We start from the raw sequence: 115343 nt of genomic DNA, 5'->3' as shown, positions 1-115343 counted from the left end.
TGATCGCGAGACCGTCCATGCGGAGCGTGACGGGGACACCGTCGGGGACGTGGGCTGCGACGCGGTCGCGGAGCGGGTAGCCGCGCCAGACCGGCATGTTGAGGGGGGAGACGAGCCCGTCGACCTCGTCGACCGGCCCGGCCGAGCCGATGCCGACCCCGACCAGGGTCGCGTCGGCAGGCAGAGCGGCCAGGGTCGCGAGCACGACCTCGTCGACCGCGGCCTGCAGCTCCTCCGACGTCCGGCCGGGTCCGGTCGGGCTGCGGTGCCGGGTGGCCGGGAGGACGACGCCCTGGTCGGTGACGAGTGCCGCCTCCACCTTCGTGCCGCCGAGGTCGACGGCGAGGGCGAGGGACGAGGACGTGGTGCTGGACATGCGCACTCCGGTGTGGCGGTCTGGAGGCCCGGCAGCGGTCCGGGACGCTGAGGTGGCGTCCGGCGCGGCCGGCCTGGTGAGGGGGACGGGCGAGCGGTCGGGCTGACGGGGCCCGCGGTCGTGCGCGCGGCCGGCGGAGACCGGCCGCGAGGCGTCAGTACGACGAGGTGTCGTCGCCGCGGTCGGAGGCAGCGCCGGTGGCGGCTCGGTGCGCGACCTCGTCGAGGATGCGCGCCGAGGCACTCGTGCCGATGCGGGTCGCACCGGCATCGACCATCTGGAGCAGCGTGTCGAGGCCGCGGACACCGCCGGAGGCCTTGACGCCGGTGTCGGCGCCGACGGTCTCGCGCATGAGGCGGACGTGCTCGACGGTCGCGCCGCCGCCGGCGAACCCGGTCGAGGTCTTGACGAAGGCGGCACCGCCGGCGACCGCGGCACGGCTGGCGGCGACGATCTCGTCGTCGGTCAGGTACGCGGTCTCGAGGATGACCTTCACCACGGTGTCGCCGGCGACGTCGACGACGGCGCGGACGTCCCGCTCGACCCGCTGCCAGTCGCCGGACTTCGCGGCACCGATGTCCTGGACCATGTCGAGCTCGAAGGCGCCGTCAGCGAGGGCCTGCAGCGACTCGGCGACCTTGGCGGCCGTCGACGTGGTGCCGTGCGGGAAGCCGATGACCGTCCCGACGCCGACGCCCGTGCCCTGGAGACGCTCGACCGCGTGGAGGACGTCACCCGGGCGGACGCAGACACTGAAGACCCGGTGGGCCGCGGCTTCGTCGAGCTGGGCGTCGACGTCCGAGCGGCTGAGCTCGGGCTTGAGGATCGCGTGGTCGATGAGCCGGCGCACGGCATCGGCACTGATCTCGTCGGCACTGATCTCGTCGGCGCTGGTCTCGTCGGGGTTGGCGGGGAACGCTTGGTTGTCCACCCGGCAAGCCTACAAGGAGGCGTGGGGCGTACCGTTCCTGCCATGCGCGTCCTCGTCACCGGGGCCACCGGGTACATCGGTGGTCGACTGGTCCCCAGACTCCTCGACGCCGGACACGACGTCCGGGTCCTCGTCCGCAACCCCCGGAAGCTGCAGGACGTCCCCTGGAGCGACCGGGTCGACGTGGCCGAGGGCGACCTGCAGGACGCCGACGCCGTCGGTGCGGCAGTCGCGGGCATCGAGGCCGTCTACTACCTCGCACACGCCATGGGTGCGGACGGGGACTTCGAACAGGCGGAGCGGGACGCGGCGCAGACCATGGCGCGGGTCGCCCACGAGGCCGGTGTCCAGCGGTTCGTCTACCTCGGCGGCCTGCACCCGGACGGCGACCTCAGCAAGCACCTGCGCAGCCGCAAGGAGGTGGGCGAGATCCTGCTCGGGTCCGGCGTCCCGACGGTCGCGCTCCAGGCCGGGGTCGTGATCGGTTCGGGCAGCACCTCGTTCGAGATGATCCGTCACCTCACCGACGTCCTGCCCTGGATGCCGGCGCCGCGCTGGGTCCGGAACCACATCCAGCCGATCGCCGTGCGCGATGTCCTCCACTACCTGGTCCAGGCGCTGACCATCCCCGCCGAGGTGAACCGGACGTTCGACATCGGCGGCCCCGACGTGCTCCGGTACGGCCAGATGCTCAACGGGTACGCGGTCGAGGCGAAGCTGCCGCAGCGTCCGATCTCCGTCCTGCCGGTGCTGACCCCGCGGCTCGCCGCGCACTGGTTCAACGTCGTCACCCCGATCCCGCGCAAGCTCGCGACACCGATCATCGAGTCCCTCCAGTTCGAGTGCGTCCAGCGCGAACACGACATCGACGACGTCGTCCCCCAGCCGGAGGGCGGCCTCACGCCCTACCGCCGAGCGGTCCGACTCGCGCTCGCGAAGATGCGGACGGGCGAGGTCGAGACGAGCTGGCGCAACGCGACGCTGTCGAGCGGCTCCGCGGACCCGCTGCCGAGCGACCCCGAGTGGGCCGGGCACACCGTCTACGTGGACGACCGGAAGCGGCACTCGTCCGCGCCACCCGAGGCCGTCTGGAGCGTCGTCGAGTCGATCGGCGGTGAGAACGGCTGGTACTCCTTCCCCCTCGCCTGGGTCGCGCGCGGCTGGCTCGACAAGATCGCCGGAGGTGTCGGCCTGAGCCGTGGACGTCGTGACCCGAAGCGCCTGGAGCAGGGCGACGCACTCGACTGGTGGCGCGTCGAACGACTCGTCCGTGGCCGCTACCTCCGGCTCCGTGCCGAGTTCAAGTCGCCGGGTCGCGCGTGGCTCGAGATGACCGTCACGCCGGCGGACGACGGCGGCAGCGACTACCACCAGCGCGCGATCTACTTCCCGCAGGGGCTGGCCGGGCGGTTGTACTGGTACGGCATCCTGCCGTTCCACGGCGTCATCTTCCCGGGCATGGTCGAGCGGATCACCGCCCGGGCGGAACGGGAGGCGCACCGCACCGATTCGACGCAGCGCAACTCCACGTACCAGGATGACCAGGCGCAGCCAGCGCACGAGGAGACAGCATGAGTGACGACGGCACGACCAGGGCTGGGGGAGTCCTCTTCCTCGGCGACAGCATCACCGCGGGCGGCGCATGGGACCAGTGGCTCCCGGACGAGCGCACGCTGAACCTCGGCATCGACGGGGACACGACCGACGGGGTGCTGGGTCGGCTCGACGAGGTCGTCGTCGCCGCACCCGAGGTGATCGTGCTCCTCATCGGCACCAACGACTTCGGTCACCACCGGGCGAGTGCCGAGCACGTGGTCCGGAACGTCGAGACCGTCCTGGTCCGGCTCCGCCGCGAGCTGCCGGGCGTCCGCCTGCTCCTCGTGTCGATCCTGCCGCGCCAGGCCGAGTACACCGCGAAGACCGAACAGGCGAACCGGCACCTGCGCCAGTTCGTGGCGACCTGTCACGCGCAGTACCTCGACGCCTGGCCCGCGCTGGCGGACGGGGACCACCTCGACGCACGGTTCACCGAGGACGGGCTCCACCTCAACGAGGACGGCTACCGCGCCTACGTCGCCGAGCTCGTCCCGGCGATCGAGCGCGTCCGCGAACTCCCGCCGATGTCGCGCCCCATCTCGCTGGCGGACCTGCGGGAGGCCCGGGGACGATGACGGCACGCAGAGGACGACCGGCGATCGGCTCGTCGCAACAGCAGGCGGGCACTCGGTCGCGACCGACGGCCGGAGCGTCCGACACCGGAGCCCGCCGCGGGTCGTCAGGACCGGAGCGCCGTGGAGCGGGCGCGCTGCCGGACTTCACCCGCCCGGCCCTGGCGCCGTCGTTGTTGGCCGCGGTCGTCCTGCTCGCCTGCGTCGCGTTCGTCGACGCGTCGGCCTTCGTCTTCGCCCGCTGGGGCGTGACGGTGCTGGCGCTCATCGTGCTCGTCTTCGCGATCCGGGGTCGTGCATGGTGGGCAGCGGTCCTCACGGCGGCCGTCGCCGTCTGCTGGAACCCCGTGGTCACCGTGCCGTTCCCCGGCGAGGTCTGGGCGGGCCTCCAGCTCGTCGCGGCCGCGCTGTTCATCGTGGTCGGCATCGCCGTGAAGGTCCCGCGCGCGGCGGAGTGAGCGTCCCGCGGTCAGCCGCGGCACCTCGTGCGACCGGTCGGTCACCGGGCCCGCGGTCCGAGCGGCCGCACGGACGGTAGGATCGCAAGTGCTGTGCACGGAGCACGGCAGTGCGACCTGGAAGGCGTGGATGAGCGACGAGACCGAGCCGGTGACCGAGAGTCCTCTGCTGACCCCTCGACCGTCCTCCGGCGGTCTCGACCGACCCGACGTCGTCCTGCGCAAAGGTCGCCTGACGCTCATCAACGGGCACCTGACGCCGCAGCAGTCCATGATCGAGGACCTCCTGTTCCTCGACGACGCGCTCACCGCCGGTGACGTCGACCACCTGCTCATCCGCGGCAACGACCAGCGCCCGGTGATCGCGGTCGACGAACGGGACCGCCAGCGTGCTGAGAGCGTCGTGATGGCCGCTGCGGCCGGTGAGCCGTTCTACGCCAAGCCCCCGGGCAAGCCGGCCGTGCTCGTCCTCGACGACGGGTTCGGCTCGGTCGACGAGCCGGTGCTCCGGCTGTTCCGACCGCGCCTCGAACCGATGGGTCGACTCCGCTACGGCGCGGAGACCAGCGTGCAGCTCGAGTTCTGGCGGGTCACCGAGACCGAGGTCCTCGCACCGGTCGAGAACGCCCTCATGCGTCGCAGCCTGCCGATCGAGGAGTTCGTCCTCGTCGACATCGATCGGTACGGCCGATCCTGGAGCACCGTCGAGCACATGTTCGACGACCACGTCTCGGACATCCGCTTCCCGATCGACATCGTGTTCTCGTGGGTGGACGGCAACGCCGTCGAGTACCAGCGCGCCCGTCAGGCCGCGCAGGCGAACGCGGTGCTGGGGGAGGGCGACGACGCACCGGCCCGCTTCCGGCAGATCAACGAACTGAAGTACGCGCTCCGGTCGGTGCACATCTTCGCCCCGTGGATCCGGACGATCTACATCGCGACGGACTCTCCGGCACCGGAGTGGCTCGCCGACCACCCGAAGGTCCGGATCGTCCGTAGCGAGGAGTTCTTCGCCGACCCGTCCGTGCTGCCGACACACAACTCGCAGGCGGTGGAGTCGCAGCTGCACCACATCCCCGGGTTGAGCGAGCACTTCATCTACTCGAACGACGACATGTTCTTCGGTCGTCTCATCGACCCGTCGGTGTTCTTCAGCCCGGGGTCCGTCACGAAGTTCATCCTCGCCGACACCCGGATCGGGCTCGGGGTCAACAACGCCGCACGCAGCGGGTTCGAGAACTCGGCCCGGGTGAACCGGCGCCTCCTCCAGCAGCGCTTCGGTGCCGTCACGACCCGCCACCTCGAGCACGCGGCGACCCCGCTGCGGAAGAGCATCATGACCGAGATGGAGCACGAGTTCGCGGACGAGTTCCGCAGCACGGCCGGTTCCCGGTTCCGCGCGGCGGACAACATCTCGGTGACGAACTCGCTGTACCACTACTACGCACTGCTCACCGGCCGCGCGATCATCCAGGAGAACGCGTCGGTGAAGTACATCGACACGACGATGCAGGCCGGACTACGCACGCTCGACGAACTCCTCAAGAAGCGGAACGTCGACTTCTTCTGCCTGAACGACGGGAGCTTCCCCGAGGTCAGCGACGAGGAGCGCACGACTCGCGTGACCGACTTCCTCGAGCGCTACTTCCCGTTCCCCGCGCCGTGGGAACGCACCGACTGACCGTGGCGTCGTCGGCATGACGGACGGACGGGAGGCGCGGTGCCAGCTGGCACCGCGCCTCCCGTCCGTCACGTGGTCAGCGGTGGATCGGCGAGACCGGGATCGTGTCGAGGGTGAACACCGGCATCGAGGACGTCACCGGAGCGGGCTCGACGGCTGGCGGGATGACGACGCCGGCGGCGGCGAGCCTGGCCTCCGTCTCGATCGAGGAGACCGGCTCACCGACCGTCGCGTACGTGCCGATCGGCACCACGGAGTGCACGACCTGGTGGCCGTAGACGTGCATGAGGTTGAACGACTGTGCGCCGTCCCGGCCGCGGGTGCCGCGCTGGAACTCGTTGAGGTCCTGGGTGTAGCACGTGGCGCTCGCCACGGAGACGGGGATGCCGGCGAACACGGCGCTCGTCGAGTAGTGCAGGTGCCCGGCGATGATCGTCATGACGTCGCTGCCCTCGACCACCTCGGCGAGGGCCGCCTGGTCACGCAGTTCGACGAGGACGGTGAGGTCCTGCACGCTCGGCACGGGCGGGTGGTGCATCGCCAGGATGGTGCCGTGCGGCGCCGCCTCGGACAGGACCTCGGCAAGCCAGTCGAGCTGCTCGGGGGAGACCTCGCCGTGGTGGTGGCCGGGGACGCTGGTGTCGAGCGTGATGACGCGGAGGCCGTTCACGTCGTAGACGAAGTCAACGGGCCGATCGGTGGGCTGCAGGCCGAACAGCTCCTGGCGGAAGGCACCGCGCTCGTCGTGGTTGCCCATCGCCCAGATCACCTGGGCACCGATGCGTTCGGCGGCGGGCTCGATGATGGCCCGGACACGGGTGTAGGCGCCGGGTTCGCCCTTGTCGGCCACGTCGCCGGTGACGACGATCGCTTCCGGTCGGGCACCTGACGCCTCGATCTCGGCGATGATCTGGCCGAGGCGTTCCGCCGAGTCGACCGCCCCGTAGAGGGGGCCGTCGCCGGCGAGGAGGTGGGTGTCGCTGAGGTGGAGCAGGAAGTGGTTCGGCCTGGGGTGTTCAGCCGTCCGGGCGTCCATCGGGTCTCTTCTTCCGTTGGCAGCGAGTGCGTGGTGCAACACGATGCCACACCGTCCTCGACGATTCCAACACCGCCGTGTGAACCCCCCGTGAACTGGGGCGGCATGTCCGATGTCCGCGGGGTGAGGCGAACGCGAACACCCCCCGACCACGAAGTGGACGAGGGGTGCTGGCGTTCTTGCCGAGGAGCCTAGTGCGTCCCAGCACCGACCTGCGGGGCCTGGTGGGTCCCTTCGAGGTCAGGACCGTGGTGCGCGGCGTGCGCGGCCTCGAGCTCCGCCTTCGACACCGGCTCGATCCGGTCCTCGAAGAAGAAGCGGGACACGCGTGCCCGCGCCTTCTGCATCGAGCTGATGCGACCACGAGCGTCGGGACGGATCATCAGCGGCTTGTAGTCGTTGAACTCCAGCAGACGCCACCGCTCGTACTCGTCGAGCTGCTCGTGCACCTCGATGAACTCACCGTGCGGCAGGCGCACGATGCGACCCGACTCGTACCCGTGCAGGACGATCTCGCGGTCCTTCTTCTGCAGGGCGAGGCACACACGCTTGGTGATCCAGAACGCCACGAACGGACCGAGGACCGTCGCCGCCTGGAGCACGTGGATCACGTGGTTGATCGAGACCATGAAGTGCGTCGCGATGAGGTCGGAGGACGCAGCCGTGAACAGCGCGCCGTACAGCGTGATGCCGGCGACACCGAGGGCGGTACGGGTCGGGGCGTTGCGCGGACGGTCGGCGATGTGGTGCTCGCGCTTGTCCCCGGTGACCCACGCCTCGATGAACGGGTAGACGAAGATCGCGACGATCAGGCCACCCAGGACCGCGATCGGGACGAGGATGTTGAACGACACCGTGTACCCGAACCAGACGACCTCCCAGTGCGGCGGCACCAGACGGAGCGCGCCGTCCGCGAAGCCGATGTACCAGTCGGGCTGGGTTCCGGCGGACACGGGGGAGGGGTCGTACGGGCCGTAGTTCCAGATCGGGTTGATCGTGAACAGCGACGCGATGGCGGCGAGGATGCCGGCGACGATGAAGAAGAACCCGCCACCCTTCGCGGCGAACGCCGGGAGGATCGGGACGCCCACGACATTCTCGTTGGTCTTGCCCGGACCCGCGTACTGCGTGTGCTTGTTGACGACGACGAGCACGAGGTGCACGCCGAGCACCGCGACCAGGATCGCCGGCAGCAGCAGGATGTGGAGCGTGTACAGGCGGCCGACGATGTCGGTGCCCGGGAACTCACCACCGAACAGCAGGTAGGCGATCCAGACGCCGATCACCGGGATGCCCTCGATCATGCCGACGATGATGCGGAGACCGTTGCCGGAGAGCAGGTCGTCGGGGAGCGAGTAGCCGGTGAAGCCCTCGGCCATGGCGAGGATCCAGAGCACGAAGCCGAAGACCCAGTTGAGCTCGCGCGGCTTGCGGAACGCGCCGGTGAAGAAGACGCGAGCCATGTGCAGCATGACCGAGGCCACGAACAGCAGGGCGGCCCAGTGGTGGATCTGTCGCACGAACAGCCCGCCGCGGATCTCGAACGAGATGTCCAGGGTGGACTGCAGGGCGACCGACATCTCGACGCCCTTCATGGGGACGTACGAGCCGTCGTAGACGACCTCGGTCATGGACGCCTGGTAGAAGAACGTCAGGAAGGTCCCGGAGAGCAGGACGACGACGAAGCTGTAGAGCGCCACCTCACCGAGCATGAAGCTCCAGTGGTCGGGGAAGATCTTGCGCCCGACCTCCTTCACCAAGCCGGAGATGCTCGTGCGCTCGTCGATGTAGTTCGCGGTGTAGTTGATCAGGCGCGAACCACGGTCAGGAGCCGGCTTGTTCGACGACTCGGTGTTGGGGGTGGTTGTCGTTGTGCTGCTCATGAGCGTGCACGCTCCCAGAAGGACGGGCCGACCGGCTCGTGGAAGTCGCTCTGTGCGACCAGGTAGCCGTCGTCATCGACCGAGATCGGAAGTTGGGGGAGGGGGCGGGCCGCCGGTCCGAAGATGACCTCGCAGTTGTTCGAGACATCGAAGGTGGACTGGTGGCACGGGCACAGCAGGTGGTGCGTCTGCTGCTCGTAGAGCGCGACCGGGCAACCGACGTGGGTACAGATCTTGGAGTATGCGACGATGCCGTCGTAGCCCCAGTTCTCCTGGCCCTTGCCGGGGTTGAGGTCCTTCGGGTCCAGACGCATCAGGAGGACGGCGGCCTTGGCCTTCTCCTCGAGCATGTGCTCGGAGTCGAGCATGCCCTCGGGGATGACGTGGAACACGGATCCGATGGTGACGTCGGACGCCTTGATCGGCAGACCCGTCGGGTCCTTGGTCAGGCGCAGGCCCGACTTCCAGAAGGTGTGACGGAGCAGCTCGTTCGGGTCTTCCTTCGGCGCCAGGTCGCGCACCAGGACGATGCCGGGGAGCGGGAAGGCCACCAGCGCGCCGATGAGCGAGTTGCGGATCAGCTTGCGACGGCTGAAGCCGGACTCCTTGTCGGCGAGCTGGAACGCCTCGACCGCCTTGGCACGGGTCTCGTCCGAGCCCCGCGTGGTGTGACGCATCTCGGTGAGTTCCCGGTCGGAGACCAGGGTCTTCGACCAGTAGACGGCCCCGATGCCCAGTGCGAGCAGGGCGAGCGTGATCGAGAGCCCGAGGAAGAGGTTCGCGGAGCGGACCGACCCGAAGTCGTTCGAATCGATCGGGAAGGCGATGTACGCGGCGATCGACAGGACGCTGCCGATGATCGACAGGTAGAAGAACGTGGCGACCTGGCGCTCGGCCAGACGCTGCTTCTTCGGGTCGACGTCGGTGCGGCGAGCGCGGTGCGGCGGCTCACCCGGGTTCTCGAACCGCTCCGACGGCAGGACGGCGGTCCCCGCCGGCTGCGTCGCGCCGTGCTTCTCGACAGCCGAGGACGAGTTCAGTGCCTCGTCGTCGTGCTCTGCCATGGTGTTCCCTTCAGTGTCGTGCGACACGGACGATCAGTTCTGCTTCGCGGTCAGCCAGACGGTCATCGCAACGACCGCGCCGAGCCCGAAGATCCAGATGAACAGACCCTCGGCGACCGGGCCGATGTCACCCAGGCCGAAGCCACCGGGCGACCGGTTGTCCTGCACGTACTTGAGGTACGTGATGATGTCGGCCTTCTGGTCCGGTGTGAGGTTCAGGTCGTTGAAGACGGGCATGTTCTGCGGGCCGGTGAGCATGGCCTCGTAGATGTGCTTGCCCGAGACGTCGCGCAGGTTCGGCGCGTACTTGCCCTCGGTCAGGGCGCCACCGGCACCGGCGACGTTGTGGCACATGGCGCAGTTGATGCGGAACAGCTCGGCGCCCTCGGCCGCGTCACCTTCGGAGCCGTCGGTGAGTTCCTCGCCTGGGACCGACGGGCCGGGGCCGAGCGACGCGACGTAGGCCGCCATGGCGTCGACCTGCTGGTCAGTGAACTGCTCGGGCTTCTCTTCACCCTGGGGTCCCTGTGCAGCGAGCGGCATGCGGCCGGTGCCGACCTGGAAGTCGACCGACGCGGCGCCGACGCCGATGAGGGACGGGCCTTCGCTCGTGCCCTGCGCAGAGAGACCGTGGCAGGTGGCGCAGTTCGAGGCGAAGAGCTTCTGACCCTCGTTCACCTGCGACTGGCTCGACTCGGCCACCGTGCTCGAGGTGCTGTCCTCGGCGTTGGCCGAGGTGCTGAAGAGCGCGTACGCGCCACCTGTCGTCATGAGGGCGACGGCGAGGAGGGACACGGTCGCCAGGGGGGAGCGCCGGCCCTTCTTGTTCTTCTTCGATGTGTTGAACATGCTGTGGGGCTGCCTGATTCTCACTTGAGGAGGTAGATGACGGCGAAGAGACCGATCCACACGACGTCGACGAAGTGCCAGTAGTAGGACACGACGATCGCGGTGGTGGCTTCCTTGTGCCCGAAGTTCTTCGCGGCGAACCCACGCCCGAGCGTGAGGAGGAAGGCGATGAGGCCACCGGTCACGTGCAGGCCGTGGAAGCCGGTGGTCATGTAGAACGCCGAACCGTAGGCGCTCGAGGAGAGCGTCATGCCCTCGTGCCAGAGGTTGGCGTACTCGAAGATCTGCCCACAGACGAAGATGGCGCCCATGCAGTAGGTGACGAAGAACCACTCCGTCATGCCCCAGTCCTTCGGGTTCCAGCTAGTGCGGTGCACCTGGAACCGCTCCGCGGCGAAGACGGCGAACTGGCAGGCGAAGCTCGACAGCACCAGGATGATGGTGTTCACCGACGCGAACGGCACCTCGAGCTTGGCGGTCTCTGTCGCCCAGAGCTCGGGAGAGGTGCTGCGCAGCGTGAAGTAGATCGCGAACAGGCCGGCGAAGAACATGACCTCGCTGCCCAGCCACACGATCGTCCCCACGGCAACGGGGTTCGGCCTGTTCAGGACCGGACCGCTGACGGATCTGGAGAGAGGGGTGCTTGTCACGTCCTCCATTATGGCGGAAACCCCCGACAGTGTTTTCGCAGGCAACTGGCGGGTCCTCCAGAATCAGTACGATCGAGCCATGTCTGACGCTCTCTCCTGGCCTGCGGTGATCAGCGCGCTCATGGCGCGCGAGGACCTCTCGATCAGGCAGTCCACATGGGCCATGGAGCAGATCGTGCAGGGCCGGGCCACGGCCGCCCAGATCGCAGCCTTCGCCGTGGCGCTCCGCGCGAAGGGCGAGACGGTCGACGAGGTCGTCGGCTTCCGCGACGCCGTCCTCGACGCCGCGGTCCCGCTCGACGTCGACCCGATGGCGCTCGACATCGTCGGGACGGGCGGGGACGTCGTCGGCACGGTGAACGTGTCGACCATGGCGGCCATCGTCATCGCCGCCGCGGGCGTGCCGGTCGTCAAGCACGGCAACCGCGCCAGCTCGTCGAAGTCGGGCTCGAGCGACGTACTCGCGGCGCTCGGCCTCGACCTCACGATGGACGCCGCGCGTGTCGCCGAGACCTTCCGGCGTGTCGGGCTGACCTTCGCCTTCGCCAGCGCGTTCCACCCCGGTTTCGCCCACGCAGCCCCGGTCCGGCGGGAGATCGGCGTGCCCACGGTGTTCAACTTCCTCGGTCCGCTGGTCAACCCCGCTCGGTGCGAGGCGAACGCGGTCGGCGTGGCGCAACTCGAGCTCGTGCCGATCATCACGGGCGTGTTCCAGACCCGCGGCGCGACGGCGCTCGTCTTCCGCGGTGACGACGGACTCGACGAACTCACCACGACCGGACACAGCCACATCTGGCAGGTCTCCGGGGGCCGCGTCACGGAGCACGACCTCGACCCGCGGGACCTCGGCATCGCCCGCGCCCGGACCGAGGACCTGCTCGGCGGCGAGCCGACCGAGAACGCCGCCATCGTCCGGCGCGTGCTCGCGGGGGAGACCGGGCCGATCCGCGACATCGTCCTGCTGAACGCGGCGGCCGGTCTGGTGTCCTTCCGACTGGCGCAGGACCCGACCGAGACGGACCGCCCGATCCTGCAGCGGTTCCGGGCGCAGCTGGTGGTCGCGGCGGAATCCGTGGACTCCGGTGCCGCCATGCGCAAACTGGACGAGTGGGTCGGCGCGGCGCCGGCCGCCACCTCGGCCTGAGACGCCGCCGAGACGCCGAGACGCCGCAAAGTCCCCGAGACGTCACCGGATCCGGCGGCGCCTCGGGGACACGGCGGCGTTCCCGGCGCACGCGCACGCGCACGGCGCAACGACGGGAGGCCCGCACCGGTTCCGTGGAACCGGTGCGGGCCTCCCGTCAGTCGGTCGGTCAGCTGTGATGCGTCAGCGGACGTCCTCGTCGACCCAGTCGAAGGTCTTCGTGACGGCCTTCTTCCACAGGCGCAGCGTGCGCTCGCGCTCGGCGGCGTCGAGCTGCGGCTCCCACCGCTTGTCCTCCTGCCAGTTGGCGCGGAGCTCGTCGAGGTTGGCCCAGAAGCCGACGGCCAGACCGGCGGCGTAGGCGGCACCGAGGGCCGTCGTCTCGGCGACGACCGGGCGGACCACGGGGACGTCGAGGATGTCGGCCTGGAACTGCATGAGCGCGTCGTTGGCGGTCATGCCACCGTCGACCTTGAGCTCGGTGAGTTCGACGCCGGAGTCGGCGTTGACGGCGTCGAGGACCTCGCGGGTCTGCAGCGCCGTGGCCTCGAGGGCGGCACGCGCGATGTGGCCCTTGTTGACGAACCGGGTGAGGCCGACGAGCGCACCGCGGGCGTCCGGACGCCAGTACGGGGCGAAGAGACCCGAGAAGGCGGGGACGAAGTAGACGCCACCGTTGTCCTCGACCGTGGTGGCGAGGGTCTCGACCTCGGGCGCGCTGCCGATGATGCCGAGGTTGTCGCGAAGCCACTGGATGAGCGAGCCGGTGACGGCGATCGACCCCTCGAGCGCGTAGTGCGTCTCCTGGTCGCCGAGCTTGTAGCCGACGGTGGTGAGCAGCCCGTTCTCCGAGCGGACGATGTCCGTGCCCGTGTTGAAGATGAGGAAGTTACCGGTGCCGTAGGTGTTCTTCGACTCGCCCTGGTCGAACGCGGCCTGGCCGAACGTCGCCGCCTGCTGGTCGCCGAGGATGCCGGCGATCGGGACCTCGCGGAGGAGGCTCGAGGACTCGACGTGGCCGTAGACCTCGGAGGAGCTGACGATCTCGGGGAGCATCGACTTCGGCACACCGAAGTCGGCGAGGATGTCGTCGCGCCACTGCAGCGTCTCGAGGTCCATGAACAGGGTGCGGGACGCGTTCGTGACGTCCGTCTTGTGGACACCGCCGTCGGTGCCGCCGGTCAGGTTCCAGAGGACCCAGGTGTCGGTCGTGCCGAAGAGCAGGTCGCCGGCCTCGGCCTTCTCGCGCGCGCCCTCCACGTTCTCGAGGATCCACGCGATCTTCGTACCGGAGAAGTACGTCGCCAGCGGGAGCCCGACGATCGCCTTGTAGCGGTCGGTGTCGCCGTCCGCGAGCTTGTCGACGATGGCCTGCGTACGGGTGTCCTGCCAGACGATGGCGTTGTAGACGGCCTTGCCGGTCGTCTTGTCCCACACGACCGCGGTCTCGCGCTGGTTCGTGATGCCGACGGCTGCGACGTCGTGACGCGTGATGTCGGCGCGGGACAGGGCCTGGCCGATGACCTCACGCGTGTTGTCCCAGATCTCGGACGGGTCGTGCTCGACCCACCCGGCGCGCGGGAAGATCTGCTCGTGTTCCTTCTGCCCGACGGAGACGATCGAACCGGAGTGGTCGAAGACGATCGCTCGCGTGCTGGTGGTTCCCTGGTCGATGGCGACGATGTAGTCGGCCATTGGTGCTCCTTACGACGGTGTTCGGTGCTGCGGCCGGGCCGGGTCGACCCGGCCGCGTGGGTGGTGCAGGTGGGAGAGCGCGGCGGACGCGCTGGTGGTGCCGGGGCTCGCTCGGTGCTAGGACACCATCGGGAGGAGCGCACCGGAGACGACGGCGGCGAGGGCACCACCGACGAGCGGGCCGACGACCGGGACCCAGGCGTAGGACCAGTCGCTCGTGCCCTTGCCCTTGATCGGCAGGATGGCGTGGGCGATGCGCGGACCGAGGTCACGGGCCGGGTTGATGGCGTAGCCGGTCGGGCCACCGAGCGAGACACCGATCGCGATCACGAGGAAGGCGACGGGGATCGCGCCGAGCTCGGCCGGGGTCTGACCGTTCGTGAAGGCGATGACCACGAAGACGAGGACGAACGTGCCGATGATCTCGGTGACGACGTTCCAGCCGTAGCTGCGGATGGCCGGGCCGGTCGAGAAGACGCCGAGCTTCGCGGCTGCGTCGGGCTCGGCGTCGAAGTGCTGCTTGTAGGCGAGCCAGACGATGACCGCACCGATGATCGCGCCGATGAGCTGGGCGAGCCAGTAGAGGAGCATCTCGCCGACGCTGATGTTGCCGAGGATCGCCTGGGCGAGGCTGACCGCGGGGTTGAGCTGGCCGCCGGACTTGTACGAGACGGTGACGCCGGCGAAGACCGCGAAGCCCCACCCGATCGTGACCATGAGGAAGCCGGCGCCGAAGCCCTTCGACTTCGTGAGCGAGACCGCGGCGACCACACCGCCACCCAGGATGATGAGCATCGCCGTCCCGACGAGCTCAGACATGAAATTGACGCCGATGCCGTCCATCGGTACCTCCGATTTGCTGTGTTCGGGGGCCCGGCCTGAGCACCGGCACTCCCCGTCGAGTGATTGAGCCCGAGCATAGTGCTGGGCTTTTCCCCGATGTGGGGGACACGGACGCCAGCAGCGTGAAAGTGAACGGACGTGCACCTGCGGTGGATACCCGCACTGGTGCGGGAGTGTCCGAGCCGACGGGCCCGTGCACGGATGTGCAGTCCGACGGCACAGGCACCCGGAACTGCCCCTGGTGCCCGCACCCCACGGCGGTACAGTGAGCCGACTCCGGACGACGTCGGCGGTGTGCGGGCTGCGGACCGGTGTCTCACCCGAGTCACACCCGTGGAGGCGCAGCATGAAGAAGCTCATCAACGACCCGCAGGCCGTCGTCATCGAGACCGTCCGTGGTTTCGCCCTCGCCCACGCCGAGCACGTGGTGCTCGTCGAGGACCCGGTCCACCTGCACCGCCGGGACGCCCCGGTCCAGGGGAAGGTCGGCATCGTCAGCGGTGGTGGCAGTGGCCACGAGCCCTTGCACGGCGGCTTCGTGGGGTACGGCATGCTCGACGCCGCCGTCCCGGGTCCGGTGTTCACCAGCCCGACCCCGGACCCGATCGTCGCTGCCACGAAGGCCGTCGACGGGGGAGCGGGCGTGCTGCACATCGTGAAGAACTACACCGGGGACGTCCTCAACTTCGAGACCGCCGCCGAGCTCGCCGCGATGGACGACGTGCGGGTGGAAAGCGTGGTCGTGGACGACGACGTGGCCGTCCAGGACTCGCTGTTCACCGCGGGTCGCCGCGGCGTCGCCGGCACCGTCGTGGTGGAGAAGTGCGCGGGAGCGGCAGCCGAGCGCGGTGACGACCTCGACGCCGTCGCTGCCGTGGCCCGGCGGGTCAACGAGATGACGCGCTCGATGGGCCTCGCGCTGTCGTCCGGGACGGTGCCGCACGCCGGCGAGCCGTCGTTCACCCTGGCGGACGACGAGGTCGAACTCGGCATCGGTATCCACGGCGAGCCCGGCCGCGAGCGGATCCCGATGGCCCCTGCCGACGAACTGGTCGACCGGGTGCTCGAGCCGATCCTCACCGACCTCGATGCTCCGTCCGGGTCGCAGCTGCTGGTCCTGGTGAACGGCATGGGCGGGACGCCGCAGTCCGAGCTCTACATCGCGTACCGACGCGCGGTCGAGGTCCTGTCGGATCGCGGGCACGAGGTCGCGCGTAGCCTGGTCGGCAACTACGTCACGTCCCTCGAGATGCAGGGGTTCTCGATCACCGTCACGGTGCTCGACGAGGACCTCACCGCCCTCTGGGACGCGCCGGTCGAGACGCCGGCACTCCGTTGGGGGCGCTGACACCCGTCAGCACCGACCAGCGGCAACGGGCAGCACGCAACGTCCGACACGCAACACCGCCGCGCACCACCAGCATGACGCCACCGCTCACGACGCCGACCCCGTCGGCCGCACGAAGGGACACACCTTGTCGCTCGACACCGCATGGGCCATCGACTGGGTCCGCCGCACCGCCGCCACCATCGACGAACACCGGGCGGAGTTGATCACACTCGACCGCGAGATCGGCGACGGTGACCACGGCGAGAACCTGGACCGCGGGTTCCGTGCGGTGGTCGAGGCCCTCGGCGACGCGACACCGGAGACCCCGGGCGCCGTGTTCAAGCTCGTCGCGACCAAGCTCATCTCGACGGTCGGTGGTGCTGCGGGTCCGCTGTTCGGCACGGCGTACCTCAAGGCCGCGCAGGCCGCCGGTGACGCTGCCGAACTCGACGCGGACACCCTGGTGGCCGTGCTCGCCGCGGCCCGTGACGGCGTGGTCTCGCGTGGCAAGGCAGAAGTCGGCGACAAGACCATGGTCGACGCCTGGACGCCAGCCGTCGACGCGGCGGCCGCATCGGCAGCGGCGGGGGAGACGCCCGAGCAGGTCCTGGCGGCTGCAGCCGACGCCGCCGCCACCGGCGCCGCCTCGACCGACGCCCTGGTCGCCCGGAAAGGCCGCGCGAGCTACCTCGGGGAGCGGGCGGTGGGGCACCGCGACCCGGGCGCCCAGTCGAGCGCCTACGTCCTGCGCGCCGCGGTGGACGCGGCATGAGCGTCGGGGTCCTCGTCGTCTCGCACAGCGCCCGCGTCGCCGAGGGGACCGTCGAGATCGCGCGACAGATGGCCCCGGACGTCGCACTCGCTGCGGCCGGCGGGACGGACGACGGTGGCATCGGCACGTCGTTCGAGGCGATCACCGACGCGATCACGGGGTTGGCCGACGCCGACGCGGTCGTGGTCCTCTGCGACCTCGGCTCCGCCTACCTGACCACGGACACCGCGCTCGACTTCCTCGACGACGATCTCCGCGCACGCGTCCACGTCTCCGACGCGCCGCTGGTCGAAGGCACCGTGGCCGCGGCCGTCGCAGCGCAGACCGGCGGTGACGTCGCGGCCGTGCTCGCGGCGGCCTCGACCGCGGGCGGCACCGGGGCGGCCGGTCCCGCCGACCGCAGTGACGTGGCGGACGGCGGGGGAGCCTCCCGTCCGGACGAGCCGGGAGGCCCGGTACCCGCGGCAGACAGCAGTGCCGGTGATGAGGTGGACGCCTCCGCCACTGCCGAGCTCGTCAACGAGTCCGGTCTGCACGCGCGCCCCGCCGCCGAGTTCGTCAAGGCGGCCGCGCGGCACGAAGCGGTCGTCCGGGTGAACGGCGTCGACGCGAAGAGCCTCCTCGCGATCATGGCGCTCGCGCTCCCGAAGGGCGCGTCGGTCACGGTGGAGGCGTCCGGGGCGGACGCGCAGGACGCCGTCGACGAGCTCATCGCACTCGTCCGCTCGGGCTTCGGCGAGTAGCCCCGACCGAACGGTGCCCGCAGGTGGGCGGTGCTGCTAGCCGCTCGTGGCGACGGACTGCAGTCCGGTGACGCGCAGCAGGTCGAGCCGCGATGCGTCGTCGCTGCCCGGCACGACCGTGTAGACGACGATCCGCAGATCGCTGCCCGGCACCGACAGTGTGTCGCAGTCGACCTCGATCGGTCCGACCGGCGTCCGCAGGGTCTTCCGGCTCGTCCGGTGCTCGGCGATCCGGGCCTCACCCCAGCGCCGCTCGAACTCCGGGCTCGTCGCCCGGAGGTCGTGGACGAGTTCGGCGAGCTGTCGGTCGGCAGGGTACCGACCGATCGCGCTCCGCAGGTCGGCTGCGAGGTCCGACGCGAACGCCTCGGCGTGCTCGTCATCGAAGTCAACCCCGTCGTGCCCGTCCGTGAAGAACTGCCAGACCAGGTTCGCCGACCGTCCCTGCCAACGGTCGCCGTCCCCGGTGGCCGCGGCCCACAGGTCGTTCCGGTACAGCAGGTCGTGACTGGCGGTGAACACGGCGAGGGGCACGTCGGACAGGCGGTCGACGATCCGCTGCACGCCCGGCGTGATGTGCCGGGGGACCAGGCCGCGGGCCGGGGGAGCGGCGCCGGCGACGCGGAACAGGTGGTCGCGTTCCTGCTCGGTCAGTCGCAGTGCGGTGGCGAGTGCCGAGAGCAGCTGCGGTGACGGGTTCGTCGCTCGCCCCTGCTCGAGCCGGACGACGTAGTCGACGCTCACCCCGGCGAGCGCCGCCAACTCCTCGCGCCGGAGGCCCGCCGTGCGGCGCCCCGCTCCGGCCGGGAGCCCCACCTCGGCGGGGGTGACCCGGTCACGCCAGGACCGTAGGACGTCCGCGAACTCGCTCATGTGCCCATCCTCGCGCGGATCCCGGTCCGGACCGTGGTACTCGCAGTCCTCCCGTCGGCCGGGCAGCACGTCGAGGGGTGCCTGGGGGAGCGCCCCGGCAGCGAGCACGATGGGCACATGACCACCACACTCATCACCGGGGCGAACCGCAGCCTCGGACTCGAGACCGCCCGCCGCCTCGTCGAGGCCGGCCACACCGTGATCGCCGGCGTCCGCGACCCCGACGACGCCGACGCCGTCCGCTCCCTCGGTGCCTCCGTCGTCCAGCTCGACGTCACCGACCAGGCGAGCGTCGACGCCGCGTTCGCGTCCGTCCCCGCCCTCGACGTCCTCGTAAACAACGCCGGGATCAGCGGCACCTCGTACGGCGTCGACGACCTGACCGCCGAGGCGATGACGACCGTCCTCGAGGCGAACGTCACCGGCATCGTCCGCGTGACCCAGGCCGCCCTGCCGCTGCTGCGTGCCTCGGGCAACCCGGTCATCGTGAACGTCGCGTCCGGGGTCGGTTGGCCGCGGTTCCTCAGCACGCCGGGCCACGACGAGTTCCCGGTGCCGATGATCCCGTACGCGGCCTCGAAGGCAGCCGTCATCGCCCTGACCGTGCAGTACGCGAAGAACCTGCCGACCTTCCGCGTCAACGTCAGCGACCCGGGCTACACGGCGACCGACTTCAACGGTCACTCCGGTCACCAGACGGTCACCGAGGGGACGGACGCGACCGTCGCGCTGGCGCTCGTCGGCCCGGACGGGCCGACGGGGGAGTTCCACAACCGGCACGGGCGCATCGACTACTGACCTCGACGCCGGGCCGGACGGCCGGGAGGCGCGTGGCGGGCTCGCCACGCGCCTCCCGTCCGGCATCGGTCCGGCGGAGCCGTGTCGGAGTGACACACGGACCGGCCGGCGGCCTCAGCCGCCCCAGTGGGTCGGCCGCTGAAAGCCGTCGTCGAGCCGGGTGTCGGCGTCACCTCGTGCCGCGTTCACCTGCATCTGGGTGAGGAAGACCGCCCTGCGGAGGTCCGCACCGGACAGGTCGGCGTCTCGGAGGTCGGCACCGATGAACTCGCACGAGCGAAGGTCCGCGCCGGTGAGGTCGGCCCCGATGAGCAGCGCGCCGCGGACGCTCGCGCCCCGCAGGTCCGCTCGCAGGAGGTCGGCGCCCACGAGGTCGGCGCCGGGGCCGACCCGGAAGCGGCCGACGCGACGCTCGTCGGCTCGGGTGTCGCGGCCGTCCCCGCCACGGGCGAGGGCCCGCGCGCTCCGGCTCGCCTCGAGCAACAGCGGTCGTGCGGCGTCGTACTCGGCGTCGACGTCGATGCCGAGGATCGTGTCCGGGTCGGCGTCACTGAGCCCACGGACGCGCTCGAAGTTCCGTGTCAGCGGTTCGGCGTCCGTGTCTGCAGGGGTGATCGTGATCGCCTCGTCGAGGTACCGGAGCAGTTCGTGCAGCCGCCGCACGACCGGGAACGTCGCGAACATCGCCTGGCGAGTGGCGTCGTCGTCCCGCCAGGACCGACCCGCGAAGGTGTGGCGCGAGACCTTCTGCCCGGCGCCGGAGCAGTCGAAGACCGTGCACCCTCGGAATCCCTCGGCCCGCAGCCGCGGGTGGATGGTGCAGCCGTCGGCTCCGTCGAGGTTCGTGCACGGGTCACCGGCGGCTTTGTCGACGGGGAAGTCGACGGACCGGGTGAAGGCCAGCGCGACGCAGCAGAGGCCGAAGCAGTTCGCGCAGTCGGCACCGAGGTCCTCGCGGCGGCCGAGGGTGACCCGGGTGCGTGTCGTCATCGGGGACGAGGCTACACAGCGGCGCGAGCGGCGCCGTCCGCGGGGGTCAGCGCCGCGTCCGGAGTGCGTTCGTCGCCCAGAGCGCGACGGCGATCAGCACGGGCTGGAAGAGCAGTCGGACGAAACGCTTCGTGTCGGTGTCCAGCCCGAAGCCGTCCCGGTGGTGCAGCCACTGCGCGATGTTGCCGGGGAAAGGGGAGTGACGAATCCGCCACCCCTCGCGGCTCGGCGGGTCCGAGTTGACATAATATGCATTATCGGCGCGCAGCCAGAGGTGACGCGAGTGCGGCACAATCACCTCATGAGCACCGGAACGACCGACCAGAAGCCCGCCGTCCTGTTCGTGTGCGTGCACAACGCCGGACGGTCACAGATGGCCGCGGGGTTCCTGCGCGCGATCGCGGGTGACCGCATCGACGTCTTCTCCGCCGGGTCCGAGCCGGCGGACCAGGTGAACCAGGTCGCCGTCGCCGCCATGCACGAGGTCGACGTCGACATCGTCGGTCAGACCCCGGCCATCCTGACGACCGATGCCGTCCGCAACGCCGACGTGGTCGTCACCATGGGCTGTGGAGACGCCTGTCCGGTGTTCCCCGGCAAGCGCTACGAGGACTGGGAGCTCAGCGACCCGGCCGGCCTGCCGCTCGAAGACGTCCGTCCGATCCGCGACGACATCCGCGGACGCGTCGAACGCCTGGTGACGACGCTCGTCTGAGCGCCGCTGCCAGGCGTCCGTGGGTGTGCTGCCCTAGTTCGACGAGTCGTCGGACGAGGTCGGCACGTCCGAGCTGTCGATCTCGAGGGCTGCGCCCTCCTCGCCCTGCTCCTCCACGGTCTGGTCCGTGTCGGGCTGCTGGGGTTCGTCGGCCTGCGTGGTCTCTTCTGCCGGATCCGGCTGGCTGTACGTCATGGCGCCGACGCTACGCCGCGCAGGCCCCGGCGGTCGCAGGGACGTGTCGACGGACAGACGGGAGGCCCGTGGCGACGTTCCGCCACGGGCCTCCCGTCGGTTCGACCGCAGGAGGTCAGAAGCCGAGCGCCGTGTTCATGTTCGCGGCCGCGTTGAAGAACGCGATCGACGAGAAGACGCCGATGACGAGCGACAGGACGGAGATGACCACACCGGCGATCGCGAGGCCGCGGCCACGCTCCCCCGTGCGCTTGATCTGCGACAGGGCGATGAGGCTGACGACGAGACCCGCGATGTTGATGACGAAGGCGAGCACGAAACCGACGATCGCGAGCGTGCTGAACTTCTGGCTGCTCTGGGCCGTGCTCTGGTACGGGTTGGTGGTGTTGGTCATGATGACTCCGGTGCGAGGATGACGTCAGGTCGCTGACGATTGGTCGACTCTGAACGTACTGACACGGTGAACCGGTGTCCGGAAAGCGGCGGAGGCACCCACGAACTGGGGGCAGACCGGTCGTCCCAGCAACGTGCCGGCCGTCGGTGCGACTCCGTCAGCGTCCGTGGCGCCGGACGAGGTCCGGGAGCTCCGCCGGCTCGAACGGCTCGTCGGTCGCCTCGAGCTCGTCCGCCGTCCACCACCGCGACGCGAGGATGTCGACCCGCTCGTCGTCGGTCCACTCGGCGTCGGAGAGCTCGAACCCGGGCGTCCGGACCACGTAGAACTCGGCGTGCCCACGGTCGTGGTCGGCCTCGTCCCACGTGACCGCGAAGTCCCAGGACCACACCGGCTCACCCGGGTCCGTGATGACGAGGCCTGTCTCCTCGCGGAGTTCCCGCACCGCCGCCTCCCGGTGGGACTCCCCCGGGTCGACGCCGCCGCCCGGGGTGATCCAGCGGTGCGCACCGTCCGAGGACGGTGCCTTCGTGTCCATCAGGAAGACGCGCCCCTCGGGGTCGAGCAGGAGGATCCGGGAGGTCCGACGCAGGCCGTGTGCAGCAGTCACGGCACCGACGCTAGCGGCCGGGTGCGCCGCCCGCGAGGTGCGACCGGCAGGGCCGGAGCGTCAGTTCGTGAAGGAGCTGACGTCCCCGACGAGCTTCGTGTGGTCCGCCGGGATCGGTTCGACGGCCGCGAGGGCGATCTCGGCCGCGAACTCGGACACGCTGTACAGCTTGCCGACGGCCTCGCGACGCCCCTCGATCGCGCCGGGGTTGATGCGGTTGAGGAGGGTCGCCGTGATGGTGCCCTCGATCATGTCGCCGGAGACCGTGACGAACTCGATGCCGGCGGCCTCGAGCTGCGGCAGGAGTTCGCGGAGGGCCAGTTCACCGGCGCGCTTGCTCTTCGCGACCGGGACGTACTCCGGCAGCGTCTCGGCGGTGTCGACGAAGTGGGCCTGGTGGCTCGTGACGAACACGACGCGGGAGCCGGCGGGCATGTGCGGGACGGCGGTCTGGAGCATGTCGACCTGCGCGTCCCGGTTGAGCCGGAGCGCGTAGTCGTCGCCCATGCCGGACTCCATGCCGCCCGAGGCGTTCAGCACCAGGAGGTCGATGCCGCCCCACTCCTGCACGACGGCGTCGACCATCGCCTGGACCGATTCGTGATCGGTGAGGTCGGCGCCGAGGGCGAGCGCCGCTCCCCCGCCGGCGACGATCTTCTCGGCGATCTGCTCCGCACGGCGGGCCTTGTTGCGGTAGTTGACGACGACCTTGGCCCCCGCCTCGGCCAGGTACCCCACCGTGTCGGCGCCGATGCCGCGGGAGGAACCGGTGACGAGGGCGCGCGTGCCGTCGAGGGATCCGGGGGCGAGGGGGCTGCTCACAGTGGTGTCTCCTGTCGTGGGGCGGCGCCGGTCCTGGTCGTCCCGGGCGGCGTCGAGCCTACCAAGGCGCGTCGGAGGCCGCGGGCCTGACGGACCCGACCCCGCCGGTACCCGCTGGTACGTTGGACGCGACAACACCGGACGTCGCGACGCAGCGAAGGCCGTGCGCGATCAGAGGGAGGGAGATCCGCGTGACCGTCTCGGAATGGACCCAGGTGATCGTGTGGATCGCACTGGTGCTGGTCCTGGGGGTGGTCGAGGTGTTCACCCTCGACTTCGTCTTCCTCATGCTCGCGGCGGGGGCCGCCGGCGGTCTGGTCGCCGCCCTGCTCGGTGCCCCGTGGTGGCTCTCGGCCATCATCGCCGCCGTGCTCGCACTGCTGCTGCTCGCCGTCGTCCGCCCTCGCGTGCTGCAGGCGCTGAACCGTGGTGCCGACCCGCACCGCACCGGTGTGGAGGGCCTGGTCGGGATGGCCGGCACCGTCGCCCTCGCCTTCACCTCCTCCGCGCCCGGTCAGGTCCGCCTCGCGAACGGCGAGACCTGGAGCGCCCGCTTCGCCCCGGGAGCCGTCGACCGCACCCCACCGCTCGGCACCCGCGTGGTCGTCGAGTCCATCGAGGGCTCCACCGCCGTCGTCCGCATCGAACAGAAGGCTGCCCAATGACCCTCTCCACCGGGACGATCGTGCTCCTCGTCCTGATCGCCGTCCTCGTCGTGTTCGTGATCGTCGTGCTGTCCAAGGCGGTCCGGATCGTCCCCCAGGCCACGGCGGGCATCGTCGAGCGCCTCGGGAAGTACCACAAGACCCTCAACCCCGGGTTGAACCTCTTGGTGCCGTTCATCGACCGGCTCCGCCCGCTCCTCGACATGCGCGAACAGGTCGTCTCGTTCCCGCCGCAGCCGGTGATCACCGAGGACAACCTGGTCGTGTCGATCGACACGGTCGTCTACTTCCAGGTGACCGACGCCCGCGCCGCCACGTACGAGATCGCGAACTACCTCGGTGCCGTCGAGCAGCTGACGACGACCACACTCCGCAACGTGGTCGGTGGGCTCAACCTGGAAGAGGCCCTGACCAGCCGGGACAACATCAACGGTCAGCTCCGCGTCGTGCTCGACGAGGCGACCGGCAAGTGGGGCATCCGCGTCGGCCGGGTCGAGCTGAAGGCCATCGAGCCGCCCGTGTCGATCCAGGACGCCATGGAGCAGCAGCTGCGTGCGGAGCGCAGCCGACGTGCCGCGATCCTGCAGGCCGAGGGCACCAAGCAGTCCGCCATCCTCGAGGCCGAAGGCCAGCGGCAGGCCGCGATCCTCGCGGCGGAGGGTGACGCGAAGGCGCAGGTCCTGCGCGCCGAGGGTGAGGCGCAGGCCATCGCCACGGTCTTCGACGCCATCCACGCGGGCGACCCGGACGAGAAGCTCCTGTCCTACCAGTACCTGCAGACCCTCCCGAAGATCGCCGAGGGGACGTCGAACAAGCTCTGGATGATCCCGAGCGAGTTCACCGAGGCACTCTCCGGCATCGCGAAGGGCTTCACGGCGCCGCGCTCCGGCAGCGGCCCGGCCACCGGTGGTGCTGCCGGAGCCGACTTCCTCTCGCGCATCTCGAAGCTCGCGAACGAGAGCCTGGCGAACACGGCGGCTGCCGACGGGTCCGCCCGTTCCGGTGCGCCGGCGGCTGACGCGTCGGTGGCCGACATCGTGCCGCCGTCCGAGCTCGACGACCGCCTGGCCGAGTCCGACCGCAGCGTCGACGCCCGCCTGTCGGAAGCCGACCGTGCGGCGGACGCGGCGTTCGGGTCCGACGGCGCCCCGAAGGACTGACGGTCACATGACGACGGCCCGCTCCCCCGATGGGGAGCGGGCCGTCGTGGTGTGTGCTGCGCGGTGCCTAGGCGCCGCGACGAGCACGGAGGAACTGCAGTCGCTCCTGCAGCAACTCCTCGAGTTCTTCGCGGGACCGCCGCTCGAGCAGCATGTCCCAGTGGGTCCTCGGTGCCTTCACGTCCTCTGCGGCGACCTCGACGGGGACACCGTCGTCGCCGAGCAGACGGCCCTCGTGTCCGGTGCGCGGGTCCGACCAGATGGCCGGGACCTCTGCCTCGGCGGAGAAGACCACGTCGAAGGTCTCACCCGACGCCGCTTGGTAGACGGCCCGCTTCCGTTCGGAGAGCTCGACACCGTCCTCACTCTGGAGGCTCTGGCTCCCGAGCCGCATGCCTCGGAGACTCCGATCAGCCATGTCCGACTCCTCTCGCTCGTTCCTCCGGTCCAACCCACACCACCCGCCTTTCGTTCCGGGCGGGTGGCATTCACAGTCGGTTCCCAGTGCGCGGCGCGGCGACTGCGGGCGGTCAGCGCGAGCGCCGTCCCCACGGAGCACAGGCGAGCAGGACGAGCAGTCCGCCGAGGGAGAGCACGAGGGTGATGCTGCCCGACGCCACGGTCGCGGGCGTGGTCGAGGTGCCGAGCGGGACGTCGGTCACCATCGACGTCGCGGTGTAGGCCGGCACGCGGTCGATCGTCCGACCACTCGGGTCGATCACCTGCGAGGCACCGACGGTCGAGATGTTCACGAGCGAACGGCCGGTCTCGACGGCCCGCATCCGTGCGATCTCGAGCTGCTGGAGGTTCTCGTCGGTCCCGTCGAAGTCGGCGTTGTTCGTCTGCGCCAGGATCACCTGCGCTCCCCCGCGCGCGAGGTCGGCCGTGAGACCGTCGTCGACCACGTCGAAGCAGATCATCACACCGGCACGGATGCCGGCGACCGGCAGGACGTTCGGCTTCGTGCCGGGCGTGTAGTCACGCTGCAGCAGACCGATGAGCGACGGGGCGAGCTTGGCGTAGAACCACCGGTCCGGGACGTACTCACCGAACGGCACCGGACGCTTCTTGTCGTACGAGGCCTGCCAGCCGTCGGCGTCCCACACGAACGACGTGTTGTGCAGGACCCCGGTCGAGGTCTGCGTGACGGCACCGGTGACGAGCGGGGCGCCGACGCTCTCCACCACCGCGTCGAGGGCGGCGGCGATGACCGGTTCGCGTCGCGGGTCGTACTCGGCGGCGGCCTCCGGCCACACCACGAGGTCGACCCCGCGCGCGGCGACGTCGGTCGCTGCGACCTGCGACCGCAGGACGTCGCCCGGAGCAGCGCCGTCGAAGTAGCCGGCCGGACCGTTGCCCTGCACCGACTCGACCCGGACCGTGCCGTCGACTGCGGTCGGCCACGCGGGCACGGCGAGGACGGCCGACACGAGCAGGCCCGCCGTCGCCACCCGCATCGGCAGTCGGAGACCCCGGACCAGGCCGAGCGAGACGACCACGGCGACGCAGTAGACCACGACGAAGCTCAGGCCCAGGACGCCGACGTACGCCGCGAGGTGCGTGAACGGCCCCTGCGACTGCGACAGGCCGACGCGGCCCCAGGAGAAGCCGCCGTAGGGCCAGCTGCCCGAGAACCACTCGCGTCCGGTCCACAGGGCTGCGACCACCGCCGGGAGGCCCCACACCCGTCCGGCGGTCGAGGTCACCACCCGGGCCACCCAGCGGTACGCGAGCGCGATGGCGACCGTCCCGAGCGCGAAGAGCGCGGCCTGGAGCAGGGCCAGGGCGAACCAGGGCACCGGACCGAGGTACCGGCCCGCCCACGAGATCGCCGGCACCCAGAACGCGACACCGGCGACGAACCCGAGACACGAGGCACGGCGGGCGCGTTGCCCGGCGGCCGCCAGCAGCAGACACGCCACCGCCGGGTAGGCGAGGAACCACCAGCCCGGTGCCGGGAAGGACAGCGCGAAGAGGAGTCCGCCGACGACCGACAGCCCGAACGCCTGCCCGAGCGGCAGAGCGGCGAACTCTCCCGCGCCGTCGGGCGCGGGAGCACCCCTCCGGGCCACCGCACGCGGCGGACGCACGGCTGTCTCGACGACCGTCACCGGGCCTCCCGTCAGACCGTCGCGTAGGCGACGATGCCGCGGCGGACCGCGTCGGTGGCACGACGGGCGGTCTGCGCGAGGTCCGGGTCGCCCGCGTTGCGGATCTGGTCGAGGAGGTCGATGACCTGCTTCGACCAACGGACGAAGTCGCCGGCGGCCAGGTCGAGGGAGCGGAGGACGTCGTCGAGCGGCGAGCCGGAGGCCCAGCGGAACATGCCGAGCGCGATCGCCGGAGTCGGCGGCTCGGAGCCGGCGAGCCGGGCGTCCCGCTCGACGTCGTCCAGGCGCGCCCAGATCGTCAGCGTCTCGTCCAGGGCGGGGCGGAAGGCACCACGCGGTACCGCGTGCTCGGTGCCCGGGGCGTCCTCCCGGCGCGGCTGGTAGACGATCGTCGCCGCCATCCCGGCGAGCTGGGCCGGCGTGAGGTCCTTCCAGACCCCGGCCTCCAGGCACTCGGCGACCAACAGGTCGCGGTCACCGTAGATGCGCTGGAGGCGACGACCGCCGGCCGCGACCGTGACGTCGCCGTGCTCGTCCTGCACCAGGTACCCCAGTGTGAGGAGCACCTCGGTCACGCGGTCGAACGTGGTCGCCACGGCGCCCGTCCGGGAGCGGATCTGCTGCACGAGCTTGTCGTTGGTGCGCTTGAGCTTGTACCAGCGCTCGGCCCAGCGAGCGTGGGCCTCGCGGTCCGGGCAGGCGTGGCAGGGGTGCCGCTGGAGCTGTCGGCGCACCTCGCTGATGGCCGCCTGGCGGTCCTGACGCGCCCCGTGCGAGGCCTCGCGGCCGCCGGGGACGTTCGAGCGCTCGAGGTCGGAGAGCCGACGGCGGAGTGCGGCGTACTCGGTGAAGTCGCCGAGGTGGCACTGCATGGCGTTCTGGTACCCGTCGAGGGACTCCTGCTGCGACCGGACCTTGCGGGCCAGGTCGACCACCGAGCGGTCGGCCTGGAACTGCGCGAAGGACGTCTCGAGGACCTCACGCGTGCGGTCGCGGCCGAACTGCTCGATGAGGTTCACGGCCATGTTGTACGTCGGCTTGAACGACGAGTTGAGCGGGTAGGTCCGACGGCTCGCGAGGGACGCGACGGCCTGCGGCTCCAACCCGTCCGACCACTGCACGACCGAGTGGCCCTCGACGTCGATGCCGCGGCGCCCGGCACGACCGGTGAGCTGCGTGTACTCCCCCGGCGTGATCGGGACCCGGGCCTCGCCGTTGAACTTCTCGAGCTTCTCGAGCACGACCGTGCGCGCGGGCATGTTGACGCCGAGCGCCAGGGTCTCGGTGGCGAAGACGACCTTGAGGAGCTTGCGCTGGAAGAGGTCCTCGACGACCTCCTTGAACGCGGGCAGCAGACCCGCGTGGTGGGCGGCGACCCCGCGCTCGAGTCCTTCCAACCACTCCCAGTAGCCGAGCACCGCCAGGTCCTCGTCGAGCAGGGTGCGGCAGTGGTACTCCGCCGTCTCGCGGATCTCGCGACGCTCGTCCGCCGTGGTCAGCGACAGACCGGAGCGCACGACGTGCCGGACGCCCTGGTCGCAGCCGTTCCGGCTGAACACGAAGAAGATCGCGGGCAGGAGCATGCGCTCGTCGAGCATCTTCGCGATCTGCTCGCGGTGCGCCTTCTCCGTGCGCGGTCCGCGTCGGTCCGGGTACACCGGGCGGCCCCGGCGACCGCGTGGGCCGTTCGTGCCGTGTCGGTTCGCGCCGCCGACGAGCCGGAGGAGTTCCGGGTTCACCCGGTTGGTCGCCGCGGCACCGGACGAGTCGAACAGGTCGACCATCTTGTTCCCGACGAGCACGTGCTGCTCGAGCGGGACCGGGCGGTCCTCGGACACGATGACGTCGGTGTCGCCGCGGACCGTCTGCAGCCAGTCGCCGAACTCCTCGGCGTTGCTCACCGTGGCGGAGAGCGACACCAGGCGGACCTCGGTCGGCAGGTGCAGGATGACCTCTTCCCAGACCGCACCACGGAAGCGGTCGGCGAGGTAGTGCACCTCGTCGAGCACGACCCACGCCAGGTCGTCGAGCAGGTCCGAGTCGGCGTAGATCATGTTCCGCAGGACCTCGGTCGTCATCACGACGACGCGGGCCCGGGGGTTGACGTTCGTGTCGCCGGTGAGGAGTCCGACCTCGGTCTCGCCGTACGCCTGCACGAGCTCGGCGTACTTCTGGTTGCTCAGCGCCTTCATCGGCGTGGTGTAGAAGACCTTCGCCGTCGGCTGCCGCATGGCCAGCCAGATCGCGAACTCCGCCACGATCGTCTTGCCGGCGCCGGTCGGCGCGGCCACGAGCACGCTGTTGCCGCGGTCGACGGCGTCGCACGCGGCGAACTGGAACGGGTCGAGGTCGAACCGCAGGTCGGTCCGGAACAGCTCGAGGTTCCGCGACCGACGGCGGACCTTCGCGGCGGCGAACCGCTCGGCGGGACTCAGGCTGGTCTCGGTCACAGGCCGTACTCCTCGTCGAGCTTCGCCTGACGCTTCGCCAGACGGCGGTCGTGCAACCACGTGACGAGGCACGCCGCGAAGTAGAGCACGACCATCGGGATGGCCAGGATGAACATGGACAGCACGTCGGCCGACGGTGTGACCAACGCCGTGAAGACGAGGATCAGGACGATCGCCACGCGCCACGACCGGACGATCGCGGCTGCCGTCAGGACCCCGACGAAGTTGAGCAGGACGAGGAACACCGGCAGGACGAAGGCGATGCCGACCGCCACGATGAGCTTGATGACGAAGTCGTAGTAGGCCTTCGCGTCGACGATCGAGGTGTCCTGCGCCGACACGAAGCTGCCGAGGATGCCGACGATGTGCGGCAGGACGTACCACCCGAAGGCGCATCCGGCGAAGAACAGCGGGATCGCCGTGCCGAGGAAGCCCCAGACGTACTGCTTTTCGCGACGGACCAGTGCCGGCACGATGAAGGCCCAGATCTGGTACAACCAGACCGGGCTGGCGATGACGACGCCGATCGTGATCGCGATCTGCAACCGGAGGTCGAACGCGCCCGTGATCATCGGGAAGTTGAGCTCTGCGGTGTGCCCACCGACCTCGGCCAGCTGCGTGACCGGGGAGCGGAGCGCGTCGAGCACGAACGGGGTGAGGAACCAGCCGCCGATCGCCGCCACCAGGACCGCGACGACGGCCTTGAAGAGGCGGTTGCGCAGCTCGATCAGGTGCTGACCGAGGGACATGCGGCCTTCGGGTTCCTTCGGTCGGCGCCCTTGCCGCTTCTCTCGCCCGCCCGCGGTCGTCGAAGCCATGCACCGATCTTACGGCAGCGGTCTCTCAGTGGATGTCGAGAGCGGCCGACGCGAAGTCACGGACCGCCTGGCGGGCGGCCGGTGGGTCGATCACCACGGCCCGACCGGGCAACCCGGCCACGAGCCGGACGACGCCGTCGAAGCCGGCCGACGCCGCCAGCCGGATGCGTACGCGACCATCGGCGTCCGGCGCGTCCGCGGTGTCGGCGAGGAAGTCGGCGACGAGCGGCAGCGACGACGCGTCGAGTTCGACCGTGACGATGACGTCCTGGGCGCTCTGCTGGAAGAGCGTGTCCGGCAGCACGACGTCCTCGATGGTGCGTTCAGCGGCTCGGTCGTCCACGCGCACGCCGGACATCCGGTCGAGCCGGAACGTCCGGATCGCCGCCCGGTCGAGGTCCCAGGCACGGAGGTACCAGTCGGCGTCGATCGACTCGACCCGCAGCGGGTCGACCCGTCGGGTGCTGCCCTGCGTCCGCGGCCCGGCGTACTCGAACACCAGCCCGCGTCGACCGGACATCGCCTCGCGGATCACGGTGAGGGCCGCGTCGTGCAGGTCCTGGCCGACGGCGACGTTCGTCGCTGCGCCACCGGCACCACGCGACAGCTTCGCCATCAGCGCGCGGATGGCGTCCTTGTCCGCGGCCTCCGGCAGGGCGGAGAGGTACTGCAGGCCGGCGATGAGCGCCGAGGCCTCCCGCGCCGACAACCGGGGAGCATCGTCGATCGCCACGAGGTTCGTCAGGACGATCATGTCGTTCTGGTCGAAGTCGTCCCACGCGATGTCGAACAGGTCACCGTGCTGGTACTGCATGGTCTCGCCGGGCACCCCGGACACGGCGATGAGTTCGACGGCGCGACGGATGCGGGCCTCGGGGACGCCGAAGTGCCGGGCGGCCTCGGCGACGGAGACGCGTTCGCGGTCGATGAGGTAGGGCACGAGGGCCAGCAGGAAGGCGAGTTTGTCCTGCGCCTGCAGGGGTTGCGCGTCAGCCACGTGTCGCTCCGTCCGGTGCCGTGCGGTGCCCCGTGGCACGGTCGGGCGCCCCGGTGTGGTCGGCGACGAGCACGCGGAGCCGCTCGACGACACGCTGGCGGAGGTCCTCCGGCTCGACGACACGGACCTCGGGGCCGAACGCCGCGAGCTCCTCGGCCAGGATCTGCGGGTCGACGTGGTGGATGACCAGCTCGCCGTCGGTCGTCGACGTGGTGTCCCGCCGACGGGTGAGGCGGCGCTCGGCGTCCGACCCCGGGACGACGTGCACCGTCGCCGTACGCTCGGCCCACACCCGGTCGAGCCCGGCGAGCGCACGCTCCCCGGCGTCGGCCGGTGCGGGATGCTGCCCGACCTCGAACGGGGTCACCGGTCCGACGATGCGGGACAGCAGGTAGTTCTTCTCCGACCGCGTGGCGAACTCGTGCGCGGCGAGCATCCACCGGCCGCCGTGCTGGACGAGCGCGAGCGGTGCGAGCTCACGGACCCGGGCCTCGTGGTGTCCGGGCGTGATGTAGGCGAAGCGGACGGCGGCACCGCGGTCGAGCGCGGACCGCAGGGGCTCGAAGGCGGCGTCCCGGGTGCGGAGCCGCGGTGCGTACGCGCCGATCGGCGAGGCACCGTCGGCACCCTCGTGCTCGGCGCCGTCGTCCTCCGACCCGGCGGAGCGGACCTTGAGCAGGCCGCGGCGGGAGTCCGCCGAGAGTGCGCCCTCACGCCACGCCATGGCGGCGAGCGAGAGCAGCGCGGACTCGTCCGGGGTGAACCGGACGTCGAGCGGCAGGTCGTACTCGCCCTTCGGGATCCGGTAGCGCAGGGTCTGGTTGTTCCCCGCCGACCCCGGTGTCTCGATGGTCTCGAGCGGGATCCCGAGCTCGCGGACGTCGTCCTTGTCACGCTCGAACTGCCGCTCGAGCGACGCGTTGTCACCGCCCGGGGCGTACCGCTGCCGGTACCCCTGCACGTTCGCCAGGATCTCGGACTTCGTCAGCCCGGACTCCGTCGACAGCAGTGCGAGCACGAGGCTGAACAACCGTTCCTCGGCGGGCACACGGGGAGCACGGGTGGTGGGCACGTGCCGATCCTACGCAGCCGGAGGTCAGCTCGGCATCGCGCCGAGCACGTCGATGACGTACGCGTACGCGGCGCCCTGCTGGTGGACGATCGCGAGCACCTGGTCGCCGACGTGCCGCCCGAGCAGCGCGTTCCGGATGCCGTCCACGACCTGACCCTCGGCCAACGGCAGCGGCTGCGCGCCGGAGCCGTCGGTCCAGCTCGACCCCGCGACGGTGGAGTCGGTCGTGCTGCTCCCCCACGTGACGGCGGTGTACTTGACGATCGCGGTGTCCTCGGCCGTCAGCGTCGCGCCGTCGCCCTTGCGGAGCAGGTGCTGCTCGTCGTCCTCCGGGGCCGACCACGACGGGATGGTGATGCCGGGCGCGCCGTCGGGCGCGAGGACCACGGCCGGCATGCGGTCACCGGCGAGCTGGGGGCTCCCCGTGGCGCGCGAGTCGAAGGCGCGCTGCACGTCGACGACGAAGACGGCGGCGTCCTCGGCGCCGGACCCGCTCGGGGCGCCACCCGAGAGCGCCGTCTTCGGGAGGACCACGGCGAGCCGGTCGCCGACCTGTGCGCACTCGAGCGCTTCGCCGAGCGCACCGGCGTTCGTCGAGCCGGCCGTGATCGGCGTCGAGGCACCGGTGTACCCACTGGTCTGCGCGACCTCGCCGGTGGCGCCGTCGACGAGCGTGTACTCGAGCACGACGGGGGTGCCGTCACCGATGGTGCGGCCGTCGCCCTGTCGGAGCACCGAGACCTGCGTGCCGGTGGCGGTGAGGCCCGCGGGCACGGTCACCTTCGGCTCCGACCCGAAGGCACCCGAGGCCGAGACGGCCTCCGACGCCCGGCCGGAGGGTGCGCACGTGCTGGACGTTCCCGCACCGGGGGCGGCGCACGCCGTCAGCGAGGCGACGAGTCCGATGGTGACCACGAGTGCGGGGATGGTGCGCACGGATCCTCTTTCCGTTCGATGCAGGACGGGCACGGGGCCCAGCCTAGCGGGCGTCGTCGGTGGGTCCGGACGCTGCCGGAGCCTCGTCCACACCGGCTTCCGCCGCCGCGACCTTGCGCGCCTGGGCTGCTGCCTGCCGGGCCACCTTGCGGAGCTTCTTGTCGCTGGCACCGCGTTCGCCGACGGCACCCGGCGTCCAGGCCTCGACGTCCTCGTCGGAGAACTCGGCCTTGCCGGCACGCCGCTTCAGGTTCGGCAGGACGACCCCGTCGGCGAGCCGCCGTGCGGTGACGAGGAAGCCCGTGTGCGCCACCATCCGGTGGTCCGGGCGCACGGCGAGGCCCTCGACGTGCCAGGTCCGCACGAGGGTCTCGCTCGACTGCGGGTCGGTGAACCGTCCGGTGTCGCGGAGCGCTTCGGCCGTCCGTGACAGCTGGGTGACCGTCGCGACGTAGCAGACGATGAGCCCACCGGGCACGAGGGCGTCGGCCGCCTCGTCCACGCACTCCCACGGGGCGAGCATGTCGAGCACGACGCGGTCGATGCTCTGGGGTTCGACCGCCTGCGGCAGTTCCTCCACCAGGTCGCCGACGGTCACCGACCAGTTCTCCGGGACGGCGCCGAGGAACGTGCCCACGTTGCCCCGTGCGATCGCGGCGAACTCGTCCCGGCGCTCGAACGACTGCAGGCTGCCGGTCGGGCCGATCGCGCGGAGCAGCCAGAGCGACAGCGCGCCGGAACCGACGCCGGCCTCGACCACGCGCGCGCCCGGGAAGACGTCCGCGAAGGCGACGATCTGCGCCGCGTCCTTCGGGTAGACGATCGCCGCGCCGCGGGGCATCGACATCACGTAGTCGTTCAGCAGCGGTCGGAGCGCGAGGTACTCGTCGCCCGAGCTGGCCCGGATGACCGAGCCGTCCGGCTGCCCGATGACGTCGTCGTGCGCGAGCATGCCGCGGTGCGTGTGGTAGACCACCCCACGCTCGAGCGACAGCGTCGTGAGCTTGCCCTTCGGGCCGGTCAGCTGCACCCGGTCGCCGGCGCGGAACGGACCGCGCCGCGGGGTGTGCGGTGCGCCACCGACCGTGTGCGGCAGCTCGGGAGCCGCGGCACCGGCCTGCTCGGGCACGACGGTGCCGGCCGCCTCGTGTGCGGCCGCGGTCTCGTCGGCTGCGGTCGTGTCGTCGTTCATCGCGCGTCCTCTTCGGTGACGGGGGCCGACGCCGGGACGGAGGCCGGGCCTCCCTGGCGTTCGGCGGCACGGGCCGAGAGGGCCGGACCGGTCAGTTCGAGCAGGCGGTCGACGTCGACGCCGGCGAGGGTGGTGAGGTGGACGTCTCCCGCGCCCTCGGCGATCGGGACGATGTGCTCGACGGCGACCGTGACGGCCCCGGAGGCCACCGCGGAAGCGACGCCGGTGGCGGAGTCCTCGATCGCGATGCACGCGGTCGGCTCGACGCCGAGCTGCGCGGCGGCGGACAGGTAGGCGTCCGGGTGCGGCTTCGGGCGCTCGACGTCGTCACCGGCCACGACGACCTGGAAGCCGCCGGCACCGAAGGCCTCGGCCGTGACGAGCGCCATCGTGCGGCGCGACATCGTCACGAGCGCGGTCGGGACGCCGCGGGCGTGCAGCTCCTCGACGAGTTCGCGGGCACCGGGACGCCAGGGCAGGTCGTCGCCGTGCAGTCGCTCGACGACGAAGTCCGTCATCCACTGGACGATCTCCTCGACCTCCATGTCGACGCCCTTGCCGCGGAGGATCTCACCCGAGCGCTCGAGTCCGCTGCCGACCAGCGACAGGCCGTCCTGGTGCGTCCACTCGGCGCCGAAGCGGGAGGTGAGCACGACCTGCGACTCCTGCCAGATCGGCTCGGTGTCGATGATCGTGCCGTCCATGTCCCAGAGCACGGCTGCGGGCAGCGCGGGCGCGGGCTGAGCGGGGGCGGGGGGTTGCGCGGTCACGGGCGACGAGTCTACCGGCGGCACCGGAGGCGGCAGGCCCGGAGCGGGCGGCCGGGGACGCCCGCCGGTGGACGGCGGGACTATCGTGGATGCCTGATCGTGCTCCGGCCGACGCGCGCGCGAGCGCGGGTGCGACGGCCCACTCCACAACCAGGAGGCCCCTGCCGTGCCACAGCACTCCCCCTTCAGCGACGGACGACTGCTCGTCGTCGCGTTCGAGGGCTGGAACGACGCCGGTGAGGCCGCGAGCGGACTCGCTCGCCGCATCGTCGACGCGCTCGAGCTCGACGAACTCCGCGAGATCGACGGGGAGCGGTACGTCGACTACCAGTTCAACCGTCCCGAGGTCGGCTTCGACGACGAGGGCGAACGCGGCGTGCAGTGGCCGCGGATCGTCCTGCACGGCCCGAGTGCCCAGGGGCACCCGGTGATCGGGGCGACCGGGGCGCCGAGCGAGCGCGACGTGTTCGTCCTCGTCGGACCCGAGCCGTCCCGCACCTGGCGCGGCTTCTGCGCCGAGGTCATCGACCTCGCCGACGTCTACTCGATCGACGCGGTGGTCTTCGTCGGCGCGATGCTCGCCGACGTCCCGCACACCCGCCCCATCTCGGTCTTCGTCTCGAGCGAGAACGCCGGCGTCCGGGCGGCCTTCGACGTCGACAAGTCGACGTACGAGGGCCCGACCGGGATCCTCGGGGTCCTCGCGGACGCGATGGACAAGGCCGGACTCACGACGCTCTCCCTGTGGGCATCGGTGCCGCACTACGTGCACAACGCCCCGTCACCCAAGGCCACCCTGTCGCTCCTCGACAAGATGGAGGAGCTGACGGACGTGACGGTGCCGCGCGGCACGCTCCTCGACGACGCGGCGCAGTGGGAGGAGGGCATCGACGCCCTGGCGGCCGATGACGACGACATGGCCTCGTACATCGGGCAGCTCGAACAGGCCCGCGACACCGTCGACTCCCCCGAGGCGTCCGGCGACGCCATCGCGCAGGAGTTCGAGCAGTACCTGCGGCGCCGGGAGCACAAGGACGGCAAGGACGGCGGTGGCGCCGCCGGCGAGGGCCCGTGGCGGCCGCCGCAGCCGCCGCAGTAGCGGCAGGCGTCCGACGGACGGGAGGCCCGGTACCAGCTGGTACCGGGCCTCCCGTCCGTCGTGGGGCAGCGGGCGCTGCCCGGGACGTCATCCGATGCGGATGCCGAGGAGGGCGTCGACCAGGTCGACGAGGCCCGGCGTCGCCGCCGTCCCGCCGGCGATCGCGGTGTCGACGACGGCGACCGCGCCCGGCGTGTCCAGGTCGTCCGCCACCCGTGCGCGGAGGCGGGCCGCGACGTCGTCGGCGTCCGGCTCGTGACCGGCACCGGAGCGGACCCACTCGTCCCAGGTCGACAGGCGGCGTTCGGCGTCCTCGAGTTCGCTGTCGAACCACTCCCAGTCGTCGGAGTACCGGTGGGACAGCAGCGCGAGTCGGATCGCCCGCGGGTCGGCACCACCGTCGAGGAGCCCGCGGACCGTCACCAGGTTGCCGAGCGACTTGGAGATCTTCGCCCCCTGGTAGGCGACCATCCCGGTGTGCACGAACGCGTTCGCGAGCGGCTGGTGGGCGAGGGCCGCGGCGTGCCCGGCGCTCATCTCGTGGTGCGGGAAGACGAGGTCGCTGCCGCCACCCTGCACGCTGATCGGCAGCCCGAGGCGGTCGCCGGCGATGACGCTGCACTCGATGTGCCAACCGGGGCGACCGGGGCCGATCTCGGTGTCCCAGCTCGGCTCGCCCGCACGTTCGGCGCGCCAGAGGAGCGGGTCGAGCGGGTCGCGCTTGCCGGGTCGGTCCGGGTCGCCGCCGCGTTCGGCCGAGAGGGCGAGCATGGTCTCGCGGTCGAGGCGGCTCTCGTCGCCGAGCGCCCACGCCTCGGTGGGGCGGTTGACGTCGAAGTACAGGTCCTCGCCGTCGGAGTCCGGCGTCGGCACGGTGTAGGCGTACCCGGTCTCCTCGAGGAAGGCGACGGCCTCGGCGACGCGGTCCACCTCGTCCGTGACCGCCACGTAGTCGTCCGGCGGCAGGACGCGGAGGGCTTCCATGTCGCGGCGGAAGAGGTCGATCTGCGACGCCGCGAGTTCCTGCCAGTCCACGCCGTCACGAGCGGCGCGCTCCAGGAGCGGGTCGTCGACGTCCGTCGTGTTCTGCGCGTACCGCACGGTCAGGCCGGCGTCACGCCAGACGCGGCCGAGCGTGTCGAAGGCAAGGTACGTCGCCGCGTGGCCGAGGTGGGTGGCGTCGTACGGGGTGATGCCGCAGACGTAGAGCGCGGCGTCGTCGGTGCCGCGGGTCGGGTCGACGGGCTTGCCGGTCGCGGTGTCGTGGACGACCGGGCGCGGGCCGGACCCGGCCACCTCCGGGACGATCGGGGCTTCCCAGGCCCTCACGGCTCGATCACCCCGAGGGAGAGCAGCACGATGAGGACGACGCCGAGGAGGATGCGGTAGACGACGAACGGCATGAAGCTCCGCTTGCTGATGTAGTTCATGAACGCGGCGATGACGACGAAGCCGACCACGAAGGCCACGACGGTCGCGATGAGCGTGTCCGCGAGGCCGAACGGCGCTCCGGTGTCACCGAGGCTCGTCGCGGCCTCGTACAAGCCGGACAGGAACACCGCGGGGATGGCGAGGAGGAACGCGAACCGCGCCGCCGCCGGACGGGTGTAGCCGAGCGCGAGCCCCATCGAGACCGTCGCCCCGGAGCGCGAGACGCCCGGCACGAGCGCGAGCACCTGCGCGAGACCGATGAGGATGCCGCCCTTGAAGGTCATGTGCTCGATCCGCCGGACCTTCCGTCCGACGCGGTCGAGCACACCGAGGACGACACCGAACACGATGAGCACGACCGCCACGATCCAGAGCGACCGGAACGTGGTCTCGATGCTGTCCTGGAGCAGCAGTCCGACGACGCCGATCGGGATCGTGCCGAGGATGACGAGCCACCCGAGTCGCACGTCCGGGTCGTTCCGCGGGACCTTGCCGCCGAGCGCCCCGAACCACCGCCCGATGATCCGGGTGATGTCCTTCCAGAAGTAGATGAGCACGGCCGTCTCGGTGCCGAGCTGGGTCACCGCGGTGAACGCCGCTCCCGGGTCCTTCGCGTCCGGCAGGAACAGCCCGACGATGCGCAGGTGGGCGCTGGAGGAGACCGGCAGGAACTCGGTCAGACCCTGGACGAAGCCGAGGAAGATCGCCTCGAAGATGTGCACGTGTGCGGCCTTTCGCCGGTGCTGGACTCGGTTGCCGTCACCGACGACGACCATGCACGGTATCAGTAGGTCGCGAAGAGGTCTCCGAGGACGCGGCGGCCGAACGCCAACGACTCGAGCGGGACCCGCTCGTCGACGCCGTGGAACATCGCGGGGAAGTCCACGCCGGCGGGCAGCTGCAGCGGCACGAAGCCGTACCCGGCGATGCCGAGCCGCGACAGCGCCTTGTTGTCGGTGCCGCCGGAGAGCAGGTACGGCAGCACCGGGGCGCCGGGGTCGTGCCGCCCGAGGACGTCCCGCACGGCGTCGACCAGGGGGCCGCCGAAGTCCTGCTCGAGACCGACGTCCCGGTGCGTCATCGACACCTCGACGTCGGCACCCGCGAGTTCACGCACCCGCTCGAGGACCGACTCCTCGTCACCGGGCAGGCACCGGATGTCGACGAGTGCCGTGGCCTCGTCCGGGATGACGTTGTGCTTGTACCCGGCGCTGAGCACCGTCGGGTTCGTGGTGGTGTGCAGGGCCGCGTGGATGAAGCGCGCGGCCGAGCCGGTGGCGAGGGCGACCTCGTCGGGTCCGGTCGCGACGGGGTCGACGCCGAGGAACCGGGCGACCTCGTCGACCATCGCGTCGGTGGTGTCCGACAGCCGGACCGGCCACTCCTCGCTGCCGATCCGGGCCACCGCGGCGGCGAGCTTCGTCACGGCGTTGTCGCGGATCACGTGCGAGCCGTGCGCCGCGGTGCCCCTGGCCACGAGCTTGACCCACATGAGGGCCTTCTCACCGGTCTGCAGCAGGTAGGCCCGCCGGTCCCCGAGCGTGATCGAGTAGCCGCCGACCTCGCTGATCGCGGCCGTCGCCCCCGCGAAGACCTCGGGGCGGGTGTCGACCACGTGGTGCGCGCCGAGGACTCCCCCGGCCTCCTCGTCGGCGAAGTAGGCGATGACCAGGTCGCGCTCCGGCGCCCCCTGCCGCTCGATGACGTCGGCCAGTGCCGTCAGCATCATCGCGTCCATGTTCTTCATGTCGACGGCACCCCGCCCCCAGAGCGATCCGTCGCGGACCTCGCCACCGAACGGGTCGACGGTCCAGTTCGCCGGGTCCGCCGGCACCACGTCGAGGTGGCCGTGCACGACCAGCCCGGGCTTGCTGCGGTCCCGGCCCGGGACGCGGGCGACGACGCTGACCCGGTCGGGTTCGGACTCGAACAACTCCGGCGTCAGGCCGAGGTCCTGCAGCGCTGCCTCGACGTAGTGGGCCGCCTCGGTCTCGCCGCGGGACCTCCCCTCACCCCAGTTCGTGGTGTCGATCCGGATGAGGTCCCGCGCGATCGCCGCGGTGCGTTCCAGCTCGGCCGTCATGGTGCCAACGCTACCGGCGACCCTGGCCGTGCTGCGCCGCGCCCGGGATGCACGCCCGTGTTCAATGTGCGTTCACAGCCGTGCTAGTGTCTTCTCTCGGCAGGAACGCCGGGGAAACCCGGTCGGAGCGCCCGGTGCGAGAGCACCACACCCTGTCCGGGTGGCGGAATTGGTAGACGCGCTAGCTTGAGGTGCTAGTGCCCGTATTAGGGCGTGGGGGTTCAAGTCCCCCCTCGGACACGCAGTACCTGCTCTCCGGAGCACGTGCTCGGACACTTGGGTTGAGACAAGCGGCGAACGGCCCTCCTTCGGGAGGGCCGTTCGTTTTTGCGTGCCCAGCGCCAGCGCCAGCGCCAGCGCCAGCGCCGGCGGATGCGCATCGCGCCCGGCTGCGTGCACAGCGCCCCGTCCGAACGGGGCGCACCGCACGCAGCAGGGCGCGGTACAGCGTGGCGGCGCGTCAGCGGCGGGCGCGCCGCACCACCCAGACGGCCACGCCGCCGATGAGCAGGTACGGCCACGTCGCCACGACGGGGTCGAGCACGCCGTGCCGCCAGTCCCGTCGCGTCGACCCGAGCCGGGCGCCGACCGGGTCGTCCGCACGTTCGGCGGCGATGCCGGTCTCCTTGACCAACCGGTCCGGGCGTCCGCGGAGTGCGTCGGTGACGCGGTGGGTGGCCACGTCGAGGCGGTCGCCCACGACGAGGAGCATCCAGTGTGCCAGGCGTCCCTCGCTGAAGCGGCGGTAGGCGTACCGCTTCACGACGCCGGCGACCCCGGACAGGGGCTGCGCGGTGCCGAACACCGGTGTGACGTGCGCGTGCTCGATCGAGCGCTCCCGACCCTCGGCGCCCGGCTGCTGCTCGGGGCGCTCCCAGTGCGCGCCGGTGGCGGAACCGGCCTCGCGGGACAGCTTCGGGACGCTCGGGCGGTCGGCGAGATCGAGGTCGCTCCCCCACCCGGGGATCCGCGCGCGCAGCTCGTCGGCCGACGGCAGGTCGCGCGGCTTGTCCGCCACGTACGCGATGTGGTCGTCTGCACTGCTCATGCTCTGGTCTCCGTTCCCGCTCACGGCACGATCACCGGCTTGATGCACTCGTCGAGCTTCGCCGAGAACAGGTGGTACGCCTCGTCGATGTGCTCGAGCGGGATGCGGTGGGTGATGATGTCGCTCGGCTTCAGGTGGCCCGCCTGGATGTGCTCGAGCAGGCGCGGCCACTGGCGCTTCACCGGCGCCTGGTTCATGTGGATGGTGACGCCCTTGTTGAGCGCGTCGCCGAACTTCACGGCGCTCGGGATCGGGCCGTACGCACCCATCACCGACACCGTGCCGCCCTTGCGGACGCCGTCGATGGCCCAGTTCAGCGCGATGGGCGAGCCGCCCTGCAGCTTGAGCTTCGAGCTCGTCACGTGCTGCAGGTAGTTGCCGTCGGCCTCTGCCCCGACCGCGTCGATCACGCTGTCGGCGCCGAGGAAGTCCGTCTGCTTCTTCATCTCGACGACGATGTCGTCCACCTCGGCGAAGTTGATCGTCTCGGCGTGCGCGAACTCACGGGCCTTGGCCAGGCGGTACTCGAGCTGGTCGACGACGATCACGCGTCCGGCACCCATGAACCACGCCGACTTCGCCGCGTACAACCCGACGGGGCCGGCGCCGAGCACCACGACGGTGTCGCCCTCGCGGATCGAGGCGAGCTGCGCCCCGAAGTACCCGGTGCCCAGCGCGTCCGTCATCATCAGGGCGTCCTCGGGGTCGAGCCAGTCCGGGATCACCTGGGGGCCGACGTCGGCGAAGGGCACGCGGACACGCTCCGCCTGGCCGCCGTCGTAGCCGCCGGTGGTGTGCGAGTACCCGAAGATGCCGCCGACCGCGGTGGCGTTCGGGTTGACGTTGTGGCAGTTCGTGAACAGGCCGCGGGCGCAGAACCAGCAGGTGCCGCAGGAGATGTGGAACGGCACCATGACCCGGTCCCCGACGCTGAGGGTCTCGACCGACGAGCCGACCTCCTCGACGACGCCGATGAACTCGTGGCCGAAGGTGTGGCCGACGCGGGTGTCCGGCATCATGCCGTGGTACAGGTGCAGGTCCGACCCGCAGATGGCGGCACGCTCCACGCGGATGACCGCGTCGTTCGGGTGCTCGATCCGGGGGTCGGGCTTGTCCTCGACGCGGACCCGGTAGGGGCCGCGGTAGGTCATGGCGCGCATGGCGCTCCTCTCGCTCGTACCATCCACGCTGGCGGTCGGCGGGTGGGAGGCGGCCCAGGCTCGCGTTCGGCGCACAGACGGGACCGCACGACGGACGGGAGGCCCGGTACCAGCTGGTACCGGGCCTCCCGTCGGACAGGCAGTCGCGTCGTGACGCGCTCCGCCGCGGTCCCCTAGCTCTTCGCCGCGTCGACGAAGGTGCGACGCGGGTCGGTCTCCTTGATGAGGGAGGTCGCGTCGCGGCCGGACACCGCGCCGGTCACCCACCCGATGACGATGCGCGCCTTGCGGTTCAGCGTCGGCATCGCGTACACGTGGTACGCGCGGTGCGCGAGCCAGGCGAACAGGTTCGTCATCTTGATGCCCTTGATGTTCGCCGCGCCCTTCGCGACACCGTACGAGGCGACGGTGCCGATGGACGGGTGGCGGTACTCCTCGAGCGGCTTGCCGGTGATCGACGCCACGATGTTGTCCGCGACGACGACGGCCTGACGGACGGCGTTCTGGGCGTTCGGCGGGTAGTACGCCGGCTGCTTCTCGGCGGTGAGGTCGGGGACCTGCGCGACGTCACCGAGGCCCCAGACGCCCGGGACGACCTCGTGCGTGTCCTCGGACTCGACCTGGAGCTTCGCGTTGGCGGCGAGGTGGCCCTTCGGGCCGCGCGGCAGGTCGGTGGCGTCGAGGAGCGGGTTCGGCTTCACGCCGGCCGTCCAGACGAGCAGCCCGGTGGCGAACTCGTCGCCGTCGGAGAGCTTGACGATGCCGCCCTCGCAGCTCGGCATGGTGGTCTTCAGGCGGACGTCGATGCCGCGTGCACGGAGGGACTCGAGGGTCCACTTCGACAGCTCGGGGCCGACCTCGGGGGCGACGCGGTCGAGCGCGTCGATGAGCACCCAGCGGGGCTGCTCGCCGGCGAGCGAGGGGTACGTGGCGATGGCGGCCTGCGAGACGTCGAACAGTTCGCCGATCGCCTCGACGCCGGTGTAGCCGCCACCGATGAAGATGCTGGTGAGGAGACGACGACGCTCGTCCTCGTCCCGCGTCGCTGCGGCCTTCGCGATGTTGTCGAGGAGCTTCGCGCGGACGTACGCGGCCTCCTCCACGGTCTTGAAGCCGACGCCGACCTCGTCGAGGCCGGGGGTCGGGAAGGTGCGGGTGACCGAACCCAGCGCGACCACGAGGTGGTCGTAGCCGAAGGAGCGGTCGTCGCCGCCCGCCGTCGCGACCGAGACGGTCTTGTCGGCGGAGGAGATCCCGGTGACCTTGCCCTGGATGACGCGGGTCTTGCGGAGCGCACGTCGGAGTTCGACGGTGACGTCCTTGGGGGCGATGTGCCCGCCGGCGACCTCGGGCAGGAACGGCAGGTACGTGTAGTACGTGTTCTGGTCCACGAGGGTGATGCGCATCGGCACCGTGGCGGCGTGCTTCTGCAGCTGCTTGACGGCGGTGTAGCCGGCCGAGCCGCCGCCGAGGACGAGGACGTGAGGGATGGAGTCTGCCATTCCTCCGGTCTACCCGATCCTGCCCCTCCCCGTCATCAGCGCCGCACCTGTCCGGGCGATCCGGACCGGATCCCGGTCACGTCGGCGGCCACCGTCCGTCGTCACGTCCGGCCGTCGCGGAGGCGCCACCACGCGGTCTCGGCGATCTCGCGTCCGGTGTAGACGCCGTACTGGGTGCGACGGGACTCGTGCAGGGAGAACCGGCGGAGCCGGTAGCCGCCGCCGAACCGGTCGATGATCGCCTCGGGCGAGGAGTCCGGATCGCGCTTGACGTACCAGGTCCGGTCGTCGTCGACGGGCTCGATCACGGCCGACGCACCACGGGCGGGCTCGTCCGGCGGCTCACCGCCGGCCGCCGATCCGGGACCGGAGGATGTCGATGCGCTTCTGGATCTGCTCGATGCTCGCCTGCGCCACGGCCGGTCCGCCGCTCATCCGGCGGAGTTCGGCGTGGATCGACCCGTGCGGCTCGTTGGCGTGCCGCGACCAGATCGAGACGAGGCGCTGCAGTTCGGACCGCTGCTCCTTGATGGTCATGTACATCGGCCGGTCCACCGGCTCGGGGGCCTTCGGCATGCCGTCCTTCGGGACACGGCCCTTCGAACGCTTGGCCTGGGTCGCCTGACGGGCGCGGAGCAGGTCGCGCACCTGGTCGGGTTCGAGCAGCCCGGGGATGCCGATGAAGTCGAGTTCCTCGAGGGAGCCGACCTCGCCACCGGTGCCGAACTCACCGCCGTCGTAGAGGACCCGGTCGAAGGAGGCCTGCGAGTCGAGCGCCTCGAACGGCTGCATGTCGAGCAGGCTCTCGGAGGCCCGGTCCTCCTTGTTGGCCTCGGCCACCATCGCGTCTTCGGGGTTGTACATGCCGTCCTCGGTGTCCTTCGGACGGTCGAGGGCGTGGTCGCGCTCCAGCTCGAGGCTGGCGGCCAGTGCCATCAGTCCGGGGACGCTCGGCAGGAACACGGACGCCGTCTCGCCGCGACGGCGGGCCCGGACGAAGCGGCCGATCACCTGCGCGAAGAACAGCGGTGTGCTCGCGCTCGTGGCGTACACGCCGACGCAGAGCCGCGGCACGTCGACGCCCTCGGACACCATCCGGACGGCGACCATCCACCGCGAGGTGTCCTCGGCGAAGGACTGGATCCGGCTCGACCCGGCGGCCTCGTCGGAGAGGACGACCGTCGGCCGCTCCCCCGTGATCCGCTGGAGGATCCGTGCGTAGGCCCTGGCGGTGGTGGTGTCGGTGGCGATGACGAGTCCACCGGCGTCCGGCACGCCGCGGCGCACCTCGGTGAGGCGCTTGTCCGCCGCCGAGAGCACGGCGGGCATCCACTCGCCCTCCGGCGAGAGCGCGGTGCGCCAGGCCTGCGCGGTGATGTCCTTCGTGACGGCGTCTCCGAGGGAGGCGGCCATCTCGTCGCCCATCCGGGTCTTCCAGCGCATCTGCCCCGCGTAGGCCATGAAGAGCACGGGGCGGACCACGCCGTCCTTGAGTGCCCGGCCGTAGCCGTAGTTGTAGTCGGAGATCGAGGTGCGGATGCCCTGCTCGTCGGGGGCGTACTGGACGAACGGGATCGGCGCGGTGTCCGACCGGAACGGCGTGCCGGACAGCGACAGTCGGCGGGTGGCCTTCGTGAACGCCTGGCGGATGCCGTCGCCCCAGGTCAGGGCGTCGCCGCCGTGGTGCACCTCGTCGAGGATGACCAGCGTCTTGCCGCCGGCCGTGATCCGCTCGTGCACCTCGGGGTTCATGCCGACCTGGGCGTAGGTGATGGCGACGCCCTGGTAGTGCCGGCCGAACATGCCGTCGCCGTTCTTGAACATCGGGTCGAGCCGGATGTTGACGCGGTCGGCGGCGTCGGCCCACTGGCGTTTGAGGTGTTCGGTCGGGGCGACGACGACGAGGCGGTCGACGGTGCCGCGGGCGAGGAGCTCGGTCGCCAGGCGGAGCGCGAAGGTGGTCTTGCCGGCGCCCGGGGTGGCCGCCGCGAGGAAGTCGCGGGGCTCTTTCTCGAAGTACTTCGTCAGCGCTTCGACCTGCCATGCGCGCAGCTTGGACGCGGTGCCCCAGGCGGCTCGCTCCGGGAACGCGGGGGAGAGGTGTTCCGCTGCGGCGTTGCCAGCGACCTCGGCGATGGCCGCCGGTTCGGTCGGCACCGTGCCGCGGTCGTGCCGGTCGTCCGCCAGCCCGTCGATCGGGAGTTCGGCGGGTTCCTGGTGCTCGATGTTCTCCGCTGCGCTCACTCCACCCGAGTGTACCGGCACGCTCAGTCCTGCCGGGCGTGCGGGGCACGCTGCTCGGGGGTGGCCCGGACGAGCGACGCCGGCCGGAGCACGCCGGCGCCGAACCGTGCGGTGACCGCGTCGACCGTCGTCTCGGTGTCCCGCCACGGCGCGTCGTCGTCCCACAGCGCGTTGCTCGCGGCCGCGGGGACGAGGTTCTCACCGCGGACACCGATGAGCCGGATCCGGTTGCCCGGGCGGTGCAGCACGTCGTACAGCTCGACGGCTTCGCGGTGGATGCGCTTGGCGACGTCGCTCGGTTCGGCGAGCGTGCGGGACCGGGTCAGCGTCGTGAAGTCGGTGTACCGGACCTTGAGTGCGACGGTGCGGGCCTGGACCTCCGCGCGTCGGAGGCGGACGGCGACCTTCTCGGCCAGGCGGAGGAGTTCCCGTGCGACGTCGTCGCGTTCCGTGAGGTCGCGGCCGAACGTGACCTCGTGCCCGATGGACTTCTCGCCGACACCGGCCTCCACCGTCCGGGGGTCCCGCCCCCAGGCCAGGTCGTGCAGGCGCTGGCCACCCGCCGGTCCGAGCAGCGACACGAGCGACGGCAACGGTGTGGTCGCGAGGTCCCGCACGGTGTGGATGCCCCGGCGCTCGAGGGTCTCCTGCGTCTTGCCGCCCACGCCCCACAGCGCCGAGACCGGCTGCGGGTGCAGGAAGGCGACGGTGTCGGCGTGCGGGACGACGAGCAGGCCGTCCGGCTTGGCGCGGCTCGACGCGAGCTTCGCCACGAACTTGGTCGACGCCGCCCCGACCGAGCAGTGCAGACCGGTCTCCGCGAACACGGTCCGGCGGATCTCGGTGCCGATCTGCCACGGCGTGCCGTACAGGCGGAGGGCGCCGGCGACGTCGAGGAACGCCTCGTCGATGCCGAGCCGTTCGACCCGCGGGGTGAAGCGGTCGAAGATGCGCATGACCTGCGCCGAGCGGGCGCTGTACTTCTCGAAGTGCGGTTCGACGATGACGGCTGTGGGGCACCGGCGCTTCGCGATGGCCATCGGCATCGCCGAGTTGACGCCGTACCTGCGGGCTTCGTAGGTGGCGGCCGTGACGACGGAACGGTCCGAGTCGTGGCCGACGATGACGGGCAGGCCGACGAGGTCGGGGCGGTCGAGCAGTTCGACGGAGGCGAAGAAGGCGTCCATGTCGACGTGCAGGACCGTCGCGGTGCGGTCGTCGACGGGCGCGTCGGAGACGACCCGGTTGCGTCCGTCCTGCTTGCTCACCGGAGCATGCTCGCACGGACCGCCGACAGCGTGGGAGCAGCAGAGCCTCCAGCTCGAGCAGCGGCCCCGCACCGCGGCAACGGCCGCGGCAGGACGGTCACCGCGGGAGCGGTCCGAGCTCGGCCGCGGCGATCGTCCGCAGCGCGGAGTCCCGCGTCGACGGGTGGTACTGCCCGGCCCGGACGTCACGGGCGAGACGCGCGAGCTCGTCCGACGCCCGGAAGGCCGAGCCGCCGACGACGCGCATGGCCTCGTCGACGACGTGCTGGGCCGTGTCCACCGCCCGCGCCTTCGTCCCGACGAGCAGCGGGAACCAGCGGTCGTGCACGACGAGCTCGTCGACGTCCCGGGCCAGGGCGTCCACCTGCAGCTGCACGGCGTCGGTCGCACCGCGCATCGCGGCGACGGCACGTCGGACGTCCGGGTCGGCGGAGCGGGGCGTCCCGTCCACGGCGGTGCGCGCGGCGACCCGGTCGACGGCGAGCGTCATCGCTCGCGAGGCGATCCCGACGTAGACCGAGGCGACGAGCAGCTCGAACGCGGCGAAGACCCCGAACACGAACGGGTCGGCGACGGGGCCGACCGGCAGGGTCCGCACGATCCGGTGCGCCGGCACGTGCACGCCCTCGAGCAGCGTCGTCCGACTCTGTGTGGCCCGCATGCCGAGCGTGTCCCAGTCGTCGAGGTGCCGCACTCCGCCGTCGCCACGCTCCGCGAAACCGTGCACGAGCCGTGGTTCCGGCCCGGAGGTGTCCTTGCCGAACACGCTCAGCACGTCCCAGGCCGGAGCGAGCGAGGTGGAGACCTTCGTCCCGGTGAACCGGTACCCACCCGAACCGTCCGGCTCGGCGGTGGTGAGCGAGTCGAACAGGACAGCGTCGTTCCCCGGTTCGCTCACCCCGAAGGCGAGCAGCCGGTCCGCAGCCGCGGCGTCGGTGACCGTCCCGAGGAACGACGCGCCTCGTGCGGACACGCTGCGGGCCGCCTGCACCCACACCTGGTGCATGCCGAGTCCGAGCGCGGTCGCCGGCGCCGCGGTGGCGAGGGTCCGCTGCACCGCGGCGGTGTCACGGAGCCCGAGCCCCGAGCCTCCGTCCCGGACCGGTACCCCGATCCGGAGGTAGCCGGCCTGCCGGAGCTCGGCGAGGTCCTCGGCGCAGAACGCGTTGTCCGCGTCGTACCGGGGAGCACGGGCGGCGATGCGGGCGAGGAGGTCGTCCGGGACGGCCCATGGGCGGTGCTCGAGCGGGGTGGACGAGGTCATGGGACGAGAGTACGGTCGCGTCACGTGTCAGACCGTCATCCGTGGACCAGGTACGTCGCGATCGGGGACTCGTTCACCGAGGGGATCGGTGACCCGGACCCGGCGTCCGTCGGCGGGCACCGCGGCTGGGCGGACCGCGTGGCCGAGACGCTGGCGGACGGCACCGACGAGGACTTCGCCTACGCCAACCTGGCCGTGCGCGGGCGTCTGCTCGGGCAGGTCGTCGACGAGCAGGTCGACGCGGCCCTCGCCCTCGGGCCGGACCTCGTCACGGTCTCGGCGGGCGGCAACGACATCATCCGTCCCGGTTCCGACCCGGACGAACTCGCCGAGCGGTACGACCGGATGATCGGGACCCTGCGGCGCGACGGGGCGACGGTGGTGCTGTTCACCGGGCCGGACGTCGGGATGACCCCGGTGCTCGGCATGGTCCGTGGGAAGACCGCGATCTACAACGAGCACCTGCAGGCCATCGCGCTGAAGCACGGCGCCCTCGTCGCGAACCTGTGGGCGCTCCGAGTCCTCCGGGACCCGCGGATGTGGGCTCCGGACCGCCTCCACCACTCGCCGCTCGGCCACGCGACCGTCGCCGCCGCGGTGCTCGACGCGCTCGGGGTGCGGCACACGCTCGACGCGTCGGTGCCGGAGCCCCTGGCGGCCCGGCCGTGGCGTGAGGCGCGCGTCGAAGACCTCGGCTGGGCGAAGGAGTACCTCGTCCCCTGGGTCGTGCGCCGGGTGCGGCGGACGTCGTCCGGCGATGGGGTGACGGCGAAGCGGACCGCCCTGCAGCCGGTCGTCCGGCGGGACTGAGTCGGAACCGCACGGAGGCGGCACGACCCGCCCCGGCGGTCGGGCGGCCGGCGTTCAGGCCGACGTCGCGCGCTTCGGCCACACGGTGTACCCGAGGGCCCAGAGCAGCTCGACGGCGACGACGACGCCGAGCACCGGGAACCACCCGAGCAGCGGTTCGACACCCGCGGTGCCCGGACCGCCCCAGGCGATGAGCCCGCCGAGCACGGCCGCCGACAGCACGGCGGCGAGCGTGGTGCGGACGACGTCGCCCCAGCACTTCCGCGTGTGTGCCCACCCGACGGGCTTCGCGGGGAGGGCCTGCCCGGTCCGGATCCGCGCCAGGTGCCGATCGGCCCACCGCATCATCCGGTGACCGTACGTCACCGAGAACCCGATGTAGAGCGCGGCGAGCCCGTGCTCCCACGTCGCCGCTCCCCCCGCACGCAGGTCGATCGCGGTGGCGACGAGGAGCACGGCGTCGAGGACAGGCGCGAGCAGGAGGACCGCGGCTCCCGTGCGCGGCATGCCGGCGACCGAGCGCAGGGTCAGTCCGCCGAGGACCGCGACCCAGAACCCGACCTCGCAGGCGACGATGAGGACGATCACGAGGCCGCTCCTGCCGTCGGCGCGACGGAGAACGGTTTGAGTACGAGTGTGTTCACAACGGCGATGTTAGTACGAGTGTGTACGATCAGCACGTGCCCCGCCTCATCGACCACAGCGAACGGGACGCCGTCATCGCCGCAGCCGCCTGGCGCGTCCTCAGCCGCGACGGTCTGCCCGGCTTCTCGGTCCGTCGGGTCGCCGAGGAGGCCGGCCTCGCCACGGCCTCGCTCCGTCGCGCCTTCCCGACCCAGGTGGCGCTCCGCTCCTACTGCCTGCGACTCGTCGGGGAGCGGGTGCAGGCCCGGATGGACGCCGTCGCCGAGGCCACCGACCCCGACGCCGACCCGCGGGCGTTCGTGCTCGCCTGCCTCGCCGAACTGCTCCCGCTCGACACGGGACGGCGCACCGAGATGGAGGTGTGGCTCACCCTCGGCTCGCTGGCCCTGACCGACGCCGACGCCCGTGCCGCGCACGACGACTCCACCCGGACACTCGCGCGCGCCTGTCGCTCGCTGCTCGCGCTCCTCACGCCGGACGCCGATCCGGGCGACCTCGACACCGCCGCCCGGCGCCTGCACGCCCTCGTCGACGGGCTCGCGCTGCACCTCGTCCACGCGGCGCCCACCGAGGACACCACCTGGGCGCTCGACGCGCTCGACGCCGCGGTCCCGGCCGCTGCCGGAACGCGGGTCCCCTGACCGCTCGACCCCGGTCGGCCGCTCGACCCCGGTCGGCCGCCCGTCGTCGGCGCTAGCCCGTCGCTGCAGCCGGGTCGAACTCCACGCCCCGGAACGGGTTCGCCCAGCGCCACCAGACGCCCGGATCCTCGATCGCCCGGTCGAGCTGGAGGGGCACCGTGACCGGATCGTGGTGCTCCACCGCGAACCGGACGCGGCCCACCCGCTCGCCGGCCGTCCCGAGCGTCACCGGCTCGAGCGTCGTCTTCGCGGTCACGGTCGTGCTCCCCCACACCAGGACCGACGCCGCACGACTCGCGGTCGCGTCGACCTCGTCCTGCCACGGGGCCGCGTACGTCCCGAAGGTCTGCCCCTCGTTCGTCAGGGTCACCACGTGGAAGTCGTCCGCGACCGAGTGCAGCAACCGTCGGACGTCGGCGTCGAGCGCGTCGTGGTCCTCCCCGCCGAGCATCGCGCCGATCACGGTCACCGGTCGGCCGCCGCGCTCGTACGTCGCCGCGAACAGCAGACACGCCCCGGCCTCGTCCAGCGTGCCCGTCTTGATCCCCTCGACGCCGTCCATGCCGAGCAGCTTGTTCGAGTTCTCGATCTCGCCGACGCCGGGGATCGTCACCGACGCCGTGCCCACGATCTCCTTGACGACGGGTTCCGCGAGCGCGAGCTTCCCGAGGTCCACGAGGTCGGTCGCCGTCGACCGGTTCCGGGCGTCGAGGCCAGTCGGTTCCACGATCGTCGTGTCGTCCAGACCGTGGTCGTCGAGCCAGTCACCGGCGGCCTCCCGGTACGCGTCCATCGACCCGAACGCCCAGAGGGCCAGGGACCCGGCGTAGTTGTTCGCCGACTCCATCAAGGTCACCTGCAACACCCGGTACTCGGACATCCGTCGGTCCGTCGGCAGCGGCGCGACCTCGCCGTCCTGCGCCGCGTACTCGGCGTACAGCGCCTCCATCGCCGGCGTGAACCGCACCGACGGGCCCTGCTCACCGACCGGGAGGGGCTCCTGCTCGAGCACGACGAGCGCCGTCACGATCTTCGAGATGCTCGCGATCGACCGCTGCTGCCGGTCGCCGCTGGTCGTGAGGCTCTGCGGGAACCCCTCCGCCTCGACGGCGGTGGCCCCGTAGTCGGGGAACTGCAGCTCCGGTGCGCTCGCCGTGGGCGCCCGGTACGTGGCGGTGCTCGCCGTGGCCGGGGCGAACGGCACGAGCGCGGCGGCGGCGAGGAACGCGACGACGAGCAGGAGGACGGCGGCCACGGCGACCGTCACGGGCCTCCGGAGCGCGGAGCGGGGGCGGCGGACGACGTTCGGCACGAGACCGGATCGTACTGGAGGCCCGGCCCGCGACCCTGGGACGGCCGCCCTCGGCGTCGTGCCGTGTCGGGCCTCCCGGCCGGGCCGGACCGACACGGCCAGCGGCGTCGACGGACCGTGCTCGTCAGCGCCGGCGCTGCGCGTCGGCGACCGCCCACAGACCGACGGCGCTCGCCGCGGCAACGTTGAGCGAGTCCACACCGTGGTGCATCGGGATGCGCACGGTCGTGTCCGCCGCGGCGACGGCGGCGGGCGTCAGGCCCTGCCCTTCCGTGCCCATCACCAGCGCGACGCGGTCGGGGACGTCTGCGACGAAGTCCTCGAGGTCCACCGAGCGGTCGGTCAGGGCCATCGCGGCGACGTGGAAGCCCTGGGCGCGGAGGTCCTCCCCCGCCGCCGGCCACTCGCCGATCCGGGTCCACGGGACCTGCAGGACCGTCCCCATGCTCACGCGGACGCTGCGGCGGTACAGCGGGTCCGCGCAGCGGGGGCTGACGAGCACCGCGTCGGCACCGAGCCCGGCGACGCTCCGGAAGACGGCACCGACGTTCGTGTGGTCGACGACGTCCTCGAGCACGACGACGAGGCGGGCGTCCCGGACGACGTCCGCGACGGTCGGCAGCTCCGGCCGGTGCACGGCGGCGATCGCGCCCCGGTGCATCCGGAACCCGGTGAGCTCCTCGAGCAGCGCGTCCGAGCCGACGAACACCGGGCCGTCGTGCTCGGCGACGAGGGGCAGCACGGTGTCGAGCCACTTCTCCTGCACGAGCACGGACCGCGGGACGTGACCAGCGCGGACCGCGCGCTCGATGACGGTGTTCGACTCGGCGATGTACAGCCCGCCCTCGGGCTCGGAGACCCGGCGGAGCGCCACGTCGGTCAGCCGGGCGAAGTCGTCGAGGCGCGGGTCGTCGAGGGAGTCGATGCGGACGGGGTGCACGGTGCTCGTTCCGGTCGGGAGGTCGATGGGCGGTCCGGAGGTCCGGGCTCGTGGTCCGGGGCCCGTTCCGGGGTCGGCGACCACTCGGGGAAGGCCCGGGGACGCTCGGCGGTTGAGGGTACCGTGGACACGATGGCGACGAGCGACGGCACTGCGACGGACGGCACCGCGACGGAGCGGTCCGCAGCGTCGGACGGCCCGGCGCTGTCGGACGGCCCGGCGACCGACCTCGAACGCGCGGTCGCGGTCCTGCAGGGCAAGCGCGTCGCCGTGCTCACCGGCGCGGGCGTCAGCACCGACTCCGGGATCCCCGACTACCGCGGCGCAGGCCGGGTGGTCCGCAAGCCGATGACCTTCCAGGAGTTCCTCGCCGACCCGGCGAAGCGGCAGCGGTACTGGGCCGGGTCGCACCTCGGCTGGCGGACGTTCGCCGCCGCACGGCCGAACGACGGACACCGGGCGCTCGCCGCACTCGAACGAGCCGGCGTCGTGACCGGCGTCGTGACCCAGAACGTCGACGGCCTGCACCTCCGCGCCGGTTCCCGCCGGGTCGTCGAGGTCCACGGCTCGATGGACCGCGCGGTGTGCCTGACGTGCGGACAGGTGTTCTCCCGCGCCGACCTCGCCGCCGTCCTCGACCGCGAGAACCCCTGGATCGACGAGCCGGGCACCGTGCAGCTCCAGCCGGACGGGGACGTCGAGATCGCCGACGTGGAACGTTTCCGGGTGCCGGACTGCACGGTGTGCGGCGGCGTGCTCAAGCCCGACGTGGTGTTCTTCGGCGAGTTCGTGCCCGCCGAGAAGTTCCGCGAGGCCGTGTCCATCGTCGCCGAGGCCGACGCGCTGCTCGTCGTCGGGTCCTCGCTGACCGTCAACAGCGGCGTCCGACTGCTCGACCACGCCACGCGCCGGAAGCACCCGGTCGTCATCGTGAACCGCGGCGCCACCCGCAGTGACCGACGCGCCGCGGTGAAGCTCGACGCCGGCACCACCGAGACCCTCGTCGAACTCGCGGCGCGACTCACCGCGTCTGCGATGATCGACGGGTGACGACGCTCCTCTCCCTGGTCCGACACGGCGAGACCGACTGGAACCGGCAACGGCGGATCCAGGGCTCGACGGACGTGCCCCTGAACGACACCGGACGCCGTCAGGCCGCGGAGACCGCCGTCCTGCTCGCGCGTCGGTCCTTCGACGCCGTCGTCTCGTCGCCGCTCTCCCGCGCCCTCGAGACGGGCACGATCATCGCCTCGCACCTCGGTCTGCCGACACCGGACGGCTACGACGGGCTCCGCGAACGGGCCTACGGCGAGGCCGAGGGACTCACCCACGAGGACATCGCCGCTCGGTGGCCGCACGACGCCGTCCCTGGACGGGAGTCCCGGGCCGCGCTCCTCGACCGGGTCACCGAGACCCTCGCCGAGATCGCCGTGCGGTACGACGCCGGCGCGGTCGTCGTCGCGACCCACGGCGCCGTGATCCGGACCGTCGTCGACGCAGCGGCTCCCGGCACCGTCGAGCGCTCCACCGTCCCCATCCGCAACGGCTCGGTGCACACGTTCCGCTGGGACCCCGACCGCTTCCGGGCGGAACTCGTCCGCTCCGACGACCCCATCGACGAGCTCTCGGACGCCCCGGGCCGGTACGCCTTCGAGTACCAGAACCCGCTCGAGCGCCGCAGCTGACACCGCCCACCCGGGGAGCGCCCGAGGCCTCGGCCGACTAGCCTCCGGTGCACGGCGGCCCGACGCACGGGACCGTCGCTGCGAGGTGATGCAGTGGACGCTGGTGGACGGCACGCCGACGGCCGTGCCCGCGGAGTCGACGCCCTCCGGCGGGGTCCGTGGGACGACGACGACGACCTCGATGCCGCGTTCGGCCCGGACACCGCGTCCGTCCCGACCCGGACGCGTCCCGAACGGCTCCGTGCGTGGACCGCGGTGGTGCTCGGCGTGGTCGCGGTCGCCGTGGTCATCGTCGTCGTGCTCGGCGTCATCCTGTCCCAGGTGCAGCGCGGGGTCGGCGGCGTGTTCCCCCGCCCGGAGGCCGACCGCCGCGCGTTCGTCGCGGCCGCCTCGGCGCTGCCCGGCGTCGCCGACGTGGGCACGGCCCGGACCGAGAAGACCTCGTTCGCCGGGTACGACGTCACGGCGGTGGTGCACGCCGAGCCCGACCTCCCCGCTGCCGATCGACGCACGCTCGTGACCGCGCTGAGCACCGCGGCGGCCGACTCGTCCGGATCGGGCGTCCGGATCTGGGCCACGCTCGACCTCGGCCCCGTGCAGGTCGGGGTGTCGGACTCCCCGGAGACGAGCCAGCGCCGGCTCGAGCTGGCGGACGGGCTCGCGGCGATCGGCGGGGTCGTCGCCGTCGACTGCACCCTCGCCGCACGCTCGGGCGGACGCTCCGACGAGGCCGGTGCGCAGCAGGTCATCGTCACCACGACCGGCAGGGGTGTGGCGTTCGACGCGGTGGCGGCGGCTGCCGAAGCGGTCGGCGCGGACGTCTTCCCGGGTGTCCAGGTGCAGACCCGCCGACCCTGAACGGGCGCCGCGTCCACGGGGCTCAGCCGCGGCGGCTGGCCGCCCGGTCCGCCACGGCACGCTCGACGGCCTGCGTGACGCGCTCGGCGGAGTCCTGCCACCGGAACCGACCGGCCTGCTCGAGGGAGGCCGTCGACGCGGCGTCCCAGCGGGCCTCCAGGCGGCGGACGGCGGCAGCGACGGCGGACGGCGACGACGGGTCGAAGTACTCGGCGGCGTCCCCACCGATCTCCCGGAAGATCGGGATGTCACTGACGACGACCGGGGTGCCGACCCCCATCGCCTCCACGAGCGGGATGCCGAACCCCTCGTCGAGCGAGGCGGTCGCGAGCGCCGTGGCGGAGCGGAGGACGGCCAGGTACTCGTCGTCCGTGGCACCGTCGTGGAACACGAGCGAGCCCGTCGGGGCGAGCCGCTGCAGTCGGGTACGGTCGGCGTCCGAGACGCGCGACATGCAGTGCAGTGTCCAGTCCGGCCCGAGCAGGGGCAGCGCCGCGGCGAGCGTCTCGACGTTCTTGTACGGCATGAACGAGCCCATGTACACGAGCGACCTCGTCCGCCCGCCCCCCGGGGAGCGCGGTGCCGCCGGGTCGGCGGCGTTGTACGCGACGGTCACCGGTCGGGTCGTCAGGCGGTGCTCGGCGATGAGCCCGGCGGTCGTCCCGGACACCGTGACGACGCCGTCGGCCCCGTTCAGCAGGAGACGCTGCGGCCACCACGCCAGGTGGAACGCGCGCCAGCCGAGGCGCAGGGGCCACGAGAACTCGCGGGGCGGCGTGCGGTTCCGGTAGTAGATGAGGTCGTGCAGCGTGAGCACGAGCGCGTACCGCCGGCCGCGCGAGCCCATCGTCTGCATCGGCGAGAACACCGCGTCGAGACCGAGTCGGTTGACGTGTCGGGCCACGAGGGGCTCGCCCGGGTCCGTCGGCGCGGGGACGAGCTCCCACGGCAGACCCTCGGGCAGGGACGCCAGCTGGCGTTCGTCGGAGACGAGCAGGACGTGGTCGTGACGGTCCGGCAGGTGCGCGGCGACGCCTGCCGTGAAGCGGCTGATCCCGTCGTGCCGGCCGATCCGGACGTAGCGGCAGTCGATGCCGATGCGCAGGCGCGTCACGCGTCGCTCCCGGTGGTGCGGTCGGGCTCGCCGGTGGTCCGGTCGGGACCGGTCCGGCCGGAGGCGCGACGCGCGGGACCCGGTCGCTTCCGCCCACGGTTGGTCGGCGCGGCCGTGGTGTCCCGCATCCGCCGCAGCACCGCGGCGGATGCCTCGGCGGGCGTCTCGTAGTGCACGAGGTGCCCGACGCCGGGCACGACGACGAGTTCGGCGTCCCGGAGCCGGGCCGCCAGGGCGCGCTGCTCGGGGACCGCGGTGATGTCGTCGTGTTCGGCGGCGACCATGAGCACCGGGACCGTGATCCGGTCGGCGAACTGTGCGACGTCGTGGGTGACGGACGTCCGGAACGCCTGCAGCACGCTCGTCCGGTCCGCGAAGGCCGAGAAGTACCGGTCGTGCTGGTCGTGCACCCACCGTCGGAGGGCCGGGTCGGCTGACTTGAGCATCGCGACGCTCATCGCGCGCACAATCCCCCGGTTCCGCAGCAACCCGAGGCCGAGCGCGCGCGGCAGTCGGGCGCCGAGACGGTAGTACGCGATCGCGATGCCGGTACCGACAGCGCGGGGACCCTGCAGGGCCGGGGCCGCGATCGGGTTGACGAGCACGAGCAGCCGGGTGTCGAGTCCGTCGGCCACCGCGGCCGCGACGACGATGGAGCCGAAGGAGTGACCGAGGACGACGGTGTCACGGCCGAGGCCCAGCGCGGCCCGGAAGCCGTCGAGCCAGTGGACGTAGGCGTCGAGGTCCGACGTCGGGAGCGGGTCGGACACGCCGAAGCCGGGCAGGTCGGGCACGATGACGCGCACGCCCTCCGGATGGCCCGACACGAGGTGCGCCGCGATCGACTCGAGGCCGTGGTGGTCCCCCCGGAATCCGTGCACGGCGAGCACGGTCGCCGCCGGTCCGCCCGGGCCGCCGAGCTGCACGGTGGCGCCGGATGCGGTGCCGGTGCCGGTGCCGGTGCCGGTGCCGAGGGTGGCGTCGTCACCGGGGCCGTACTCCCAGTAGTGGGTGGTCCGGCCGTCGACCTGGACCGCGCGGTGCACGACGGGGGTCGCCGCCATGAGCGACTGGTACGGGGACAGCACGGGCGGTTGCATCCGCGTCAGTCTAGGGAAGACGATCCGGCGTGCGCGTCCGGCGTGCCGCGTCTACCGTGTCCGGGGCGGCCCGCCCGATCGGCGGTCCGCCGACCACGACGAGGAGCACGGTGTCCTTCACAGCCCCGATCCAGCAGCCCGGACTCACGCTCGACCCGCTCTGGTACAAGCGATCGGTCTTCTACGAGTGCATGATCCGGTCGTTCGTGGACTCGAACGGGGACGGCACCGGCGACCTGCAGGGCCTCATCAGCCGCCTCGACTACCTGCAGTGGCTCGGCGTCGACGCGCTCTGGCTGCCGCCGTTCTTCCGGTCGCCCCTCCGTGACGGCGGGTACGACATCTCCGACTACAAGGCGATCCTGCCCGAGTTCGGCACGCTCGAGGAGTTCCGCGAACTCGTCACGAAGGCGCACGAGCGGAACATGCGGATCGTCATCGACATGGTCATCAACCACACGAGCGACCAGCACGAGTGGTTCCAGCAGTCCCGGGAGGACCCGGACGGTCCCTACGGCGACTTCTACGTCTGGCGCGACACCGACCAGGAGTACCAGAACATCCGGGTCATCTTCGTCGACACCGAGGACTCGAACTGGACGTTCGACCCGGTCCGACGCCAGTTCTTCTTCCACCGGTTCTTCTCGCACCAGCCCGACCTCAACTACGAGAACCCGGCCGTCGTCGAGGCGGTGTACGACGTCGTCCGGCACTGGCTGGACCTGGGCGTCGACGGACTCCGGCTCGACGCGATCCCGTACCTGTTCCAGTCGGAGGAGGGCAACGGCGAGGGCGAGCCCGAGACGCATGAGTTCATCAAGCAGCTGCGGGCCATGGTCGACGACGAGTACCCCGGCCGCGTCCTGCTCGCCGAGGCGAACCAGTGGCCCCGCGAGACCGCGGCCTTCCTCGGCACCGACGAGGAGCCCGAGTGCCACATGGCCTTCGACTTCCCGGTGATGCCGCGCATCTTCTACTCGCTCCGCGCGCAGCACGCCAAGGAGCTGGCGGCGATCCTGTCGGAGACCCTCGACGTGCCGGAGACCGCCGCGTGGGGCGTCTTCCTCCGCAACCACGACGAGCTGACGCTCGAGATGGTCAGCGAGGAGTACCGGCAGGCGATGTACGGCTGGTACGGCTACGACCCGCGGATGCGGTCGAACATCGGGATCCGACGGCGCCTCGCACCCCTGCTCGACAACTCGCGCGCGGAACTCGAACTCGTGCACGCGCTGCTCTTCTCGCTGCCCGGCTCGCCGTTCCTCTACTACGGCGACGAGATCGGCATGGGCGACAACATCTGGTTGCCGGACCGCGACTCCTCCCGCACCCCGATGCAGTGGACGCCGGACCGCAACGCCGGGTTCTCCTCCGCCGACCCGGGCAAGCTCTACCTGCCGGTCGTGCAGTCGCTCGTCTACAACTACGCGCAGGTCAACGTCGAGGCGCAGCTCGCCCAGTCGCGGTCGCTGCTGCACTGGATCCGCAACGTCATCCACGTCCGCAAGGCACACCCGGTCTTCGGGATGGGGTCGCTCGCCGTGCAGCGGACCTCGAACGAGAGCGTGCTCGCCTTCGTCCGGTCGTGGGGCGGTTCGACGCAGCAGTTCGGGCCGAGCGCCGAGGACGTGCTGTGCGTGTTCTCGTTCGCGCACAACCCGACCTCGGTCACCGTCTCGGCACCCGAGTACGCCGGCCGGCCGCTGGTCGACCTGTTCGGCGGCGGCGCGTTCCCCTCGTTCGACGAGGACGGGAACGTCACCCTGACGCTCGGCACGCAGGCCTTCTACTGGCTGCACGTCGGGCAGGGCGCCGCGACGCCGGCACCGGTCGGGACGTCGGCGGCGGTCTGACGCCCGGTGACGCGCCGACTGCCCGGGAGGCCCGTCCCCCGTCCGCCGCGCGCGTCGTGTCGCGGTGTCGGTGCGGTTGGCTAGCCTGACGACCGTGACCTCCCCCGCTGCCGCGATCGACCCGACGACCCGGCCCCCGCAGGACCTGACGACCCGCCCGTGGTGGCACGCGCTCGGCGTGTTCGACCTCGAGACGACGGGCATCGACGTCGAGACCGCCCGGATCGTCACCGCGCACGTCGGGCTGATCGACATGACCGGACGGTCCATCGTCGAGGGCACCTGGCTCGCCGACCCCGGCGTGGCCATCCCCGAGCAGGCGTCCGCGGTGCACGGCATCACGACGGAGCGGGCGCAGGCCGAGGGCCGCCCCGCCGGCGAGGTCGTGGCCGAGATCGTCGCCGCGGTCGAAGCCGTGTTCGCGCGCGGCATCCCCCTGGTCATCTACAACGCCCCGTACGACCTCACCGTCCTCGACCGCGAGGCGAAGCGCCACGGCATCGCGTCCCCCGTCATCGGGAACGTCGTCGACCCGCTCGTCATGGACAAGGCGCTCGACACCTACCGGAAGGGCAAGCGGACGCTCGAGGCGGCGTCGCAGCTGTACGGCGTCCAGCTCGACGACGCGCACGACGCCGGTGCGGACGCGATCGCCGCCGGCCGGGTCGCACAGGCCATCGCTGCGAAGTACCCGGACGAACTCGGCATCAGCGCCGAGGAGCTCCACCGCAAGCAGGTGGTGTGGTGCTCCGAGCAGGCCACGTCGTTCCAGGAGTACATGCGGGCGAAGCGTGACCCGACGTTCACCGCCGACGGGCGCTGGCCTCGTCGCCACTCGGCCCCGAGCATGTAGCATCCCGAACGGGGCGTGCTCGACGTTGCCGTCCCCTCGACGACCGCACCATGCACCAAGGGGAGATCCGCGCACGTGTTCCTGAAGACCTTCGGGTGGTCCCTGGCCATCACCGTGCTCGCCCTGGCCGTGGCCCTCGTCTACGGCGGGTGGAGCGCGGTCATCATCACTGCCATCCTCGGCATCCTCGAGATCAGCCTCAGCTTCGACAACGCGGTCGTCAACGCCCGCATCCTCGAGCGGATGAACCCGTTCTGGCAGAAGATGTTCCTCACCGTGGGCATCATCATCGCCGTGTTCGGCATGCGCATCCTGTTCCCGCTGCTCATCGTCGGCGTGACGGCGTCGCTCAACCCGATCGAGGCGGTCCAGCTCGCGCTCGAGAAGGGCCCGATCGACGAGCCCGGCACGTACGCCTACCTCCTGCACGAGGCGCATCCGCAGATCGCCGCCTTCGGTGGCATGTTCCTGCTCATGATCTTCCTCGACTTCATGTTCGAGGAGCGCGAGATCCTGTGGCTCACGTGGCTCGAGCGCCCGCTGCTCTTCATCGGCAAGCTCCCGATGGTCAACGTCGTCGTCGCACTCGCCGTCCTCGCCATCGCGGGAACCACCGCTGGTGACCACCAGTCGACGGTCCTCATCGCCGGGATCTCCGGTCTCGTCACCTACTTCCTGGTGACCGGACTCGGCGGCCTGTTCGACGTCGACGACCCGGACGACGACGGCAACTCGTTCGAGAACACCGGCGAGATGGTCGCCGAGGCGAACCGGATGAGCGCCAAGCGCAAGGTCGGGAACGTCGCGGGCAAGGCCGCGTTCCTGCTGTTCCTCTACCTCGAGGTCATCGACGCCTCGTTCTCGTTCGACGGCGTCATCGGGGCCTTCGCGATCACCGCCGACCCGATCATCATCGCGCTCGGTCTGGGCCTCATCGGCGCCCTGTTCGTCCGCTCTCTCACCGTCTTCCTGGTCAGGCAGGGCACGCTGGACGAGTTCGAGTACCTCGACCACGGTGCGCACTGGGCGATCGGTGCGCTCGCGGCGATCCTGCTCGTCACGATCACCACCGAGGTGAACGAGGTCGTCACCGGCCTCATCGGCGTCGTCTTCATCATCGCCGCGTTCGTCTCGTCGGTGGTCCGCAACAAGCGCAAGGCCGGCGCGCACCAGCCCGCCGACCAGCGCGCCACCGTCGCCTCCTGACACCGCGCCTCCCGGCTCGGCACCGCAGCGACGGCGCCACCTGACAACGGGGTCGACTCCCCGACCGCACCACGACGAAGGGTTCACCGCCATGGGTCTCAGCCTCCAGAAGGGCCAAGCGCTCTCGCTCACCAAGAACGACGGCAGCGCACTGTCGCGCGTCCGCCTCGGCCTCGGCTGGGACGCCGTCGCGACGAAGCGCGGGCTGTTCGGCGGCCGCAAGGGCGCCGACGTCGACCTCGACGCCTCCGCGATCTTCTTCGGCGCCGACGGCCAGCCGGTCGACTACGTCTGGTTCAACCAGCTCCGCAGCAAGGACGGCTCCGCCCAGCACACCGGTGACAACCTCACCGGCGCCGGGGACGGCGACGACGAGGTGATCCGCATCGACCTCGGTGCGGTCCACGGCGCGGTGCAGCAGATCGTCTTCGTGATCAGCAGCTACAGCCGGCAGACGTTCGACAACGTGCAGAACGCCTTCTGCCGCGTGGTCGACGACTCGACGGCCGGTGCACCCGAGGTCGCCCGCTACCAGCTCACCGACTCCGGCCCGCAGACCGCCATGGTGATGGCGAAGGTGTCCCGGACCGGAGCAGGATGGAGCTTCACCGCGATCGGTGAGCGGGCGGACGGCCGGACCGTGCAGGACCTCGTCGGTCCCGCAGCCGCGGCGCTCTGACCGCGTACCACCGGCACCGACGGAAGGACGACCGATGGCGACCCTCTCGCTCTCGAAGGGGACGAACCTGTCCCTCACCAAGACCGACCCGGGCCTGCGCAAGGCCATGATCGGGCTCGGCTGGGACCCGCGCACGACCGCCGGGGAGCAGTTCGACCTCGACGCCTCGGCCCTGCTCGTGGGCGCCGACGGCAAGGTCCGGTCGAACGACGACTTCGTCTTCTACAACCAGCTGCAGTCGGTCGACGGCTCGGTCGTCCACCAGGGCGACAACCGGACGGGCGACGGCGACGGGGACGACGAGCAGATCCTCGTCGACCTGGACCTCGTCGCGCCCGACGTCGCCCGCGTGGTCTTCGTCGTGACGATCGACCAGGCGGACGCCCGACACCAGAGCTTCGGACAGGTCCGCGGGGCCTTCTGCCGCGTCGTGAACGACGAGACCGGCAACGAGGTGGTCCGCTTCGACCTCACCGAGGACGCCGCGTCGGAGACCGGGATGATCTTCTCCGAGATCTACCGGTACGACGGGGAGTGGAAGTTCCGCGCCGTCGGTCAGGGCTACGCCACCGGGCTCCGGGGCGTGGCGACCGACTACGGCGTCGTCCTCGACTGACGGCACCGCCCGAACGACTCCCGTGCTCGACTGACCGCGCACGACCACCCGAAAGGACCGATCATGGCCGGACTCTCCCTCTCCAAGGGCAACAACCTCTCCCTCACCAAGACGAGCCCCGGGCTCACCGTGGCCACCGTCGGCCTCGGCTGGGACCCGCGCACGACCGCCGGCGAGGCCTTCGACCTCGACGCGTCGGCCCTCCTCGTCGGCGCGGACGGCAAGGTGCGCTCGGACGCGGACTTCATCTTCTACAACCAGCCGAAGAGCGCCGACGGCTCGGTCGAGCACAAGGGCGACAACCGCACCGGTCAGGGCGACGGTGACGACGAGCAGATCGTCATCGACCTGCAGACCCTGCCGGCCGACGTCGAGCGGGTCGTCGTGGTCGTCTCGATCGACCAGGGCGAGGCCCGCCGCCAGAACTTCGGGCAGGTGCGCAGCGCCTACTCGCGAGTGCTCGACCAGGAGGGCGCGGAGATCGTGCGCTTCGACCTGTCCGAGGACGCCGCTCCGGAGACCGCGATGATCTTCTCGGAGATCTACCGCAGCGGTGCCGAGTGGAAGTTCCGTGCCGTCGGGCAGGGCTACCAGTCCGGTCTCGCCGGTGTCGCGACCGACTTCGGCGTCCAGCTCGGCTGACGCCGATCGGTGCCCGGTCGGCCGCCTGGACGGCCGGGCACCACCTCCACCGGTACGAAGACCTCCGCTCCCCCCGAGCGCCCTCGCACCACGCAGCCGTCCCACCAGTCACAGGAGACCACCGATGCCCGGACCGCTCGCTCCGCCGGAGCCCACCGACCCGTCCCAGGACGCCCTCGTCCTCCGCGCTGCCGACGCCGCCGAGGTCGTCACCCCGGACGACGCCCCGGGGATGGTGCCCGTCGACGCCGAGCGGCAGTCGCAGATCGCCGCGCAGGCCCGGGAGTTCGTCGACGAGGTCGCGTCCCTCGACCCGCGGTCACCGGCGTTCACCGAGAAGGTGGACGGCATCAACGCCATCGCCGGTTCCGAGATCGCCCGCTCCGGCGGCTTCTCCTCACGGATGCTCGAGCGCTCGCAGTCGTCCGTGTCCGGCGCCAAGCGCTCCGGCGACGACGCGCAGGTGAAGGTGGCGACGACGCTCGGCGACCTGCGCTCCACGGTCGAGGACCTCACGCCGAACCAGGCCGACCTCAGCACGGGTCGGAAGATCCTCGGCATGATCCCGGGCGGCAACAAGCTCGCGAAGTACTTCCAGCGCTACGAGTCGGCGCAGACCCAGCTCGACAAGATCATCAAGTCGCTCATGGCCGGGCAGGACGAACTCCGCAAGGACAACGCGACCCTCGCCGACGAGAAGGTCCAGCTGTGGGAGACCATGCAGCAGCTGAGCGAGTACGCGGTGTTCGCGAAGGCCCTCGACGCGGCGACCGTCGCGAAGATCGAGGCCCTGCGCAACGGCGGCCGGGTCGACGAGGCGCAGAAGCTCGAGTCGGACGTGCTCTTCCCGGTGCGTCAGCGGCACCAGGACATCCTCACGCAGCTCGCCGTCTCGGTGCAGGGCTACCTGGCGATGGACCTCGTGCGGAAGAACAACACCGAGCTCATCAAGGGCGTCGAGCGTGCCCGCACGACGACGATCGCGGCGCTTCGCACGGCCGTCGTCGTGGCGCAGGCCTTGGCGAACCAGAAGATGGTCCTCGACCAGATCGACGCGGTGAACAACACCACCAACGCGATGATCCTGCAGACGAGCGAGATGCTGCGCGACCAGACCACCCGGATCCACGAGCAGGCGACGAACTCCGGCGTGAGCGTCGAGACCCTGCAGAAGGCGTTCGACAACGTCTTCCAGACGATGGACGCCATCGACTCCTTCCGGTCGCAGGCCGCGCAGAACATGTCCTCGACCGTGTCGGCGCTCGAGTCGGGCATCCAGCGCGCCAAGCCGTACCTGGAGCGTGCCCGACAGGGCGAGGGCGACCAGCGATCGGTCACGCGATGACGACCGCGGTCGGCTTCCGTGCGTGATCGTCTGCGCGCGCTGTTCGGCCGCGACGACGACGACCAGGACCACCGGGTCACCGATCCGGACGCGGAGACGCCGGCGTCGGCCGCTGCCGCCGCGGCGGCGCGGATCGACGTGCGCGGGTCCGGCGGGGCCGCGGACGACGCCGCTGCGGCAGCCGGGCTCGACGACCTCCGCGCCTACGTCCGAGCGGCCGGTGCCGAGCTGCCGACGGTCGTGTCATCACGGGTCCGGCACGTCGAGGACCTGTTGCGTGAGGCTGCCGGCACGGTGATCGCGCGCGGCGCATCGACCGAGCAGCGGTACCTCTTCCAGGCGATCGTCGACGACTACCTGCCCACGCCCGTCCGCACCTACCGGTCCCTCCCCGCGTCGGACCGGACCGCGGACAGCACCGCCACGGCGACCCTCGCCGGCCAACTCGACGTCGTCGCGGAGACGGTGGAGGACATGCACGAACAGATCAGGAGCGGCGCCATCGCCGAGCTCTCCTCGCACGGGCGGTTCCTGCGGGACCGCCTCGGCGAGGGCGACGAGGGCCTGCGCCTCCGCGGAGCGGGCTCGTGACGGGTCGGCTCGTCCCGGGAGCGAACGCCGCGATCACCGCGGAGAACCCGGGCCTCACGGCGGTCGTCGTCGGGATCTCCTGGGACCAGATCGCCAGCCGCGGTCCGTCCGCCGAGCTCGTCCCGGTCGCGATCGTCTGCGGTCCCGACGGACGCGTGCTCTCCGATGACGACCTGGTGTTCTTCAACCAGCTCGAGAGCGCCGACGCCTCGGTGCGGTACCTCGACGAGTCCGACCAGGAGGAGATCGACGTCGACCTCGCGTCGGTGCCGGACGCGGTCGACAAGATCGTCTTCGCGGTCTACCTCGACCCGGATCCGCGATCGCCGAAGGACCTCGGCTCGGTCCGCTCGATGACCGTGCGGGTCTGCGCCCCCGACGGCCGGGAGCTCGTCGTGTTCCCGCTGCCGTCCGAGCGCAACCACACCATCGACGCGGTCATCCTCGGCGAGCTCTACCGTCACCGCGCCGAGTGGAAGTTCCGCGCCGTCGGCCAGGGCTACACGACCGGGCTGACGGGACTGCGCACCGACCACGGCATCGGCCGCGCGCGATGACGACCGGGCACCCGTTCCTCCGCCGTCGCGTCCGTCCCACGCCGCCCGGCCAGGAGGCCCGCCCCACGTCGGTCGCGCCCGCCAGGACCGTCCTCCCCCTGCCCACGGGCGCCCCGGCGGGCACCGGGGTCACGGGGACCGGTGCGACGGGCAGCAGTGGCGCGAGCACGGGCGGCGGCGGGCTGAGTCTGTCCTTCGGTCGACCGGCCCCCGCCGCCTCCCCCGGGACGGCCACGCCGTCCGGCATCGGCACGACGGCCACCGCCGGTCCTCCGTCCGGGAACGGTCCGGCCCCCCGCGGCGGGACCGGGAGCGGGTCCGCGCCCGTCGCCGGTGCCGGTCCCTCGGACCGCGTCGCCCGTCGGCTGGCGCTCCGGGCCTCCCGGATCCGGCCCTTCCCCGCACCGGACCCACGCGACGTCCGCGTCCTCGACGCCGAGACGCCGGTCGTCCGCCTCGATCGCCGCCGCTCCGCGGTCGGGGCACTCCGCGTCACCGGCTCCACGAGCGCGGCCTGGGAGTCCGTCGACCGGGTGGTGGGTGCGAGGACCGTCGACGGTGCCACGGCCGGACGGTCGGTGACGACCCCCGGCAACCGCCCGCTCGTCGGGTACGACGATCGTGACGTCCTCGTCGCGCTCCGGCACGTCCGCGACCTCCGGCGCGCCCTCGTCATGGGTCGCGGTGCGGAGCGGCTCGTCGTCGCGCTGCACGACGGCACGACGCTCGCGGTCGACCCGGGCGACGCCGACACCACCGTGGTCCTCGCGCTCTCCGTCGTCGACGGCGAGGTCGAACTCCGGGCCGAGCCGTTCCCCCGTGCGTCCCACGACGGCGACGTCTTCGCCGCGTTCGGGTTCGTCCTGTCCGCCCCGACCGTCGGAGTCTGACCCGTGCGCCACTTCGCCAACACCACCGACCAGGAACCGCTGTTCCTCCGCCCACCCGAGGACGTCTCGCGGGACAGCGACCAGGACCTGCGAGCGGTGGCCCTCGGCGCGACGCTCTACACGCCGGGGATCCGGCCGGACCTCGTCCGCGACGTGCGCCGTCAGACGGAACTCGGTGCCGGCTCCATCGTGCTGTGCCTCGAGGACTCCGTCGCCGACGACGACCTGCCCCGGGCCGAGGCGAACGTCGAGACGGCGCTCCGGACACTGACCGAGCACCTCGACCCGTCGACGCTGCCGCAGTTGTTCCTGCGCGTCCGGACCCCCGACCACTTCGCGCGGCTCCTCGACCGCTTCGGCGACCGCGCCCTCGACGTGCTGAGCGGGATCGTCCTGCCGAAGTTCGAGAACGGTGACGGTGTCGGCGCCCGCTGGTTCGAGGTCCTCGACGCGGTGAACGCCAGCCGTGACGCTGCCCGGCGGCTGCTCGTCATGCCGATCCTGGAGTCCCCCGCGATCATGCACCGAGAGTCGCGCACCGAGGCCCTCGCCGACGTGCACGACCTGCTGCTCGACCGGCGGGCCGACGTCCTCGCGGTCCGCATCGGCGCGACCGACCTGTCGAGCGTCTACGGCCTGCGGCGCCCGTCGCACCTGACCGCGTACGACGTGCAGGTGCTCGCGTCCGTGATCGGCGACGTGGTGAACGTCCTCGGCCGCGCACAGGACGGCTTCGTCGTCTCCGGACCGGTGTGGGAGCACTACCCGGACTCCGACCGGGTGTTCCGCACGCAGCTCCGCACGACGCCGTTCCAGGAGGCCGGGGACCTGGCACTCCGCCGCCAGCTGCTCCTGGAGGGCTTCGACGGGCTGCTGCGCGAGGTGACCCTCGACCGGGCGAACGGCCTGACCGGCAAGACGGTCATCCACCCGCGCCACGTGCCGCTCGTGCACGCCATGTCGGTGGTGAGCGACGAGGAGTTCTCGGACGCCTCGGACGTGCTCGCGAACGCGACGGGCGGGGTCGCCGCCTCCCGGTACGGCAACAAGATGAACGAGATGAAACCGCACCACGCCTGGGCGGAGCGCACCATGCTCCGCGCCCGGGCGTTCGGTGTGGCCACCCCGGACGTGACCTACGTCGACCTGCTCGAGCGGAGCCTCCCGTGACCACGACCACGACCACGACCACGACCACGATGCCCACCCCGGCCGACCTCGGCGTCGCGCTCGTGGACGACGCCGACGGCGAGCTCGCCGTCCCGCTGTCGTCGCTCGTGCGGCTCGCGCTCCGCCGCAACCCGAAGCGGGCGCACCTGCTCGTGTCGACGGTGCTCGCGAAGCACGTGCCCACCGTGCCGGCCGTGGCGCTCCTGGCCGGGGAGGCGCTCGGTGCCCGCGTGGCCGACGTGCTCGACGGCGGCGCGCGCTTCGACGCCACCGCAGCGGCACGGTTCCGCGCGGTCCTCGACGCGCAGAACGGCGCCGACGTGACCCGGCCGGACGCCGACGCGCACGACACGCTGCACCGTGCCGCGACGACCCTCCGGACGGACCTGGCGTCGTCCCGTCCGACGCGCCCCGACGCCCTCGTGCTCGGGTTCGCGGAGACCGCGACCGCCCTCGGCGCGATGGTCGCCGAGACGCTCGGCGCCGCGACCCTGCACTCCACCCGGCACGAACTCGCCGGTGCGACCGCCGCCGCCGGCTTCGACGAAGCGCACTCCCACGCCACCGCCCACCGTCTGCTGCCGGCGCACGACGACTGGTTGCCGACGGACGGCACGGTCGTGCTCGTCGACGACGAGCTGAGCACCGGTGCGACGGCGCGCGCCACCATCCGCGCCCTCCACGCGATCGCGCCGCAGCGGCGGTGGGTGGTCGCCGCGCTCGTCGACCTCCGGTCCGACGCGGACGTCGCCGCGACCGAAGCCCTCGCCGTCGAGCTCGGCGCGCCGGTGGACGTCGTCGCGCTCGGCCGCGGCCGGGTGACGCTGCCGGCGGGCCTCACCGAGACCGCCGCGGACGTCGTCGCCACGCTGGCCACCCCGCTCGGTCCGGACACCGCGCCCGGCGGGGTCGTGTCGGACGGGAGGCCCGCTCCGGACCCGGCGCGCACCTCCCGTCCGGACGCGGTCACCGTGCTGACCGCAGCGCCGACCGCCGTGGACCGGAGGGGCACACCCGCATCGCGGGTCCGCACGCCACGCACCGACGTCGAGGGCACGGCCGCCGACCTCGCGGCCGTGCTCGGCGACGTACCGAGCCGGGTCCTCGTCCTCGGCACCGAGGAGCACATGGCGACGCCGCTCGCACTGGCGGACGCCCTCCGCCGTCGTAGCGGAGCCGACGTCCGGTCCTCCACGAGCACGCGCTCCCCCGTCGCCGTGCTCGACGACCCCGCATGGCCGATCCGGTCCGGTGTCCGCCACCGGTCACACGACGACAGCGTGGACGGTCCGGGCGAGCGGTACGCGTACAACGTGCGGGGGTTCGACGCGATCGTCGTCGTCCCGGAGCCCGGCACCGACCGGACCCGCCTGGAGGGCGCCGACGGGCTCCTCACGGCCCTGTCCGCCGTGACGCCGCACGTGGTGCTCGTGTCGAGTGCCCTCGACGCCGCCGACTCGGCGCGCGCCGACGCCCCCCAGCAACCGCGGCCGCTCATCGGTCCGTCCTTCGGGTCGTACGAGCCGGACGACGTCACCTGGTTGCTGCAGGACCTCGCCGACGCCGCCCTCGAGGCGGACACCGCCGACCGGGAGCGCGCGATCCAACTCGAGGGCGCGAACTACGCCGAGTCGCTGCCGGTCGAGTACGTGCCGTCCGAGGCGTACGAGGCGCTCTACCGCGACGCACTCGCCCGATCCGCCACCCGCATCGCCGAATCGGTGGGCGTCGTCACGGACCTCGTGCTGCGCGACCGGCCGCGCGCCGTCCTCGTCTCGCTCGCCCGGGCCGGCACCCCCGTCGGCATCCTCATGCGCCGGTGGGCCGCCGACCAGCGCGGCGTGCGTCTCCAGCACTACACGGCGAGCATCGTCCGGGGGGTCGGCATCGACGAGACCGCGCTCCGGTGGCTCGCGGCACACCACGACCCGGCGCAGGTCGTCTTCGTCGACGGGTGGACCGGCAAGGGCGCCATCACGCGCGAACTCACCGACGCGCTCGACCGCTTCGCGGCGTCCGACGGGGTCCGCTTCGGCGACGAGCTCGCCGTCCTCGCCGACCCGGCCGGTTGCACGCCGCTGCACGGCACGCGCGACGACTACCTCGTGCCGTCGGCCTGCCTCAACTCCACCGTCTCGGGCCTGGTCTCCCGGACGGTGTTCAACCGCGCCTGGACGCCCGAGGGGACCCTGCACGGCGCGAAGCAGTACCGCGAACTCGCCGATCGGGACCGCTCCCGGTCCTTCGTCGCGACGATCGCGGCCCGCTTCGACGCCGTGCGGCCGCGGGTCGACGCCGCCGTCGCCGCCGACGGCGGTCCTGCATCCCGCACGGTCGACTGGCGCGGCATGCGGACCGTCGAGGCGATCGGCGCCGAGTACGGCATCGAGGACCTGCACCTCGTCAAACCGGGGGTCGGTGAGACCACGAGGGTGCTGCTGCGCCGGGTGCCCTGGCAGGTGCTCGTCCGGGACCCGGACGACGTCGACATCGCGCACGTCGTCGCCCTCGCCCGGGAGCGCGGGGTGCCGGTCGTGGTCCGGCCCGACCTGTCCTACAGCTGCGTCGGGCTCATCCACCCGCTCGGGAGTCGGGTGAGTGAGCCCGCTGCCCCGACGACCGCGGCGCCAGCCGCGACGACCGGGGCCGGAGCATGAGCGCCCTCGTCGGGTTCGACCTCGACCGGACCGTCGTCTACTCCGCGGCCGCGCTGATGCTCGACGGTCCGGACGAGCAGGCCCCCTCCCTCGTCGTCACCGAGGTGTACCAGGGCCTGCCGCTGTCCTTCATGACCCGGACCGCCGAACGTGCCCTGGCGGACCTCGCCGCGCACGCCGTCGTCGTGCCCGTCACCACCAGGACCGTCGCGCAGTACCGACGGATCCACCTCCCGCTGCCCGAGACCGGATGGGCGGTCACCACGAACGGCGCCGTCGTGCTCCACGACGGCGAACCGGACGCCGCGTGGACCGAGACGCTCCGCGACGAGATCACGGACTCCTCGGCACCGCTGCCGGAGGTCGAACAGCGTCTGGCCTCGCACCTCCCGGCCGGAGCGGTCCTGCGCACCCGTCGGGCCGAGGACCTGTTCGTGTACGCCATCGTCGATCGCGCCGAGCTGCCGGCCGCGGCGGTCGAGTCGTTCGCCGCGGACCTCGCCGGCCTCGGGTGGCGGGTGTCCGTGCAGGGGCGGAAGCTCTACGCGGTCCCGATGCCGATCCGGAAGGAACGTGCCCTGGCGGCCGTGGCTGAACGGGTCGGCGCGACGAAGACCGTCGCTGCCGGGGACTCCCTGCTCGACCGGGAGATGCTCGCCTGGGCCGACGTCGCGATCCGGCCGGCGCACGGCGAGTTGCACGCCGTCGGGTGGACGGCACCGAACCTGACCGTCACCGCGGCCCAGGGCGTCCTGGCGGGCGAGGAGCTGATCGGCCTGGCAGCCGCGGCCGTGGCGGACCTGCCGGCACGCGCCTGAGCAGCAGGTGCCTCGGGCTCGCCCCCGATGCCGAGGACGACGACCGCGTCCGCCGCGGACCGTTGGGGTCCGGAGCGGACCCGGGCGACCGTGCCGGTCCGGAACGACGAACGGGCGGCCCTCCCGGAGGAGGACCGCCCGTTCGTCAGCGCGCTGGCTGCTTACTTGCTGAAGCCCTTGAAGCGCTGGTTGAACTTCTCGACGCGACCGGCCGAGTCGAGGATGCGCTGCTTGCCCGTGTAGAACGGGTGCGACGCGGACGAGATCTCGACGTCGATGACCGGGTAGGTCGCACCGTCGAGCTCGATGGTCTTGTCGCTGTTCGCGGTCGAACGCGTCAGGAACGTCTCACCGGAAGCCAGGTCACGGAAGACGATGGCGCGGTACTCGGGGTGGGTGTCGGTCTTCATGGGGATTCCTCGGTGGATCGCGATGACGGAAGATGGGAAGTCGGTGGCGGACGCCAGCCGTCCACGTTACCAGACGGCGGGACGGATCGGGAGCGCCGGGTTCGGGCGTGTCAGGCCGCGCGGGCGGTCCAGCGCCCGGAGTCCTTCGACACCGTGAGCTCGACGCCGAAGGCGGTGGTGAGGGTCTCGGCGGTCAGGACCTCGTCGATCGGGCCGGACGCCTGCACGTGGCCGTCGGACAGGACCAGGGCGTGCGTGAAGCCCGCGGGGATCTCCTCGACGTGGTGGGTGACGATGACGATCGCCGGCGAGTCCTCGCTCTGCGCGTAGCCGCCGAGGGTGCGCACGAGGCTCTCACGGGCACCGAGGTCGAGCGAGGCGGCCGGCTCGTCGAGGAACAGCACCTCGGGGTCGGTCATCACGGCTCGGGCGATCTGCACACGCTTCTGCTCGCCGTCGCTCAGCTCGCCGAACGTCCGGTCGGTGAAGGCGCCGAGACCCCACTCCTCGAGCACGCGCTGCGCCCGGCGGACGTCGAGCTCCTCGTACTCCTCGTTCCAGCGTCCCGTGACCGAGTACGCGGCGGTGAGCACGACGTCGATGATCTTCTCGGTCACCGGGATCCGGCGGGCCAGGGCCGTCGACGCGAAGCCGATCCGCGGTCGGAGATCGAACAGGTCCGCGCCGCCGAGTCCGGTGCCGAGCACCTCGACCTCACCCGAGGTCGGGAAGGTCTGCGCGCCCGCGACCTGCAGGAGCGTGGTCTTGCCGGCACCGTTGGCACCGAGCACCACCCAGCGCTCGTCGTCCTGCACCTCCCACGAGATCCCGTCGAGGATGGTGGCCCCGTTGCGGACCACGGAGACGTCTGACAAGCGCACGACCGAGGGCATGTCCTCAGCCTACGCGAGGGGCGTCCGCTCCCCCGTCAGCGCCGCGCTCGAGGCGCAGGACCGGGACGGCCTGGAGGCCCGGTGCCGGTCGCGTGGACCGGCACCGGGCCTCCAGACCGTCGTCCGTGTGCCGTCAGCGGCCGGCGAGGACCTCGTCGTAGACAGCGCGGGTCTTCGTGGCGATGGCGCCCCAGGTGAACTCGCTCTCGACACGCAGACGGCCGGCGCGGCCCATGAGCTTCGCCAGCCCGAGGTCGTCGAGCACCTCGTTGAGGGTCGCCGCGAGGTCGGCCACGTACTGCTCCGGGTTCGTCGGGGTGCCGGTGCCGTCGGTCGCCTGGTCGATCGGCACGATGCGACCCGTCAAGCCGTCGGCGACGACCTCGGGGATCCCGCCGGTCTTCGTGCCGACCACGGGGATGCCGCAGGCCATGGCCTCGAGGTTCACGATGCCGAGCGGCTCGTAGATCGACGGGCAGACGAACACCGTCGCGCTCGAGAGCACGTGCACGATCTCGCGGTGCTCGAGCATCCGGTCGATCCAGATCACGCCGTTCCGGCGGGTCCGGAGGTCCTCGACGAGGCCGGTCACCTCGGCCAGGATCTCGGGTGTGTCCGGCGCGCCGGCGCAGAGCACAACCTGGACGTCCTCGGGCAGCGAAGCCACCGCGCGGAGCAGGTACGGCAGTCCCTTCTGCCGGGTGATGCGGCCGACGAAGACGACGCTCGGACGGTCCGGGTCGATGCCGAGCGCACGGACGGCGTCGTCGTCGCGCTCGGGCTTCCAGTCGTCGATGTCGATGCCGTTGTAGACCACCTTCACGCGGTCCGGGTCGATCGACGGGTACGAGCGGAGGATGTCCGCGCGCATCGCCTTCGACACCGCGACGACGCCGTCGGCGTTCGTGAAGGCCTCGCGCTCCATCCAGCTCGACAGGCGGTACCCGCCGCCGAGCTGCTCGGCCTTCCACGGGCGGAGCGGCTCCAGACTGTGCGCGGTGACGACGTGCGGGATGCCGTGCGTCAACTGCGCCAACCGGCCCGCGGAGTTCGCGTACCAGGTGTGCGAGTGCACGAGGTCCGCGCCCTCGACGTCGGCGGCGATCTGCACGTCGGTGCCGAGCGCCTGCAGCGCCCCGTTCGCCTGCTCGAGGCCCGCGGGCGTGCGGTAGGCCGACACGCCCTCCTCGTCGCGGGACCCGCCGAACGCGCGGACTCGGACGTCGGTGTCCGTTCCCGACCGCAGCGCCGCGGTCAACTGGGCAACGTGGACACCGGCTCCGCCGTACACCTCTGGCGGATACTCCCTGGTCAGTAGATCGACTCGCACGCGTTCACGGTAACGGTTTCCCAGTGCTGACGCCTACTGTGAACGACATGGCAACGAAGAAGGTATTCGGCATCGTCCTCGCCGGCGGCGAGGGCAAACGACTCATGCCGCTCACCGCGGACCGTGCGAAGCCGGCCGTGCCGTTCGGTGGGAACTTCCGCCTCGTGGACTTCGCGCTGTCGAACCTGGTCAACTCCGGGCTCCAGCGGATCGTCGTCCTGACGCAGTACAAGTCGCACTCGCTGGACCGGCACGTCTCGCAGACCTGGCGCATGGAAGGGCTGCTCGGCTCCTACGTCGCCTCGGTCCCCGCGCAGCAGCGGCTCGGCAAGCGGTGGTTCGCCGGTTCCGCCGACGCGATCCTGCAGTCCCTCAACCTGATGCGTGACGAGCGACCCGACATCGTCGTCGTGGTCGGCGCTGACCACGTGTACCGGATGGACTTCTCCCAGATGGTGGAGGCGCACATCGCCTCGGGCCGCAGCGCCACCGTCGCCGCGATCCGGCAGCCCATCGAACTGGCCGACCAGTTCGGCGTCATCAAGGTGGACGACGCCGACCCGACGCGCATCGAGGCCTTCCTCGAGAAGCCGAAGGACGCCACCGGCCTGCCGGACTCACCCGGCGAGGTCCTCGCCTCGATGGGCAACTACGTCTTCGACGCCGACGCCCTCGTCGACGCGGTGCTCCGCGACGGGCAGATCGAGACGTCGAACCACGACATGGGCGGCGACATCATCCCGGACTTCGTCGCGCGCGGCGACGCCGGCGTGTACGACCTGCAGCGCAACGAGGTGCCGGGGTCGAACGACCGCGACAAGTACTACTGGCGCGACGTGGGCACGATCGACTCGTTCTTCGACGCGCACATGGACCTCATCGCCCCGGTGCCCGTCTTCAACCTGTACAACCAGGACTGGCCGATCTTCAACCAGCAGACGAACCTGCCGCCGGCGAAGTTCGTGCGCGACGCGAACGGGAACACCGGCGCGACGGTCGACTCCATCGTGTCGCTCGGCTGTCTGCTCTCCGGCGCACAGGTCGAGCGCAGTGTCATCGGCCCCTGGGCCACGATCGATTCGCAGGCGAAGGTCCTCGACTCGATCGTGTTCGAGCGCGCGACCATCGGTGCCGGCTCGATCGTGAACCGGGCGATCCTCGACAAGGACGTCGTCCTCGCACCCGGTGCCTCCGTCGGACTCGACCGCGAAGCCGACGAGGCCCGTGGGTTCACCGTCACCGACTCGGGCATCACCGTCGTCGGCAAGGGCGTGCGCGTCGAGGCCTGACCCGTCAGGCCGGAGCTGCCGGCCCCCCGCGGACACGACCCCGTCGCCCCGGTCCGGGCGGCGGGGACGTCGTTCGTCCGGGCGTCCGGGTCGAGCAGTGTCGATCCAGCCCGCTCGGTGTCGGCCCCGCTCGCGCCACGGCCACGAGCGTCGCCCGGTGTCCGCCCCGCTGCGTCACACGGCCCGTCCTCCCGCTACCGTGGTCGGGTGCCGCGCTTCCTCGTCGTCCTCGATGCCGACTCGACCCTGCTCGAGGACGAGGTCATCGAACTCCTCGCCGACGCCGCCGGGACCCGGGCGCGCGTGCAGGCCGTCACCGAACGGGCGATGCGCGGTGAGATCGACTTCGCGGCGAGCCTCCGCGAGCGGGTGGCGACGCTGGCGGGCCTCCCGGTCGAGGTGTTCGCCCGTGCGCAGCAGGCGGTCCGGGTCACCGCGGGGGCCGATGCCCTCGTCCGGGGCGTGCACGCCGCGGGCGGTACGGTCGGTGTCGTCTCGGGCGGGTTCCACGAGGTGCTCGACCCGTTCGCCGCAACCCTCGGGCTCGACCACTGTCGGGCGAACCGGCTCGAGGTGCGGGACGGCGTCCTGACCGGGCTGGTGCTCGGCGACGTCGTGGACGCCGCAGCGAAGGCGGGGGCGCTCCAGGAGTGGGCGGCCGACGACGGCGTCGGGCCCGATCGCACGGTCGCGGTGGGCGACGGTGCGAACGACCTGGGGATGATGGGCGTCGCCGCACTGTCGGTCGCGTTCGACGCGAAGCCCCTCGTCCGCGCCCAGGCGGACCTGGCCGTCGTCGACCGCGACCTGTCCGTCGTGCTCGCGGCGCTCGGCCTGCGCGGCTGACCGCCAGCCGGCCGACCGGCTGTCAGCGCGTCAGTGCCCCATACCGAGTCCGCCGTCGACCGGGATGACCGCGCCCGAGATGTACCCGGCACCGTCCCCGGCCAGGAACAGCGTCGCCTCCGCGACGTCGTCGACGCTGCCGTACCGTGCCGCCGGGATCGCCTTCTTGAACTCCGCCTGCAGCTCGTCGGACAGCGCTGCCGTCATGTCAGTCTGGATGAAGCCCGGCGCCACGACGTTGGCCGTGATGCCGCGCGAGCCGAGCTCCCGCGTGATCGAGCGGGCCATGCCGACCAGTGCGGCCTTGGACGAGGCGTAGTTCACCTGTCCGACCTGCCCGTACGCGCCCACGACACTCGACATCAGGACGATGCGGCCGAACTTCGCCTTCATCATCCCCTTCGTCGCGCGCTTCACCACGCGGAACGTGCCGGTGAGGTTGGTGTCCACCACGCTCGTGAAGTCCTCCTCCGACATGCGGAGCAGGAGCTGGTCGTTCGTGATGCCCGCGTTCGCCACGAGGACCTCGACCGGGCCGAGGGCGGCCTCCACCTGCGAGAACGCCGCGTCGACGGAGGCCGTGTCGGTGATGTCGGCCTGCACCGTGAGTGCTCCCTCGGGTCCGCCCTGACCGCTGCGCGACGTCACGGCCACCCGGTGACCGGCTGCGACGAACCGCTCGGCCAACGCGTGGCCGATGCCGCGGTTGCCGCCGGTGATGAGGACGGTACGGGGGGTGGTCATGGTCGCTCCGTTCGCTGGTGGTCGCTGGCACCTCCGGACGTCGGCCCGGACACGCCCGCACGAGCCTACCGGTGCGCTCCCGGCGAACGGCCGGTGCCCGCAGCGCCTCCCGGATGTCGCACCCCGGGCGTAAACTGGAGGCCGGCAGACGGAGACCCCACCGCATGAACCGCAAGACGCAGAGCACGCAGCGCATCCAGCTCCAGCGCGCGACCCCGGAGCACGTCACCGCGCGTCCGATGGCCGCGCAGAACGTGACGACCCTCCCGGACAACCCCGAGATCGACCGCGCGCACCGCCTCTCCCGCTACGTCTGGCAGATGGCCTTCCGCGTGGTCTGCTTCGTCGCCGCGGTGCTCATCTGGAGTGCCTGGCACACCTGGATCGCGGTCGTGCCGATCCTCGCCGCGGCCGTCGTGCCGTGGGTGGCGGTCGTGCTCGCGAACGCCGGCAACCGGACCGGCGGAGACGTGGTCCGTCCCGGCGGGGCGATCGAGCTGTACGACGCGGTCGACCCACGGATCCGCGACGAGCAGGAGGAAGCCAGGGCCCAGGCGTACCGCTCCGAGCAGGAGCGTCTCCGTGACGAGGCGCAGCGGGCACAGGAGGACTGGCAGCGGAACGGCGACCGCTCCCGCGTCTGGCCGACCAGGAACGGCAGCCGCCGCTGATGGGAGCGACGTTCGACCTGTTCACCGAACCCGGCGCGACGCCGATCTGCTCACGTGCCGGGTGCAGGTCGACGGCCGCGTGGCGGGTGAACTGGCGCAATCCACGCATCCACGCCGCCGACCGCGTGAAGATCTGGGCTGCCTGCGACGAGCACTGCGGTTTCCTCGCCGACTACCTCCGGTCGCGCTCCTTCCCCGTCCGCGTCACGGGCATCGACGAGGACGTCGAAGCCCTCGACGACCCCGCCGCCCGCGTCGCGGGTGAGGGGCGATGACGGACGGCTTCGACCCCGGTTCCCGGTACGGTCGTCGTCACGCGGAGCGACTCCGCCGGGCCGCTGCGCGCGACGACGACTCCGACACCACCGTCGGACGACACCCTGACGACCGGGTCGTCGGCTGGGGGTTCGTCCGGAGCCGTCGATGGCTCGGCTACTTCGCCATCGCCGTCGCGTTCGCGATCGTGTGTGCGCTGTTCGGCATGTGGCAGTGGGACCGTCGCAACGAAGCCGTCCGCCAGAACGCCCAGATCGCCGCCAACTACGACCACGCCCCCGTCCCGGTCGACGGCGTCCTGCCCCGTGCCGGTACCTGGAGCGACGACCTCACGTGGCTGCGTGTCAGCGTCACCGGCCGGTACGACGCCGACCACCAGCTGCTCGTCCGGAACCGGGTGCACAACGGTCAGCCCGGCTTCGAGGTCCTCACACCGCTCGTCACCGCTGACGGCCGCGCGTTCGTCGTCGACCGGGGGTGGGTGCCGACCGGCAACCGTCAGGACAGCCCCGACAGTGTCCCGGCTCCCCCGAGCGGCACCGTCACCGTCGTGGTCCGGCTGCAGGAGTCCGAGCCGCGCATCCCCGGGCGCAGCGACCCGGCGGACTCCGACCAGGTGCAGTCCGTCACCCTCGCCGACGTCGCCGACAAGGCGGGGCATCCGATCTGGACCGGCGCGTACGGCCAGCTCGACAGCGAGTCCCCCGCTCCGACCGAGGCACGACCGCTGGGCTGGGAGCGGCCGAGCGCCGACACCGGCCTGCACCTCAGTTACTTCATCCAGTGGTTCCTCTTCGCGGTCGGCGGGTTCGGCTTCCTCGCCTACGTGATGGTGCAGGAGTACCGGAACCTCAACCAGGACGACCCCGAGGAACGCGAGCGCGCCCTCGACCGGCAGCGGCGCAAGGACGCCAAGCCGAAGTCCGACGCCGAGGTCGAGGACGAACTGCTCGAGTCGCGGCGCTGATCGGCGGACGAGGCTGACGGAGCGCCCCACGGAGCGAACGGACGGGAGGCCCGTGGCGGTGTCGCCACGGGCCTCCCGTCCGCCGCCTGACGGCCTACGCGAGCTCGATGAGCTCCGCGTACTCCTTGTTCCAGTGGTCCTCGGTGCCGTCCGGGAGCAGCAGGACACGCTCCGGGTTGAGCGCCTCGACGGCACCCGCGTCGTGCGAGACGAGGACGACGGCGCCCTCGTAGCCGGCCAGCGCACCGAGGATCTCCTCGCGCGACGCCGGGTCGAGGTTGTTCGTCGGCTCGTCGAGGAGGAGCACGTTCGCGCCGGACACGACGATCATCGCCAGTGACAGGCGGGTCTTCTCGCCACCGGAGAGGACCCCGGCCTTCTTGTAGCCGTCGTCACCGGTGAACAGGAACGACCCGAGGACGCGTCGGGCCTCGGTCTCGTTGAGCTCCGTCGACGCCGACACCATGTTCTCGATGACGGTCCGGTTGACGTCGATGTTCTCGTGCTCCTGGGCGTAGTAGCCGATGCGCAGGCCGTGCCCGGGCTGCACTTCGCCCGTGTCCGGCTGGTCCGCGCCCGCGAGGATGCGGAGCAGCGTCGTCTTGCCGGCACCGTTGAAGCCGAGGATGACGACGCGCGAGCCGCGGTCGATCGCCAGGTCGACGCCGGCGAAGATCTCGAGCGACCCGTAGGACTTCGACAGCCCCTCGGCCATGAGCGGGGTGCGCCCGCAGGAGACCGGCGTCGGGAAGCGCAGCTTGGCGACCCGGTCGGCGACGCGCTCGTCCTCGAGGCCGGCGAGCAGCTTGTCGGCTCGCGCGACCATCTGGTGCGCCGCCGCGGCCTTCGACGCCTTCGCACCGAAGCGCGCGGCCTGGTCCTTCAGCGTCGCGGCCTTCTTCTCGGCGTTGGCGCGTTCCTTGCGGCGGCGCTCCTCGTCGGCGACGCGCTGCCGCTGGTACAGCTTCCAGCCCATGTTGTAGATGTCGATCGTCTGACGGTTCGCGTCGAGGTAGAACACGCGGTTCACGACCTCGTCGACGAGTTCGACGTCGTGGGAGATGACGATGACGCCGCCGGCGTAGGTCTTGAGGTGCTCCCGGAGCCACACCACCGAGTCGGCGTCGAGGTGGTTCGTCGGCTCGTCGAGGATCATCGTGTCCGCGTCGGAGAACAGGATGCGCGCGAGCTCGATGCGGCGGCGCTGTCCACCGGACAGGGTCTTCAGCTGCTGGTCGAGGATCCGGTCCGGCAGCTTGAGGTTGGAGGCGATCGACGCCGCCTCGGCCTCGGCCGCGTAGCCCCCCAGCGCGTTGAACTCGTCGTCCAGGCGGGAGTACCGCTTCATCGCCTTCTCGGCGACGACCGGGTCCTCGCTGGCCATGTCGAGCGTCGCCTTGCGGATGCCGTCGACCAGTTCACCGAGGCCGCGGGCGTCGAGGATGCGCTTCCGAGCGGTGTCCTCGGGATTCCCGGACCGCGGGTCCTGCGGCAGGTAGCCGATCTCGCCGGATCGGTCGATCTTGCCACCGGTGGGAGTGCTCTCCCCCGCCAGTGCCTTGGTCATGGTGGTCTTCCCGGCGCCGTTCCGGCCGACGAGGCCGATCTTGTCACCCCGCTCGACGCGGAAGGACACGTTCTCCATCAGGAGGCGAGCCCCGACGCGGATCTCGAGGTCGTGCACGGCAAGCACAGAGGTCGTCCAATCAGTTGGTGGATGTGCACAACGGTGTGTGCGAGAGGTGCACCGCTACGCTGACGGGACCGATGGTCCGAAACGGACCAGCAGTCCATTCTAGGAGAATCCATGACGAACGCCACCGGGTTCGCTCCCCGCGCAGTCCTCGCCGACCGTCTGCGGACGCACGGCCTCGCCACCGATGCCGCGCTCGTCGCCGGAGGCGCGCTGTTCACCGCCGCGCTCGCGCAGGTCGAGGTCCCGATGTGGCCGGTCCCCGTCACCGGTCAGACCCTGGCCGTCGTCCTCGTCGGCGCGACCCTCGGAGCTCGCCGCGGTGTGCTCTCGATGCTCGTCTACGCGATCGTCGGACTCGCCGGTGCCCCGTTCTTCGCCGACGCGCAGGGCGGCCTGCAGGCCCTCACCCTGCCGAGCTTCGGCTACGTCATCGGCTTCATCCCCGCCGCGGGGCTCATCGGGTGGCTCGCCCGCCGCAACTGGGACCGCAAGGTGGGACGCGCCGTGGTCGCGTTCACGCTCGCCAGCGCGGTGCCGTTCGTGACCGGGCTGCCCTACCTCGCCGTCGCGCTCGGTCAGCTCGGCCTCCCGAACGACCTGCAGGCGGTCCTGGCGGCGGGCCTGTACCCGTTCATCGTCGGTGGCATCGCCAAGGCGCTCATCGCCGCGGGCGTGCTGCCCCTGATCTGGAAGGCCGTCGGCCGCCGCTGACCCCGCACGCTCCGCACGAAGGCCCCGCACCGACAGGCTGCGGGGCCCTCGTGCGTGCTGGGCGTCCGTGGCCACTCCCCACCGCCACGCGCGCCAGGCGTGCCTGACCCCGACCACGTGACGCAGGCGCCCGCGGGACGACGGACGGGAGGCCCGGTACCCACTGGTACCGGGCCTCCCGTCCGTCGTGTGGTGGCGTGGGCTAGATCGAGAACCCGAGCGCCCGCATCATCTCGCGACCGTCGTCGGTGATCCGCTCCGGACCCCATGGTGGCATCCAGACCCAGTTGATGCGGAACGCGTCGACGATGCCGTCGAGGGCGTTCGCGGTGTCGTTCTCGATGACGTCGGTCAACGGGCAGCCGGCGCTCGTCAGTGTCATGCTGATGATGAGCGCGCTCGCCTCGTCGTCCCAGGCCAGGTCGTAGATGAGCCCGAGGTCGACGATGTTGACGCCGAGTTCCGGGTCCTGGACCTCCTTGAGGCCCTCGACGACCTCGTCGAACTTCTCGGGGGCGAGTGTGGTGATCATCGTCACTCCGCCGTGGCCGCAGCGGCGGCCTGCACGTAGCGGTCGTAGCCCTCGTTCTCGAGGCGCTCGGCCAACTCCGGCCCACCCTGCTCGGCGACCTTGCCCGCGACGAACACGTGCACGAAGTCGGGCGTGATGTAGCGGAGGATGCGCGTGTAGTGCGTGATCAGCAGCACGCCGAGGCCGGTGGCCGCCTTGGCGCGGTTGACGCCCTCGGAGACGATCTTCAGCGCGTCGACGTCGAGGCCGGAGTCGGTCTCGTCGAGCACGGCGAACTTCGGCTTGAGGAGCTCGAGCTGCATGATCTCGTGGCGCTTCTTCTCGCCGCCGGAGAAGCCCTCGTTGACGTTGCGCTCTGCGAACGACGGGTCCATCTTGAGGTCCGCCATCGACGTCCGGAGGTCCTTGACCCACCCGCGGAGCGCCGGCGCCTCACCGTCGATCGCCGTCTTCGCCGTCCGGAGGAAGTTCGACACCGTCACGCCGGGGATCTCGACCGGGTACTGCATGGCGAGGAACATGCCCGCGCGCGCCCGCTCGTCGACGCTCATGGCGAGGACGTCCTCGCCGTCGAGCGTGATCGAACCGCCGGTCACGTGGTACCGCGGGTGACCGGCGATCGTGTAGGCGAGCGTGGACTTGCCGGACCCGTTCGGGCCCATGATCGCGTGGATCTCGCCCTCGTTGATCGTCAGGTCGACGCCCTTGAGGATCTCCTTGGTGCCCTGGTCGGTGTCGATCGAGACCTGCAGGTCACGGATTTCGAGAGTGGACATTGCGTTCCTTCGGTCGTGGCTGTGGTGCGGCGTCAGCCGCGGAAGAAGTGGACGGGTCAGTCGACGGGGACGGGGTCGTGCACGTCGACGTAGACGTCGCCGTCGCGGACCTCGACCCGGAAGACCGGGACCGGCTCGTACGCCGGGAAGTTCTTCGGCTTGCCCGTCGTCAGCGAGAACTGCGAGCCGTGCGCCCAGCACTCCAACGAGTCGTCCTCGACGAAGCCCTCGGACAGCGAGATCTCTCCGTGGGTGCAGGTGTCACCGATCGCGTGCACCGTGCCGGCCGAGTCCTTCACGATGGCGACCGCGGTGCCGTCGACGACGACACGCATCGGGCTGTCGACCGCGATGTCGGCCTCGGCACAGACCTTCTCGGCCATCAGGCGTCGGTCCCCGTGGACTCGACACCGACGAGGTCGGCTGCAGGCCCGGCCAGGACCGTCCGGCCCTCGGCGAGCTCCTGCTCGACCGCCGCGATGAGTCGTTCCTCGAGCGCCGGGGCTCCGATCTTCTGGATGACCTCGACCAGGAACCCCAGGACGACCAGGCGGCGGGCCTCTTCCTCGGGGATCCCGCGGGCCTGCAGGTAGAACAGCTGCTCGTCGTCGAAGCGACCGGTGGCACTGGCGTGCCCGGCACCCTCGATGTCGCCGGTCTCGATCTCGAGGTTCGGGATGCTGTCCGCGCGGGTGCCGTCGGTCAGCACGAGGTTGCGGTTCTGCTCGTACGAGTCCGTCCCCGGAGCGGTCCGCCCGATCAGGACGTCACCGATCCAGACGGTGTGCGCGCCGTCGCCCTGCAGCGCGCCCTTGTAGTTGACCCGGCTCCGGGTGTTCGGAGCGTCGTGGTCGACGTAGACCTGCTGCTCGATGTACTGCCCCGCGTCAGCGAAGTACACGCCGTACATCTCCGCGTCGGCACCCGGTGCGCCGAGGTGCGTGGACGGGTTCACGCGGACGACGTCGCCGCCGAGCGAGACCACGACGTGCTTGAGGAAGGCGTCACGCCCGACCTCGGCGAAGTGGGTGGACACGTGCACGGCGTCGTCGTCCCAGTCCTGCACGGTGACGACGGTCAGACGCGCACCGTCCTGCACGACGACCTCGAGGTTCTCGCTGAGGAGCGCCGACCCGCGGTTGTCGATCACGACGATGCCCTCGGCGTGCTGTTCCGCCGTGATCACGGTGTGGGCGGCGCGTGGCTGGGTACCGAAGTCCGACCGGGTCACGGTGATGAACTCGTGCTCGTCCGTGGCCTTCACGGTGATCGCGAGGACGGCGTCCCGAGCGCTCCAGGCAGCAGCTGCCGCCCGGTCCTCCGGCAGGCCGGCACCACCGACGCGGGCGTCGTCGCTGCGACCCCACTCGACGTCGGCGCCGGCGGACTGCGTCGCGAGGAAGGGGTACGCCGACCCGTCCAACGCGCTGTCGAGGAGCGGCCGGATCTTGTCGAGCGGCGCGAACTTCCAGTTGACCTCTCGGCCGGTGACGGCGGGGAAGGCGTCGACGTCACCCGAGCGGAACCGCTCGGAACGCGTCTGCACCGGCACCTTGGTGTCCCAGCCGCCGTCGGAGTGCGCCCGGGCGCCGTGCTGGTCCGTACCGCCCGACGTGAGCGTGCTCGCGGGCTCCGTCGGCTGGTCGATGTGGGGAGGAGGGGTGGTGCTGGACATCTAGCCGACGGATCCTTCCATGCTCATCTCGATGAGCTTGTTGAGTTCGAGTGCGTACTCCATCGGGAGTTCGCGGGCGATCGGCTCGATGAACCCGCGCACGATCATCGCCATGGCCTCGTCCTCGGGCATGCCGCGGGACATGAGGTAGAACAGCTGCTCCTCGCTGACGCGGGAGACGGTGGCCTCGTGGCCGAGCTGCACGTCGTCGACGCGGATGTCGATCGCCGGGTAGGTGTCGCTCCGCGAGACGGTGTCGACGAGCAGGGCGTCGCAGCGGACCGTGTTGGCCGAGTGGTGCGCCGCCGGGTCCACGCGGACCTCGCCGCGGTAGCCGGCGCGGCCACCACCGCGTGCGATCGACTTCGAGACGATCGAGGACGTCGTGTACGGCGCCATGTGGATCATCTTCGCGCCGGCGTCCTGGTGCTGCCCCGGGCCGGCGAAGGCGACGGACAGGGTCTCGCCCTTGGCGTGCTCACCGGCGAGGTAGATGGACGGGTACTTCATCGTGACCTTGGACCCGATGTTGCCGTCGATCCACTCCATCGTCGCGCCCTCGTGCGCGATCGCACGCTTGGTCACGAGGTTGTAGACGTTGTTCGACCAGTTCTGGATCGTCGTGTACCGGACGCGGGCGTTCTTCTTCACGATGATCTCGACGACGGCCGAGTGCAGGGAGTCCGACTTGTAGATCGGGGCGGTGCAGCCCTCGATGTAGTGGATGTACGAGTCCTCGTCCGCGATGATCAGCGTGCGCTCGAACTGGCCCATGTTCTCGGTGTTGATGCGGAAGTAGGCCTGGAGCGGGATCTCGACGTGCACGCCCTTCGGGACGTAGACGAACGAGCCGCCGGACCACACGGCGGTGTTGAGGGCGGCGAACTTGTTGTCGCCGGCCGGGATCACGGTGCCGAAGTACTCCTCGAACAGCTCCGGGTGCTCGCGCAGCGCCGTGTCGGTGTCCATGAAGATGACGCCCTGCTGCTCCAGGTCCTCGCGGATCTGGTGGTAGACGACCTCGGACTCGTACTGCGCGGCGACGCCGGCGACCAGGCGCTGACGCTCGGCTTCCGGGATGCCCAGACGCTCGTAGGTCGCGCGGATGTCCTCGGGGAGGTCCTCCCACGACTGCGCCTGCTGCTCCGTCGACTTCACGAAGTACTTGATGTTGTCGAAGTCGATGTCCGACAGGTCGGCACCCCAGGACGGCATGGGCTTGCGGTCGAAGAGCTTGAGCGCCTTGAGGCGGTTCGCTCGCATCCACTCCGGTTCGCCCTTGCGCTCGGAGATGTCGGTGACGACTTCTTCCGACAGGCCTCGGCGCGCGGAGGCGCCAGCCACGTCGGAGTCGGCCCAGCCGAATTCGTACTGGCCGAGCCCTTCGAGCTCGGGACGGTCGATGAGCACGTCGGACATGGTCTCCTCGTTTCCTTCTCGCAACAGCGTCTCCGGTACAACCCGGTGGTGTCGGACACCATTCCACCGCGGGCCGCCGACACGGCGGACCGGGTGTTGCTGCCTCGCAACGTCGATGCTTGCACGCAGCGCCGGCATCGATCGGCGATCTCGGCCCATTCGGAGCCGGCGCCTGCCTAGACTTGACTGCTGCTGAACCCTCGAATCCTACAGGTCCAGGGCCCGGAACAACAGGAAGGCACCACCCTCGTGACTCGCGTCGCACCTCCCGTCGAGCAGGACGTCCGGACCCCGACCCGCTGGTGGTCCCTGCCGCGGGCCGTCGACCGCCGTGTCGTCGTCCTCGCCTGGGCGTCCTTCGTGGTCGAGGTCGTGCTCATCGGCACCGGTGGCCTGGTACGGCTGACGGCATCGGGGCTCGGTTGCCCGACGTGGCCGAAGTGCACGACCGATTCCCTGGTGTCGACGCCGGAGATGGGCATCCACGGGGTGATCGAGTTCGGCAACCGTCTGCTCACCTTCGTGTTGGTCATCGTCGCGATCGCGATGTTCCTGGCCGTGGTCCGCATGCGTCGGAGCCGGCCCGAGCTGTTCTGGCTCGCCTTCGCCCAGGGTGCGGCGATCCCGGCACAGGCCGTCATCGGCGGCATCTCGGTCATCACGAACCTCAACCCGTACGTCGTGGGATTGCACTTCGTCGTGTCCGCCGTGCTCACGAGCGTCACCGCGGCACTCGTCGTCCGCTCGGTCAACGGCCCCCGTCTCCGCGACCGGATCGTCCCGCCCTGGTACCTCGGGGTCGTCCGGGGCACCGTGGTCGCCGTCGCACTGACCGTGCTCGTCGGCATCCTCACCACCGGCAGCGGGCCCCACGCCGGCGCGAGCGAGCGCGTGGACGGCGGCGCCCTGCACCGGACGGGCTTCGACACGGAACTCCTGCAGCACCTGCACGCGATCCCGGCCTACGCCACCTTCGCCCTCACGCTCGTCCTGGTGGTCAGCGCCGTCCGGCTGCGGATGTCGAGCCGCGCGGTGCTCCTGCTGCTCGTGGTCGAGTTCGTCCAGATCGCCGTCGGGCTCACGCAGGCGAAGACCGGTCTGCCCGTCGGCCTCGTCGGCGCGCACATGGTGCTCGCCGGACTCCTCGTGGCGGCCATGACCGCGGTGGTCCTGTCGACCCGTTCCAGCGCGGGTCGGGACGCCGTCCGCGCCTGAGTCGAGCGGGCGTGTCGGAACGCTCCGGCGGCCGCCCGTGAGACCGTCGGTGGTGCCTCCGTCGACACCGCCGTTCCGGACTGACGCCCAGGCGTCCGCACCAGCCCACCCACCGTTGGTCGACCGACACCGTCGCTCCGGCGGACGAACGGCTGTCCGCACGAGCCCGTCGGGTCCATCTGCGCCTCGGGCGTCTCGTTGCGCCCGCTCCGTGTCCCACGCTGAAGCGTCACCTCGCGGGTGGCCGCCGGGTGCGGTACCGCGGCCGGACGGGAGGCTCGACCCGGCACCGCGTCCCACGCCTCCCGTCCGGAGGCGCCCCGCGTCCTCGGCGGAAGGAGCGCGGCACGGGCGTCCCCCGCAGGCGGCACCACGACGACGGCGGGCCCGGTCTCCACGTGGAGAGACCGGGCCCGTCGTCGGACGAGACGCGTCAGATCGAGAAGGTGAACACCTGCGGCAGCAACGGGTCGATGCCCACCGCGATGAAGAGCAGCGTCAGGTAGGTGATCGAGCTGCGGAAGACGCGCATCGGCTGCACCTGCTCCATGTGCTGGATCGCCCGGTTGTAGAGCAGGTGTGACTCGACCACGAACCAGATGCCGGCGGCCAGCGCGACGACCGTGTACAGCGGTCCCATGTTCGCGACGGGGACGAGGAGCAGCGAGCACACCAGGGTGGCCCAGGCGTACAGCACGACCTGCAGACCCACCACGGTGCGACCACGGACGACGGCGAGCATCGGCACGTCGGCGGCGTCGTAGTCGTCGCGGTACTTCATCGACAGCGGCCAGTAGTGCGGCGGCGTCCAGAGGAAGATCACCATGAAGAGGATCACCGGCGCCCAGGTCAGCGACCCGGTGACGGCGGCCCACCCGATGAGCACGGGCATGCACCCGGCCGAACCGCCCCAGACGATGTTCTGCGGGGTGCGGCGCTTGAGCCAGAGCGTGTAGACGAACACGTAGATGAGGATCGCGGCGATGCTGAGGGCCGCAGCGAGCCAGTTCACGAAGACGACGAGGACGACCGTGGACGCGATGCCGAGCACCCACGAGAACACCAGCGCCTCGCGGTCGGAGAGCTCACCGGTCACGAGCGGCCGGGTGCTCGTCCGCTTCATCAGGCGGTCGATGTCACGGTCGATGTAGCAGTTGAAGGCCGACGCCGAACCAGCGGACATCGCGCCGCCGAGCATCGTCCAGAAGACGAGCCACAGGTCGGGCACGCCGCGTTCGGCCAGGAACATCGTGGGCGCCGTCGTCACGAGCAGGAGCTCCATGACGCGCGGCTTGGTGAGTGAGACGTACGCCCGGACCTTGCGGGACAGCATCGACCGACGAACGGTGTCTGGCCTGGTCACGGTGGCAGTCGGCAAGGGAACCTCAGTCTGTTTCGCTGCAGTTCGCACACTCGGGTGGACGTCACCGTCGGCGTCGGGGCATGCGTGTCCGCGGAATGGTCGCGGTCTTCCTGCAGTTTACGCGATGGACGGCGCCACGACGATGTCCCGCCGCTGTCCACCCCGATCCGGACATCCCGTCCGCTCCCCCGTCGGGACCCCGATCGACGGCCGAGTCGGACACGCCCGGAGGTCGTCCGACCACGGGAACGTCATCGAGCCCCGCCGGTCGCCTGGACACCTTCTGAGTGCCGGTTCACTATGCTGGAGAGGCCCTCCCGCAGCGTGCCCCGATGACGTCGGCCGCGTTCGAGCCGGTCGGCTGCCGGCAACGGCACCGCGACGGAGCCCCGGGTCGGCAACATGTCCGTGCGATGGCACGAGCCCTCGCACATGTCGCATCAATGAAGGGTCAACATCCAAGTGGCTGAATTCACCTGGGACGCCATCGACCGGAAGGCCGTCGACACGGCCCGCGTCCTCGCCGCCGACTCTGTCGAGGCGGCCGGCAACGGTCACCCCGGCACCGCGATGAGCCTCGCGCCGCTGGCTCACCTCCTCTTCCAGAAGGTGATGCGTCGCGACCCGAGCGACTCCACGTGGATCGGCCGCGACCGCTTCATCCTCTCGGCGGGCCACGCCTCGATCCTGCAGTACGTGCAGTTCTACCTGCACGGCTACGGCCTCGAGCTCGACGACCTGCAGCACCTGCGCAAGTGGGGCTCGAAGACCCCGGGGCACCCGGAGTACGGCCACACCGACGGCGTCGAGATCACCACCGGTCCGCTCGGCCAGGGCCTCGCGTCCTCCGTGGGCTTCGCCTACGCGCAGCGCTTCGAGCGCGGCCTGTTCGACCCGGAGACCCCGGCCGGCCAGTCGCCGTTCGACCACTACACCTACGTGATCGCCGGCGACGGCGACATGCAGGAGGGCGTGACCAACGAGGCCGCGAGCCTCGCCGGTCGCCAGCAGCTCGGCAACCTCATCGCGTTCTACGACTCGAACCAGATCTCGATCGAGGACGACACCGACATCGCGTTCTCCGAGGACGTCCACGCGCGCTACGAGGCGCTCGGCTGGCACGTCCAGGTCGTCGACTGGAAGAAGACCGGCGAGTACAGCGAGGACGCCGAAGCGCTCCACGCCGCCGTCGAGGCCGCCAAGCAGGTCCACGACAAGCCGTCGCTCATCGTCCTCAAGACGATCATCGGTTGGCCGTCGCCGACCAAGCAGAACTCCGGCAAGATCCACGGCTCCGCGCTCGGTGCCGACGAGCTGAAGGGCCTCAAGGAGGTCCTCGGCTTCGACCCCGACAAGACCTTCGACGTCGACCCCGAGGTCCTCGACTACACCCGCGGCGCGATCGCCAAGGGCCAGGCCGAGCACGCCGAGTGGCAGAAGTCGTTCGACGCGTGGGCCGCTGCCAACGCCGACAAGAAGGCGCTGTTCGACCGCGTCCAGGCGAAGGAGCTCCCGGAGGGCCTCGAGGCCGCGCTGCCGGTCTTCACCTCCGAGAAGGCCGTCTCGACCCGTGCCGCCTCCGGCAAGGTCATCAACGCCATCGCGCCGCTCATGCCCGAGTTCTGGGGTGGATCGGCCGACCTCGCCGAGTCGAACCTCACCACGATCGAGGACGGCAAGTCCTTCGGTCCGGCCGAGGCCACGACGAAGACCTGGACCACCGACCCGTTCGGCCGCGTCCTGCACTTCGGCATCCGCGAGCACGCCATGGGCTCGATCCTCAACGGCATCGTCCTGCACGGGAACACCCGTCCCTTCGGCGGCACGTTCCTCATCTTCAGCGACTACATGCGTCCGGCGGTCCGTCTCGCCGCGCTCATGAAGGCGCCGGCGATCTACGTCTGGACGCACGACTCCATCGCCCTCGGCGAGGACGGCCCGACGCACCAGCCGATCGAGCAGATCAGCTCGCTCCGCGCGATCCCGGGTCTCGACGTCGTCCGCCCCGCGGACGCCAACGAGGTCGCGTACGCCTGGCTCGAGATGCTCAAGCACCAGGACCGCCCGGCCGGCATCGCGCTGAGCCGCCAGAACCTCCCGGTCTTCGAGCGTGGGGAGGGCGACGCCTCCGGCGAGACGCTCGCCTCCGCGAAGAACGTCGCCAAGGGCGCCTACGTCCTGGCCGAAGCCCCGAACGGCACGCCGGACGTCATCCTCATCGGCACCGGGTCCGAGGTGCAGATCGCGCTCGACGCGCGTGAGCAGCTCAAGGGCGAGGGCATCAACGCCCGCGTCGTCTCGGCTCCGTCGCTCGAGTGGTTCCACGAGCAGGACGAGGCGTACCGCGAGTCGGTCCTGCCGAAGGCCGTCAAGGCGCGCGTCTCCGTCGAGGCCGGCATCGCGATGAGCTGGCGCGACATCGTCGGGGACGCCGGCCGCAGCGTGTCGATCGAGCACTTCGGTGCCTCGGCCGACTACCAGAAGCTGTTCGAGGAGTTCGGCTTCACCACCGAGCACGTGATCTCGGCCGCCAAGGAATCGATCGCAGCAGCATCCTGACCCCCTGGGCCGGGTCCGGACATCCGGGCCCGGCCCTTCCGCACGGGAGGCCCGCAGCGACTCCGCCACGGACCTCCCGTCCCGGGGGCACGCCCCCGCACAGACCCCGGCCCCAGCGGCCGACGAACGAAACGAAGAAGAGAAGAAGCGAATGACTGACACCACTCCCACCGAAGCCCTCTCCGCCGTCGGCGTGAGCATCTGGCTCGACGACCTCTCCCGTGAGCTCCTCGAGACCGGTCGTCTCGAGAACCTCATCGCCGACCGCAACGTCGTCGGCGTCACGACCAACCCGACGATCTTCGCCTCGGCCCTCGCCAAGGGCGAGCGTTACGACGCTCAGGTCAAGGAGCTGGCCGCCGCCGGCACCGACGTGACGAACGCGATCTTCGAGATCACCACGCAGGACGTCGCGAACGCCTGCGACGTCTTCGCTCCGCTCTACGCGTCCACGAAGGGCTTCGACGGCCGCGTGTCGATCGAGGTCGAGCCGGGTCTCGCCCACGACACGGCGAAGACCATCGAGCAGGCGAAGTTCCTGTTCGACAAGGTCGGCAAGGAGAACGTCCTCATCAAGATCCCGGCGACGGTCGACGGCCTCGAGGCCATCACCGAGGTCATCGGTGCGGGCATCTCGGTCAACGTCACCCTGATCTTCTCGCTCGAGCGCTACCGCGCCGTCATCGACGCCTACCTCGGCGGGCTCGAGAAGGCCAAGGCCGCCGGCCACGACCTCTCCAAGATCCACTCGGTCGCATCGTTCTTCGTGTCGCGCGTCGACTCCGAGATCGACAAGCGTCTCGACACGATCGGCACCGACGAGGCCACCGCGCTCAAGTCCAAGGCCGGCATCGCCAACGCGCAGCTCGCCTACCAGGTCTGGACCCAGGCCTTCGCGACCGAGCGCGCCCTCGGCCTGCTCGAGTCCGGCGCCAACACGCAGCGCCCGCTGTGGGCCTCGACCGGTGTCAAGGACCCGTCGCTGCCCGACACGCTCTACGTGACCGAGCTCGCCGCCCCGAACACCGTCAACACCATGCCGGGCAAGACCCTCGAGGCGACCTTCGACCACGGCGAGGTCCACGGCGACGCCATCGCCGGCACCTTCGACGACGCGAACCAGGTCATGGACCAGCTGGCCGCCGTCGGTGTCGACTACGACGACGTCGTCGCGCTCCTCGAGAAGGAGGCCGTCGACAAGTTCAACGTCTCCTGGGGTGAGCTCGTCGACACCGTGAAGACCGCACTCGAGAACGCCAAGTAGGAGTGACCGTCTCCATCGCCGCCAGCGGTGACGCGGCGCGGGCCATCGACACGGTGGTCCCGCGCCTCGTCACCGACCTGGTGGCGTCCGGGATCACGGCACAGGACGCCGCTCTCTGGGGTCCGGACGCCGAGGCCGAGGCGTCGAAGCGTCTCGGCTGGGTGGAGGCGGTCTCCGTCTCCCGTCCGCTCGTCGCCGAGGTCGCCGCGCTCCGCGAGCAGCTGCTCGCGGAGGGCGTCGACCGGGTGGTGCTCGCGGGCATGGGCGGCTCGTCCCTCGCTCCGGAGGTCATCGCCCGCACCGCCGGTGTCCCCCTGGTCGTCCTCGACTCGACCGACCCCGCGCAGGTCCGCGCCGCGCTGACCGAGCTCGAGCGCACCGTGCTCGTCGTCTCGTCGAAGTCGGGCTCCACCCTCGAGACCGACGCACAGCGCCGGGTGTTCGAGCAGGCGTTCCAGGACGCCGGCATCGACCCGGCCGGACGCGTCGTCGTCGTGACCGATCCGGGCTCAGCGCTCGAGTCGTCCGCACGGCAGGCCGGGTACCGCGTCTTCACCGCCGACCCGACGGTGGGCGGCCGCTACTCCGCGCTGACGGCCTTCGGGCTGGTCCCGGCCGGGCTCGCGGGCGCCGACATCGCCGAACTCCTCGACGAGGCCGACGCGATCAGCGTGCTGCTCGCCGTCGACACCGACGAGAACCCCGGGCTGGTGCTCGGCGCCGTCCTCGCCGGTACCGCTCCCCTGCGGGACAAGATCGGCATCGTCGCTGACGGCACCCACATCCTCGGCTTCGGTGACTGGGCCGAGCAGCTCATCGCCGAGTCGACCGGCAAGGACGGCCGCGGACTCCTCCCCGTCGTCCTCGACGTCGACTCCCCCGAGGTCACCGCAGGCCTGACCGACATGCAGATCGTCCGGCTCGTCGGCTCGCGGGACGACGAGCGGCACGTCGCCGCCGGCGAAGTCGAGATCACCGGCACGCTCGGCGGCCAGTTCCTCGTGTGGGAGTACGCCGTCGCGGTCGCCGGGCGTCTGCTCGGGATCAACCCGTTCGACCAACCCGACGTCGAGGCTGCCAAGGTCGCCGCTCGCGCCCTGCTCGACGGCACCTCCTCCGCGGTCGTCGTCCCCGCGTTCGACGAGGACGGCATCGCCGTCTCCGCGACCGGTGGACTCGAGCCCGGAGCGACCCTCACCCAGGCCGTGTCGAGCCTCCTGGCCGCTCTCGGTCCGGACGGGTACGTCGCGGTGCACGCGTACGTGGACCGCACCGCGGACCACGACCTGGAGGCCCTCCGCGACCTCCTCGCCACGCGCACGGGCCGCCCCGCCACCTTCGGGTACGGACCCCGGTTCCTGCACTCGACGGGCCAGTACCACAAGGGCGGCCCCGCGAACGGCGTGTTCCTGCAGATCGTCTCCGACGAGCAGGACGACCTCGCCGTCCCCGGCCGCCCGTTCACGTTCGGCCGACTCCTCCGGGCCCAGGCCGCCGGCGACGCGAGTGTCCTCGCGGAGCACGGTCGCCCGGTGCTGACCCTGTCGACCCGGGACCTCCCGGTGGCGGCATCGGTCATCACGGCCGCACTCACCACCTGATCAAAGGAGTTCACCGACATGTCACCGGTGGCGATCACCCCGGAGCACAACCCGCTCCGGTTGCCCACGGACCGTCGACTGAACCGGATCGCGGGTCCCAGCACCCTCATCATCTTCGGCGTCACGGGAGACCTCTCCCGGAAGAAGTTGATGCCCGCGGTCTACGACCTCGCGAACCGGGGGCTCCTGCCCCCGGGCTTCGCGCTGGTCGGGTTCGCTCGGCGCGACTGGGAGGACCAGGACTTCTCCCAGCTCGTCCACGACGCCGTCAAGGAGCACTCGCGGACCCCGTTCGACGAGGACGTCTGGCGTCAGCTCGAGCAGGGGATCCGCTTCGTCCAGGGATCGTTCGACGACCCCGAGGCGTTCGCGCTCCTCAAGGAGACCGTCGACACCCTCGACGCCGAGCGTGGGACGCTCGGCAACCACGCCTTCTACCTCTCGATCCCGCCGAAGATGTTCCCGGTCGTCACCGAGCAGCTCAAGCTCTCCGGGCTCACCGAGAAGCGTGACGGGTCGTGGAGCCGGGTCGTGGTCGAGAAGCCCTTCGGCTCCGACCTGCGGACCGCCCGCGAACTCAACGCGATCGTCGAGAGCGTCTTCGCGCCGGACGACGTCTTCCGCATCGACCACTACCTCGGCAAGGAGACCGTCCAGAACCTCCTGACGCTCCGGTTCGCGAACCAGATGTACGAACCCATCTGGAACTCGAACTACGTCGACCACGTGCAGATCACGATGGCCGAGGACATCGGCGTCGCCGGTCGGGCCGCGTACTACGACGGCATCGGTGCGGCACGCGACGTCATCCAGAACCACCTGCTGCAACTCCTCGCCCTCACGGCGATGGAGGAGCCGGTCTCGTTCAAGGCCGGACACCTCCGCGCCGAGAAGGAGAAGGTGCTCTCGGCGGTCCGGCTGCCGGAGGACCTGTCCACGGCGACCGCCCGCGGGCAGTACGCCGGCGGCTGGCAGGGCGGCGAGAAGGTGCTCGGGTTCCTCGAGGAAGCGGGCATGAACCCCGAGTCCACGACGGAGACCTACGCCGCGATCCGTCTCGACATCGCGACCCGCCGCTGGCAGGGCGTGCCCTTCTACCTGCGGGCCGGCAAGCGTCTCGGCCGCCGCGTCACCGAGATCGCGATCGTGTTCAAGCGCGTCCCCGAGGACGTGTTCGGCATCGAACAGTCACCGCTCGGTCAGAACGCGCTCGTCATCCGCGTGCAGCCGGACGAGGGCGTCACGCTCCGCTTCGGCTCGAAGGTCCCGGGCGTCGGGACGCAGGTCCGCGACGTCACGATGGACTTCGGCTACGGCCACGCGTTCACCGAGGCCTCCCCCGAGGCCTACGAACGGCTCATCCTCGACGTGCTCCTCGGTGACCCGCCGCTGTTCCCGCGGCACCAGGAGGTCGAGCTGTCCTGGAAGATCCTCGACCCGATCGAGGAGTTCTGGCGGACACAGGGCCAGCCCGAACAGTACCGTCCTGGCACGTGGGGTCCGGCATCGGCCGACGAACTCCTCGCCCGCGACGGTCGGACCTGGAGGCGTCCATGAAGATCGACCTGCCGAACACCACGGTCTCGAAGATCCAGAAGACCCTGGTGCACATCCGCGAGGAGGGCGGGGCCGTCGCTCTCGGCCGCGTGCTCACCCTCATCGTCTCGACCGCCCTCGGTCGCGAGGAAGAGGCCATCGAGGCTGCCAACCAGGCGTCCCGCGAGCACCCGATGCGCGTCGTCATCGTGTCGAAGAACGAGGGTGACGTCGCGTCCCCCGGTCGTCTCGACGCGCAGATCCGCGTCGGCAGCGACGCGGGCGCCAGCGAGGTCATCGTCCTCCGCGCCTACGGCGAGACCGCTGCGGACGAGGAGAGCCTGGTCACCGGACTGCTCCTCCCCGACGCGCCCGTCGTCGCCTGGTGGCCGGAAGCCGCGCCGGAGAAGCCGTCGGTCTCGCCGCTCGGCCGGATCGCCCAGCGGCGGATCACCGACGCCGCGGCGCAGAAGGACCCGAACGCCGCGATCATGGCGCTCGCGGACTCCTACGCGCCCGGTGACACGGACTTCGCCTGGACGCGCCTCACGCTGTGGCGGAACCAGCTGGCGGCCGCGCTCGACCAGCCGCCGTTCGAGCCGATCACCGCGGTCGAGGTCTCCGGTGCGTTCGACAGCCCGTCGACGGTGCTCCTCGCCGCGTGGCTCGGCCTCCAGCTCAAGGTCCCCGTGGAGGTCACCACCTCACCGCGGGCGACGGGCTCGAGCGGCATCCACGGCGTGAAGCTCGTGCGCGACTCCGGCACGATCGAACTCGAGCGTTCCCTGGTCGACGTCGCGACCCTGTCGATGCCGGGGCAACCGACGCACGACCTGTCGTTGCCGCGCCGGAACCTGCGCGACTGCCTGGCCGAGGAACTCCGTAGACTCGACCCGGACGTCCTCTTCGGAGACGTCGTCAAGCACGGGGTGGCCAAGCTCCGCGAACGCATCGCGGGCTGACCACCGCCACGGTCCGACCGTCCGTCCTCCCCCGCCCTGCCCGTCAGGTCGGGCGGGCCGGACGGCCGGCCGGACCGACCGCGGTCACATGGGTGGCCGCATCACGAACACGGGAGTCACGTGACCAACGAACGGCGGGTGCTGGTGCACCCCGACAAGCAGGCCCTCGGCGCCTCCGTCGCCGCACGCTTCATCACGAAGATCATCGACGTGCTCGACGAGCAGGGGCGGGCCGACATCGCGATCAGCGGTGGCTCGGTCTCGACCCTGGTGCTCGCGGCGATCGGGCAATCGCAGGCGCAGGAGAGCGTCGACTGGTCGAAGGTGCACGTCTGGTGGGTCGACGAGCGCTGGGTGCCCGCGGGTGACGCCGACCGCAACGACGCCGGTACGCAGACCGATTTCCTCGACCACGTCAGCATCCCGGTCGAGAACATCCACCTCATGGCCGCGTCCGACGCCGGTCTGACGATCGACGAGGCCGCGGACCAGTACGAGCGCGAGCTGCACGACGCCGCGCCGGACTCCGCCGATGCACCGCGGTTCGACATCACGCTCCTCGGCGTCGGACCGGACGGCCACACGGCGTCGCTGTTCCCGGAGTTCCCGCAGCTGCGCGTCACCGACCGCATGGTCGTGTCCGTGGACGACTCCCCCAAGCCGCCAGCCCAGCGCCTGACGCTCACCTACCCGGTGATCAATGCGTCGCAGCGGGTCTGGGTCATCCTCTCCGGCGCCGAGAAGGCGTCCGTGCTCGGGCTCGCCCTGGCGGGTGCCGCGGTGGACGAGGTACCGGTCGGTGGTGTGCAGGGCCGGAAGCGCACCGTCTTCTTCGTCGACCAGGACGCCGCGCGCGACGTTCCGGAGAACCTCATCGCGTCGACCTACTAGACGCGATCACTCACGGACGGGAGGCGCGGTGCCAGCTGGCACCGCGCCTCCCGTCTGTCTGCGCCCGGCGTCGGCCGTGCGAGACCCGCCGGACGTGGTCACGCGACCGCGCGCGCAGGGCTGACGACCTGACCCATGACGAAGGCCCCCGCACCAACGGTGCGGGGGCCTTCGGACGTCGAGTGCTACTTGGCGGCGGTACCGCGGCGCTGGCGGAGCTGCTGCAGTGCGTCCTCGAGGAGCTGCGCCGCCTCTTCCTCGGTACGCCGTTCCTTCACGTACGCCAGGTGCGTCTTGTACGGCTCGGTCTTGGCGACCTGCGGCGGGTTCTCCTTGTCGCGGCCGGCCGGGAGACCGGTGGACGGGGAGTCGACCGTCTCGGGGATCTCCTCGTCGGGGAGGTTCGCGGCGAAGTACCGTACGACCTCGTTGCCCATCGCGTCCCAGTAGGAGATCGCGACGCGTTCGGCCTGGACCCCGCGGTCCTGTTCGCCCATCGGGCCTGCGCCCACGCGCGACCCGCGGATGGCGCTTCCTCCGGATGCCATGTCAGCTCCCTGCCGTGAACTTGTTGATGAGACCGAGCACGATGATGCTCGAGATCCAGAGGAGCCCGAGGATCACGGTGATGCGGTTCAGATTGCGCTCGGCGACGCCGGATGCCCCGAGGTTGCTCGTCACACCACCGCCGAACATGTCGGAGAGGCCGCCACCGCGACCCTTGTGCAGGAGGATGAGGAGCGTGAGCAGGAGGCTCGTGATCGCGAGCAGGACCTGCAGCACGACGGAGAGTATCGCCACGACGTACCTTTCGTGTCAGTCAGCCATCCGAGTATACCGGTCGCGCGGCGCGCGCTCGGGAACCGGGCGGGTTGAGCGGTGCGGGAGGGGCACAGCACGAGGCGCGACGGGCGGTGCCCGTCGCGCCTCGGCGGTGCTGGTCTACAGACCGACGTGCTGCTGGAACCGCGCGATGGCGGCGAACTCCTGCACGTCGAGGGACGCGCCACCGACGAGCGCGCCGTCGACGTCGGGCTCACGGAGGAAGCCCGCGATGTTGCCCGACTTCACCGAACCGCCGTACAGGACGCGCGTGTCGGCAGCGGCCTGGTCACCCCAGGCAGCAGCGATGCCGCGACGCAGGGCAGCACACTCGTCCTGCGCCTGCTCTGCCGTGGCCGCCTGGCCGGAGCCGATGGCCCACACCGGCTCGTACGCCACGACGATCTCGGCCGGCTGCACGGCAGCGAGGACGATCTGCAACTGCTCGACCGGGACGACCCCGGCGCCGCGCTGCTCACGCTGTTCGCCCGTCTCCCCGACGCAGACGACCGGCACCAGCCCGTGCTTCACGGCAGCTGCGGTCTTGGCGGCCACGATCTCGTCGGTCTCACCGTGCATGGTGCGACGCTCGGAGTGGCCGACGATCACGTACTTCGCGTCCAGTGCGGCGAGGAACGCGCCCGAGACGTCACCGGTGTAGGCACCGGAGTCGTACTGCGACAGGTCCTGGGCGCCGAACGCGATGGGCAGCTTGTCGGCGGAGATGAGCGTCTGCACGCTCCGCAGGTCCGTGAAGGGCGGGAACACCGCGACCTCGACGTCGGCGTGGTCGTGACGGGCGTCCTTCAGGGTCCACGCGAGTTTCTGGACGGTGGCGATGGCCTGGAGGTGGTCCAGGTTCATCTTCCAGTTGCCCGCGATGAGCGGCGTGCGGGTCATGCGGACCACCCCAGCGCTTCGAGGCCGGGGAGCGACTTGCCCTCGAGGAACTCGAGGCTCGCCCCACCACCGGTGGAGATGTGGCCGAACTGGTCGTCGGCGAAGCCGAGAGACCGGACGGCGGCTGCCGAGTCACCACCGCCGACGACGCCGAGGCCGTCGACCTCGGTGAGCGCCTGCGCGACGGTCTTCGTGCCCGCGGCGAAGGCCGGGAACTCGAACACGCCCATCGGGCCGTTCCAGAACACGGTCTTCGACGAGGACACCGCTGCGGCGAACCGCTCCGCCGTCTCCGGGCCAATGTCGAGCCCGATGCCGTCCGCTTCGAACGACGAGGACTCGATGGCGTCGGCGGCCACCGTCTCGTGCTCGGCGTCGGCGGCGAAGCCGGAGGCCACCACGACGTCGGTCGGCAGGTCGATGGTCACGCCGAGCTCGGTCGCTCGGGACAGGTACTCCCGGACGGTGTCCAGCTGGTCCTGCTCGAGCAGCGACTTCGCCACCCCGTGGCCCTGGGCCGCGAGGAAGGTGAAGAGCATGCCGCCACCGATGCAGATGGTGTCGACGCGCGGCAGCAGGTGGTCGATGACCCCGAGCTTGTCGCTGACCTTCGAGCCGCCGAGGACGACGGTGTAGGGCCGCTCGGGTTCCTCGGTCAGGCGCTCGAGCACCGTGAGCTCCTGCTCGATGAGCTGACCGGCGGCACTCGGGAGGGCCGATGCCAGCTCGTAGACCGAAGCCTGCTTGCGGTGCACGACACCGAACCCGTCGGAGACGAAGGCGTCCCCGAGGGCTGCGATGCGGTCGGCGAAGGCTCCGCGTTCGGCGGCGTCCTTCGAGGTCTCCTCCGGGTTGAACCGGAGGTTCTCGAGCAGCAGGACGTCACCGTCCTCGAGGGCCTCGGCGGCCGCGGTCGCTTCGTCGCCGACGGTCTCGCCGACGAACGCCACCGGCTTGGCCAGCAGTTCGGACAGCCGCTGGGCGACCGGCGCGAGCGAGTACTCCGGCGTCGGTGTGCCGTCGGGTCGGCCGAGGTGCGACACGACGATCACGCGCGCGCCGGCGGTGATCAACGTGTTGAGCGTGGTCAACGACGCGCGCACACGGCCGTCGTCCGTGATCGTGCCGTCCTTGAGCGGGACGTTCAGGTCACAGCGGACGACGACACGCTTGCCGGCGAGGTCGCCGAGGTCCTCGAGGGTGCGGAGAGCCATCAGGTCAGAGCTTCTCGCCCACGAACTCGGTCAGGTCGACCAGGCGGTTCGAGTAGCCCCACTCGTTGTCGTACCACGAGGTGATCTTGACGAGGTTGCCCATGACCTTGGTCAGGCCGGAGTCGTAGATCGAGGAGTGCGGGTCCGTCGTGATGTCGGTCGACACCAGCGGGTCCTCGCTGTAGAGCAGGATGCCCTTCAGCGGGCCCTCGGCGGCGGCCTTGTAGACGGCGTTGATCTCGTCGACCGTGACGTCCGACTTGGTCTCGAGCGTGAGGTCCGTGATCGAACCGGTCGGGACCGGCACGCGGAGCGCGAAGCCGTCGAGCTTGCCGGCGAGCTCCGGGAGGACCAGGCCGATGGCCTTCGCCGCACCCGTGGAGGTCGGGACGATGTTCAGGGCCGCGGCACGGGCACGACGCGGGTCCTTGTGCGGGCCGTCCTGCAGGTTCTGGTCGGCGGTGTAGGCGTGGACCGTGGTCATGAGACCGCGCTCGATGCCGAACGCGTCGTGGAACACCTTGGCGAGCGGCGCGAGGCTGTTCGTGGTGCACGAGGCGTTGGAGATGATGTGGTGGTTCGCCGCGTCGTAGGTGTCCTCGTTCACGCCGAGGACGATGGTGACGTCGTCACCGGTCGCCGGGGCGGAGATGATGACCTTCTTGGCGCCGGCGTCGATGTGCTTCTGCGCATCGGCGGCCTTGGTGAAGAAGCCCGTGGACTCGATGACGATGTCGACGCCCAGTTCGCCCCAGGGGAGGTTGGCGGGGTCGCGCTCGGCGAGGACCTTGATGGCCTTGCCGTCGACGACGATGTTGTCGCCGTCGAGCTCGACGGAGACGCCGAGCTTGCCGGTGATCGAGTCGTACTTGAGCAGGTTCGCGAGCGCGGCGTTGTCGGTGAGGTCGTTCACCGCCACGATCTCGAGGTCGCTGCCCTTGGCCAGAGCGGCGCGGAAGAAGTTACGGCCGATCCGGCCGAAGCCGTTGATACCGATCTTGACGGTCAATGGTTCTCCTGTTGGGTGTGGAGCGCCTCGGGGAGGCACTGCTTTTCGGAGTGTGGAGGTGTCGTCGGGGACGACGGCCGGCCCACGTGTCGTGGACGATACGCCCGTGACGTCGCCCTCACGACCCTAGCAGTCGGACCCCCACGGACCACCTGCATGACGCCGACCCGGGGCGGGTCGGCGCGCAGTGGCCGCGGGGGTCCGGAGGGGACGAGTCGGTCAGGCGCCTTCGAGTTCCTCGGGCACGCTCGCCTCGGTGCCGGGGACGCCGAGGTCGGCGGCACGCTTGTCGGCCATCGCCAGCAGTCGGCGGATCCGACCGGCGATGGCGTCCTTCGTCATGGGCGGGTCGGCGTGCTGGCCGAGCTCGTCCAGCGACGCGTCGCGGTGCTCGAGCCGCAGGGTGCCGGCGTACTGCAGGTGGTCGGGGACCTCGTCGCCGAGGATCTCCAGCGCCCGCTCGACCCGGGCGCACGCGGCGACCGCGGCTTGCGCCGAACGACGCAGGTTCGCGTCGTCGAAGTTCACGAGGCGGTTGGCGGTGGCACGGACCTCCCGGCGCTGGCGCATCTCCTCCCAGTCGGCCGTCGTCCGGGCGGCGCCCATCGCGGTGAGCATCTGTCCGATGGCCTCGCCGTCGCGGATGACGACCCGGTGGACCCCACGGACCTCGCGGCCCTTCGCGGCGATGCCGAGGCGGGAGGCAGCGCCGACGAGCGCCATCGCCGCTTCGTTGCCGGGGCAGGTGACCTCGAGCGCTGCGGCACGACCCGGGTCGGTCAGGGTGCCGGAGGCGAGGAACGCGCCGCGCCAGATGGCGGCGAGGTCCTCGCGGGTGCCGGTCGTCAGGCGGTTCGGCAGCCCGCGCACCGGACGGCGACGGGCGTCCATGAGCCCGGTCTGGCGGGCCAGGGTCTCACCGGCCTCGAGGACGCGGACGAGGTACCGGGTCCCGCGCCGCGACGACGCGGTCGACCCGACGGAGGCCTCGCTCCGCACGCCGTACAGCTCGGCGAGGTCCTTCCGGACGCGGTGCACGATGATCCGGGTGTCGAGCTCGACCTCGACGGCGATCCGGCCGGAGATGACGTGCAGGCCCCCAGCGAACCGGAGCACGGTCGCGAGCTCGGCGGCGCGGACCGTGTTCCGGTTGACGACGACCCTGGCCAGTTCGTCCTTCACCTCGGCAGTCAACGGCACGGCATCATTCCTTACGTTCTTCGGGGTGGGGTTCCGCGGCCCCGGGGCGCACGCGTGTCGAGACGGCCGGTGGGACGGTCACTCCCGGCCGAGATCTCGGTTCTTCACACGCACGGCGACGTTGGGCATCCCGCGGAGGAGGCTCGCCAGCTCGGCGACGATGGCGACCGAACGGTGCTTGCCGCCGGTACAGCCGATGGCGATCGTAGCGTGTCTTTTGTTCTCCCGCTGGTACCCCTCGAACACCGGCTCGAGGACGGAGGCGTAGCGGTCGACGAACGGACGCGCCCCGGGCTGCTCCAGGACGTAGTCGGACACCGGCTTGTCGAGCCCCGTGTGCGGCCGCAGTTCCGGCACCCAGTAGGGGTTCGGGATGAAGCGCACGTCGGCGACCATGTCGGCGTCGGCGGGCAGGCCGTACTTGAACCCGAAGCTCATCAGGGTGACCTGGACGCCGACGAAGCGGTCCTCGGCGAACTTCTCGGTGACGGCGTTCGCGAGCTGGTGGATGTTCAGGTCGGACGTGTCGATGATCATGTCCGACGCCTCGCGCAGGCCGAGCAGGCGGGTGCGCTCCCGTGCGATGCCGTCGAGCAGCGTGTCCTCGCCCTGCAGCGGGTGGGGCCGTCGGACCTGTTCGAAGCGCCGGACCAGGACCTGGTCGGTTGCTTCGAGGAACAGCACCCGGACCCGGGCGCTGGTGCTCTCGCGCAGCTGCTGGACGGCGTGCTCGGGGTCCGTGAAGAACCGCCCGCCGCGCACGTCGACGACGGTCGCGATCTTCGGGATCGACTCCCCCGCCCGGTCCGCCAGGTCGGTCAGCGGCCCGAGCATCTGCGTCGGGAGGTTGTCGACCACGTACCAGCCGAGGTCCTCGAGCGCCTTCCCCACCGTCGACCGCCCGGCGCCGGACATGCCGGTCACGATGAGGACGTCGTGCTGCTGCTGCGAGGTGGTGTCGGTCATCTGCGAAGGAGCTCCGTCGTGGTGCGGGCGGGTCGCCCGGCCGGTTCGAGCGCCGCCGGCCCAGGTCGAGGACCAGGCTACCGTCCGGTCGCCGGGGCCGTGCGGGCGTCATGCGCGCCGGGCGCACTGGTCGGGGTGGGTGCACTGGCCGGGGTGGGCGCGCTGCTCGGGGTGGGCGCGCTGGCCGACTCGGGGGTGTCCACCGGGACCGTCGTGAGCTTGCGCACCACGGCGGCCGCCGTCGCGGGCCCGACGCCCGGCACCTCGGCGACCTCTTCCGCTGTGGCCTGGCGGAGGCGGGCCACTGAGCCGAAGTGCTTCAACAGCGCGGCCACGCGGTTCGGTCCGAGCCCGGGGATCTCGGACAGCTGCGACTTGACGTCCCGCTTCCGTCGCGTCCGCTGGTGCGAGATGGCGAAGCGGTGGGCCTCGTCGCGGAGACGCTGGATGAGGAAGAGCGCCTCGGAGTTGCGCGGCAGGATGACCGGGAAGTCGTCATCGGGCAGCCAGAGCTCCTCGAGACGCTTCGCGATGCCGACCAGGGCGATGTCGCTGACCCCGGCCTCGTCGAGCGCACGCTTCGCCGCGGCGACCTGGGGCTGCCCACCGTCGACGACGAGGAGCTGCGGCCGGTACGCGAAGCGTTTCGTCGGCTTCGACCCCTCGACGACGGCGTCGCCGGTCACGTCGGGCACGTCCGGCACGGCCGCGTCCTCGTCGAGACGCGCCAGTCGACGGGTCAGCACCTGGTACATGCTGTCGGTGTCGTCGGTGGTCTCGGCGATCGTGTAACGCCGGTACTGGTCCTTGCGCGGCAGGCCGTCCTCGAACACGACCATCGACGCGACGACGTTCGTCCCCTGCAGGTGCGAGATGTCGTAGCACTCCATCCGCAGGGGCGCCTCGGTCATGCCGAGCGCCTCCTGGATGTCGGCGAGGGCCGCCGCCCGGGTCGTGTAGTCGGCCGAGCGCTTCGTCTTGTAGAGCGTGAGCGCCTGCTGGGCGTTCTGCGAAGCCGTCCGGGCGAGACCCGCCCGGTCACCGCGCTGGGCGGTGCTGAGCTTCGTGCCACGGCCACCCCGGCGGTCGCTGAGCCACTGCTGCAGGGCATCGGCGTCGTCGGGCAGGACCGGTACGACGACCTCACGAGGCGGTTCCTCGCCGCCGGCCCCGGCGGGCAGTTCGCTGCCGGTGTAGACGCCCTGCACGATCTGCTCGACGAGGTCGCCCGTGCTGATGTCGAGCTCCTTGTCGACGACCCAGCCGCGCACACCGCGGATGCGTCCGCCGCGCACCGAGAACAGCTGCACGGCGGCGGCCAGCTCGTCCTCGGCGATGCCGAACAGGTCGAGGTCGACCGAGTCCTTGAGCACGACCGCGGACTTCTCGAGCACGGCTTCGAGGGCCTCGACCTGGTCGCGGTACCGGGCTGCCTGCTCGTACTGCATGGCGTCGGCCGAGGCCGCCATCCGCTGCCGGAGCTGCGTGATCACGCGACGGTCGTAGCTGCCCATGAACCGCACGAACTCCTCGACGAGCGCACGGTGCTCCTCGATCGTGACGCGTTGCGAGCACGGCCCGCCGCACTTGCCGATCTGCCCCGGGAAGCACGGCTTGCCGGTCTGCATGGCGCGCTTGTAGGACGACTCCGAACAGGTGCGGATCGGGAAGACCTTGATCATCAGGTCGATGGTGTCGTGCACGGCCCAGATCTTCGGGTACGGGCCGAAGTACTTCGCGCCCTTGATCTTCCGGTTGCGCGTGACCATCACCCGCGGCGCCTCGTCGGCCATCGTGATCGCCATGTACGGGTACGACTTGTCGTCACGGAACTTGACGTTGAAGGGCGGATCGAACTCCTTGATCCAGGTGTACTCCAACTGGAGCGCCTCGATCTCCGAGCCGACCGTGGTCCACTCGACGCTCTGCGCCGTGAGGACCATGCGCCGGGTCCGTTCGTGCAGGGTGTGCAGCGGCGCGAAGTAGTTGCTCAGCCGGGCGCGGAGGTTCTTCGCCTTGCCGACGTACAGCACGCGGCCGTTGCCGTCACGCCACCGGTACACGCCGGGGTCGGTCGGGATCTCCCCCGCCTTCGGCCGCCACGGGACGGTGTCCGCCACCTAGCGAGCACCTGCCTGCTGTGCACCTGCTCGACGTGCACCCACGGACCGCTCCTTGCCCACGCGGGCGTCCTGCGCGTCGAGGATCTCGCGGAGGAAGACGCCGGTGTGGCTCTCCGGGACGTCGGCGACGTGCTCCGGGGTGCCCGTGGCCAGCACCGTGCCGCCGCCCGACCCGCCCTCCGGGCCCATGTCGATGAGCCAGTCGGCGGACTTGATGACGTCGAGGTTGTGCTCGATGGTGATGACGGTGTTGCCCTTGTCGACCAGGCTCTGCAGCACGAGGAGCAGCTTCCGGACGTCCTCGAAGTGCAGACCCGTGGTCGGCTCGTCGAGCACGTAGACCGTGCGGCCGTTCGAACGACGCTGCAGCTCGGTCGCGAGCTTGACCCGCTGTGCCTCCCCGCCGGAGAGCGTCGTCGCGCTCTGCCCGAGTCGCACGTAGCCGAGGCCGACGTCGACGAGGGTCTGCATGTACCGGTGGATCGCCGAGATCGGCTCGAAGAACTCGGCCGCCTCGCTGATCGGCATGTCGAGCACCTCGGAGATGCTCTTGCCCTTGTAGTGCACCTGCAGCGTCTCGCGGTTGTACCGGGCGCCGCCGCAGACCTCGCACGCGACGTAGACGTCGGGCAGGAAGTTCATCTCGATCTTGATGGTGCCGTCGCCCGAGCAGTTCTCGCAGCGGCCGCCCTTGACGTTGAAGCTGAAGCGTCCGGGCTGGTACCCGCGGGTCTTCGCCTCGGGGGTCTCCGCGAACAGCTGACGGATGCGGTCGAAGACACCCGTGTAGGTCGCCGGGTTCGAGCGCGGCGTCCGTCCGATGGGGGCCTGGTCGACGTGCACGACCTTGTCCAGCTGGTCGAGGCCCTTCACCCGGGTGTGCTTGCCCGCGATGTGCCGGGCACCGTTGAGCTGGTTGGCCAGCACCTTGTACAGGATGTCGTTGACGAGCGTCGACTTGCCGGAGCCGCTGACCCCGGTGACCGCGGTGAAGACCCCGAGCGGGAAGTCGACGTCCACGTCCTTGAGGTTGTTCGCCCGCGCGCCCTGCACGCTGATGACCCGCTTGCGGTTGACCTTCCGACGCTCCGACGGCATCTCGATCGCCCGGCGCCCGGCGAGGTAGTCACCCGTGATGGACTCGCGGTTCTCGATCATGTCGTCGTACGAACCCGAGTGTACGACGTTGCCGCCGTTGACGCCCGCGCCGGGTCCGATGTCGACGACCCAGTCCGCCGTGCGGATCGTGTCCTCGTCGTGCTCGACCACGATGAGCGTGTTGCCGAGGTCCTTGAGCTTCACGAGCGTGTCGATGAGCCGACGGTTGTCGCGCTGGTGCAACCCGATGCTCGGCTCGTCGAGGACGTACAGCACGCCGGTCAGCCCGGAACCGATCTGGGTCGCGAGCCGGATGCGCTGCGCCTCGCCACCGGAGAGACCACCGGCGCCACGTGCCAGGGTGAGGTAGTTGAGGCCGACCTCGAGCAGGAACTCGAGCCGCGCCCGGATCTCGCGCAGGACGGCCGCGGCGATGTGCGCCTCGCGCGCCGTGAGCGTGATGTCCGCCATGAACCCGTAGGCCTCGTCGAGGGCCATGTCCGTGACGTCCGCGATGCTCCGGCCGTCGACCGTGACCGCCAGGACCTCGGGCTTGAGACGGGTGCCGTCACACACGGGGCACGGCACCTCGCGCAGGTATCCCTGGAACCGCTGGCGCTGCGAGTCGGTCTCGGCCTCGGCGAACTTGCGCTCGATGTAGGGCATCACGCCCTCGAACCCGCTCGTGTACCGCATCTCGCGGCCGAAGCGGTTCTTCCACGACACCGAGACCTCGAAGTCCTTGCCGGTGAGGATGGCGGCCTGCACCGACGACGGCAGCTGGTTCCACGGGGTGTCGAGACGGAAGCCGAGCTCCTTGCCGAGGCCGGCGAGCAGCTTCTCGAAGTAGGAGTACAGGCCGCTCGTCCCGGTCCAGGGCAGCAGGACACCGTCTGCCAGGGACGCTTCGGGGTCGCCGAGCACGAGGTCCGGATCGACCGACATGCGGGTCCCGAGGCCGGAGCACTCCGGGCAGGCGCCGAACGGGGCGTTGAACGAGAAGGTCCGCGGCTCGATCTCGGTGAGGGCCAGCGGATGGTTGTTCGGGCAGGAGAGGTTCTCGGAGTACGTCCGCACCGCACCCGGGCCCTCGTGGTCGACGAGGTCGATCGCGACCGTGCCGTTCGTGAGGCGCAGAGCCGTCTCGAGCGAGTCGGTCAGTCGGCCGAGGATGTCGTCGCTGGCGACCAGGCGGTCGACGATGACCGAGATGTCGTGCTTGACCTGCTTCTTGAGCGTCGGCGGGTTGCTGAGCTGGATGCGCTCTCCGTCGACGATCGCACGGGAGTAGCCGGACGCCGCGAGCTCCTGGAAGAGGTCGACGAACTCGCCCTTCTTCTTCGACACGATCGGCGCGAGCACCTGGAACCGGGTACCGGTCTCCTGCGTCATGAGCTGGTCGGCGATCTGCTGCACGCTCTGCTTGCTGATCACCTCGCCACAGACGGGGCAGTGCGGGATGCCGATGCGCGCCCAGAGCAGACGCATGTAGTCGTAGACCTCGGTGATGGTGCCGACGGTCGACCGCGGGTTCCGGTTCGTCGACTTCTGGTCGATCGACACGGCGGGCGACAGCCCCTCGATGAAGTCGACGTCGGGTCGGTCGACCTGTCCGAGGAACTGGCGCGCGTACGCCGACAGGGACTCGACGTACCGGCGCTGTCCCTCGGCGAAGATCGTGTCGAAGGCCAACGAGGACTTGCCCGATCCGGACAAGCCGGTGAACACGACGAGGGAGTCGCGCGGGATCTCGAGGTCGACGTCTCGGAGGTTGTGCACCCGCGCGCCGCGGACGCTCAGCGTCGACGTGTCGTGGGGTGCTGTACCGCCGGGCAGGTGCAGGTCCGACGGCTCGTCGAAGTCGTCGGGTCCGGGCATGGCGGTTCCGCGGTCAGAGGTGATGGTCATCGCAGACGATTCTACGAACCGGCTCCGACAAACGCCCGCCCGGACGACTCAGCCGAGTGCGTCCAGAGCGAACGCGACCCCGGAGGCGGCTTCACTGGCGGCCCACAACCGCGCGGCTTCGGTCCGGTCGTGCGCCCGCGGTTCCGCCGGCACGACGGCAGGCCCACCCCGGAGCTGGAACCAGCCGTCCGGCCCCCAGTACTCACCCGACCGCACGTCGCCACCGACCACGGCGCGCACGAGCGGCACGGCCCCGGCGTCCTTGCCCTGGGCGATCCACCGCTGCCCGGGACGGACCCAGCCCGGCTCGGTCCGCGCGACGCTCACCTCTGGTCGGGCCGGCGTCAGCGAGTCGAGCGCGAGTCCGGGGTGCGCCACGACGCTCGACACCGGCGACCCGGCGTCGGCGAGACGCTGCGCGAGCTCGAACCCGAAGAGCATCACCGCGAGCTTGCTGCGCCCGTACTGGCGGTATCCGGAGTAGTGCCCGGCGGCGAGCGGATCGTGTCGGTCGAGGGTGACCCAGCGGTGCGAGATCGAGCCGAGGTGCACGACGCGACCTCCGGTCTCCTGCAGGAGCGGCAGCACCAGGGCCGTCCAGGCGAAGTGGCCCAGGTGGTTCGTCCCGACCTGCAACTCGTGCCCCTGCGCGGTTGAGCGGCGCTGGCGGGACCCGACCACTCCGGCGTTGTTGAGGACCGCGTCGACCGCTCCCCGTCGGGCCAGTTCGGCCGCGGCCGCCCGGACCGAGTCGAGGTCCGCGAGGTCGAGGTGCAGGTGGTCGAGCGTCGCCGCGGGTACCTGCTGCCGGATGCTGCGCTCCGCGGCGGCTGCCTTCTCGCGGTTCCGGGTGGCGAGGACGACCCGGTGGCCGGCCGCGGCGAGCTGCTCCGCCGCCTGGTACCCCAGCCCGGCGCTCGCACCCGTGACCACCACCGTCCGCTGCCGGTCGCCCGAGACGGCACCGTCTGCGGTGGACGGGCTCGACTCAGACGACATGTCCGGCGGACTCCATCTGCCGCAGCGCCTTCTTGAGGTCCTGCACCTCGTCCCGGAGCCGCGCCGCCAGTTCGAACTTGAGCTCGGCGGCAGCCTGCAGCATCTGGTCGTTGAGATCCGCGATCGTCGCTTCGAGCTGCGTCGCGCCTTCGCCCGCGATGCCCTCGCGACGGAGGGACGGCGTGGGCGCCCGTCGGCCGTCCCGCACGCCACCACCCCGACGCTCGAGGAGCTCACGGGTGTCGTCGCTCTCGCGGTTGAGGACCTCGGTGATGTCCGCGATCTTCTTGCGGAGCGGCTGCGGGTCGATGCCGTGCTCCAGGTTGTACGCGACCTGCTTCTCGCGACGGCGGTCGGTCTCCTCGATGGCCTGCTTCATGGAGTCGGTCATCTTGTCGGCGTACATGAGCACCTGGCCCGACACGTTGCGGGCGGCGCGACCGATGGTCTGGATGAGGGACGTCGACGACCGGAGGAAGCCCTCCTTGTCGGCGTCGAGGATCGCGACGAGCGAGACCTCCGGCAGGTCGAGGCCCTCACGCAGCAGGTTGATGCCGATGAGCACGTCGTACACACCCTGTCGCAGCTCGGTGAGGAGCTCGACGCGCTTGAGGGTGTCGACGTCGGAGTGCAGGTACCGCACCCGGACCCCGGCGTTGCCGAGGAAGTCGGTGAGCTCCTCGGCCATCCGCTTGGTGAGCGTGGTGACGAGTACGCGCTCGTCCTTGTCCACCCGCTGCGTGATCTCCTCGAGCAGGTCGTCGATCTGGCCGTCGCTCGGCTTGACGATGATCTCGGGGTCGACCAGGCCGGTCGGACGGATGATCTGCTCGACCACGCTGTCCGTGATGCCCAGCTCGTACTTGCCCGGGGTCGCCGACAAGAACACCTTCTGCCCGACGCGGTCGAGGAACTCCTCCCACTTCAGCGGTCGGTTGTCCATGGCGCTCGGCAGGCGGAACCCGTGCTCGACGAGCGTGCGCTTCCGGGAGGCGTCGCCCTCGTACATCGCGCCGATCTGCGGCACGGTGACGTGCGACTCGTCGATGACGATGAGGAAGTCGTCCGGGAAGTAGTCGATGAGGCAGTGCGGGGCCTCGCCCGGCCCACGGCCGTCCATGTGCCGCGAGTAGTTCTCGATGCCCGAGCAGAAGCCGATCTGCTCCATCATCTCGATGTCGAACGTCGTGCGCATCCGGAGCCGCTGGGCTTCGAGCAGCTTGCCCTGGCCCTCGAGCTCGGCGAGGCGTTCGGCCAGTTCCTCCTTGATCGATCCGATGGCCCGGTGCATGACGTCGGTGTCGGCGACGTAGTGCGACGCCGGGAAGATCGAGACGGCGGGCAGGTCGTCGATGACGTTGCCGGTCAGCGGGTGCAGGGACGAGAGCGCCTCGATCTCGTCGCCGAACATCTCGATGCGGATCGCGTGCTCTTCGTACATCGGGATGATCTCGAGCGTGTCTCCCCGCACCCGGAACGTCCCACGGGCGAAGTCGACGTCGTTGCGCTGGTACTGCATGCTGACGAACTTGCGGACGAGCTGGTCACGGGAGATCGTCTGACCGACGTGCAGCGCGACCGAGGCGTTCATGTACTGCTCCGGCGTGCCGAGACCGTAGATGCACGACACGGTCGAGACCACCACGGTGTCGCGACGGCTGAGCAGCGAGTTCGTCGTCGAGTGCCGGAGCCGCTCGACCTCGGCGTTGACGGACGAGTCCTTCTCGATGAAGGTGTCGGTCTGCGGGACGTACGCCTCGGGCTGGTAGTAGTCGTAGTACGACACGAAGTACTCGACGGCGTTGTTCGGCAGGAGACCGCGGAACTCGTTCGCGAGCTGAGCCGCCAGCGTCTTGTTGTGCGCGAGCACGAGGGTGGGCCGCTGCACCTGCTCGATGAGCCAGGCGGTGGTCGCCGACTTGCCGGTACCGGTCGCGCCGAGCAGCACGACGTCGGTCTCACCCGCGTTGATGCGCCCTGCCAGTTCGGCGATCGCGGCGGGCTGGTCGCCGCTCGGTGAGTACTCGCTGATGACCTCGAAGGGTCGGATGGCGCGCGTGGGCTCGATGGCAACTCCCATGCCTGCAACAGTAGGCGCGGCCCCTGACATCGGAGGGCTCTGCTCGCCCACGGCGTACTCTCCGCTGATAGCGGTCTCCGAGGATCCTGATCGGCAACGGTCGTAGCCTGCGGTCCGTTCAGCAACCCGACCGAAGAGACCCCATGACCACGGCCCCTGCCCCCGCCCCGGCACCGACCACGGGGACCCCGTTCCGCGGACGCATCCGCGGACGGGTCCTCCTGCTCCTGTGCTTCATGTACGCCATCTCGTACATCGACCGCACGAACATCTCCACCGCTCTCCCGCACATCACCGACGAGTTCGGTCTCTCCGAGACCGACGCCGGGTTCATCGTCGCGGCGTTCTCGCTGCCGTACGCGCTCCTCCAGGTGTTCGGCGGGACGATCAGCGAGAAGTTCGGCCCACGCCGGGCGCTCTTCGTGATCACGGTGGTCTGGGGCGTCGCGACGCTCTGGTCCGGCCTGGCGATCGGTTTCTGGACGCTGTTCGCCGCGCGGCTCCTGCTCGGGCTGAGCGAAGCCGCCGCGTTCCCGTCCGCCACCCAGGCGATGAGCCGCTGGATCCCGCGCGACCGGAACGGCTTCGCGCAGGGCGTCGTGCACTCCGCCGCCCGGCTCGGCAACGCGCTCGCGCCGCTCCTGGTGGCGTACTTCATCGCGATCAGCGGGTGGCGACTCGCGTTCTTCGCCACGGCCCTCCTGTCCGTGGTCTGGGGCGTCGTCTGGTTCGTCGCCTTCCGGGACCGGCCGGAGGACGCCAGGGGCATCACGAAGTCGGAACTGGCCGAACTGCCGCCCGTCGAGACACGCGCGACCCGGCCTCCGGTCCCCTGGCGGGCCCTCGCCCGGCAGATCCTGCCGGTCTCCTTCGTCGACTTCGGCTACGGGTGGACGCTCTGGGTCTTCCTCACCTGGATCCCGACCTTCCTCAGCGACGAGTACGACCTCGAGATCAGTGCGTTCGCCTGGTTCACGACCGCCGTGTTGCTCGCCGGCGTCGTCGGGGACACCGTCGGTGGCATGCTCAGCGACCGGATCATCCACCGCGGTGGCGACACCCGACACGCGCGGCGGGTGATCTTGGTCATCGGGCTCGGCGGGTCCCTGCTCTGCCTGCTGCCCCTGATCGTCGCCGGGCAGAGCCTCACCGTGGCCACGGTGTCGCTCGCGCTCTCGTTCTTCTTCCTCGAGCTGTGCAACGCCAACCTGTGGGCGATCCCGATGGACGTCGCTCCGCAGTGGTCGGGCACCGCGTCCGGCTTCATGAACACCGGCTTCGGCGTCGCCGGCGTGGTCTCCCCCATCGTCTTCGGCGCGCTCATCGAGGCCTCGGGCTGGCAGGTGCCGTTCGGGATCTCCTGCGTCCTGCTCGCGGCCGCCGCCGTCGTCGCGTGGGTGATGAAGCCGCAGCGTCTGACCATGACCGACGGCGTCCTCGAGATCGGCGTGCCCGCAGCGGAGCGCGACGCGGCCAGCTGATCGCCGCCGGGGCGTCACGCGATGCGACGACCGGCAGCCCCTCACCGCGAGCGGGAGGCAGGCCTCCTGGCCTGGAGGCCCCCACCACGTCGCGCGGACCGCCGCCGTCCGTCTGCCGGTCGGCCCGTCAGCCCTCCCGCTCGGCGGCCGTCAAGCCGTCGGCCGGACCGCTGCCACTCACGCTGACGCGCCACCCGACCGCCACCGGGCGCGTGACGGCCGGCCGGTGAGGGGCACGCTGAGCGGTGACCACCGGAACACCTCGGTCACCGCGACCGACAGCACGAGCACCAGCACGTACGTGACGAGCGTCAGCCACGGCTCGGGCACGACGCCCTCGAGCCAGCTGTCGCCGTACAGCAGGATCCAGATCATGAACGGGTGGCTGAGGAAGATCCCGAACGACCGGTCGGAGGCGTAGTCGACGATGCGGGCCACGACGCTGCCGGCACGACGTCGGTCAGCCCACGCGGCGCCGATCGTCAGGAAGCCGACGAAGACCGCCGCGCTCCACAGCACCTGGACGGGCTGGAGCGGAGTGCCCGCCGCGTAGAGGGACTGCCCGAGCCCGACCTGCACCCACCACACGCCGAGCGTGAGCGCACCGGTGCCGGCGAACGCCCAGAGGACGGCCCGACGGTGCTCACGGACGAAGCGGAGGAACGGGTCGGCGTGGTCGGCGGCCACCGCTCCCGCCACGATGAAGAAGACGTACGAGAAGAAGAACTGCTTCTGGTACCCGTGCAACCAGTCGATGGAGTCGGGCAGGTACTTGTAGCAGGCGAACACCGCGACCTGGACCAGGAACGCGAGCACGAGGAGCGTCACGTGGTGTCGGCGGGTCACCCGGACGAGCCACACGATCACGGGCAGGAGCAGGTACACCTGCATCGTCACGAGCAGGAAGTAGAGGTGGTACCAGGACGTCCCGGTGACGATCCCCTCGGCGTACGTCGTCTCGAGGGCCGGCACGTCGCCACGGGTCGTGCCGCTCAACAGCCACGCGGCGCCGACGTAGACGAACGACCACGCCAGGTACGGCACGCCGACGAGCAGGAACCGTCGGGGCCAGAACTGCGCCAGCGGTCGAGGGCGGAGCGACCAGCTGTAGACCAGGACGAACGCGGTCAACGAGAAGAACACCAGGCGCGTGAAGTGCAGCAGCCCGAGCAGGGCGTTGAGCGGGACGTCGTCGTCCGCGACGGTGTGGCTCGTCGTGTGCACGCCGATGACGCACGCGAAGGTCAGGATCCGGAGGACGTCGACCTCGTACAGGTGCCGCGGGCGCCCGGCGGCCGTGCGCGTCGGGGTCTGCACGCCGGTCCCGCTCGTGCCGGTCGCGCTCCCGTCGGGCGACGACGGGCTCGCACCCGGCGTGACGGCCACGGCGGCCGGGGTGGGTCGGGCGCTCACCGCGACTCGGTCATGGCTCGGACGCGGGCGCGCTGCACCTTGCCGGTCGGCGCACGCGGCAGGTCCGGCACGAGGGAGATCTCGGCCGGGCGGCGGAACCGGGTCAGGGCGGAAGCGGCCAGCGCGGTGAGGTCGGCGACGAGCTCGTCGGCGTCGACGTCGTCCTGTGCGATGACGTACGCCACGGGGACGGCACCGAGCACGTCGTCCGGTCGCCCCACGACGACGGCCTCGAGCACGCGGGGATCCCGCAGCAGGACGTCCTCGACCTCGGACGGGTACACCTTCTCGCCGCCGCGGTTGATGACGTCGTCGGACCGCCCGGCGAGCGACACCCACCCGTCCGCCGCGACGGACCCGAGGTCACCGGTCGCGAGCCACCCCTCGTCGTCGAACCGTTCGGCCGCGCGACCGCCCAGGTACGAGCGGACGATACCCGGTCCGCGCACCCAGAGCGCGCCGACCTCGCCGGCGGGCAGGACGCCGCCGTCCTCGCCGCGGACCTGGACCTCGGACCCGACGGGCAGCCCGACGGTGCCGGGGCGGGGCGGGGCGTCGAGCGGCGTCGCGGTGATCTGGCTGGCACCCTCGGTCATGCCCCAGCTCACCACGAGCGGGACGTCGCCGAGCGCGGCGCGCACCGGATCGGGCAGGGGTGCCGACGCGCTCCGGACGAAGCGCAGCGTCTCCGGGAACACCATCGGCCCGGTCTTCGCCAGGACCGCCAAGACCGCCGGCACGGCGTTGAGCCAGGTGATCCGGCGCTCCTCGAGCAGTTCCCAGAACCCGGTCCGACGGAACCGCCGGTCGAGCACGAGCGTCGCGCCGGCGACCAGGGTGGCGATGAGACCGACGACCTCGGCGTTGACGTGGAACAGCGGCAGGGAGTTGAAGCCCCGGTCGCGCTCGGTCAACCGGTTGTGCGCGGCGACGGCTCGAGCGACGGACAACAGTTGCGACTCCGGCAGTTCGACGCCCTTGGGCGTGCCCGTCGAGCCCGAGGTGAACAGGACGACCGAGCCCTGGCCCGGTGCGTCGGGTGCCGCATCCGGCACGTCGCCGTCGCGGACACCGACCGGGAGGAACGTGGCCGCGTCGATCCCGGCGGCCGGCGCCCCCGCGACGGTCGCGTCCTCGGCGCGGTCGGACACGACCATGGCCGCACCGCCGAGGAGCGCGGCGAGCCGCGCCGGTTCGGTCACCGGTTGGCCGGTGTCGACCGGGACGGCGCG

At 71.0% G+C, this 115343-nt stretch carries 109 protein-coding genes and 1 tRNA gene (2 of these 110 cut by a window edge); 46 read left to right on the top strand and 64 right to left on the bottom strand.

Going from position 1 to position 115343, the window contains the following annotated elements:
* Together DEI83_RS05830 and deoC are read right to left on the bottom strand one after the other, a co-directional pair.
* Window positions 1-376, bottom strand: the start of a protein-coding gene (locus DEI83_RS05830; RefSeq protein ID WP_111080831.1) for an ROK family protein. 572 nt of this gene lie to the left of the window's left edge; only the first 376 of its 948 coding nucleotides appear in the window; its start codon is at window positions 374-376; its stop codon lies off the left edge, out of view.
* Between the two features lie 154 nt (window positions 377-530).
* Window positions 531-1307, bottom strand: coding sequence for a deoxyribose-phosphate aldolase (deoC, locus tag DEI83_RS05825; RefSeq protein ID WP_375334650.1), 777 nt, complete (start codon window positions 1305-1307; stop codon window positions 531-533).
* Window positions 1308-1349: 42 nt separating this feature from the next.
* Here deoC and DEI83_RS05820 point away from each other — a divergent pair, with 42 nt between their 5' ends.
* The 4 genes from DEI83_RS05820 to DEI83_RS05805 all read left to right on the top strand — a co-directional run bounded on the left by DEI83_RS05820 (window position 1350) and on the right by DEI83_RS05805 (window position 5614).
* Entirely contained in the window at window positions 1350-2882 is a 1533-nt protein-coding gene (locus DEI83_RS05820) for an SDR family oxidoreductase (RefSeq protein WP_111080830.1), read from the top strand.
* Window positions 2879-3478, top strand: coding sequence for a GDSL-type esterase/lipase family protein (locus tag DEI83_RS05815; protein WP_111080829.1), 600 nt, complete (start codon window positions 2879-2881; stop codon window positions 3476-3478). Before DEI83_RS05820 ends, DEI83_RS05815 begins: the two co-directional genes overlap by 4 nt.
* Entirely contained in the window at window positions 3475-3933 is a 459-nt protein-coding gene (locus DEI83_RS05810) for a DUF6804 family protein (RefSeq protein WP_181431082.1), read from the top strand. Before DEI83_RS05815 ends, DEI83_RS05810 begins: the two co-directional genes overlap by 4 nt.
* Window positions 3934-4063: 130 nt before the next feature.
* Window positions 4064-5614 carry a stealth conserved region 3 domain-containing protein gene (locus DEI83_RS05805; RefSeq protein WP_111080890.1) on the top strand — a complete coding sequence of 517 codons (1551 nt, stop codon included), beginning with the start codon at window positions 4064-4066 and terminating at the stop codon, window positions 5612-5614.
* A gap of 76 nt (window positions 5615-5690) precedes the next feature.
* On the opposite strand, the gene DEI83_RS05800 is transcribed toward DEI83_RS05805, so the two are convergent.
* The 5 genes from DEI83_RS05800 to DEI83_RS05780 form a co-directional block, all read right to left on the bottom strand.
* A complete protein-coding gene (locus DEI83_RS05800; RefSeq protein ID WP_111080828.1) occupies window positions 5691-6650 on the bottom strand; it encodes a phosphodiesterase in 960 nt (319 codons plus the stop codon).
* 191 nt (window positions 6651-6841) lie between these two features.
* A complete protein-coding gene (locus DEI83_RS05795) occupies window positions 6842-8533 on the bottom strand; it encodes a cytochrome bc complex cytochrome b subunit (protein ID WP_111080827.1) in 1692 nt (563 codons plus the stop codon).
* Complete coding sequence (locus DEI83_RS05790) at window positions 8530-9597, bottom strand: ubiquinol-cytochrome c reductase iron-sulfur subunit (protein WP_111080826.1); 1068 nt, start codon at window positions 9595-9597, stop codon at window positions 8530-8532. Before DEI83_RS05790 ends, DEI83_RS05795 begins: the two co-directional genes overlap by 4 nt.
* A 33-nt stretch (window positions 9598-9630) precedes the next feature.
* Window positions 9631-10446 carry a cytochrome c gene (locus DEI83_RS05785; protein ID WP_111080825.1) on the bottom strand — a complete coding sequence of 272 codons (816 nt, stop codon included), beginning with the start codon at window positions 10444-10446 and terminating at the stop codon, window positions 9631-9633.
* 20 nt (window positions 10447-10466) lie between these two features.
* The gene (locus tag DEI83_RS05780) at window positions 10467-11105 is read right to left on the bottom strand and encodes a heme-copper oxidase subunit III (RefSeq protein ID WP_110824950.1); all 639 of its coding nucleotides are present in this window, start codon (window positions 11103-11105) and stop codon (window positions 10467-10469) included.
* Window positions 11106-11175: 70 nt separating this feature from the next.
* On the opposite strand from DEI83_RS05780, the gene trpD reads away from it, so the two are divergent.
* The gene (gene trpD, locus DEI83_RS05775) at window positions 11176-12240 is read left to right on the top strand and encodes an anthranilate phosphoribosyltransferase (RefSeq protein WP_111080824.1); all 1065 of its coding nucleotides are present in this window, start codon (window positions 11176-11178) and stop codon (window positions 12238-12240) included.
* A 183-nt stretch (window positions 12241-12423) separates the two neighbouring features.
* Here the strand turns inward: trpD and glpK are convergent, their stop codons facing one another.
* Window positions 12424-13935, bottom strand: coding sequence for a glycerol kinase GlpK (gene glpK, locus DEI83_RS05770; protein ID WP_111080823.1), 1512 nt, complete (start codon window positions 13933-13935; stop codon window positions 12424-12426).
* Between the two features lie 117 nt (window positions 13936-14052).
* Window positions 14053-14778, bottom strand: a complete 726-nt coding sequence (locus DEI83_RS05765; RefSeq protein ID WP_111080822.1) for an MIP/aquaporin family protein — start codon at window positions 14776-14778, stop codon at window positions 14053-14055.
* Between the two features lie 346 nt (window positions 14779-15124).
* On the opposite strand from DEI83_RS05765, the gene dhaK reads away from it, so the two are divergent.
* From dhaK to dhaM, 3 genes are all read left to right on the top strand, one after another.
* Window positions 15125-16126: a dihydroxyacetone kinase subunit DhaK gene (gene dhaK / locus DEI83_RS05760; RefSeq protein WP_111080821.1), complete on the top strand. Its 1002-nt coding sequence runs from the start codon at window positions 15125-15127 to the stop codon at window positions 16124-16126.
* A gap of 127 nt (window positions 16127-16253) precedes the next feature.
* Window positions 16254-16880 (top strand): dihydroxyacetone kinase subunit DhaL, encoded by a 627-nt coding sequence (dhaL, locus tag DEI83_RS05755; RefSeq protein ID WP_111080820.1) that lies wholly within the window; start codon window positions 16254-16256, stop codon window positions 16878-16880.
* Complete coding sequence (dhaM, locus tag DEI83_RS05750; protein ID WP_111080819.1) at window positions 16877-17623, top strand: dihydroxyacetone kinase phosphoryl donor subunit DhaM; 747 nt, start codon at window positions 16877-16879, stop codon at window positions 17621-17623. Before dhaL ends, dhaM begins: the two co-directional genes overlap by 4 nt.
* Window positions 17624-17659: 36 nt before the next feature.
* Here the strand turns inward: dhaM and DEI83_RS05745 are convergent, their stop codons facing one another.
* On the bottom strand, window positions 17660-18496 hold the full coding sequence (locus DEI83_RS05745) for a helix-turn-helix transcriptional regulator (protein ID WP_111080889.1): 837 nt from the start codon (window positions 18494-18496) through the stop codon (window positions 17660-17662).
* 117 nt (window positions 18497-18613) lie between these two features.
* On the opposite strand from DEI83_RS05745, the gene DEI83_RS05740 reads away from it, so the two are divergent.
* Window positions 18614-19294: an SDR family NAD(P)-dependent oxidoreductase gene (locus tag DEI83_RS05740; protein WP_111080818.1), complete on the top strand. Its 681-nt coding sequence runs from the start codon at window positions 18614-18616 to the stop codon at window positions 19292-19294.
* A 114-nt stretch (window positions 19295-19408) separates the two neighbouring features.
* Here DEI83_RS05740 and DEI83_RS05735 read toward each other — a convergent pair whose 3' ends face one another.
* Together DEI83_RS05735 and DEI83_RS05730 are read right to left on the bottom strand one after the other, a co-directional pair.
* Complete coding sequence (locus DEI83_RS05735; RefSeq protein WP_111080817.1) at window positions 19409-20284, bottom strand: pentapeptide repeat-containing protein; 876 nt, start codon at window positions 20282-20284, stop codon at window positions 19409-19411.
* Between the two features lie 46 nt (window positions 20285-20330).
* The gene (locus tag DEI83_RS05730) at window positions 20331-20576 is read right to left on the bottom strand and encodes a hypothetical protein (protein ID WP_146243243.1); all 246 of its coding nucleotides are present in this window, start codon (window positions 20574-20576) and stop codon (window positions 20331-20333) included.
* A gap of 9 nt (window positions 20577-20585) precedes the next feature.
* Here DEI83_RS05730 and DEI83_RS05725 point away from each other — a divergent pair, with 9 nt between their 5' ends.
* Entirely contained in the window at window positions 20586-20999 is a 414-nt protein-coding gene (locus tag DEI83_RS05725; RefSeq protein WP_111080815.1) for an arsenate reductase ArsC, read from the top strand.
* A 33-nt stretch (window positions 21000-21032) separates the two neighbouring features.
* Here the strand turns inward: DEI83_RS05725 and DEI83_RS15830 are convergent, their stop codons facing one another.
* The 4 genes from DEI83_RS15830 to DEI83_RS05710 all read right to left on the bottom strand — a co-directional run bounded on the left by DEI83_RS15830 (window position 21033) and on the right by DEI83_RS05710 (window position 23020).
* Window positions 21033-21194, bottom strand: a complete 162-nt coding sequence (locus tag DEI83_RS15830) for a hypothetical protein (protein ID WP_181431081.1) — start codon at window positions 21192-21194, stop codon at window positions 21033-21035.
* A gap of 115 nt (window positions 21195-21309) precedes the next feature.
* Window positions 21310-21588 carry a DUF4190 domain-containing protein gene (locus DEI83_RS05720; RefSeq protein WP_111080814.1) on the bottom strand — a complete coding sequence of 93 codons (279 nt, stop codon included), beginning with the start codon at window positions 21586-21588 and terminating at the stop codon, window positions 21310-21312.
* 157 nt (window positions 21589-21745) lie between these two features.
* The gene (locus DEI83_RS05715; protein ID WP_111080813.1) at window positions 21746-22198 is read right to left on the bottom strand and encodes an NUDIX hydrolase; all 453 of its coding nucleotides are present in this window, start codon (window positions 22196-22198) and stop codon (window positions 21746-21748) included.
* A gap of 60 nt (window positions 22199-22258) precedes the next feature.
* The gene (locus DEI83_RS05710; RefSeq protein WP_111080812.1) at window positions 22259-23020 is read right to left on the bottom strand and encodes an SDR family oxidoreductase; all 762 of its coding nucleotides are present in this window, start codon (window positions 23018-23020) and stop codon (window positions 22259-22261) included.
* Between the two features lie 191 nt (window positions 23021-23211).
* On the opposite strand from DEI83_RS05710, the gene DEI83_RS05705 reads away from it, so the two are divergent.
* Together DEI83_RS05705 and DEI83_RS05700 are read left to right on the top strand one after the other, a co-directional pair.
* On the top strand, window positions 23212-23685 hold the full coding sequence (locus tag DEI83_RS05705) for an NfeD family protein (protein WP_258371075.1): 474 nt from the start codon (window positions 23212-23214) through the stop codon (window positions 23683-23685).
* Window positions 23682-24845, top strand: coding sequence for an SPFH domain-containing protein (locus DEI83_RS05700; protein WP_111080810.1), 1164 nt, complete (start codon window positions 23682-23684; stop codon window positions 24843-24845). The genes DEI83_RS05705 and DEI83_RS05700 overlap by 4 nt, the downstream gene beginning before the upstream one ends.
* 67 nt (window positions 24846-24912) lie before the next feature.
* Here DEI83_RS05700 and DEI83_RS05695 read toward each other — a convergent pair whose 3' ends face one another.
* The 9 genes from DEI83_RS05695 to DEI83_RS05655 form a co-directional block, all read right to left on the bottom strand.
* Entirely contained in the window at window positions 24913-25263 is a 351-nt protein-coding gene (locus tag DEI83_RS05695) for an RNA polymerase-binding protein RbpA (protein ID WP_111080809.1), read from the bottom strand.
* Window positions 25264-25375: 112 nt separating this feature from the next.
* Entirely contained in the window at window positions 25376-26935 is a 1560-nt protein-coding gene (lnt, locus tag DEI83_RS05690; RefSeq protein ID WP_258371074.1) for an apolipoprotein N-acyltransferase, read from the bottom strand.
* Window positions 26936-26967: 32 nt separating this feature from the next.
* Window positions 26968-29406 (bottom strand): RNA helicase, encoded by a 2439-nt coding sequence (locus tag DEI83_RS05685; protein ID WP_111080808.1) that lies wholly within the window; start codon window positions 29404-29406, stop codon window positions 26968-26970.
* Window positions 29403-30155, bottom strand: a complete 753-nt coding sequence (tatC, locus tag DEI83_RS05680) for a twin-arginine translocase subunit TatC (RefSeq protein ID WP_111080807.1) — start codon at window positions 30153-30155, stop codon at window positions 29403-29405. The genes DEI83_RS05685 and tatC overlap by 4 nt, the downstream gene beginning before the upstream one ends.
* A 94-nt stretch (window positions 30156-30249) precedes the next feature.
* Complete coding sequence (locus tag DEI83_RS05675) at window positions 30250-31221, bottom strand: YafY family protein (protein WP_111080806.1); 972 nt, start codon at window positions 31219-31221, stop codon at window positions 30250-30252.
* Window positions 31214-32293, bottom strand: coding sequence for a YafY family protein (locus DEI83_RS05670; protein WP_111080805.1), 1080 nt, complete (start codon window positions 32291-32293; stop codon window positions 31214-31216). The genes DEI83_RS05675 and DEI83_RS05670 overlap by 8 nt, the downstream gene beginning before the upstream one ends.
* A gap of 24 nt (window positions 32294-32317) precedes the next feature.
* A complete protein-coding gene (locus DEI83_RS05665) occupies window positions 32318-33229 on the bottom strand; it encodes an FKBP-type peptidyl-prolyl cis-trans isomerase (RefSeq protein ID WP_111080804.1) in 912 nt (303 codons plus the stop codon).
* Between the two features lie 43 nt (window positions 33230-33272).
* On the bottom strand, window positions 33273-34421 hold the full coding sequence (locus DEI83_RS05660) for a tRNA (adenine-N1)-methyltransferase (protein ID WP_111080803.1): 1149 nt from the start codon (window positions 34419-34421) through the stop codon (window positions 33273-33275).
* Complete coding sequence (locus DEI83_RS05655; protein WP_258371073.1) at window positions 34418-35191, bottom strand: HAD family phosphatase; 774 nt, start codon at window positions 35189-35191, stop codon at window positions 34418-34420. Before DEI83_RS05655 ends, DEI83_RS05660 begins: the two co-directional genes overlap by 4 nt.
* Before the next feature lie 166 nt (window positions 35192-35357).
* On the opposite strand from DEI83_RS05655, the gene DEI83_RS05650 reads away from it, so the two are divergent.
* Window positions 35358-36290: a proteasome assembly chaperone family protein gene (locus DEI83_RS05650; protein WP_111080801.1), complete on the top strand. Its 933-nt coding sequence runs from the start codon at window positions 35358-35360 to the stop codon at window positions 36288-36290.
* 87 nt (window positions 36291-36377) lie between these two features.
* On the opposite strand, the gene mshC is transcribed toward DEI83_RS05650, so the two are convergent.
* The 3 genes from mshC to DEI83_RS05635 form a co-directional block, all read right to left on the bottom strand.
* Window positions 36378-37619, bottom strand: a complete 1242-nt coding sequence (gene mshC, locus DEI83_RS05645) for a cysteine--1-D-myo-inosityl 2-amino-2-deoxy-alpha-D-glucopyranoside ligase (protein ID WP_111080800.1) — start codon at window positions 37617-37619, stop codon at window positions 36378-36380.
* Window positions 37616-38443: an undecaprenyl-diphosphate phosphatase gene (locus tag DEI83_RS05640; RefSeq protein ID WP_111080887.1), complete on the bottom strand. Its 828-nt coding sequence runs from the start codon at window positions 38441-38443 to the stop codon at window positions 37616-37618. The genes mshC and DEI83_RS05640 overlap by 4 nt, the downstream gene beginning before the upstream one ends.
* Before the next feature lie 62 nt (window positions 38444-38505).
* The gene (locus tag DEI83_RS05635; RefSeq protein WP_111080799.1) at window positions 38506-39804 is read right to left on the bottom strand and encodes a M20/M25/M40 family metallo-hydrolase; all 1299 of its coding nucleotides are present in this window, start codon (window positions 39802-39804) and stop codon (window positions 38506-38508) included.
* 154 nt (window positions 39805-39958) lie between these two features.
* On the opposite strand from DEI83_RS05635, the gene DEI83_RS05630 reads away from it, so the two are divergent.
* Window positions 39959-40044, top strand: a tRNA-Leu gene (locus DEI83_RS05630).
* Window positions 40045-40264: 220 nt separating this feature from the next.
* Here DEI83_RS05630 and DEI83_RS05625 read toward each other — a convergent pair.
* The 7 genes from DEI83_RS05625 to DEI83_RS05595 form a co-directional block, all read right to left on the bottom strand.
* Window positions 40265-40852, bottom strand: a complete 588-nt coding sequence (locus DEI83_RS05625; RefSeq protein WP_220036753.1) for a hypothetical protein — start codon at window positions 40850-40852, stop codon at window positions 40265-40267.
* A 20-nt stretch (window positions 40853-40872) separates the two neighbouring features.
* Window positions 40873-42012 (bottom strand): zinc-dependent alcohol dehydrogenase, encoded by a 1140-nt coding sequence (locus DEI83_RS05620; protein WP_111080798.1) that lies wholly within the window; start codon window positions 42010-42012, stop codon window positions 40873-40875.
* A 173-nt stretch (window positions 42013-42185) separates the two neighbouring features.
* The gene (locus DEI83_RS05615; RefSeq protein WP_111080797.1) at window positions 42186-43514 is read right to left on the bottom strand and encodes an NAD(P)/FAD-dependent oxidoreductase; all 1329 of its coding nucleotides are present in this window, start codon (window positions 43512-43514) and stop codon (window positions 42186-42188) included.
* A gap of 101 nt (window positions 43515-43615) precedes the next feature.
* Window positions 43616-43822, bottom strand: a complete 207-nt coding sequence (locus DEI83_RS05610) for a hypothetical protein (RefSeq protein ID WP_111080796.1) — start codon at window positions 43820-43822, stop codon at window positions 43616-43618.
* Between the two features lie 34 nt (window positions 43823-43856).
* A complete protein-coding gene (locus tag DEI83_RS05605; protein ID WP_375334652.1) occupies window positions 43857-45671 on the bottom strand; it encodes a DEAD/DEAH box helicase in 1815 nt (604 codons plus the stop codon).
* 110 nt (window positions 45672-45781) lie between these two features.
* Window positions 45782-47026: a DNA polymerase IV gene (gene dinB / locus DEI83_RS05600; RefSeq protein ID WP_111080795.1), complete on the bottom strand. Its 1245-nt coding sequence runs from the start codon at window positions 47024-47026 to the stop codon at window positions 45782-45784.
* Window positions 47027-47123: 97 nt separating this feature from the next.
* Window positions 47124-48290 (bottom strand): acyl-CoA dehydrogenase family protein, encoded by a 1167-nt coding sequence (locus tag DEI83_RS05595; protein WP_111080794.1) that lies wholly within the window; start codon window positions 48288-48290, stop codon window positions 47124-47126.
* Between the two features lie 24 nt (window positions 48291-48314).
* On the opposite strand from DEI83_RS05595, the gene DEI83_RS05590 reads away from it, so the two are divergent.
* The gene (locus DEI83_RS05590; protein ID WP_111080793.1) at window positions 48315-49100 is read left to right on the top strand and encodes an SGNH/GDSL hydrolase family protein; all 786 of its coding nucleotides are present in this window, start codon (window positions 48315-48317) and stop codon (window positions 49098-49100) included.
* A gap of 54 nt (window positions 49101-49154) precedes the next feature.
* Here the strand turns inward: DEI83_RS05590 and DEI83_RS05585 are convergent, their stop codons facing one another.
* The gene (locus DEI83_RS05585) at window positions 49155-49688 is read right to left on the bottom strand and encodes a hypothetical protein (RefSeq protein WP_111080792.1); all 534 of its coding nucleotides are present in this window, start codon (window positions 49686-49688) and stop codon (window positions 49155-49157) included.
* Between the two features lie 92 nt (window positions 49689-49780).
* Here DEI83_RS05585 and DEI83_RS05580 point away from each other — a divergent pair, with 92 nt between their 5' ends.
* Entirely contained in the window at window positions 49781-50386 is a 606-nt protein-coding gene (locus DEI83_RS05580; RefSeq protein WP_181431080.1) for a TetR/AcrR family transcriptional regulator, read from the top strand.
* Between the two features lie 52 nt (window positions 50387-50438).
* Here the strand turns inward: DEI83_RS05580 and DEI83_RS05575 are convergent, their stop codons facing one another.
* On the bottom strand, window positions 50439-51698 hold the full coding sequence (locus DEI83_RS05575) for a D-alanyl-D-alanine carboxypeptidase family protein (RefSeq protein ID WP_146243242.1): 1260 nt from the start codon (window positions 51696-51698) through the stop codon (window positions 50439-50441).
* Window positions 51699-51822: 124 nt separating this feature from the next.
* The gene (locus tag DEI83_RS05570) at window positions 51823-52638 is read right to left on the bottom strand and encodes an RNA methyltransferase (protein WP_111080884.1); all 816 of its coding nucleotides are present in this window, start codon (window positions 52636-52638) and stop codon (window positions 51823-51825) included.
* A gap of 132 nt (window positions 52639-52770) precedes the next feature.
* On the opposite strand from DEI83_RS05570, the gene DEI83_RS05565 reads away from it, so the two are divergent.
* The 3 genes from DEI83_RS05565 (at window position 52771) to DEI83_RS05555 (ending at window position 55181) form a co-directional block, all read left to right on the top strand.
* On the top strand, window positions 52771-53688 hold the full coding sequence (locus DEI83_RS05565; RefSeq protein WP_111080789.1) for an NAD-dependent protein deacetylase: 918 nt from the start codon (window positions 52771-52773) through the stop codon (window positions 53686-53688).
* A complete protein-coding gene (locus tag DEI83_RS05560) occupies window positions 53685-54323 on the top strand; it encodes a histidine phosphatase family protein (protein WP_111080788.1) in 639 nt (212 codons plus the stop codon). The genes DEI83_RS05565 and DEI83_RS05560 overlap by 4 nt, the downstream gene beginning before the upstream one ends.
* A 93-nt stretch (window positions 54324-54416) precedes the next feature.
* Window positions 54417-55181, top strand: a complete 765-nt coding sequence (locus tag DEI83_RS05555) for a hypothetical protein (protein WP_111080787.1) — start codon at window positions 54417-54419, stop codon at window positions 55179-55181.
* 22 nt (window positions 55182-55203) lie between these two features.
* On the opposite strand, the gene DEI83_RS05550 is transcribed toward DEI83_RS05555, so the two are convergent.
* Both DEI83_RS05550 and DEI83_RS05545 read right to left on the bottom strand, forming a co-directional pair.
* On the bottom strand, window positions 55204-56286 hold the full coding sequence (locus DEI83_RS05550) for a glycosyltransferase family 1 protein (protein ID WP_111080883.1): 1083 nt from the start codon (window positions 56284-56286) through the stop codon (window positions 55204-55206).
* A gap of 5 nt (window positions 56287-56291) precedes the next feature.
* On the bottom strand, window positions 56292-57395 hold the full coding sequence (locus DEI83_RS05545) for an alpha/beta fold hydrolase (RefSeq protein WP_258371072.1): 1104 nt from the start codon (window positions 57393-57395) through the stop codon (window positions 56292-56294).
* A 110-nt stretch (window positions 57396-57505) separates the two neighbouring features.
* On the opposite strand from DEI83_RS05545, the gene treS reads away from it, so the two are divergent.
* From treS to DEI83_RS05480, 13 genes are all read left to right on the top strand, one after another.
* The gene (gene treS, locus DEI83_RS05540) at window positions 57506-59248 is read left to right on the top strand and encodes a maltose alpha-D-glucosyltransferase (RefSeq protein ID WP_111080881.1); all 1743 of its coding nucleotides are present in this window, start codon (window positions 57506-57508) and stop codon (window positions 59246-59248) included.
* A gap of 94 nt (window positions 59249-59342) precedes the next feature.
* On the top strand, window positions 59343-60101 hold the full coding sequence (locus DEI83_RS05535) for a 3'-5' exonuclease (protein ID WP_375334649.1): 759 nt from the start codon (window positions 59343-59345) through the stop codon (window positions 60099-60101).
* Between the two features lie 15 nt (window positions 60102-60116).
* Complete coding sequence (locus tag DEI83_RS05530) at window positions 60117-61307, top strand: DUF475 domain-containing protein (protein ID WP_258371071.1); 1191 nt, start codon at window positions 60117-60119, stop codon at window positions 61305-61307.
* Between the two features lie 91 nt (window positions 61308-61398).
* On the top strand, window positions 61399-61986 hold the full coding sequence (locus DEI83_RS05525) for a TerD family protein (RefSeq protein WP_111080785.1): 588 nt from the start codon (window positions 61399-61401) through the stop codon (window positions 61984-61986).
* Between the two features lie 34 nt (window positions 61987-62020).
* A complete protein-coding gene (locus DEI83_RS05520) occupies window positions 62021-62602 on the top strand; it encodes a TerD family protein (protein ID WP_111080784.1) in 582 nt (193 codons plus the stop codon).
* A gap of 63 nt (window positions 62603-62665) precedes the next feature.
* A complete protein-coding gene (locus DEI83_RS05515) occupies window positions 62666-63244 on the top strand; it encodes a TerD family protein (protein ID WP_111080783.1) in 579 nt (192 codons plus the stop codon).
* Between the two features lie 124 nt (window positions 63245-63368).
* Window positions 63369-64589, top strand: coding sequence for a toxic anion resistance protein (locus DEI83_RS05510; protein WP_111080782.1), 1221 nt, complete (start codon window positions 63369-63371; stop codon window positions 64587-64589).
* A gap of 18 nt (window positions 64590-64607) precedes the next feature.
* Window positions 64608-65180, top strand: coding sequence for a hypothetical protein (locus tag DEI83_RS05505; protein WP_111080781.1), 573 nt, complete (start codon window positions 64608-64610; stop codon window positions 65178-65180).
* Window positions 65177-65737 (top strand): TerD family protein, encoded by a 561-nt coding sequence (locus DEI83_RS05500; protein WP_111080780.1) that lies wholly within the window; start codon window positions 65177-65179, stop codon window positions 65735-65737. Before DEI83_RS05505 ends, DEI83_RS05500 begins: the two co-directional genes overlap by 4 nt.
* Window positions 65734-66627: a hypothetical protein gene (locus DEI83_RS05495; protein ID WP_111080779.1), complete on the top strand. Its 894-nt coding sequence runs from the start codon at window positions 65734-65736 to the stop codon at window positions 66625-66627. The genes DEI83_RS05500 and DEI83_RS05495 overlap by 4 nt, the downstream gene beginning before the upstream one ends.
* 3 nt (window positions 66628-66630) lie before the next feature.
* Complete coding sequence (locus DEI83_RS05490; RefSeq protein WP_111080778.1) at window positions 66631-67797, top strand: HpcH/HpaI aldolase/citrate lyase family protein; 1167 nt, start codon at window positions 66631-66633, stop codon at window positions 67795-67797.
* Entirely contained in the window at window positions 67794-70454 is a 2661-nt protein-coding gene (locus tag DEI83_RS05485) for a phosphoribosyltransferase domain-containing protein (protein WP_111080777.1), read from the top strand. The genes DEI83_RS05490 and DEI83_RS05485 overlap by 4 nt, the downstream gene beginning before the upstream one ends.
* Entirely contained in the window at window positions 70451-71272 is an 822-nt protein-coding gene (locus tag DEI83_RS05480) for an HAD family hydrolase (protein ID WP_111080776.1), read from the top strand. The genes DEI83_RS05485 and DEI83_RS05480 overlap by 4 nt, the downstream gene beginning before the upstream one ends.
* A 161-nt stretch (window positions 71273-71433) precedes the next feature.
* On the opposite strand, the gene DEI83_RS05475 is transcribed toward DEI83_RS05480, so the two are convergent.
* The 3 genes from DEI83_RS05475 to glgA form a co-directional block, all read right to left on the bottom strand.
* Window positions 71434-71682 (bottom strand): type B 50S ribosomal protein L31, encoded by a 249-nt coding sequence (locus DEI83_RS05475; RefSeq protein WP_017887280.1) that lies wholly within the window; start codon window positions 71680-71682, stop codon window positions 71434-71436.
* Between the two features lie 110 nt (window positions 71683-71792).
* On the bottom strand, window positions 71793-72575 hold the full coding sequence (locus DEI83_RS05470) for an ABC transporter ATP-binding protein (RefSeq protein ID WP_111080775.1): 783 nt from the start codon (window positions 72573-72575) through the stop codon (window positions 71793-71795).
* Between the two features lie 133 nt (window positions 72576-72708).
* Window positions 72709-73905 carry a glycogen synthase gene (gene glgA / locus DEI83_RS05465; protein ID WP_111080774.1) on the bottom strand — a complete coding sequence of 399 codons (1197 nt, stop codon included), beginning with the start codon at window positions 73903-73905 and terminating at the stop codon, window positions 72709-72711.
* A gap of 47 nt (window positions 73906-73952) precedes the next feature.
* Here glgA and glgC point away from each other — a divergent pair, with 47 nt between their 5' ends.
* Window positions 73953-75194, top strand: a complete 1242-nt coding sequence (glgC, locus tag DEI83_RS05460) for a glucose-1-phosphate adenylyltransferase (RefSeq protein ID WP_111080773.1) — start codon at window positions 73953-73955, stop codon at window positions 75192-75194.
* Between the two features lie 207 nt (window positions 75195-75401).
* Window positions 75402-76040 carry a phosphoserine phosphatase SerB gene (gene serB / locus DEI83_RS05455; RefSeq protein WP_111080772.1) on the top strand — a complete coding sequence of 213 codons (639 nt, stop codon included), beginning with the start codon at window positions 75402-75404 and terminating at the stop codon, window positions 76038-76040.
* Between the two features lie 30 nt (window positions 76041-76070).
* On the opposite strand, the gene fabG is transcribed toward serB, so the two are convergent.
* Window positions 76071-76784: a 3-oxoacyl-ACP reductase FabG gene (fabG, locus tag DEI83_RS05450; RefSeq protein WP_111080771.1), complete on the bottom strand. Its 714-nt coding sequence runs from the start codon at window positions 76782-76784 to the stop codon at window positions 76071-76073.
* A 164-nt stretch (window positions 76785-76948) separates the two neighbouring features.
* Here fabG and DEI83_RS05445 point away from each other — a divergent pair, with 164 nt between their 5' ends.
* The 3 genes from DEI83_RS05445 to DEI83_RS05435 are packed head-to-tail and all read left to right on the top strand — an operon-like array spanning window position 76949 to window position 78698.
* A complete protein-coding gene (locus DEI83_RS05445) occupies window positions 76949-77455 on the top strand; it encodes a DUF3099 domain-containing protein (protein ID WP_181431079.1) in 507 nt (168 codons plus the stop codon).
* The gene (locus DEI83_RS05440) at window positions 77455-77730 is read left to right on the top strand and encodes a hypothetical protein (RefSeq protein WP_111080769.1); all 276 of its coding nucleotides are present in this window, start codon (window positions 77455-77457) and stop codon (window positions 77728-77730) included. Before DEI83_RS05445 ends, DEI83_RS05440 begins: the two co-directional genes overlap by 1 nt.
* A complete protein-coding gene (locus DEI83_RS05435; protein ID WP_111080768.1) occupies window positions 77727-78698 on the top strand; it encodes an SURF1 family protein in 972 nt (323 codons plus the stop codon). Before DEI83_RS05440 ends, DEI83_RS05435 begins: the two co-directional genes overlap by 4 nt.
* 94 nt (window positions 78699-78792) lie before the next feature.
* Here DEI83_RS05435 and DEI83_RS05430 read toward each other — a convergent pair whose 3' ends face one another.
* Window positions 78793-80391: an ABC-F family ATP-binding cassette domain-containing protein gene (locus DEI83_RS05430; RefSeq protein ID WP_111080767.1), complete on the bottom strand. Its 1599-nt coding sequence runs from the start codon at window positions 80389-80391 to the stop codon at window positions 78793-78795.
* A 114-nt stretch (window positions 80392-80505) separates the two neighbouring features.
* On the opposite strand from DEI83_RS05430, the gene DEI83_RS05425 reads away from it, so the two are divergent.
* Window positions 80506-81105 (top strand): biotin transporter BioY, encoded by a 600-nt coding sequence (locus DEI83_RS05425; protein WP_111080766.1) that lies wholly within the window; start codon window positions 80506-80508, stop codon window positions 81103-81105.
* A gap of 202 nt (window positions 81106-81307) precedes the next feature.
* On the opposite strand, the gene DEI83_RS05420 is transcribed toward DEI83_RS05425, so the two are convergent.
* From DEI83_RS05420 to sufB, 5 genes are read right to left on the bottom strand one after another with little or no spacing between them, the layout of a single operon-like run.
* Window positions 81308-81637, bottom strand: coding sequence for a metal-sulfur cluster assembly factor (locus DEI83_RS05420; protein ID WP_110825214.1), 330 nt, complete (start codon window positions 81635-81637; stop codon window positions 81308-81310).
* Between the two features lie 2 nt (window positions 81638-81639).
* Window positions 81640-82413 (bottom strand): Fe-S cluster assembly ATPase SufC, encoded by a 774-nt coding sequence (sufC, locus tag DEI83_RS05415; protein ID WP_111080765.1) that lies wholly within the window; start codon window positions 82411-82413, stop codon window positions 81640-81642.
* A gap of 56 nt (window positions 82414-82469) precedes the next feature.
* Complete coding sequence (locus tag DEI83_RS05410) at window positions 82470-82796, bottom strand: non-heme iron oxygenase ferredoxin subunit (protein WP_111080764.1); 327 nt, start codon at window positions 82794-82796, stop codon at window positions 82470-82472.
* Window positions 82796-84088 carry a Fe-S cluster assembly protein SufD gene (gene sufD / locus DEI83_RS05405; protein WP_111080763.1) on the bottom strand — a complete coding sequence of 431 codons (1293 nt, stop codon included), beginning with the start codon at window positions 84086-84088 and terminating at the stop codon, window positions 82796-82798. Before sufD ends, DEI83_RS05410 begins: the two co-directional genes overlap by 1 nt.
* Window positions 84089-85507 carry a Fe-S cluster assembly protein SufB gene (gene sufB / locus DEI83_RS05400; RefSeq protein ID WP_111080762.1) on the bottom strand — a complete coding sequence of 473 codons (1419 nt, stop codon included), beginning with the start codon at window positions 85505-85507 and terminating at the stop codon, window positions 84089-84091.
* Between the two features lie 249 nt (window positions 85508-85756).
* Between sufB and DEI83_RS05395 the strand changes: the two genes are divergently transcribed.
* A complete protein-coding gene (locus DEI83_RS05395) occupies window positions 85757-86722 on the top strand; it encodes a heme A synthase (RefSeq protein ID WP_111080761.1) in 966 nt (321 codons plus the stop codon).
* Window positions 86723-87155: 433 nt separating this feature from the next.
* Here DEI83_RS05395 and DEI83_RS05390 read toward each other — a convergent pair whose 3' ends face one another.
* Window positions 87156-88085: a heme o synthase gene (locus tag DEI83_RS05390; RefSeq protein ID WP_181431078.1), complete on the bottom strand. Its 930-nt coding sequence runs from the start codon at window positions 88083-88085 to the stop codon at window positions 87156-87158.
* A gap of 462 nt (window positions 88086-88547) precedes the next feature.
* Between DEI83_RS05390 and tkt the strand changes: the two genes are divergently transcribed.
* From tkt to pgl, 6 genes are all read left to right on the top strand, one after another.
* On the top strand, window positions 88548-90644 hold the full coding sequence (gene tkt / locus DEI83_RS05385; protein WP_111080759.1) for a transketolase: 2097 nt from the start codon (window positions 88548-88550) through the stop codon (window positions 90642-90644).
* Window positions 90645-90795: 151 nt separating this feature from the next.
* Complete coding sequence (gene tal, locus DEI83_RS05380) at window positions 90796-91908, top strand: transaldolase (RefSeq protein WP_111080758.1); 1113 nt, start codon at window positions 90796-90798, stop codon at window positions 91906-91908.
* A 2-nt stretch (window positions 91909-91910) separates the two neighbouring features.
* On the top strand, window positions 91911-93509 hold the full coding sequence (locus DEI83_RS05375; RefSeq protein ID WP_111080757.1) for a glucose-6-phosphate isomerase: 1599 nt from the start codon (window positions 91911-91913) through the stop codon (window positions 93507-93509).
* An 18-nt stretch (window positions 93510-93527) separates the two neighbouring features.
* Entirely contained in the window at window positions 93528-95066 is a 1539-nt protein-coding gene (zwf, locus tag DEI83_RS05370; RefSeq protein WP_111080756.1) for a glucose-6-phosphate dehydrogenase, read from the top strand.
* A complete protein-coding gene (locus DEI83_RS05365) occupies window positions 95063-96007 on the top strand; it encodes a glucose-6-phosphate dehydrogenase assembly protein OpcA (protein ID WP_111080755.1) in 945 nt (314 codons plus the stop codon). The genes zwf and DEI83_RS05365 overlap by 4 nt, the downstream gene beginning before the upstream one ends.
* Before the next feature lie 120 nt (window positions 96008-96127).
* Window positions 96128-96898, top strand: coding sequence for a 6-phosphogluconolactonase (pgl, locus tag DEI83_RS05360; protein WP_111080754.1), 771 nt, complete (start codon window positions 96128-96130; stop codon window positions 96896-96898).
* 185 nt (window positions 96899-97083) lie between these two features.
* On the opposite strand, the gene DEI83_RS05355 is transcribed toward pgl, so the two are convergent.
* The 11 genes from DEI83_RS05355 to uvrB form a co-directional block, all read right to left on the bottom strand.
* On the bottom strand, window positions 97084-97446 hold the full coding sequence (locus tag DEI83_RS05355; RefSeq protein ID WP_110825022.1) for an RNA polymerase-binding protein RbpA: 363 nt from the start codon (window positions 97444-97446) through the stop codon (window positions 97084-97086).
* A gap of 1 nt (window position 97447) precedes the next feature.
* Window positions 97448-97699: a preprotein translocase subunit SecG gene (gene secG, locus DEI83_RS05350; RefSeq protein ID WP_110825023.1), complete on the bottom strand. Its 252-nt coding sequence runs from the start codon at window positions 97697-97699 to the stop codon at window positions 97448-97450.
* A 141-nt stretch (window positions 97700-97840) separates the two neighbouring features.
* The gene (gene tpiA / locus DEI83_RS05345) at window positions 97841-98620 is read right to left on the bottom strand and encodes a triose-phosphate isomerase (protein WP_111080879.1); all 780 of its coding nucleotides are present in this window, start codon (window positions 98618-98620) and stop codon (window positions 97841-97843) included.
* Window positions 98617-99834 (bottom strand): phosphoglycerate kinase, encoded by a 1218-nt coding sequence (locus tag DEI83_RS05340; protein WP_111080753.1) that lies wholly within the window; start codon window positions 99832-99834, stop codon window positions 98617-98619. Before DEI83_RS05340 ends, tpiA begins: the two co-directional genes overlap by 4 nt.
* 4 nt (window positions 99835-99838) lie before the next feature.
* Window positions 99839-100843, bottom strand: a complete 1005-nt coding sequence (gene gap / locus DEI83_RS05335) for a type I glyceraldehyde-3-phosphate dehydrogenase (protein WP_110825025.1) — start codon at window positions 100841-100843, stop codon at window positions 99839-99841.
* A gap of 219 nt (window positions 100844-101062) precedes the next feature.
* Window positions 101063-102043: a DNA-binding protein WhiA gene (gene whiA / locus DEI83_RS05330; protein ID WP_111080752.1), complete on the bottom strand. Its 981-nt coding sequence runs from the start codon at window positions 102041-102043 to the stop codon at window positions 101063-101065.
* A gap of 78 nt (window positions 102044-102121) precedes the next feature.
* On the bottom strand, window positions 102122-103009 hold the full coding sequence (gene rapZ / locus DEI83_RS05325; protein ID WP_111080751.1) for an RNase adapter RapZ: 888 nt from the start codon (window positions 103007-103009) through the stop codon (window positions 102122-102124).
* 77 nt (window positions 103010-103086) lie between these two features.
* Window positions 103087-105129: an excinuclease ABC subunit UvrC gene (gene uvrC, locus DEI83_RS05320; RefSeq protein WP_111080750.1), complete on the bottom strand. Its 2043-nt coding sequence runs from the start codon at window positions 105127-105129 to the stop codon at window positions 103087-103089.
* Complete coding sequence (gene uvrA / locus DEI83_RS05315) at window positions 105130-108138, bottom strand: excinuclease ABC subunit UvrA (protein WP_258371070.1); 3009 nt, start codon at window positions 108136-108138, stop codon at window positions 105130-105132.
* A gap of 48 nt (window positions 108139-108186) precedes the next feature.
* On the bottom strand, window positions 108187-109137 hold the full coding sequence (locus tag DEI83_RS05310; RefSeq protein WP_111080749.1) for an SDR family NAD(P)-dependent oxidoreductase: 951 nt from the start codon (window positions 109135-109137) through the stop codon (window positions 108187-108189).
* Window positions 109127-111217, bottom strand: coding sequence for an excinuclease ABC subunit UvrB (gene uvrB / locus DEI83_RS05305; protein ID WP_181431077.1), 2091 nt, complete (start codon window positions 111215-111217; stop codon window positions 109127-109129). Before uvrB ends, DEI83_RS05310 begins: the two co-directional genes overlap by 11 nt.
* A gap of 143 nt (window positions 111218-111360) precedes the next feature.
* On the opposite strand from uvrB, the gene DEI83_RS05300 reads away from it, so the two are divergent.
* Window positions 111361-112698, top strand: a complete 1338-nt coding sequence (locus tag DEI83_RS05300) for an MFS transporter (protein WP_111080748.1) — start codon at window positions 111361-111363, stop codon at window positions 112696-112698.
* A 177-nt stretch (window positions 112699-112875) separates the two neighbouring features.
* Here the strand turns inward: DEI83_RS05300 and DEI83_RS05295 are convergent, their stop codons facing one another.
* Entirely contained in the window at window positions 112876-114111 is a 1236-nt protein-coding gene (locus DEI83_RS05295; protein WP_111080747.1) for an acyltransferase, read from the bottom strand.
* Window positions 114108-115343, bottom strand: the 3' portion of a protein-coding gene (locus DEI83_RS05290; RefSeq protein WP_181431076.1) for a class I adenylate-forming enzyme family protein. The gene runs 330 nt beyond the window's last position; only the last 1236 of its 1566 coding nucleotides appear in the window; its start codon lies off the right edge, out of view — the gene reads right to left on this strand; the stop codon is at window positions 114108-114110. The genes DEI83_RS05295 and DEI83_RS05290 overlap by 4 nt, the downstream gene beginning before the upstream one ends.

It is taken from the genome of Curtobacterium sp. MCBD17_021, from assembly GCF_003234525.1.
Taxonomy (GTDB): domain Bacteria; phylum Actinomycetota; class Actinomycetes; order Actinomycetales; family Microbacteriaceae; genus Curtobacterium.
Note: the sequence above shows the minus strand (reverse complement) of the source record. Positions and strands in the feature narration are given on the sequence as shown.

Coding starts and splice junctions, on each gene's coding strand:
- DEI83_RS05820 (WP_111080830.1), top strand. CDS start 1,350: ATGCGCGTCCTCGTCACCGGGGCCACCGGGTACATCGGTGGTCGACTG.
- DEI83_RS05815 (WP_111080829.1), top strand. CDS start 2,879: ATGAGTGACGACGGCACGACCAGGGCTGGGGGAGTCCTCTTCCTCGGC.
- DEI83_RS05810 (WP_181431082.1), top strand. CDS start 3,475: ATGACGGCACGCAGAGGACGACCGGCGATCGGCTCGTCGCAACAGCAG.
- DEI83_RS05805 (WP_111080890.1), top strand. CDS start 4,064: ATGAGCGACGAGACCGAGCCGGTGACCGAGAGTCCTCTGCTGACCCCT.
- DEI83_RS05800 (WP_111080828.1), bottom strand. CDS start 6,650: ATGGACGCCCGGACGGCTGAACACCCCAGGCCGAACCACTTCCTGCTC.
- DEI83_RS05795 (WP_111080827.1), bottom strand. CDS start 8,533: ATGAGCAGCACAACGACAACCACCCCCAACACCGAGTCGTCGAACAAG.
- DEI83_RS05790 (WP_111080826.1), bottom strand. CDS start 9,597: ATGGCAGAGCACGACGACGAGGCACTGAACTCGTCCTCGGCTGTCGAG.
- DEI83_RS05785 (WP_111080825.1), bottom strand. CDS start 10,446: ATGTTCAACACATCGAAGAAGAACAAGAAGGGCCGGCGCTCCCCCCTG.
- DEI83_RS05780 (WP_110824950.1), bottom strand. CDS start 11,105: ATGGAGGACGTGACAAGCACCCCTCTCTCCAGATCCGTCAGCGGTCCG.
- trpD (WP_111080824.1), top strand. CDS start 11,176: ATGTCTGACGCTCTCTCCTGGCCTGCGGTGATCAGCGCGCTCATGGCG.
- glpK (WP_111080823.1), bottom strand. CDS start 13,935: ATGGCCGACTACATCGTCGCCATCGACCAGGGAACCACCAGCACGCGA.
- DEI83_RS05765 (WP_111080822.1), bottom strand. CDS start 14,778: ATGGACGGCATCGGCGTCAATTTCATGTCTGAGCTCGTCGGGACGGCG.
- dhaK (WP_111080821.1), top strand. CDS start 15,125: ATGAAGAAGCTCATCAACGACCCGCAGGCCGTCGTCATCGAGACCGTC.
- dhaM (WP_111080819.1), top strand. CDS start 16,877: ATGAGCGTCGGGGTCCTCGTCGTCTCGCACAGCGCCCGCGTCGCCGAG.
- DEI83_RS05745 (WP_111080889.1), bottom strand. CDS start 18,496: ATGAGCGAGTTCGCGGACGTCCTACGGTCCTGGCGTGACCGGGTCACC.
- DEI83_RS05740 (WP_111080818.1), top strand. CDS start 18,614: ATGACCACCACACTCATCACCGGGGCGAACCGCAGCCTCGGACTCGAG.
- DEI83_RS05735 (WP_111080817.1), bottom strand. CDS start 20,284: ATGACGACACGCACCCGGGTCACCCTCGGCCGCCGCGAGGACCTCGGT.
- DEI83_RS05725 (WP_111080815.1), top strand. CDS start 20,586: ATGAGCACCGGAACGACCGACCAGAAGCCCGCCGTCCTGTTCGTGTGC.
- DEI83_RS15830 (WP_181431081.1), bottom strand. CDS start 21,194: ATGACGTACAGCCAGCCGGATCCGGCAGAAGAGACCACGCAGGCCGAC.
- DEI83_RS05720 (WP_111080814.1), bottom strand. CDS start 21,588: ATGACCAACACCACCAACCCGTACCAGAGCACGGCCCAGAGCAGCCAG.
- DEI83_RS05700 (WP_111080810.1), top strand. CDS start 23,682: ATGACCCTCTCCACCGGGACGATCGTGCTCCTCGTCCTGATCGCCGTC.
- DEI83_RS05695 (WP_111080809.1), bottom strand. CDS start 25,263: ATGGCTGATCGGAGTCTCCGAGGCATGCGGCTCGGGAGCCAGAGCCTC.
- tatC (WP_111080807.1), bottom strand. CDS start 30,155: ATGTCCCTCGGTCAGCACCTGATCGAGCTGCGCAACCGCCTCTTCAAG.
- DEI83_RS05660 (WP_111080803.1), bottom strand. CDS start 34,421: ATGAACGACGACACGACCGCAGCCGACGAGACCGCGGCCGCACACGAG.
- DEI83_RS05635 (WP_111080799.1), bottom strand. CDS start 39,804: ATGACGGCCGAGCTGGAACGCACCGCGGCGATCGCGCGGGACCTCATC.
- DEI83_RS05625 (WP_220036753.1), bottom strand. CDS start 40,852: ATGAGCAGTGCAGACGACCACATCGCGTACGTGGCGGACAAGCCGCGC.
- DEI83_RS05620 (WP_111080798.1), bottom strand. CDS start 42,012: ATGCGCGCCATGACCTACCGCGGCCCCTACCGGGTCCGCGTCGAGGAC.
- DEI83_RS05615 (WP_111080797.1), bottom strand. CDS start 43,514: ATGGCAGACTCCATCCCTCACGTCCTCGTCCTCGGCGGCGGCTCGGCC.
- DEI83_RS05595 (WP_111080794.1), bottom strand. CDS start 48,290: ATGACCTCGTCCACCCCGCTCGAGCACCGCCCATGGGCCGTCCCGGAC.
- DEI83_RS05565 (WP_111080789.1), top strand. CDS start 52,771: ATGGCGACGAGCGACGGCACTGCGACGGACGGCACCGCGACGGAGCGG.
- DEI83_RS05545 (WP_258371072.1), bottom strand. CDS start 57,395: ATGCAACCGCCCGTGCTGTCCCCGTACCAGTCGCTCATGGCGGCGACC.
- DEI83_RS05525 (WP_111080785.1), top strand. CDS start 61,399: ATGGGTCTCAGCCTCCAGAAGGGCCAAGCGCTCTCGCTCACCAAGAAC.
- DEI83_RS05520 (WP_111080784.1), top strand. CDS start 62,021: ATGGCGACCCTCTCGCTCTCGAAGGGGACGAACCTGTCCCTCACCAAG.
- DEI83_RS05515 (WP_111080783.1), top strand. CDS start 62,666: ATGGCCGGACTCTCCCTCTCCAAGGGCAACAACCTCTCCCTCACCAAG.
- DEI83_RS05510 (WP_111080782.1), top strand. CDS start 63,369: ATGCCCGGACCGCTCGCTCCGCCGGAGCCCACCGACCCGTCCCAGGAC.
- DEI83_RS05495 (WP_111080779.1), top strand. CDS start 65,734: ATGACGACCGGGCACCCGTTCCTCCGCCGTCGCGTCCGTCCCACGCCG.
- DEI83_RS05480 (WP_111080776.1), top strand. CDS start 70,451: ATGAGCGCCCTCGTCGGGTTCGACCTCGACCGGACCGTCGTCTACTCC.
- DEI83_RS05475 (WP_017887280.1), bottom strand. CDS start 71,682: ATGAAGACCGACACCCACCCCGAGTACCGCGCCATCGTCTTCCGTGAC.
- DEI83_RS05470 (WP_111080775.1), bottom strand. CDS start 72,575: ATGCCCTCGGTCGTGCGCTTGTCAGACGTCTCCGTGGTCCGCAACGGG.
- glgC (WP_111080773.1), top strand. CDS start 73,953: ATGGCAACGAAGAAGGTATTCGGCATCGTCCTCGCCGGCGGCGAGGGC.
- fabG (WP_111080771.1), bottom strand. CDS start 76,784: ATGACCACCCCCCGTACCGTCCTCATCACCGGCGGCAACCGCGGCATC.
- DEI83_RS05445 (WP_181431079.1), top strand. CDS start 76,949: ATGAACCGCAAGACGCAGAGCACGCAGCGCATCCAGCTCCAGCGCGCG.
- DEI83_RS05440 (WP_111080769.1), top strand. CDS start 77,455: ATGGGAGCGACGTTCGACCTGTTCACCGAACCCGGCGCGACGCCGATC.
- DEI83_RS05435 (WP_111080768.1), top strand. CDS start 77,727: ATGACGGACGGCTTCGACCCCGGTTCCCGGTACGGTCGTCGTCACGCG.
- DEI83_RS05425 (WP_111080766.1), top strand. CDS start 80,506: ATGACGAACGCCACCGGGTTCGCTCCCCGCGCAGTCCTCGCCGACCGT.
- DEI83_RS05420 (WP_110825214.1), bottom strand. CDS start 81,637: ATGATCACCACACTCGCCCCCGAGAAGTTCGACGAGGTCGTCGAGGGC.
- sufC (WP_111080765.1), bottom strand. CDS start 82,413: ATGTCCACTCTCGAAATCCGTGACCTGCAGGTCTCGATCGACACCGAC.
- DEI83_RS05410 (WP_111080764.1), bottom strand. CDS start 82,796: ATGGCCGAGAAGGTCTGTGCCGAGGCCGACATCGCGGTCGACAGCCCG.
- sufD (WP_111080763.1), bottom strand. CDS start 84,088: ATGTCCAGCACCACCCCTCCTCCCCACATCGACCAGCCGACGGAGCCC.
- sufB (WP_111080762.1), bottom strand. CDS start 85,507: ATGTCCGACGTGCTCATCGACCGTCCCGAGCTCGAAGGGCTCGGCCAG.
- tal (WP_111080758.1), top strand. CDS start 90,796: ATGACTGACACCACTCCCACCGAAGCCCTCTCCGCCGTCGGCGTGAGC.
- zwf (WP_111080756.1), top strand. CDS start 93,528: ATGTCACCGGTGGCGATCACCCCGGAGCACAACCCGCTCCGGTTGCCC.
- DEI83_RS05365 (WP_111080755.1), top strand. CDS start 95,063: ATGAAGATCGACCTGCCGAACACCACGGTCTCGAAGATCCAGAAGACC.
- DEI83_RS05355 (WP_110825022.1), bottom strand. CDS start 97,446: ATGGCATCCGGAGGAAGCGCCATCCGCGGGTCGCGCGTGGGCGCAGGC.
- tpiA (WP_111080879.1), bottom strand. CDS start 98,620: ATGACCCGCACGCCGCTCATCGCGGGCAACTGGAAGATGAACCTGGAC.
- DEI83_RS05340 (WP_111080753.1), bottom strand. CDS start 99,834: ATGGCTCTCCGCACCCTCGAGGACCTCGGCGACCTCGCCGGCAAGCGT.
- rapZ (WP_111080751.1), bottom strand. CDS start 103,009: ATGACCGACACCACCTCGCAGCAGCAGCACGACGTCCTCATCGTGACC.
- uvrA (WP_258371070.1), bottom strand. CDS start 108,138: ATGACCATCACCTCTGACCGCGGAACCGCCATGCCCGGACCCGACGAC.
- DEI83_RS05310 (WP_111080749.1), bottom strand. CDS start 109,137: ATGTCGTCTGAGTCGAGCCCGTCCACCGCAGACGGTGCCGTCTCGGGC.
- uvrB (WP_181431077.1), bottom strand. CDS start 111,217: ATGGGAGTTGCCATCGAGCCCACGCGCGCCATCCGACCCTTCGAGGTC.
- DEI83_RS05300 (WP_111080748.1), top strand. CDS start 111,361: ATGACCACGGCCCCTGCCCCCGCCCCGGCACCGACCACGGGGACCCCG.